Here is a 115,343-nt window from a genome sequence, read left to right as displayed (position 1 = left end):
TGATCGAGATCGTCACGAAGCCGATCGTCGGCACGGGGGAGCGGGCGCCCGAGGTGGCGCGCGCCTACGTCACGGCGCTGCGCGACCTGCTCCGCGCGCTCGGCGTGTCCGACGTGCGGATGGACCAGGGTTCGCTGCGGTGTGACGCCAACGTCTCCCTGATGCCGAAGGGCGCCACCGAGTTCGGCACCCGCTCCGAGACCAAGAACGTCAACTCGCTGCGGTCGGTGGAGCGCGCCGTCCGGTACGAGATGACGCGGCAGGCGGGCGTGCTGCTCGCCGGCGGCCGGGTGGTGCAGGAGACGCGGCACTTCGACGAGTCCACCGGCACCACGTCCCCGGGGCGCACCAAGGAGACCGCGGAGGACTACCGCTACTTCCCCGAGCCCGACCTGGTGCCGATCGCGCCGTCCGCGGAGTGGGTCGAGGAGCTGCGCGGCACGCTGCCCGAGCTGCCGTGGGAGCGCCGCCGCCGGATCCAGCAGGACTGGGGTCTCACCGACCTCGAGCTGCGCGACCTGGTCAACGCGGGCGCCCTCGAACTCATCGAGGCCACCGTGGCCGCCGGCGCCCCGGCGGGTGAGGCCCGCTCGTGGTGGGTCTCCTACCTCACCCAGCAGGCCAACGCCCGCGGCGTCGAGCTCGCCGACCTGCCGATCACCCCGGCCCAGGTGGCGCGGGTGATCGCGCTCGTGGCGTCGGGGGAGCTGTCCAACAAGCTGGCCCGCCAGGTGGTCGACGGCGTCCTCGCGGGCGAGGGCGAGCCCGACGAGGTGGTCGCCGCGCGCGGGCTCGCCGTGGTCTCCGACGACACGGCGCTGCTCGCCGCCGTCGACGAGGCCCTCGCCGCCCAGCCCGACATCGCCGAGAAGATCCGCGGCGGCAAGGTGCAGGCCGCGGGCGCGATCGTCGGCGCCGTCATGAAGGCCACCAAGGGGCAGGCCGACGCCAAGCGCGTGCGGGAGCTGGTGATCGAGCGGGTCACCGCATAGCCGTGAGTGGATACGAGTGCTCAAGCACTCGTATCCACTCACGACCAGTGTGGGACGGACCTGTCCACATCGCCGCTCGCCTGTCCACAGGTTGAGCGGCTCCGGCCGGCCCGGACGCGTTCCGGGAGACCCTCGGGCGCATGGCCATGCCCGAACCGTCCTCACCCCCGGACGAGTGGCACCTCATCGAGACCCGCCAGCACGGCGTCACCGACGTGCGGCAACTCGCGACGATGGGCGTCACCCGCGACATGATCGTTGCCCAGATCGACGCCGGCCGGTGGCAGTGGGTGCTCCCGCGGGTCTACGCCACGTTCACCGGTCCGCTGCCCCGCCCGGCCCGGCTCGTGGCTGCGCTGCTGTACGGGGGCGCGGCGGTGCTGAGCCACCGCACGGCTGCCGAGCAGTGGGGGATCGTTCCGGTCGCCGACGGCCCGGTCCACATCACCGTGCCGTACGGCGCGTCGGCCGTCTCCCAGCAGCCGTTCGTTGTGGTCCACCGGTCCCGGGCCTTTGAGCACATCGTGGTCGAGCTCGATCCGCCGGTCACGAGCCGCGCCGACACCGCCCTCGACATGGCGGCCGCCGAGGTGGCGTGCGGGCAGCCCGACGCACGCTCACCGAACTGCTCGTCACCGGGCGGGTCGCACCGCTCGACGTCGAGCGGAGGCTGGAGGAACGTCCACCGCCGCGCCACCGGCGTGCTCTGCTCGCCGCGGTGCAACTCGTGCGCCTCGGCGTGCAGTCGGTGCTCGAGGAGTGCTACGCCGTCGATGTCGAGCGGGCCCACGGACTGCCGCCGGGCCACCGGCAAGGCGCCTTCGCGGTGGATGGCGTCACCTTGTACGAGGACGTGACGTACGACCACGCGGGTGCCGCTCTCACGATCCGGCTGGACGGCCGCACGCACCTGCTCCCCGGTGTTGCCTTCCGCGATCGCAGGCGGGACAACGCGGCCGAACTGGCCGGCCGTTCGCGGCTGGTCTACGGCTGGAGGGACATGACGGCCGACGTCTGCGGCGCTGCCCGCGAGGTGGCCGCGGTGCTGCAGCGGCGCGGCTGGACGGGTGCACCGCACTGCTGTCCACGGTGCGCCGGTCGCGGCGACTGGCCTCCCCCGGGTCGTGAGTGGTAACGAGTGCTCCAGCACTCGTATCCACTCACGGGGGGTGCGTCACTGGCGGTTGTCGCCGCCCGCGGCGAGGGGCTGGATCCGGATCACGCGGTCGTCGGACGACACCGGCCTGCCCCCGGCCTTGTTGATGGTGCCCAGCCACACCAGGCCGTCGGGGGCGAGGGTGGCCGCGGAGAGACGGCCGTAGGTCTCCTGCAGCAGCATCTCCGGGGCCCCGACGAAGAGGTTCTTCGCGTCCGACCGGATCACGAACAGCGACTGGGGACGCACCTGCGCCACGGCCACCGCCCCGTCCAGTGCTGTGCAGCCCGCGACGCCGGGGCGGTCGGGCCAGCGCCACGCCGGCGGTGGGAGGGGGCCGGGCACCACGAGGTGCAGCGCGTCCTCGCCCGCCCGCCGGTCGGTGACCCAGGCGGCGCCGCGGCGCGGGTCGACGCAGATCCCGCCGGGGGACTGCAGCCCGGAGCTCAGCGTGGGCGACAGCGGGTCGGGGTTGCCCTTGGCCGGCCGTCCCTGCAGGTCGATGCGCAGCAGCTTGCCGGCCAGGGATTCCTGCGCGGGCGGGTTCTGGCCCGCGTTGCCGGTGGCGACGAGCAGCGAGCCGTCCTCGTCGACGGCGAGGGCGCCGCCGTTGTTGGCCGGGCCGCGCGGGATCCCGGTGAGCACGGGTTTGGCCGGTTCGCCCGCCGCGATGCGCACCACGCGGTTGTCCTCCGGCGTGGTGATGTAGGCGTAGACGAGCTGGTCCTCGATGTAGGACGGGGACAGCACCAGCCCGGTGAGCCCACCACCGCCGGTGGCGTCCACGGGCACGGTGGCCACCAGCTCCGGCTCGCTGCCCTGCTCCACGCGCAGCACCCGCCCGGTCTGCCGCTCCCCGACGAGCGCCGAGCTGGCGCTGGGCAGCACCGCGATCGCGCCGACCGGCTCCAGGCAGGTGGCGACCACCTGCGGGTCGGGGTCCTCGCACCCCGACGGCGGCTGCTGGGGCCCGTCGCCACCCTCCTGCCCGGGCGGCTGCTGGGGCTGCGGTTGCGGGGTGGGCTCCGGCACCACCGGCGGCCCGCCGAGCTCGCCCGCGCCCTCGAGCTGTTCACGCCACTCGCGGGGGCCCTGCTCGGGGAACGTGGCACACCCACCGAGCGCCAGCACGAGCAGCGCCGCCGCGGCCGCGCGCCGCACCCGTACTCCCACGCGGTCCAGGTTAGGTGGCTGCGGGTGAGCGGCCCGTGAATCGGTAGCGTCGTGGCCCATGGGCGACATCACCGTGCTGGTACCGGAGGACGAGGGGGAAGCGGCGCTCGCCGACGTCGCGGGCGTCGAGGTCGTGCGCTACGACCCGGGCGGCGAGCTCCCGGAGGCCGCGGCGCGCGCCCAGGTCCTCATCCCGCCCTTCCTCGCGGGCACCTCGGCGGTGCCGATCGTCGAGCGGCTGCCCGAGCTGCGCCTGGTCCAGCTGCTCACGGCCGGTGCGGAGGCGTGGATCGGCCGGCTGCCCGCGGGCGTCGCCCTGTCCGACTGCCGCGGCGCGCACAGCGGCGCCACCGCCGAGTGGATCGTCGGCGCGCTGCTCGCCGTGTACCGCCACTTCCCGGAGTTCGTCCGGGCGCAGGACGCCGGGCGTTGGGACTACCACATCACCGACACGCTCGCGGGCAAGCGCGTGCTGATCGTCGGCGCCGGTGACGTCGCGGAGCACACGGTGCGCAGGCTCGAGCCGTTCGAGGTGACCACCACGCTCGTCGCGCGCCGTGCCCGCCCCGGCGTCCACGCGATCGACGAGGTGCACGACCTGCTGGGCGACCACGACGCCTGCGTCGTGATCGTCCCGCTGACCGACGCCACACGCGGGCTGATCGACGCGAAGTTCCTCGCCGCGATGCCGGACGGGGCGCTGCTGGTGAACGCCGCGCGCGGCCCCGTCGCCGACACCGACGCGCTCACCGCCGAGCTGGTGAGCGGCCGGCTGCGGGCGGCCCTGGACGTCACGGACCCCGAGCCGCTGCCCGAGGGCCACCCGCTCTGGTCCGCGCCGGGCCTGTTCCTGTGCCCGCACGTGGGCGGCAGCGTGCCCGGCAGGCTCGAGCGGGCCTACGGGATCGCAGCCGAGCAGATCGCGGCCTTCGCCCGTGGGGAGCAGCCGGCGAACCTCGTGGCGGACGGCTACTGACGACTCGGGCCCCGGATCGCCGCAAACCCACCGCGACGAGGCCGGGGGCCGCTACGCTCGGGCGCCATGAGCGACCAGCCCACGTCGATCCTGCCCGGCGCGGGCGGGTTCGGATCGCCGGAGCCGGGCAGCACGCAGCCGCAACGCAGGCCGCTGACGTGGAATCCCGGCACGGACGTGGGGTTGCTCCTGCTGCGTCTCGGCGTGGGCGGCACGTTCTTCGCCCACGGGATGCAGATCGTCACCGGCATGTGGGGCGGCGAGGGCATCGCGGGGTTCACCCGGGTGCTGGAGGGGTTCGGCTACCAGCAGGTCGTGGCCCTGGCCTGGGTGGCCGGGCTCACCGCGCTGGTGGGCGGCGCGCTGGTGGTGCTGGGCTTCCTCACCCCCATCGCGGCGGCGGGCCTGCTCGGCCTCATGATCAACTCAGTGGCGCTGAAGGTGGGCAACGGGTTCTTCGTGGCCTCGCCCGCCGGCGCGAACGCGGTGGAGCTGGACGTCGTGCTCGGCCTGGCGGCCGCAGGCCTCGCGCTCACCGGGGCGGGCCGGATCGCCCTCGACCGGGGGCGCACCTGGAACGTCCGCCCGGCCCCGTGGGGCGTGCTCGCCCTGATCATCGGCATCACCGCCGCCGTGCTGGTGCTCGTGTTGCTGCGGTGACCCCACCTCCGCCGGACGCCGCATGGCGCTCGGCCGCGGCGCGGTGGGCGGGCGCGCCGGTGACGGTCAGGGACCGGTGCCCGCTCGGGGGCGGGTACGTCGCCGGTGGCGTGGAACGCATCGTCCTCGACGCGGACGGCTGCCCCGTGACGGTGGTCCTCAAGCGGTCGCGGTCGAGCGAGGTGGCCGCGATGCGTGCGATCGCGGTGGTGCCGGGCGTGGAGCGCCCGCGCATGATCGCGGCCGGCGCCGACCGGCACGGCACGTGGCTGCTCCTGCCGTTCTACGACGGGCCCGCGCTGGACGGCGGGGAGGTGCCCGCCGAGGTGTGGGACGTCCTCGCCCGGGTGCACGCCCACTGGCGCGGTCGGCGGCCGCGCGGGGTCCCGGTCGTCGATGCGACGTGGTGGCGCGGGATGATCACGAAGCACACGCTGCCCGCGGTTCACGGCGCGCACGCCCGCACCGGCGACGCCCGGCTCGTCGAGGCCGCCGAGCTGCTGGCGGCGTGGTCGACGGACCTGCGCGTGCGTGCGGCGCTCACGCTGCTGCCGCGCACGCTCACCCACGGCGACGCCCACCGCGGCAACGTGCTGCTCGCGCCCGACGGCGCCGTGCTGATCGACTGGGGCAACGCGCGCGTCGCCCCGGCCGCGCTCGACGTGGCGACGCTCGCCGCGCAGGACGCGCCGGCCCCCGCGGCGTACACCGCCCTCGTCCCGGAGGCGACGGAGGAGGTGGAGCGGCTGTGGGCGCAGGTCCAGGTGCACGTGCAGTACCTGGGGTTCGCCGCCGACCACCTGGGCACCGAGCGCGTCGTGGAGATGGTCGACACCGCCGCTCGCGCGCTCGACGCCCTCGGCCCGGCGCTGGCGGCGCGCTGAGGGCTGTCGCCCGGGCGCGCCGCCGAGGTTGCGCCCACGTCCCGTCACGCGGGTGAGGGCTCGAGCTCGGTGCTCGTCGAGAGGTGCTCCCACTCGGTGAAGGTGCGCTGCAGCGCGTCGAGCTTGGCGCGGGCCACCTGCAGCGCGGCCGTGCCGAGGACCAGGCGAAGCGGCGGCTGCGGTGCCTCGAGTGCGGTGACGATCGCCGCGGCGGCGCGTTCCGGGTCGCCGGGCTGGTGGCCGTACGAGGCGAGCGTCGCCACGCGCCGCTTGCCCGCGGTGTCGGCGTAGTCGGCGATGCGGACCGCCGACTGCCGCATCGACGGCCCGGACCAGTTCGTGCGGAACGCCCCGGGCTCGACGATGGTCACGCCGATGCCCAGCGGCGCGACCTCGGCCGCGAGCGACTCCGACAACCCCTCCAGCGCGAACTTCGTGGCGTGGTAGTAGCCGGTGGCGCCGAACGCGGCGAGCCCGCCGAGCGAGGACACGTTCACGACGTGACCCGCCCGGCGGGCGCGCATGCCGGGGAGCGCGGCCTTCGTCACGGCGACGGCACCGTGGACGTTCGCGTCGAACAGCGCCCGCACCTCGGCGTCCTCGCCCTCCTCGACGGCGGCCAGGTAGCCGTAGCCCGCGTTGTTGACCAGGATGTCGATCCGGCCGAACGCCTCCTCGGCGCGGGTCACGGCGGTGGCGACCTGCCCGGGATCGGTCACGTCGAGGGGGAGGGCGATCGCGCGGTCGTCGTGGGCGGCGACGAGGTCGGCCACCGAGCGCGGGTCGCGGGCGGTCACTGCGGCCCGGTGGCCGCGGTCGAGGACGTGGCCGGCCAGCGCGCGGCCGAGGCCGGTGGAGCAGCCGGTGATGAACCAGACGGGGGACGGGTCGAGTGGCATGGCTCCACCCTCGAGCCGCATCGCGGACCGGGCCAGAGTCCCGTCTTCGTGGGACAGGCGGTACCAGGCTGACCGGGCGGCGGGTCGGCAGACTGGCGCCATGGCCACCTCGGAGTTCGGGCGGGCCGTGCGCCGCTGGCGGGAACGGGTCCCGCCCGAGGCCGCGGGCCTGCCGGTCGGCGGGCACCGCCGCACGGCCGGCCTGCGCCGGGAGGAGCTGGCGATGCTCGCCGGCATCTCCGTCGACTACGTCACCCGCCTCGAACAGGGCCGGGCGGCGCGCCCGTCGGGGCAGGTCGTCGAGGCGCTGGCCCGGGCACTGCGGCTGTCGACGGCCGAGCGCGCCCACCTGTTCCACCTGGCGGGAATGGCCCCGCCCGGCCCGGAGACGGTTCCCGTCCACATCAGCCCGAGCGTGCGGCACCTGCTCGACCGCCTGCCGGCGACCCCCGTCGCGGTGTTCGACGCGGCCTGGACCCTGCTCGTCGCCAACCACCCGTACGCGGCGCTGATGGGCGACCCGGGCGGGTGGCGCGGCCACGAGCGCAACGCCGTGTGGCGCAACCTCGTGGGGCCGGGCACGCGGGTCCGGCAGACGCCGGAGTCCCGCCGGGAGCTGGAGGCCACGCTGGTCGGCGACCTGCGCGCGGCGGCCGGGCGCTACCCGGCCGACCGGCAGCTGCGCCGGTTGGTCGCAGACCTGCGCGCGGCGAGCCTGCGCTTCGCCGAGCTGTGGGACGCGGGCGTGGTCGGGCACCACGAGACCGCGCGCAAGATCGTCGACCACCCGCACGTCGGCGCTGTGGAGCTCGACTGCGACATGCTCACGGTGGCGGGCAGCGACCTGCGGATCATGATCTACACCGCGGTGCCCGGCACGGAGGACGCAGAACGCCTCGAGTTGATCACGGTGCTGGGCACCCAGACGCTCACCGGGTGAGCGCCCCCCGGAGTGCGGCGAGGTGCTCGTCGACGGGGCCGAAGGTCAGCATGCCGCTCCCGGCCCCCGCGAGCTCCCCCGCCGCGGGCGCGAGGGCGCGCTCGGCGCGTGCCGCCGTGGCGGAGTCCCCCACCGCGAGCGCGGCGCGTCCGGCCAGGCACCAGAGCACCTCGAGCAGGTGGTCCGGTGGCGTTTCGGGCAGTGCGCGTACGGCCTCGGCGGCGTCCGCCGTGCGGCCGCCGGCGAGCAGGAGGTGCGGCCGGATCCAGGGCTCGTACGGGCCGGGGTCGCGTACGGGCCCCGCGGGCTCGCCGCGTCGCAGCCGCAGGCACACGAGGGCGAGGTCGAGCAGGCCGTGTTCCACCCCGGGCATGTCGGCGTCCGCGAGCAGCCGGGCGGCCGCGCGGTAGCGGGCCTCGGCGTCGGCGGCGCCGGTCTCGGCGGCCCGCAGCGCGGCGAACCAGGCGACGAACACGGGCACCAGCGGGCTGTCGTGCCGTTCACCCGCCTGCGCGAGCGCCTCGGCCTCGGCGGCCGCGCCGTCGAGATCACCGAGCGCGCTGCGGGTCTGCAGCTCCACGATGTGCGCGAGGATCGCGTAGGTGGGCAGGTCGTGTGCGGCGGCGAGCGCGCGGATCTCCCGACCGAGCTCGCCCCGCTGCGCGGCGAGCCCGGCGCGGTGGAAGCACTGCATGATCCGGCCCGAGAGCGCGAAGGCCAGCAGGGCGGGGTCACCGCTGCGGCGGGCGAGCCGTTCCGCCTCGCGCGCGGCCTCCGGCCCCCGGTCGCCGCGCAACCCGCGCGACTCGATCGTGATCGCCGTCAGCAGCCGGGCCCGCTCGCCCGGGGCCTCGGTGCTGCGCAGCGCGCGCTCGGCCGCCGCGACGATCGTCGCCGACGAACGGGGGTCGTCCGAGCGGGCCCAGACGCTCGGCACCTCGTACCCGCTGATCACCCGCGCGGTCAGCCGGGCGTCGCCGAGCTGCTCGGCCACGGCCACCGTGGCCGCGTGCCGCGACACGGCCGTGCCCGGGCCGCCGCCGTGGATCGCCAGGCTGCGCAGCAACGCGGTCGCCGACGCGAGCTTCACGCCCGCCCTGAGCGCCGGGCTGCGCTCCCACTCGGCCGCCGCGCCCGCCCACACCTCGTCCGGGCCCGCGGGGCGCGGCAACAGCCGCGGGGAGCGGCGCAGGATGTCGGTCTCCAGTTCGGCGAGCTTCGGGCCCGGATCCGTGCCGAGCTCCCCGGCGAGCCGGGCGCGGGCGCGGCGCAGCACGGCCAGCGCGTCGCCGGGCCGGTCGCAGCGGTACAGCGCCAGCGCGAGCAGCCACCACCCGTCCTCCCGCCACGGGTGCTCGGTGATGTGGGAGTCGAGGTCGGGCACGGCGGTGTGCGGCCGGCCCGCCGCCAGCCGCGCCCTGGCCAGCTGCTCGACCGCCCCCAGCCGCAACTCGGTGAGCCGTGCCCGCTCCGCACGCGCCCACACCGCGTCGGGGAAGTCGGCGTAGGCCGGGCCGCGCCACCAGCCCAGGGCCTCCTCAAGGGGGCAGACGGCGGCGGCCTCCGTCCCGGCTCCCGATACCACGTCCTCGAACCGCCACGCGTCCACCGTGCCGCGGCCGGCCCGGAACGCGTACCCGGGCCCCGCGGTGACGATCGGGTGGCCCGCGCCGAGCGCGCCGCGCAGGGCGGACACGAACGTCCGCACCGACCCCGCCGCCCGGCGCGGGGGATCGCCCGCCCAGAGGTCCTCGATCAGCGCGTCGAGGGGCACCACCCGCCCGCGGGCGGCGATCAGCCGCGCGAGCACCTCGCGGTGGCGGGGGCCGCGCAAGTTCACCGGGCAGCCCGCGGCGTCGGTGGCCGTCACGGGGCCGAGCACCCCGAACCGGTGCTGATCGGATGCTGATCCGGTGGCCCCAGGCTCGGGGGCGTGAACGAGATCCCCGGCTTCCGCACCCGGCGGCTGCCCGGCGCCGACGGCACGCACATCAACACGGCCGTCGGCGGCCGGGACGGCAGCCCCGTCGTGCTCCTGCACGGCTTCCCCCAGACCCATCTCATGTGGCGGCACGTGGCGGCCGAACTCGCGTCCGACCACCTGGTGATCTGCCCCGACCTGCGCGGTTACGGGGCGAGCGACAAGCCCGCCGACGACGGTACGACCTACGCCAAACGTGCGATGGCGGAGGATGTCGTCGCCGTGGCCCGGCACCTCGGCGCCGACCGGTTCGCGCTGGTGGGGCACGACCGCGGCGCCCTCGTCGCGATCCGGGCCGGCCTCGACCACCCCGGCGCGATCACCCACCTCGCGTCGCTGGACGTGCTGCCCACGCTCGACATGTGGGACGTCCTGCACGGCGTGGACGCCGCTGTGGCGTTCCACCTCTACCTGATGGCCCAGCCACCCGGCCTGCCCGAGGAGATGATCTCCCGCAGCCCGGACGCCTTCTTCGGGCACTTCCTCGACGTCTGGGCCCGCAACCCCGCCGCGATCCCCGCCGAGGTGCGCGCCGAGTACCTGCGGGCGTCGCGCGAGGCGGTGCCGTCGATCGTGGCCGACTACCGCGCGTCGGCCGGGATCGACGTCGAGCACGACCGCGCCGACCGCGCCGCCGGGCGACGGCTCACCATGCCCGTCACCGTGGTGCAGCAGGACTGGGGCGCCGCGCTCGGGTTCGACGCCGCCGCCCGCTGGCGGGAGTGGGCCGACGACCTCGACCACCGGACGCTCGACGCCGGCCACTACATGGCGGAGGAGGCGCCGGCCGAGATCGTCGAGATCGTCCGGAAGCTGCTTGCCCGCTGAACAGGGACGAAGGACGAGCGGCCCTGACGCGCAACCGGGCCCGGAGGACGATTCCGAATCGTGTTAGGCGAAGCTACTGCTGATTGGCAGAGCAAACGGCGTGAGGCGGCGCGGCGTGAGATCCTCGCCGCGGCGTGGGAGGTGGCGGGCGAGAGCGGACTGGGCGCCCTGACGCTGCGCGAGGTCGCCGCCCGCGTCGGCATGCGTGCACCGTCGCTGTACTCGCACTTCGCCTCCAAGCACGCCATCTACGACGCGATGTACGCCCAGGCCTGGGCCGAGTACGACCGCGAGGCGGAGGCGGCGGTGGGCACGGTGCCCGCCGAGCCGCGGCGCGCGCTGCGGGAGATCGCCCGGCACTACTTCGAGTTCGCCACCGCCGACATGCCCCGCCACCAGCTGATGAACCTGCGCACGATCCCCGACTTCACACCCAGCGGGGAGAGCTACGCCCACGCGGTGCGGGTGTACGACCGGTTCCGCGCCGTGATGGCGTCGATCGGTGTCACCGACGGCGGGGACCTCGACCTCTTCGTCGCGCTCGTCGGCGGGCTCGCCGACTCCCAGTGGGCGAACGACCCGGGCGGCACCCGCTACGCCCGCCTCCTCGACCGCGCCGTCGACATGTACGCCGACGCACTGCACCTGCCGCCTGTCGACAGCCAGGGGGGATCGCCGTGACCACAGCTGCACGCCCGACCGCCCCACCCCGCGGTTCGCTGCTCGACCGGGACACCGCGATGCGGCTCGCCGCCACCGAGTACGGCCGCTTCCTCGACCAGCTGCGCGCGCTGGACGCCGCCGGCTGGGAGCGGCCGACCGACTGCCGTCTCTGGGACGTGCGCGCCATGGCGGGGCACTGCCTCGGGATGGCCGAGTTCGCGGCCTCGCTGCCCGCGTTCGTCCGGCAGAACGCGGTGGCCGGGCGGCGGGGTGGCGTGTTCATCGACGCGCTGACCGGCCTGCAGGTCGAGGACCAGGCCACCCTCACCCCGCCGCAGCTTCTCGCGCGCTACGCCGAGGTGGCGCAGCATGCGGTTCGCGGCCGCAGGCGCCGCTCGGTGCTCGCGGGGTGGCTGCCGATGCCCAGCACCGAAACGGTCAACGGGATGCCCGAGCGGTGGACGTTCGGCTACCTGTTCGAGACGATCCTCACCCGCGACACCTGGATGCACCGCGTCGACATCGCCCGCGCCACCGGCCGCGACCTGGTGCTCACACCTGAGCACGACGGCGCGCTCGTCGCCGACGTCGTGGCGGAATGGGCCGCCCGGCACGGCTCGCCCCATGCGCTCACGCTCGCCGGCCCGGCCGGCGGGCGGTGGACCCGTGGCAGCGGCGGCCCGGAGCTGGAGCTCGACGCGGTGGAGTTCTGCCGGGTGGTGTCCGGGCGTGGCGACGGGGAGGGCCTGCTCGGCGTGGAGGTGCCCTTCTAGGCGCCGTCCGCCGCGGGGTCGGGCAGGTGACCGCCGCTCACCGCGGCGAGCCGGGGGAGGTCGCGCACGTGCACCGCGGACAGGGCGAGCTCGGTGCCATCGGTGAGCACGGCGCTGACCTTGGCCGTGCTCGGGTTACGCGCGCGGCCGAGGTGCACCGACGCGATCTCGCTCCACGGCACCCGCCTGCTGCGGAGCACGCCGCGCACCGCCACCGACTCGGGATCGGCCTCGGTGCGCACGCGCAGCGTCCACGCGATGATCCCGATGGGGACGAGGTAGATCAGCCACAGGTACGGCCCCGCGAGCGCCACCGGGGTGGCGCAGACGGCGAACGTCAGCGCCACCAGCACGACGAGCGGCGAGACGCGGAAGATCGCGCGGGGCGGTGGCTCGGGTGGTGCGCTCACCCTCCCATCGTCCCACCGACCTCACGTCCAGGTGGCGACCACCAGCGTGAGCCCCACCGCGAACAGCGCGCCCCCGGTCGTGACGACGCGGGCGTGGTGGTGGGGCCACGGGCGCAGCGCGACGCCGAGCAGGGCGCACGCCGTGCCCACCGAGGCGATGCGCACCCCGCGGTGGGTGACCGCCTCCACCAGGAACGGCAGCGGTGCCACGCCCGCGCGCCCGGCCTCGGCCGCGTAGACCTTGAACGGGATGCCCGACAGCGGTTGGTGCCGCACCGCCTGCGGTCCCTCGGCCAGCGTCTGCTGCACCACCTCGGCCCGCATCCGCTCGGTGACGAGCGGCGCCCCGGGCGCCACCCCCGCCCGGGCGAGCGCGAGTGTGCAGAGCCCGCCCGCCATGCTCGCGAGCACCGCCGCCGGAACGAGGCGGACCCCGGCCCTCGGTGCCGCCAGGAGCAGCGCGAACAGCACGAGCTCCGGCACCAGCGGCCACACGATCGCCTCGGCCAGGCTCCACGCGGCGACGAGCGTGAGGCCTGCCCCCGAGACGGCGAGTGCGGCGACCCGACGTTGCATCCCCCGCTCGCACACCACTTGTGGTGTCGGCACATCGGTTGTGGTCGGTGTGTGGGTGGTCGAGGTGGTGTGTGAGCGCGAGGGTGTGCAGCGCGTCGGGAGCTCCGGCTGCCGTCGCACCGCCTGTGGCGTCGGCACATCGGTCGCGCCGGCGAGCCGCATCACCTCGGCGCGGGCGGCATCCGGGTCCGCCGCGACGGGGGCGCCGATGCGGACGGTCACGCCGGCGCGGCGCAGCCGCCCGTGCTTGGGCAGCAGCTCGCCGGTGCCGGCGATGCCGACCGGGACCACCGGCACGCCTGCCGCCGCGGCCAGCCGGAACGCGCCGGCGTGGAACCGGCCTGGCGCGCCTGCGCCGCGCGTCCCCTCCGGGTAGACGATCACGGCCCGGCCGGCGCGCAGCAGGGCCACGGCGGCGGCCATGTCGGCGCTGCCACCGCCGCTGCGGCGCACCCGGAACCCGCCGGCCAGCACCCGGCAGGCGGCGGAGCGCCAGCCGCGCGCGAACCAGTAGTCGGCCGCGGCGGCCACGCGCGGGGCGTGTCCGCTGTCGACGGCGGCGAGCAGGGCGGCGGTGTCGGCGTGCGAGCTGTGGTTGGCCACCACCACGCACCCGCCCGGGGGCAGCGTGCCCACCACGTTGAGTCCGCCGGTCAGCGTCAGCACCACCCGCCACAGCCCACGCCGGAGCGCGGCCCCCACCCGCCCGCTCACGACAGCCCCAGCGCCGTCACCAGCACGGCGAGCGGCAGCGCCACGAGCAGGGAGTCGACCCGGTCGAGCAGGCCGCCGAAGCCGGGCAGCCAGTCGCCCGCGTCCTTGCGGCCGGCCTCCCGCTTGAGCATCGACTCCAGCAGGTCGCCCACCACCCCGCCGGCGACGACCGCCACCAGCAACCCGAGCGACGGCCGGCCCAGCGCGAGCAGCACCGCGCCCGCGCCGAGCACCGCCCCGGCCACGCCGCCCCACGTCTTCGCAGGCGACAGCGGCGACAGCGGGCGCGCACCGGGCCCGCGGCGGCCGAGCAGGCGGCCACCGCACCACGCCCCGACGTCCGCGACGGCCACGGCGAGGCAGACCGCGACGGCGACCTGCGGGTCGAGGAGGGCGAGCCCGGCGAGCCCGCCGCCGATCCACAGCGTGCCGAACACGCCGTGCGCCGCGCGCCGTCCCCCGGACGCGGCGTCGCCCGTCAGCAGCGCGGGCAGCGCGGCGGCGAGCGGGAGCACCGGCAGCAACGCGCCGATCAGGTCCGGGCGGACCAGCGCCACCGCGGGCACGACCACGACCCGCAGGGCCAATGCCCCCGCGTCGAGGCGGCGGAGGCCGGTGAGGCGCGCGTACTCGACCGCGGCGACGACGCCCAGCGCGGCCGCCAGCACCGCCCCGCCGGTCCGGCCCCCCACGAGGAGTGGCCCGAGCACCAGCGGAGCAGCCACCAGCCAGGTGCGCCAGCGGGCGGCGAGCTCCGCGCGCCGGGAGGCGCCGACCGCTGCCCCGCCGAGGCCGAGCGCGCCGAGCGTGAGGGTCACCGGGTCCATGCAGGAAGGGTGTCGCCGATCACGGCGTCACCCATCCGTGCGCGCACGGGGCGCGCCTGCGTAGATCTACGTAGCGGCTGCCGGGGCGGGCTGGGCCCAGGGGACCGGCTCGACGGCGGGCAGGTCGCGGTACGGCCGCCGAGCCGCGCGGTGAGCGCCTGTGCGAGCTGGGAGGATCGCCTGCACCGCCGCCGCGGCCCGCCCGGTGTCGGTGGCCGTCTTCACCATGCTCACGCTCACCGCGCCCGCCGGGCGGCCGGTGCGGTCGAGCCCGGCGCGCCGACGCCGACCATGCCCAGCGCGGTCTCCTCGTCGTCGATCGTGTAGCCGCGGGCCCGCACCCGCTCGAGCTCGGCGGCGAGCTCGGAGGGTCCGACAGGCTGTGCCGGGTGAGCGTCTCGAACGAGCTGCCCGCATACCGCTCGGCGACCTGATCGGGCGGAGTGCGGCGAGCAGCAACTTCCCGCTCGCCGTGCAGTGCGCCGGCAGGCGCAGGCCGATCTCGTGGCCACCGGGCGTTTGCCGTGGCGGGTGTCGACGTAGGTGACCTCGCGCTGGTCCAGCACCGAGAGGACGATCGTGTCGTCGGCGAGCAGCCCGAGCTCCGCGTCGGCCCGGCGGAACTCGGTGGCCAGGTTGGAGCGGGCGAGGTAGGACCGCTGAACGCGGGGTGTTTCGGCGCCTCCTCCGCTTGTCAACTACTCCCCGTGACCCCCGTCGCTCCGGCCAGGTTCCGGTGCAACGCGCGAAGGCGGGCGAGCGCGGTGAGAACCGAGCCCGCGATCAGGACGGCGAGCAGCGGCCCGGCGTACGCGGGCAGGGCCGCCAGCACCACCAGGAGGAGGCAGCGCTCGGTCTTGCCGACCGGTCCGCCGTTGATCCGTGGTGCGCCGGCCGCGGCTCCGGCGAGCGCCACCCAGGACGGCGCGCTCGCGGCCAGCATCGCGAGCAGCACCAGCCACGACGGCGCGAGCGCGAAGCAGCCTGCGAGCGCGGCCAGCTCGGCCGCGCGGTCCCCGAGTTCGTTGACCACGGCGCCGAAGCGCGTGCTCCGCCCGGTGTCGCGGGCGAGGGCGCCGTCGAGGTTCGCGGCGGCCAGCCGCAGCGCGAGCAGCGCGGCCACGAGCGGCGTGGCGACGAGCGGGGCGGGCACCGTCGCCAACGCCACACCGGCCAGCGCACCGAAGCCGACGCCCGCGGCGGTCAGCGCGTCCGGCGCGGCGCCGCGGGCCGCCAGCAGGCGACGGGTGCCGGCCAACCGGTCGGCGTACCAGGGCTTCAGGGCGTACAGGCCGGCGCGCATGTGCCCAGGGTCGCCGCCGCGGGGGCCCGTGCCATCCGCGGAACTACGGACGCCGCACTCGGCGCGGGTTCCCACGATCTGGTACGTGCGTCTCACGGAATTGACGCGTGGTGCACCCGACGGCTAGCGTCGCCGCCATGTCCGCCATCCGGGTGCTCGTACTTCTCAGGCGCGTCCACGCCTGAGCAGCCCTCGGTCGTCGACGCGCCACCCTCGTTCCGTCATACCGACGGTCGGGGGTTTTTTTTCTGTCCGGATCCCGAAACCCCTGCGGAGCGATCAGCAGATGACCACCGCAACGCCCCGATCCGGCCCGGTCCCCGGGCCGTCGGCCCCGAAACCGGGACCGCCCCCCGGCCGCCAGGGCCAGGCATCGACCCCCGGCCAGGCCACGCCGGTACGGCGATTCGACGAGGTGCCGATGACCGGTGCCCAGTCGCTCGTGCGCTCCCTCGAGGAGGTGGGCTGCGAGGTCGTCTTCGGCATCCCCGGCGGCACGATCCTCCCGGCGTACGACCCGCTGCTCGACTCCACTGCGGTGCGCCACGTGCTGGTGCGCCACGAGCAGGGCGCGGGCCACGCCGCCACCGGGTACGCGCAGGCCACGGGCAAGGTCGGCGTCTGCATGGCCACCTCGGGCCCGGGCGCGACGAACCTCGTCACCCCGCTCGCGGACGCCCACATGGACTCCGTGCCGGTGGTGGCGATCACCGGGCAGCAGAGCCGGCCGCTGATCGGCACCGACGCCTTCCAGGAGGCGGACATCACCGGCATCACCATGCCGGTGACCAAGCACAACATGCTCGTCACGGACCCCGCGGAGATCCCGAGGGCGATCGTGGAGGCGTTCCACCTGGCGTCCACGGGCCGACCCGGCCCGGTGCTGGTGGACATCCCGAAGGACGTGCTGCAGGAACGCACCACGTTCTCCTGGCCGCCCGAGATGAAGCTGCCCGGCTACCGGCCCACCACCCGGCCGCACGGCAAGCAGATCCGCGAGGCCGCCAAGCTGATGTGCTCGGCCAAGCAGCCCGTGCTCTACGTCGGCGGCGGCGTGCTCAAGGCCGAGGCCACGCAGGAGCTGCTGGAGTTGGCCGAGCTCACCGGCATCCCGGTGGTCACCACGCTGATGGCACGCGGAGCGTTCCCCGACAGCCACCAGCAGCACATCGGCATGCCGGGCATGCACGGCACCGTCGCCGCGGTGGCCGCCATGCAGAAGGCCGACCTGCTCCTGGCGCTCGGTGCGCGGTTCGACGACCGCGTCACCGGGAAGCTGTCGACCTTCGCGCCGGACGCCGTCGTCGTGCACGCCGACATCGACCCGGCGGAGATCTCCAAGAACCGCAGGGCGGACGTCCCGATCGTCGGCGACTGCAAGGAGGTCATCACCGAGCTGATCGACGCGGTGCGCGCCGAGCGGCAGCACGCCGCCGCCGACCTCGCACCGTGGTGGAAGCAGCTCGACGACCTGCGCGCCACCTACCCGCTCGGCTACGACTGGCCCGCCGACGGCTCGCTGTCGCCGCAGTACGTCATCGAGCGGATCGGGCAGATCGCCGGGCCGGACGCCCTCTACGCCGCGGGCGTGGGCCAGCACCAGATGTGGGCCGCGCAGTTCATCAAGTACGAGAACCCGCGCTCGTGGCTGAACTCCGGTGGCCTCGGCACGATGGGCTACGCGGTGCCCGCGGCGATGGGCGCCAAGATGGCCTGCCCGGACGCGGTCGTGTGGGCGATCGACGGCGACGGCTGCTTCCAGATGACCAACCAGGAGCTCGCCACCTGCGCGATCGAGAACATCCCGATCAAGGTCGCCGTGATCAACAACGGCAACCTGGGCATGGTCCGGCAGTGGCAGAACCTCTTCTACTCGGAGCGGTACTCCAACACCGACCTCGGCACCCACAAGCACCGGATCCCCGACTTCAAGCTGCTGGCCGAGGCCATGGGCTGCGTGGGCCTGCGCGCCGAGTCCAAGGACGAGGTCGACAAGGTGATCCAGCAGGCGATGGAGATCAACGACCAGCCGGTGGTCATCGACTTCGTCGTCGGCGCCGACGCCCAGGTGTGGCCGATGGTCGCGGCGGGCTGCGGCAACGACGAGATCATGGCCGCGCGCGACATCCGGCCGCTGTTCGACTCCGACGAGATCGTGGCCGACGACGCCACCGCGAGCTCGCAGATGACGAGGGAAGCATGATCCAGAGACACACCCTGTCGGTGCTGGTCGAGGACAAACCCGGTGTGCTCGCCCGTGTCTCCGGCCTCTTCTCCCGGCGCGGGTTCAACATCGAGTCGCTCGCCGTGGGCCCCACCGAACACCCCGACGTCTCGCGGATGACGATCGTGGTGGCCGTCGACGACTTCCCGCTCGAGCAGGTCACCAAGCAGCTCAACAAGCTCGTGCACGTCATCAAGATCGTGGAGCTGGAGCCCGCGGCATCCGTGCAGCGCGAACTCCTGCTCGTGAAGGTGCGCGCCGACCCCGGGGTCCGCAGCCAGGTTCTCGAGATCGTGGACCTGTTCCGGGCCAAGGCCGTCGACGTCACACCCGAGGCCCTCACGATCGAGGCCACCGGCACCGCTGACAAGCTCGCAGCGCTGCTGAAGAACCTCGAGCCCTTCGGGATCCGGGAGATGGTGCAGTCCGGCATGGTCGCCGTCGGCCGCGGCCCCCGCTCCATCACCGCAGCAGCTGTCAGATAACACGAGAGGACGAACCACACCCGTCATGAGCGTGAACATCTATTACGACTCCGACGCCGACCTGTCGATCATCCAGGGCCGCAAGGTCGCGGTGATCGGCTACGGCAGCCAGGGCCACGCCCACTCGCTGTCGCTGCGCGACTCCGGCGTCGACGTCCGCATCGGCCTTCCCGAGGGCTCGAAGTCCCGGCAGAAGGCCGAGGACGAGGGGCTGCAGGTGGGCACGCCCGCCGAGGTCTCGGCGTGGGCGGACGTGATCATGATCCTGGCGCCGGACACGAAGCAGCGCTTCATCTACTCCGACGACATCGCGCCGAACCTGAAGGACGGCGACGCCATCTTCTTCGGGCACGGCTTCAACATCCGCTACGAGCTGATCAAGCCCCCGGCGAGCGTCGACGTCGCGATGGTCGCCCCGAAGGGGCCCGGCCACCTCGTGCGCCGCCAGTTCGTCGACGGCAAGGGTGTGCCCTGCCTCATCGCCGTCGAGCAGGACGCCAGCGGCGGCGCCAAGGCGCTCGCCCTCTCCTACGCCGCGGCCATCGGCGGCGCCCGCGCGGGCGTCATCGAGACCACGTTCAAGGAGGAGACCGAGACCGACCTGTTCGGCGAGCAGGCGGTGCTCTGCGGTGGCGCGGCCGCGCTCGTGCAGACCGGGTTCGAGGTGCTCACCGAGGCCGGCTACGCCCCGGAGATCGCCTACTTCGAGTGCCTCCACGAGCTCAAGCTGATCGTCGACCTCATGTACGAGGGCGGCATCGCCAACGAGCGCTTCTCCATCTCCGACACCGCCGAGTACGGCGACCTCACCCGCGGCCCGCGCGTCATCACGCCCGCGGTCAAGGAGGAGATGAAGAAGATCCTCGGCGAGATCCAGGACGGCACCTTCGCCCGCGAATGGGTGGCCGAGGACGACAACGGCCGCCCGAACTTCACCAAGCTGCAGGCCGAGGGCCAGCAGCACCCGATCGAGCAGGTCGGGGAGAAGCTGCGCGGTCTGATGAGCTGGGTGGGCGAGAAGGCGAGCTGAGCTCGCCCGCGAGGCTGCTCCCGAGAAGTTCAGGAAAGCCACATTCAGGGCCGGAGAGGCCCTGAATGTGGCTTTCCTGCCCTCGCGCCGGTACTACCCTTCGACTGTGAGCGAGATCACGGCCCACGATGTGGCGGCGGCGGAGCGCCTGACGTTCTTCTCCGACGCAGTCGTCGCGATCGCGATCACGCTGCTCGCCATCGAGCTGCCGGTGCCGTCCGGCGCAACCCCGGAGGAGTTCGCCGCCTCGCTGCGGGAGGGGTGGTTCGAGTACCTGGCCTTCCTCATCAGCTTCGCGGTGATCGCCAGTCACTGGGGCGCGCACCACCGCGTGTTCCGCTACGTGCGGTGTGCCGACAACCCGGTGGTGTGGCTGAACCTCTTCTGGCTGCTCATGGTCGTCATCACTCCGTTCCTCACCCGCATCATCACCGAGGGCGACCTGTCGTTCGTGAAGTTCGGCATGTACGCGCTGGCGCAGGCCATGCAGATGACCACGTTCGGCGTGATGATCGCCGTGATCGCGCGGCGGGGGTGGTTCGCGGCCGACACCCCCAGGTCGCTGACCAGGCGCGGCTGGGTCGAGTCGCTGGTCGGGGCGTCGGGTTTCCTGCTCTCGCTGCCCGCCTTCCTCGTGGTGGAGGTGTGGGCGTTCGCGGTGTGGGCGCTGGTGCCGATGATCGGCAGCCCGCTGCTGCGGCGCGCAGGCGTCGTGGGCAGCGGCTGAGCGTGCGGAAGGATGTGGCGGCGCCGTCGGCTGCGAGCGACGCGCGGACGGAGGGGTCGGTGGGGATGGACGACGCGGGACTTGCGGGCGCGGTGGACGCCACGGTCGCCGCAGGCACGGCGTACTACGAGCTGCTGCTCGAGTCCGAACCCGCGGGGATCGTGCGGACACGCAGCCAGGGGGTCTGCGATTTCGCCCGGCGCCGCGCGGCGACGCACACCGTGACGGAGGTGCCGGAGGGCGTCCCCGACCAGTTCCAGATCACCGACGGCGGTGTCGTCCACAGCACGGAATCCGGCGACGAGTGGTACGCGCTGGACATGGGTGGGTGGGGCGCGGCGAGCCTGTTGGCGGTGCTCGGCTGGCTCTACGGAGCGGTGGACGCGCGGTCGGGCGACGACGGGGAGCGCACCGTGACGATGAGCGCCCGGCGTGCGCTGGAGACCTGCCCGGCGTCGTTGCGTCCCGAACTCGCCACGGCCTTCGGCCAGAGCGGTCATCTCGAGGCCGTCGCCACCGGCCGGGTTCGCACCGACGCCGCGAACCGCGTCACCGGGTTCCGGCTCGACCTCCCGTACAGCCGGGACGGGCTGTTCGGGTCGCTCGACGTCGGCTCGCGCACCGTCCTCACCCTGTCCGGCTTCGGCGAACCGGCGGACATCCGGCCCCCGGACTCCGGCCCCGTCCAGCCGGTCGGTGAGTTCGTCGAGCGCCTCCTCCGGGCGGACGAGAGCGAGTAGCCCGTCGCGGGAAGATGTGGCGGGGCCCGTCGGTTGTACGCGGAGTCCCCGAGCGAAAGGCCCCCGCCGTGTCCGTGCCCCTGCCGCTGTCGATCCTCGATCTCGCCACCGTCGGCGACGGCGAGACGATCCGCGAAGGCCTCGAGGCGAGCGTGGCGCTCGCCCAGCGCGCGGAGGAGTTGGGCTTCCGGCGCATCTGGTACGCCGAGCACCACAACATGCGGGCGGTCGCCTCGTCGGCCACGAGCGTGCTGATCGCGCACGTCGCGGCCAACACCGAGCGCATCACGCTCGGCTCCGGCGGCGTGATGCTGCCCAACCACTCCCCGCTGGTGATCGCCGAGCAGTTCGGCACCCTCGCCACGCTGCACCCCGGGCGCATCGAGCTCGGGCTCGGCCGCGCGCCGGGCACCGATCAGCCCACGGTCACCGCGCTGCGCCGCGACCCGCGGGCCTCCGACCGCTTCCCGCAGGACGTGCAGGAGCTGCAGGCGTTCCTGTCCGACGAGAGCCTCGTGCCGAACGTGCACGCCTACCCCGGCCGGGGCACCGGCGTGCCGCTCACGATCCTGGGTTCCTCGCTGTACGGCGCCCAGGTGGCCGCGGCCCTCGGGCTCCCGTACGCCTTCGCCTCGCACTTCGCCCCCGAGGCGCTCGAGCAGGCCGTCGCGCTCTACCGCCAGGAGTTCCGCCCCTCGGCGCAGCTGTCCGCGCCCCGCGTGATGGCCGCCGTGAACGTCATCGCCGCCGACTCCGCCGACGAGGCGGCGCAGCGGCTGCACGACGTGCAGCGCGACCGGGTGAAGCGGTTCCTCTCCCGCGGTGGCCAGGAGCTCACCGACGAGGAGGCGGAGATGCTGCTCGACGCACCCGCCGGGCAGCAGATCAAGTCGATGACGCGCTACACCGCGGCCGGCACCCCCGACGTGGTGGTGAAGTACCTGGAGGACTTCACGCGCCGCGCCGACGCCGACGAGCTGATCGTCACGTTCCCGGTCGTGGACCGGAAGGCCTGGTTCCGCTCCGTGGAGCTGCTCGCGGAGCAGGTGCGCCCCGCCGCGGTCTGAGCCGGGCGGTTCGTCCCCTTCGCGTGTCGTGCGTCCCACGCCGCGGGAACCCGCTCCGATCTGCGCATCTACGATCGGAGGTCTCGAACCAGCCCTCGATCCGGGAGCCCTGCATCCGCCGTGAGCACCGCCGCCACCCGTCCTGTCGTCCTGCTCGCCGAGAAGCTCGCGCCGTCCGCGGTGGCCCTCCTCGGTGACGACGTCGAGATCCGCCATGTGGACGGCACCGACCGCCCCGCGCTCCTGGCCGCGATCGCCGACGCCGACGCGCTGCTCGTCCGGTCGGCCACCAAGGTCGACGCCGAGGCGCTCGCCGCGTCCACCCGGCTCAAGGTCGTGGCACGGGCCGGTGTCGGCCTCGACAACGTCGACGTGCCCGCGGCCACCGCGCGCGGCGTGATGGTGGTGAACGCGCCGACGTCCAACATCGTCTCGGCCGCCGAGCACGCCGTGGCGCTGCTGCTGGCCACCGCGCGCCACGTCCCCGCCGCCGACGCGAGCCTGCGCCAGGGCCAGTGGAAGCGCAGTGCGTACACCGGCGTGGAGCTGAACGGCAAGACCGTCGGCATCGTGGGCCTGGGCAAGATCGGCCAGCTCGTGGCCCAGCGGCTCGCCGCGTTCGGCGTCGAGCTGGTCGCCTACGACCCGTACGTCGCCCCGGCTCGCGCCGCCCAGCTGGGCATCGAGCTCCTCGACCTCGACGAGCTGCTGCGCCGCGCCGACGCGATCTCGATCCACCTGCCGAAGACCCCGGAGACGCTCGGTCTCATCGGCAAGGACCAGCTCGCGCTCACCAAGAAGGGCGTGATCATCGTCAACGCCGCCCGCGGCGGCCTCGTCGACGAGGACGCGTTGGCCGAGGCCGTGCGCAGCGGCCACGTCGGCGGCGCGGGCATCGACGTCTACGTCACCGAGCCCACCACCTCCAGCCCGCTGTTCGAGCTGCCGCAGGTGGTCGTCACCCCGCACCTCGGCGCGTCCACCGAGGAGGCGCAGGACCGGGCGGGCACCGACGTCGCGCGGTCCGTGCTGCTCGCCCTGGCGGGCGAGTTCGTCCCGGACGCGGTGAACGTGCAGGTCGGCGGCGTGGTCGGCGAGGAGGTCCGGCCGTGGCTGCCGCTGGTGCAGAAGCTCGGCACCGTGCTCTACGCGCTGGCCGGGCGGGTGCCCACCTCGGTCACGGTCGACGTCGCCGGTGAGCTGGCGTCGGAGGACGTCTCCGTTCTGCAGCTCGCGGCTCTGCGCGGCGTGTTCACGAACGTCGTCGAGGACCAGGTCACGTTCGTCAACACGCCGGCGCTGGCTGCCGAGCGCGGGGTGGACGTCGAGCTGACCACCGCCCCGGAGAGCGAGAACCACCGCAGCGTCGTGCAGCTGCGCGCGGCGATGCCGGACGGCGAGTCGATCACCGTGTCCGGCACGCTCACCGGGCGCGCCCAGGTGGAGAAGCTCGTCGAGGTCAACGGCAGGCACTTCGACCTGCGCGCCGAGGGCGAGGTGCTCCTGCTCGAGTACGCCGACCGCCCCGGCGTGATGGGGCGCGTCGGCTCGCTGCTCGGGGAGGCCGCCGTCAACATCGAGGCCGCCCAGATCAGCCAGACCACCGACGGCACCGACGCGATCATGCTGCTGCGCGTCGACCGGCCGGTGGACCCGGGCGTGCTGGAGCCGATCGGCGCGTCGGTCGGGGCCCGCACGACCCGCCTGATCTCCTTCGACTGATCGGCCCACGGGGTGTCGGGCCGGGAGCTCGTCGTTCTGGGCACTGCCAGCCAGGCCCCGACCCGCACCCGCAACCACAACGGCTACCTGCTCCGCTGGGACGGCGAGGGGCTCCTCTTCGACCCGGGGGAGGGCACGCAGCGCCAGATGCTGCTGGCAGGCGTCGCCAGCAGCGCGATCACCCGGATCTGCCTCACGCACTTCCACGGCGACCACTGCCTGGGCGTGCCCGGCGTCATCCAGCGGCTCTCGCTGGACGGTGTCGCGCACCCGGTGGTCGCGCACTTCCCCGCCTCCGGGCGGGAGTACTTCGCGCGGCTGCGGCACGCGAGCTCCTTCCACGAGATCGCGGACGTGCGCGAGGAACCGGTCGAGCGCGACGGTGTGCTCGCCACCGGCCCGACCGGCGTGCTCGAGGCGCGGCGGCTCGACCACCCGGTGGAGGCGTTCGGCTACCGCTTCACCGAGCCCGACGGCCACCGCATGCTGCCCGCCCGCCTCGCCGCGCACGGGATCGCCGGGCCCGACGTGGGCCGGCTGCAGCGCGAGGGCGAGCTCGCCGTCGACGGGCGCGTGGTGCGGCTCGCCGAGGTGAGCGTGCCGCGGCGCGGGCAGCGGTTCGCCTTCGTCATGGACACCCGCCTCTGTGACGCCGTGCACGCGCTGGCCGACGGTGTCGACATGCTCGTCATCGAGTCGACGTTCCTCGCGGCGGACGAGTCGCTCGCGCGGACCTACGGGCACCTCACCGCCCGCCAGGCCGGGGCCGTGGCCGCCGAGGGCCGCGTGCGCAAGCTGGTGCTGACGCACTTCTCCCAGCGGTACGCCGACCCCACCCGGTTCGCGGCCGAGGCCGCCGAGGTCTTCGACGGCGAGATCGTGGTGGCCGAGGACCTCGCCCGGGTCCCGCTGCCGCGCAGGCGGAGATCGGCGTGATGCGGCTCTTCGTGGCGGTGACGCCACCCGTGGACGCGCTGGACGAGCTGCGCGCGGCCACCGCCGCGGCCCGCTCGGCCCACCCGGACCTGCGCTGGACCCGGCCCGACCAGTGGCACCTCACGCTGGCGTTCCTCGGCGACGTCGGCGACGACGCGCGCGCCGACGTCGCCGTCCGGCTCGGCCGCACCGCGGCCCGCCACGCGCCGTTGGAACTCGCGCTGCGGGGCGCGGGGCGGTTCGGCGAACGCGTGCTCTGGACCCGCGTCGACGGGGACCTCGCCGGGCTTCGCGGGCTCGCCGCCTCGGTGCGGGCCGCCGCCCGCAAGGCCCGCATCGCGGTCGAGGACCGGCCCTACCGCCCCCACCTCACCCTGGCCCGCGGACGCGACGGCGCCGACCTGCGCCCCCTCGTCGACGCGCTCGCCGGGTTCGCCGGGCGCCGGTGGACCGCCACCGAGGTCCACCTGGTGCGCAGCAGGCTCGGCGCCGGTCCCGATCGGACCGCGCGGTACGAGCCGGTGACGTCGTGGCCGCTCACCGGAAGTTGATCACGCGCCGTTCCGCGGACACGGTGCGCGCGCGTTCGGAGGGTGAGCATCCGCCGTCCGGGTGTTGGCCAAGAGCGGGGGCGCCGAACGCGGCGGACGGGCCGAGGGGCAGAATGGCCCGCTCGGGGGTGTGTCCCGGGCCCGGAAGCGGCACGGCGACCGCGCTCCCGCGCCAGATCCACGCGATCGGGCGACCGCGATCGGGTGACGGACGGCGGGGCATCGCCGTTGCGGCCGGTAACGTGCGCCCGGCTGTTCGGGGCAAGACGGAGAGAGGACATCGGCAATGCGCCTTGCGGTCATCCCGGGGGACGGCATCGGGCCGGAGGTCATCGACGAGGCGCTCAAAGTCCTCAACGAGGTCTCCCCGGGCGCCGAGACCACCACCTACGACCTGGGCGCCGCCCGCTGGCACTCCACCGGGGAGCTGCTGCCCGAATCGGTGCTCACCGAGCTGCAGCAGCACGACGCCATCCTGCTCGGCGCCGTCGGCGACCCGTCGGTGCCCAGCGGCATCCTGGAGCGCGGCCTCCTGCTGCGCCTGCGGTTCGAGCTCGACCACCACGTCAACCTGCGCCCCGCGCGCCTCTACCCGGGCGTCCGCGGCCCCCTCGCCTCGGCCTCCGAGATCGACATGGTCGTCGTGCGCGAGGGCACCGAGGGCCCCTACGTCGGCACCGGCGGCATCCTGCGCAAGGACACCCCGCACGAGATCGCCACCGAGGTGAGCACCAACACCGCCTTCGGCGTCGAGCGCGTGGTGCGCGACGCGTTCGACCGCGCCTCCCGCCGCCCCCGCAAGCACCTCACGCTCGTGCACAAGACCAACGTGCTGAGCTACTCCGGCCGGCTCTGGTCGCGCATCGTGGAGGAGGTCTCCCTCGAGCACCCCGAGGTGTCGGTGGCCTACCAGCACATCGACGCCACCACGATCCACCTCGTCACCGACCCAGGCCGGTTCGACGTGATCGTCACCGACAACCTGTTCGGCGACATCCTCACCGACCTCGCCGCGGCCATCACCGGCGGCATCGGCCTCGCCGCCAGCGGCAACCTCGACGTCAGCCGGCGCAACCCCAGCATGTTCGAGCCCGTGCACGGCAGCGCCCCCGACATCGCGGGCCAGGGCATCGCCGACCCCACCGCCGCCGTCCTGTCCGTCGCGCTCCTGCTCGACCACCTCGGCAACCGCGACGCCGCCCGCCGCATCGAGGCCGCCGTGGCCTTCGACCTGGCCACCCGCGACCACAGCGCCACGGGCCACACCCAGTCGATCGGCGACCGCCTCGCGGCGCTGGTGAGCGCCCGGGCGACCCCGTCCCCGGCGTCCTGAGCGGCCTCGGCCTCGCGCCTCCGGAAGTTCAGGAAAGCCACATTCAGGGCCTCTGCGGCCCTGAATGTGGCTTTCCTGAACCCCGGGGTGCCGTGGTGAGACCCGGCCGCGGCCTGGCGCGTGCTCGTTCGTAGGTCGCGCGCAGCGTCGCGATGACCCCCTGCGGGTCGGTGCGCAGCTTCTTCGGCTTCGTCGCCGTGTAGACGGCACCCGCTGCGGTGAACGCCGCCGCCCGCTCGACCGTGGCATCGTGATCGGCGGGACTGATGTGCCACTCGGTGGACTCCGTCTCCCAGACCATCGCCACGTCGTCCACCCAGCAGTCGGCGATGCCGAGGAAGCGTCCGGCCTCGTCGAACACGGGTACGTTCCAGCGCGCTTCCGGCAGCCGGGCTTGCTTCCACAGTGCCTTCGCCTGGCGTTCCGCCGCGGAGCGGACCCCCTCCGCGACGTCCTGCAGAACGCCCCGGGGGATCGCGGTGCCGCGGCGCGAGGTCTCCTCGATCTCCTCGCCGAGCGCGCCGATCGTGCACAGCCCGCGCTGCACGGCGTCCGACAGCAACTCTGTGACGTCGCCCGGGCGGTCGAGGCGCCGCGCCGCGTCGACGCAGGCCCGCGCGACCGGCGCCAGCGGGACCCCGCTCCGGACGATCGGCTCCGGGAGCCGGTGCGTCCGCTCGACCAGCACGTAGCCCACCGAGCGGACCTGGCGGCTTGCGGGGATCAGGACGTGGACCTCGGCGGGCGACCCGTTGTTCCCGGTCGCCCGGACGGGTCCCCGGCGGATGCCGTGTCGCCGGCAGGCTTCGAGCCCTGTGACGAGCGCGTCCGGGCCGCCCAGCAGCAGCGCCGCGCGCACGTGCTGCTCGAGGGTGGGGGTGCCGGTGAAGAGCCCGATGATGCCGGGCAGCAGGCGCCGCCACGGGCCACCCGGCAGGCACCGCTTGTACACGGTGCGCTCGTTGAAGCCGAGCGCCACGAGTTGGCGGGCGGTCGCGACGCCGAGCGGGAAGGTGGACCGCACCACCTCGGAACGGGTGCGGGTGCGGGTTGAGCTCATGCTCGGTGATGATCCGCGGTCGGCGCGGTGGGTGGGGCGGAATGCCCGAACCCAGGGCAGGAAAGCCACATTCAGGGCCGCAGCGGCCCTGAATGTGGCTTTCCTGAACTCCCGGGCCCCCCGCACCAAGCAGCCCGGCACCCCGGCGCATATCGTCCCCCGCGATGGCTGACGATGCGCGCCCCCAGGTCGATGTCCAGGTCCCCGACGACGGTTCCGGCAACGTCGTCGACCGGCGCAACCTCCGGACGGCGGCGTGGGGCGGGCTGATCGGCACCGCGCTCGAGCAGTACGACTTCGTGATCTACGGCACCGCCACGGCGATCATCTTCAACGAGATCTTCTTCACCGACGCCGACCCGGCGATCGGGGTGCTGGCGGGTTTTGCGACGTACGCGGTGGGGTTTCTCGCCCGGCCGCTGGGTGGGTTGTTCTTCTCCCGCTACGGCGACCGGCTGGGGCGCAAGTTCGTGCTGGTGGCCACCCTGTTCCTGATGGGGATCTCGACGTTCCTCATCGGGGCGCTGCCCACGTACGACCAGGTGGGGATGCTGGCGCCTGCGCTGCTCGTCGTGCTGCGGCTGCTGCAGGGCGCCGGGGCGGGTGCGGAGCAGGCGGGTGGGGTGGTGCTGCTCACCGAGGTGGCTCCGCGGGAGCGGCGGGGCCGGTACGCGTCGCTGGTGTTCGTGGGGGCGTCGGCGGGCACGGCGCTGGGCGCGGTGGTGTGGATCCTCGTGCAGCTGCTGCCCGACGACCAGCTCCTGGCCTGGGGCTGGCGGGCGGTGTTCTTCTCGAGCGCGTTCGTGACGGTGGCGGCGTACGTCCTGCGCAGGCGGTTGCGCGACGCGCCGGTGTTCGAGCAGGCCAAGCGCGAGCAGAAGGTCGAGGAGTCGCCGATCCGGAGCGTGTTCACGGTGGGGCGCAGGCCGTTCTTCCGCACGTTCGCGCTGAACATCGGCGGCAACACGCAGTCGTACGTGTTCCAGGTGTTCATGGGTAGCTACCTGATCCAGACGGTGGGGGTCGACGAGCGGCTGGTGCCGCAGGCGCTGCTGGTGGGGGCGCTCTTCGGGTGCGTGTCGGCGTTCGTCACGGGGTCGCTCACCGACCGCCTCGGCCGGCGCCCGGTGATCATCGCGGTGGCGGGCTTCCTGGTGCTGTTCCCCGCGCCTGCGTTCCTGATGCTGGACACCGGCAACACGGCGCTGATCGTGCTGGTGGTGGTGCTCGGGTTCGTCTTCGCCGCGTACGGCACGGTCGGCTCGCAGGGTGCGGCGTTCGCCGAGCTGGCGGGCTCTCGCCACCGCTACGCCGGGGTGGCGCTGGGGCGGGAGTTCTCGGCCGTGCTGGGTGGCGGGATCGCGCCGCTGCTCTCCGGGGTGCTGGTGCAGCTCACCGGGGGCTGGGTCGGCGTGGTGGTCTACATGAGCGCGATCATGCTGGTCAGCCTGGTCACCGCGATCAAGATGCCGGAGACGCGTGGCCGGGACCTGCGGCTCGAGGCCGACGCGTGACCCGGTTACTGCAGGCTCACCTAACTTCGGGTAGACAGCCCGGGTGCTGCGTCGTCTCCTCACCGGTCTTGTCGCCTCCGTCCTGCTCGCCGGGTGCGCCTCGGGTGCGGCGCCGCAGGAGGCGCCCGGGGGCGTCAGGGTGGCGCACAAGTTCGGCGAGACGGTGGTGCCGGAGCACCCGCAGCGCGTGGTCGCGCTCGGCTACACCGAGCAGGACGCGATCCTGGCGTTCGGTGTGGTGCCGGTGGCCGTGCGCTACGCGTTCGGACCGGAGGACGACGCGTTCTTCCCGTGGGCCGACGCCGCCGCGGGCGACGCCCGGCCTGTGATCCTCCCGCGGGAGGGGGTCGACGCCGAGAAGGTCGCCGCGCTGCAGCCGGACCTGATCATGGCGGTCACGGCGGGGCTGGACCGGCAGCAGTACGACCTGCTCAGCCGCATCGCGCCCACCGTCGTGCAGCCCGCCGAGTTCGTCGACTTCGGCACGCCGTGGCAGGTGCAGACCCGCGTCACCGGGCAGGCGCTCGGGCAGCCGGAGCGGGCAGAGGAGCTGGTCGGCGAGGTCGAGGCACGCTTCGCGCAGGTGCGGGCCGCCCACCCGGAGCTGGAGGGACGGACAATCGCGCTCTCCGGCCCGACCTACGAGGGCAACTACCCGTTCAACTCCACCGCCGACACCCGCACGCGGTTCTTCGGCGCGCTCGGGATGGTGGTGCCGCCCGAGCTCGACGCCGCGGCGGGCGGCAGCTTCTACGGCACGGTGAGCCGGGAGAACGCGAGCATGCTGGACGCCGACGTGCTGGTCTGGCAGGTGGGCTCGGCGCAGGAGCGGGCCGGGATCGAGTCCGATCCGGTGCTCGCCGCGCTGCCGGCGGTGCGCGAGGGCCGCGCCCTGTTCATGGACGGCACCGACTACGGCGCGCTGCAGTTCTCGAGCGTGCTGAGCCTCCCGCACCTGCTCGACGAGTTCGTGCCGCGGCTCGCGGCGGCAGGGGGCCGGGTGTGACAGCGGAGGCGGCCCGTGCAAGACTGTCGGCGTGCAGCACCTCTGCGTGATCATTATCGACGAGCGCGTCGGCTAACCAGCACCACGGCCGACGCGCAGACCTCTCGCATCCGCGGGGGGTCTTTTTTGTTGCCCCGATCGCGCCCGACAGCTCCAGGAGCCCCCCAAATGCCCCGTACCGAACCGGCAGGAACCCCGCTCGGCGACGCGTTCCACGTCTTCGACACCACGCTGCGGGACGGGGCCCAGCGCGAGGGCATCAGCTACTCGGTGGCCGACAAGCTGGCGGTGGCCCGCCACCTCGACGCGCTGGGGGTCGGGTTCATCGAGGGCGGCTGGCCGGGTGCGATGCCGAAGGACACCGAGTTCTTCGCGCGGGCCGCGGCGGGGGAGCTCGAGCTGCAGCACGCGGTGCTCGTCGCGTTCGGCTCGACGCGCCGCGCGGGCGGCACCGCGGCGGAGGACCCGCAGGTGCGCGCGCTGCTCGACTCCGGGGCGCCGGTGGTCACGCTGGTGGCCAAGTCCGACCGCCGCCACATCGAGCGGGCCCTGCGCACCGACGTCGCGGAGAACTGCGCGATGGTCGCCGACACCGTGTCGTTCCTGCGCGGGGAGGGACGGCGGGTGTTCCTCGACGCCGAGCACTTCTTCGACGGGTACAAGTTCGACCCCGACACGGCGCTGCGCGTGCTGGAGGCCGCGGTGACCGCGGGCGCCGACGTCGCGGTGCTGTGCGACACCAACGGCGGCATGCTCCCGCTGGGCATCGCCGAGGTGGTGACCGAGGTGGCCGCGCGCACCGGCTTCCGCCTCGGCATCCACTGCCAGGACGACACCGGGTCCGCGGTGGCCAACTCGGTCACCGCGGTGCAGGCGGGGGCCACGCACGTGCAGTGCACCGCGAACGGTTACGGCGAGCGGGCCGGTAACGCCGACCTGTTCGCCGTGGTCGGGAACCTGGTGACCAAGCTGGGCATGCCGGTCCTACCGGACGGCGCGCTCGGCGAGCTGACCCGCACCTCGCACGCGTTGGCGGAGATCGCCAACATCGCTCCCGACACCCACCAGGCCTATGTCGGGACGTCTGCGTTCGCCCACAAGGCGGGCCTGCACGCGAGTGCGATCAAGGTGGACCCCGAGCTCTACAACCACATGGACCCGGTGGACGTGGGCAACGGGCAGCGGGTGCTGGTCACCGAGATGGCCGGCCGGGCCAGCGTCGAGCTCAAGGCGGGCGAGCTCGGCCTGGACCTGGCCGGCCATCCCGACGCGGTGTCGGCGGTGGCGCGCACCGTCAAGGAGCGGGAGGCGGCGGGCTGGTCGTTCGAGGCCGCCGACGCCTCGCTGGAGCTGCTCATGCGCTCGGCGATGGGGGAGCACGACCAGGTGCCGTTCGAGCTGGAGTCCTACCGCGTGATCCTCGAGCACGGCACCGACGACGTGGTCGTCTCGGAGGCGACGGTCCGCGTGGTGCTCCCCGACGGGCAGCGCCACATCGCCACCGCGGAGGGCAACGGCCCGGTCAACGCGCTGGACGCGGCGCTGCGGGCGGCGCTCACCCCGGTCTGCCCGTGGCTGTCGGAGGTCGAGCTGTCCGACTACAAGGTCCGGATCCTCACCACCGGCCGGTCCGACGGCTCCGGCACCGACGCCGTCACGCGCGTCCTCGTGGAGTCCACGGGGCCGGCCGGTTCGTGGACCACGGTCGGCGTGCACAGCAACGTCGTCGAGGCTTCCTGGCTGGCCCTGGTCGACGCGCTGGCCTACGCGGCGCTGCGGGAGCGCGGACCGGTCACGGTCAGCTCTTGAGCAGCTCGAGCAGCTCGGCGTTGAGCTGCTCGGCGTGCGTGACGAACAGGCCGTGCCCCGCCGTCGGGTACTCCACGTAGCGGCTGCCCGGCACGAGTTGCGCGGTGCGCCTCCCGGTGATCTCGACGGGCGCGGAGGTGTCCGCCGCGCCGTGCACCACCAGCGTCGGCACCGTGATCCGGCTCAGCCCGGCCCGGTGGTCGGCGTGGAACATCGAGCGCATCAGCTGGGTGGTTGCCCACGGGGAGGCCGACAGGCACTTGCGCAGCGTCCAGTCGATCAGCGCTTCCGAGACGTGGTTGCCCAGGTGCGTGGCGTACCAGACCTGCGCCTGCCGCGCGAACCACTGCGGCCGGTCGGTGCGGAACTGCGCGATCGTGGCGTCCAGCACGGCCTCGGGCAGGCCGCCGGGATTGTCCTCGGTCTGCTCCAGGAACGGCAGGACCGCGGAGACGAATGCCACCCGCGCCACGCGGTCCTCGCCGTGCCGGGCGAGGTAGCGGGCCACCTCGGCGCCGCCGAACGAGTGCCCCACCAGCGTCACGCCGGTCAGGTTCAGGTGCTCGAGCAGCGCGGCGAGGTCGTCGGCGGTGGTGTCGATGTCGTAGCCGGTGGACGGCCGGTCCGAGCGGCCGTGCCCGCGCCGGTCGAGCGCGACGCAGCGGTGGCCGCGCTCGGCGAAGAACGGGATCTGGTACTCCCACATGTCCGCGTCCAGCACCCAGCTCGCGACGAAGACGATCGGCTCGCCGGTTCCGTAGTCCTCGTACGCGAGGCGGGTTCCGTCGTGGGTGCTGAAGTGCGGCATCGGTGCTCCTCGGTCGTCGTTCCGGCTGGTGACCACGGTGCCGGGCGCCGGTAGGCCGGTCGATGACGCCGGAGGTGATGCGCGGCGGAGCCTTTCTGGACCGCGTTTGCTGTGCAACGCTAACGGTCGATCCGGCCGTGAGGGGGCACGATGACCGTTCCCGATGAACCGCAGGCGGCGAGCTCGTTCCGGGCCATCGGCGAGGGTGCCGGTTGGGTGCGCGAACCGCTGGACGACGCGGTGCGCGGACCTCGGCAGCTGATCGTCCCGCCCGCCGCGGCGACGCTCGGCACCCCGGCCCACAGCGGCGCGAAGGCCGCGCAACAGGCCGCGAAGGAGCAGCCGGGCACCGTCTTCATGATGGGCGACAACCCGGCGCTGCCGAAGATGCCGGACCGCCCCACGCTCGAGGACTTCTTCCGGCTGCGCTTCGACGACTTCTCCGTCTCGCACATGCTGCAGAGCGCGCGGCTGGCGCGGCAGAAGGGGCTCGACGAGAAGGTCGTGCTGGCGTGCCTGCTGCACGACATCGCCGTGCCCGGCCTGCTGCGCAGCGACCACGGGTACTGGGGCGCGCAGCTGGTGGGGCCCTACGTCGACGAAGAGGTCGCCTGGGCGATCGAGAAGCACGAGGCGCTGCGCTACTTCGCGGACGAGTCCGTCGGCTACTCCTACCCGAAGGAGTACATCGCGTTCTTCGGGGAGGACTACGACCCGCCGGAGTACATCCACCGCGAGCACGAGGCGGCCCGCAAGCACCGTTGGTACATGACGTCGCGGCTGATCACGCTCAACGACATGTACTCGTTCGACCCGGACGCGCGCGTGGACTTCGAGGAGTTCGCCGACGTGGTGGGGCGCCACTTCCGCCAACCCGAGGAAGGGCTGGGGTTCGACGGGTCACCGGTCGCCCACATGTGGCGCACCATGATCTGGCCCAACAACTTCCTGTGACCCCCGCCGCGCCCAGTCCGGGGCGTGCTCGGGCAGCGGCCCGATCGCGATGAGCCGGGCCGGCACGCCCTGCAGCGCGGGGACGCGCTGGACGAGGCGCAGCGGGAACGGCAGGGCGGACAGCGGCGCGGGTGGAACCCCGCCACCCGTGAGGCCGGCGACCCCGGTCGTCGGCGGGGGCTCGGGCGGGGAGCTCACGGTGGCCGCCCGCTCGCCGAGCACGGCGCGATGGGCGAGGCGCTGGCCGAACTGGATCAGCGCCGTGGGCCACCACCGGCGCCGCTGCACCTTGCGCAGCAGGGAGCGCGGCACGATCCCGCCGGAGCGCAGCGCGGGCGCGAGCAGCCGGGCGGCCGACACCGCGTCGGCGACGGCCAGGTTGATGCCGACCCCGCCCACCGGGGACATCGCGTGCGCGGCGTCCCCGATCAGCAGCAGCCCGTCGCGGTGCCAGGTGCGCAGCCGTTCGAGCTTCACGTCCAGCAGCTTCACCTCGTCGAGGGACTCCAGCGCGTCGAGCCGGTCCGCCATCCACGGCAGCAGCGCCGCGATCCGCTCGCGGAACCGCTCCAGGCCGGCCGCACGCATCGCGGCGTCGCTCCCCTTGCCGATGAGGAAGGCGCACTGCCAGTAGTCGCCGCGGTCGATCATGACGGCGAACTGGCCCGTGCTGATCCGGCCCACCCCGCCCACGGGGTCGCTCTCGCGGCGCGGCAGTCGGAACCACCAGACGTCGATGGGCACCCCGAACGAGCGCGGCACGAGGCCCGCGGCCGCCCGCACCGCCGAGCCGCGGCCGTCGCAGGCGACGGTCAGGCTCGCCCGGACCTCGTGCTCGGAGCCGTCCTTCCGGTCGCGGTAGCGCACCCCGCTCACCCGGCCGCCGTCGTACAGCAACCCGACGGCCTCGGCGTTGCGCCGCAGCGTGAACGTGGGCTCCTCCTGTGCGGCGTCGGCGACGAGGTCGAGGAAGTCCCACTGCGGCACCATCGCGATGTGGGGGTGGGCGCCGGGCAGCCGCGTCAGGTCCGCCACCTGGACGAGCCCGGCGTCGAGCTGCACCTGCGCGCGATCGATCAGCCGCTGGGGCAACGCCGCGAACCGCTCGCCGAGCCCGAGCTCGTCCAGCAGGGTGAGCGTGGAGGAGTGCACGGTGTCACCGCGGAAGTCGCGCAGGAAGTCGGCGTGCTTCTCGAGCACGGTGGTCTCCACGCCCGCCCGCGCCATGAGCAGCCCGAGGACCATGCCCGCCGGGCCGCCCCCGACGACGAGGCAGGTCGTGCGCTCGATGCTCGGCATCCGTCGGTTCTACGCCGCCCCGAACGGGCTGGCCAGGCCTCGATAGGCTGGCGGGCATCATGAACGCTGGCAACGTCGTCCGGGCGCGCTTCTGCCCGTCTCCCACGGGCACCCCGCACGTCGGACTGATCCGCACCGCCCTGTTCAACTGGGCGCACGCCCGCCACCACGGCGGCACCTTCGTGTTCCGCATCGAGGACACCGACGCCCGCCGCGACTCGGTCGAGTCCTACGAGTCGCTGCTCGATGCGCTGCGCTGGCTGGGCCTCGACTGGGACGAAGGCCCGGAGGTCGGCGGCCCGCACGGGCCGTACCGGCAGAGCGAGCGCCGCGACATCTACCGCGACGCGCTCGGGAAGCTCGTCCAGGCCGGTGAGGTGTACGAGTCGTACTCCACCCCGGAGGAGATCGAGGCGCGCCACCGGGCCGCGGGCCGCGACCCCAAGCTCGGCTACGACAACGCCGACCGCGACCTCACCGAGGAGCAGAAGGCGGCCTACCGCGCGGAGGGTCGCTCGCCGGTCTTCCGGCTGCGGATGCCCGACCGCGACATCACGTTCGACGACCTCGTCCGCGGCCCCGTCACGTTCCGCGCGGGCACCGTCCCCGACTTCGTGCTCGCCCGCGGCGACGGCACCCCGCTCTACCCGCTCACCAACCCGCTCGACGACGCACTCATGGGCATCACCGACGTCCTGCGCGGCGAGGACCTCCTCCCGTCCACCCCGCGTCAGATCGCGCTGCTCGAGGCGCTGCAGCGCGTCGGCATCGGCAACGGCCCCTTCCGCTACGGGCACCTCCCGCTCGTCACCGGCGAGGGCAACCGCAAGCTGTCGAAGCGCGATCCGCAGTCCAACCTCTTCCTCTACCGCGAACGCGGATTCGTGCCCGAGGGTTTGCTGAACTACCTCGCATTGCTCGGATGGTCCATCGCCGAGGACCGCGATGTGTTCACCATGGCCGAGATGGTCGATGCGTTCGACATCACACGGGTCTCCAGCAATGCGGCGCGCTTCGATCTCAAGAAGGCCGAGGCGATCAATGCGGCACACCTGCGCGCCCTCCCCGTCGAGGAGTTCGCGCGCCGCGTCGAGCCGTACCTCGAAGCCGAGGGTGTGATCACCGGCACCCCCACGGAGGAGCAGCGGGCCCTGCTCGCCGCCGCGGCCCCGCTCGTGCAGGAGCGCAGCGTCGTGCTGTCCGACGCCGCCCGCATGCTGCGCTTCCTGTTCGTGCCCGAGGAGGGCTTCGCCCCCGAGCCCGAGGCTGCCGAGAAGAACCTCGGCGCCGACGCCGCCCCCGTGCTCGAAGCCGCCCTGACCGGCCTCGATGCGCTCCCCGAGTGGTCCGGGGAGCAGATCGAGGGCGCCCTCAAGGCGGCCCTCGTCGACGGCCTGGGCCTCAAGCCCCGCAAGGCGTTCGCGCCCGTGCGGGTGGCCGTGAGCGGTCGCACCGTCTCGCCGCCCCTCTACGAGTCCATGGAACTGCTGGGACGCGAGCGCTCCCTCGCCCGGTTGAGGGCCGGTTTGGAGCGCGCTGCGGGCCTCGGCTAGAGTGGGGAACACAGGGCACGGACACCCCCGGGTGAACGTGAACCCTTGGGGTATGGTGTAATTGGCAGCACGACTGATTCTGGTTCAGTTAGTCTAGGTTCGAGTCCTGGTACCCCAGCGGAAACGCTCCAGAAGCTGTCTGATAAACTCAACACCGGAGCAATTCCTAGGGCCCCGTCGTCTAGCGGCCTAGGACGCCGCCCTCTCAAGGCGGTAGCGCGGGTTCAAATCCCGTCGGGGCTACGCGAGGGGCGAGGTGTGCCTGCGGAGAGCGCAGGCATCCTCGCTCCGCTTTTTTCCTGGGGGCGAAGCCCCCAGACCCCACCCGGAGGGGCTTCGCCCCCCGGACCCCCCTCCCCGGTTGCGTTGGCATCGACCTCGCACCTTCCTCCCACGTGGGGCATTCCGTGGGACTCCCTCGCCTTCGGCGTCGGGAGAGGCTCTGGTGGAGGCCTCGCGCCGCGTCGGGGCTCTCCAGATGGCCATGATCGCGGAGTCGGCGCGTTCCCGGGTTGTTTTCGCCCGTGTTTGCGCCAACACTGTGATCTTGGGCTGGCCGGCCTTCGGGGGCGCCGCGCCCCACCGGGCAGGCCTTGGCCTGCCCGCGTCGCTGCCCGGAGGGGCTGCAGAGGCTCGCAGGTCAAGGGGCGCGCAGCGCTCGCGCAGCGACGCCGAAGGCGCCCTTGAGGTGCGAGGAGCGGCCCCGCACGATGCGGCGCCCCCGAAGGCCTGAGCCCTCGGAGACCCCGGTACTTGCCGTCACGTTTCCCGGAGGACCTCCCCGGGGCTCCCTCGCCTTCGGCGTCGGGAGGGCTCTTGGTGTGCGTCGCCATGATCACGGAGTGGGCGCGTTCCCGGGTTGTTTTCGCCCGTGTTTGCGCCAACACTGTGATCTTGGGGCGGCTGATCTTTGGGGCGCCGCGCCCCATCGGGCAGGCCTGCCCGCGTCGCTGCCCCGCACCATGCGGCGCCCCCGAAGGCCCGAGCTCCTGGGAGGCCCGTGCCCATGGAGGCCTGTGCCTGAGAGGCCCGCTCGCGGGAGGCCCCTGTCCGCGCGAGCCGGCGCCCCCGGAGGCCTGAGCCCCCGGAGTCCGCTGATCAGGCCGGGGCCACCTCGGGCGCCTCGCTCGGGCCGCTGCCCTGGTTCGGCGGGGGCTCGGTGGGTTCGGGGGTGGGCTCCGTCTCCGACGGCTCCGTGGTGGGTTCCGTCGTGTCCGGCGGGGGTGTGGTGGTGGCCGGAGGTGGCGTGGTCGTGACCGGCGGCGGCTCGTCCGTGGTGGGCCGGGTCTGCGGGGGCGGCGGGACCTGCGGGACGGGGCGGGTGGCCGGGGGCTCCTCCGTCGGCGTGGGGCGTTCGGTGGTGGTGGGTGCCGGCTCCGTGGTCTCCACGACGGATGCGGGGGGCAGGTTGCTGCTGGAGCCGGTGGGTTCGGTGTCCGGGCTCGGCCACAGGAACACCGCAGCCACCACCGCTGCGCCGGCCCCGATGGCGCCTGCGGTGACAAGCCAGGACGGGCTGCGCCCCTGCCGCTCGGGCGCGTAGTCGTAGCGGGGCTCGTACTCGGGTTCGTCGTACTCGGGCTGGTAGGCGGCGGCCGCCGGGCGGGGCGGCGGGGCCACCGGCGGGCGCGGGGGCGGCGGCCGGTGCGGGGGGAGGCTGGAGCTGGCGACGCCGCCGTACGGACCGGGGCCGCCGCGGCCGGGGGGCGGGCCGAACGGGCCCTGGGGCGGGCCGCCACCGCCGTGCGGCGGCGCGCCCGCCGCGGCGGCCGCCATCGGGAACCGAGCCGAACCACCCGCACGCGGGGCCGGGACGCGGGGCGGCATCGCACCGGTGCCGGTGGGGGCCGGTTGCAGCGACAGCACGGCGCCCATCGAGATGGCGTTCTTCGGGTCGACGTCGACGGTGACGGGGCGTCCGAGCAGCTCCGACACGAGCTGCCCGACCAGCGGGATGCGTGACGAACCGCCGACCAGCAGCACCGCCGAGAGCTGCTGGGGTGCCAGCCCGGCGGAGGAGACCGCGCGCTGCAGGGCGTCGACCGTGTCCTCGACCTGCGGGCGGATGGCCGCCTCGAACTCGCTGCGGTGCATGCGCACCGAGCCCTGGGCCTTGGGGGTGAGCACCGGGATCGACACCTCGGTGTCGCTGCTCAGCGCCTCCTTCGCCTCGACGCACTCGCGCCGGATCGCTGCGATCGCGGAGAGCACGGCGGGGTCGGTCTCGTCGAGCCCGTCGAACGCCTCCGGTATGCCCGCGAGGACGTGCTCGAAGACGATCTCGTCGAAGTCGATGCCGCCGAGGCGGTCGACGCCCTCGGGGCGGCCGAGCAGCTTGAAGGTGTTGCCGTCCTTGTGCACGACGGCGGCGTCGAAGGTGCCGCCGCCGAAGTCGTACACGGCGATCGTGGAGCCGGGCTCCACGCGTTCGGCCGACGCGTAGTGCAGCGCGGCGGCCTGCGGCTCGGCGATGTAGGAGACCTGCAGGCCCTGGCCGGCGAGGGCGCCGCCGAGCCGCTCGGTCTTGTGGGGGCCCCACGAGGCGGGGAGGGTGACGGCGATGCGGGTGGCCGGGCCCGCCTCGCGCTGCGCGACGCGGTCGACCACCCAGCGCACCAGCCGCGCCGAGAGGTCCTCCGGCGCCCAGGGCCTGCCGCCGACGATCAGCGGGGTGGGGTCGCCGATGCGGCGCTTGAACTCGCGGACGACGTGGTCGGGCGAGCTCAGGGCCCGCCGCTCGGCGGCCTCACCGACGACGACGCTGCCGTCGTCGCCGAGGTAGAGCACCGACGGGACGGCGCTGGCGCGGTCGCCGAGGTTGACGATCTCGGTCTCGCCGGGACGTGCGTCGAGCCTGCCGATCGCGGCGGCCGTGCGCGTGGTGCCCAGATCGATGCCGAGCAGGTAGCTCATCGTTCCCCGTCATTCACTACAGCGACTCTCCGTGGTGATCGAGCCGATTTCGGGCCCACGGTAGCGGCCCGGGGGGATGATTCGCTGGGCCGGTCGCGCGATCGGTGCTAGCGGGAGGTGACGGAGCGGCCCGCGGCGCTGAGCGGTAGCTCGGCTCTCAGCCTCGTGCCGCGCCCGGGTGGGCTGTCGACCTCGAGCCGCCCTCCGAGCGCCTCCACGCGGTCGGTGAGGCCGACCAGTCCGGTGCCGTGTGCGGGGTCGGCGCCGCCCGCTCCGTCGTCGACGACGCTGACGCAGAGGCGGCTGCGGGCGTCGTCGAGCTCGACGGTGACCGTGACCGCCGTGGCCCCTGCGTGCTTGGCGGCGTTGGTGAGGGCTTCCGCCACGACGTAGTACCCGCTGATCTCCACCTGTTCGGGGAGCCGGTCCCGCACCCGGACGTCGAGGTCGACCGGGATCGCCGAGCGCCGGGCGAGGGTGGCGAGCGCGGGCCGCAGGCCGCCCTCCACCAGGATCGCCGGGTGGATGCCGCGGGCGATCTCGCGCAGCTCGAGCGCCGCGCCGTTCACCTCGGTGATGGCGTTGCCCACCTGCTCGTCGAGGTCGGCGAGCTCGGGTGGCACGGCGGCCCGCGCCGCGTCGAGATACAGGGCGAGCGAGACCAGCCGTTGCTGCGCGCCGTCGTGCAGGTCGCGCTCGATGCGCCTGCGCTCCTGGTCGGCGGCGGCGACGATCCGGGCGCGGGACGCGCTGAGCTCGGCGTAGAGCTGGGCGTTGTCGAGGGACACGGCGAGCTGGCCCGCGATGAGGGTGACGGCGTCGAGCCGGTCGCCGGTGAACGCGCCGCGGATGAGGCGGTTCTCCAGCAGCAGCACGGCGCGCAGCGCACCCCGGCTGAGCACGGGCAGCGCCAGCAGGGAGCAGCGGTCCTGGTCGGCGAAGTAGGGGTCGCGGGCGAAGCGCTCGTCGCGGGTGGCGTCGGCGACGACCAGCGGCTCGCGCAGCCGGCGCGCGTAGCGGAGCACGGACCTGGGCAGCGCGGCCCCGGGCTCGGTGGCGACCCAGTCGTCGCGCTCGTCGCTCCACAGGAGCAGGTGCACCCCGGTGGCGCCGGTCATGGCGCTGAGGACCTCGACGACGCGGGCCTGCAGCCGGTCGACGTCGGTCTCGGAGCTCAGCGCCTGGGAGGCGGACAGGACGCCGAGCAGGTCGAGGGTTCCGGAGGTGACGATGGCGCGCCGGTTCGCCAGGTCGGCGGGCGGTTGCAGCGCGGGGTAGGCCCAGTCCAGCCGGTCGACCTTCGCGGTGGCCCCCCACGCGGCGTAGCGCGCGCGGGCCTCCGCGAGCAGCTCGTACCCGCCGTGGTCGAGGCCGTTGTCGAGGAGGAAGCGGGCCGCACGTTCGACGGTGAGGGCCTCGTGCCACGCCCGCGACCGCCCGGCGCACTCCCGGCGGGCGGCGTCGAAGGCCACGGCGGCGGCGCGGAAGTCGCCGAGGGCCCACGCGCGTTCGGCCTCGACCAGCCGCTGCAGGTGCAGGAAGTTGTCGGGCGCGTCCTCGGCGCGGGCGGCGAGCCAGTTCGTGACCTCGTCGAGCTCCCGGAGCACCTCGTCCTGCTCCTGCGGGCCGGCGGTGCGCAGCTGTTCGGCCAGGGCGAGTCCGCGCACGAGGTGCGCCACGGCGGTGGGGTAGAGGCCCAGCGCGGCGGGCAGCAGCGGCACGGCGGCTGCGGCGTGCCGGGACAGCTCGGCCGCGTCGCCGAGCACGGCGGCGGTGATCGCCCGGGTGAGGTGGGTGAGCAGCGCCGCGAGCGGGTTGTCGGGGAACGCGTCGAGCGGGGCGGGCTCGACCGCGTCGCCCCGCAGCACGTGCGCAAGCCGGGCGTAGCCGTCGAGCCACTGCGCGGTCTCCGCGCTGCCGGTGCGCTGCACGAGCGCCAACCCGTCCTCCACCTGGGCGGTGAACTCCTCGAGCGTCGGGGCGCAGTCGAGGAGGTTCGGCACGATCACGCAGAGGCAGTAGCCGGCGTTGGCGGTGTCGCCGCCCGCGACCAGGCCCTCCATGGCGCGCCGGCCCGCCCGCACGCCGTTCTCGATCGGTTCCCGCCACCACGACAGGGACGCCAGCACGTAGCGTGCCTGCGAGGTGCCGGGCTCCCAGCCACGGGCATCGCCGAGGGCGAGGACCCGCTGCGCCGCCCGGTGGCCGCCGCAGGTGTCGCCGCGCAGCGCGATCGCGTTGAAGGCGGCGATGCTCACCGGGCCGACGAGCGCGGGTTCGGGCCCGTGCCGCTGCCAGAGGCGGACCGCCTCCAGGCTGAGCCAGCCGAACAGCGCGTGGTCGTTGTAGTAGGTGGCCGGCAGCAGCGCGTTGAGCACCCGCGCCGCCGCGCGCAGCGCCGGATCGGCGAGGGCGGGGCGGGACAGGTCGTCGGTGCCGGTGGCGAGCCAGCGGTAGAAGTGCTCGAACTGGTGGTCGAGGTCGGCGGGCAGCCGGTCGGCGGGGGGCACGGGCACGCCGAGCTCGCGCAGGGCGTGCAGGCCCATCGCGGTGGCCTCGGCGAACCGCTTGCGGTGAGTGAGGCTCCGCACCTGCACCGACGTGGCGAGCGCGCGGTCGGGGGCGGTGGCGGCCAGCTCCCCGATCGCGTGGAACGCCGCATCGGCGTCCTCGAGGCGTCCCATGCTGAACAGCGCGGAGTGGCGGTCGGTGTGCAGCGCCACCAGCGTGGCGGGATCGCCGGGGTCGACGAGGCCCACCGCTGCGGTGAGGAGCTGGTGCACGAGCTCGTAGCTGCCGATCAGGCCGGCCTGCTCGGCGGCCCGTCGCATCAGGCGCACGACGTCGCGCTGTTCGGCCGGGTCGGTGACCGCGTCGACGACGGGGAGGTACAGCTCCGCCGCCACCCCGAAGGGCTGCGGTTCGCGGGCGAGCCGCCGGGCCATCGTCAGGTGCAGGTCCCGGCGCCTGCGCGGGGGCAGCCCGGCCAGCACCGCCTCCCGCATGCGGTCGTGCCGGAACCGCACCACCTCGCGGGGGCCTGCCTCCACCACGAGCACGCCCTCCTCGAGCGCGGGCCCGAGCCGTTCCTCGACGACCGCGGCGGGCACGGCGGTGGCGGCCTGCAGGACGCCGAGCTCGGCGCGTCCGCCGAGGCAGGCCAGCGCCTCCGCCGGCTCGCGCGACGACGGTGGGAGCGCCCGGGCCCGTGCGGTCACCAGGCCGTCGGCCTCCACGCGGTCCAGGTGGGTGCGCACGGCCCGCTCGTCCCACCGCCAGCCCGCGGGCGTGGCGGTGAGCGCCCCGTCGCGGTGCAACGCGTTGAGCAGTTCCACCGTCTCGTAGGGGTTGCCCCGGGTGTGCGGTGCGATCAGCTCGGCGAGGCGGCCCGCCTCCTCCCGGTCGACGTGCAGCATCTCGGCGACCATCGCGACCGTCCCCGGCCCGGGCAGGTCGGTCAGCCGCAGGCTTCGCACGTCCGGTTGCCTGCTCCATCGGGCCGGCAGCGACGCGTCCGCGTCGACGTCGCGGTAGGCGCAGATCAGCAGCACGCCGTCGATGCGCTGCTCGCTCATCACGAGGTCGACGAAGCCGAGAGCGGGGCGCTCGCTCCACTGCAGGTCGTCGAGGAACATCACGACGGGGCGGGCTCGCGACGCCACGGCCCGCAGCACGGCCAGCGCCGACCGCTGGCTGCGCGCCTGCGAGGAGAGCGGGTCGCCCGGGTCCGGTGGTGTCCCGAGCAGCGCCGCGAACTCGGGCAGCACCGCGGTGATCAGACCGGCGTTCGTGCCGAGCTCCTCGGCCAGCCGCTGGCGGACCGCGACCAGCTCGTCCTCGGGCTCGGCCAGCAGCAGCCGGCCCAGTGCCCGGAACGACTGGTACGCGGCGTTGAACTCGAGGCCGCGCCGGTACTGGTCGAACTTGCCGGCCACGAACCAGCCGTCACGTCCGGTGACCGCGGGCCGCAATCGGTCCACCAGCGCCGTCTTCCCGACGCCCGGTGGCCCGCTGACCAGCACCCCGCGGCACCGGCCCGCCAGCGCGTCCTCGAACGCCGCCCGCAGGAGCGCGGCCTCGTCGTCGCGTCCGACCAGCCGCGAGGGCGGCGGCAGCCGCAGCGGGACGTCGCGCTCGCCGACCCGCGCCGGCCCGCCGCCCGCCCGCAGCCGCTCCAGGTCGTGCAGCAGACCCGCCGCCGACTGGTAGCGGCTGTCGGGCTCCTTCTCCAGCAGGTGCAGGATGATCTCCGAGAGGCCCGCCGGCACGCCCGGGTCGACGTCGGTGGGCGGCACCGGCACCCGGGCGAGGTGGTCGTGCGTGAGGCGCAGCGGGTCGCCTGAGCCGAACGGCGGTGCGCCGGTGGCCAGGTGGTAGAACGTGGCGCCGAGGGCGTAGAGGTCGGCGCGCTGGTCCACCACCCGCCCGGTGCGGCCGGTCTGCTCCGGGGCGAGGTAGGCGAGGGTGCCCACGATCTGGGTGGGGTGGGTGAACTCGGGGCGCAGCTCCGCCACCGGTGTGGCGAGGGCGAAGTCGACGAGGCAGGGCGCGCCGTCGGGGGCGACGACGACGTTCGCCGGGTTGATGTCGCGGTGCATCACGCCGCGGGCGTGCATCCCGGCCACGGCCCGCGCCAGCCGCGCGGCGAGCCGCACCAGCTCGGTGCCCCGGGGCGGCGCGGGCAGGTCGGCGAGGTTCGTCGTGCCCGCGTCCGCCAGCAGGATCGCGCCGCGGTCGGGTGCGGTGCCGACGAGCTGCGCGACCCCCGGCACGCCGCGCAGCCGTTCGAGGACGGCCAGTTCGTGGCGCAGCCTGCGGTCGGCGTCGGGCCCCAGCGGTTCCTTGCGGATGATCGTGCGACCGGCGCGGGTGAGCCGTGTGACGCGGGTGCGTTCGCTCTCGTGGACGATGCCCGACGGCCGTGGGTCACCCTCCGGTGGCGCTGCGCCTTCCGCCATCCCGGGCCCCCACGCGTCGGACGTCCCGCTGTCGGCACGACTCTGCCGCCTCGCGCCCCGCGGGACCAGCGAGCGTCCGGAGGAAGCCCACCCCGGGATCGGTGCTCGGTCGGTCACCGAGCGTGTCCGCCTGCGTGCTACAGCCGGTGCTGCAGCGCCTCGGCCGCCGCGAGCAGATCGGCGGCCCAGCGCACGCCCGGGCGCCTGCCGATGCGGTCGACCGGCCCGGACACCGAGACGGCGGCCACCACCTGGCCGGTGCCGTCGCGGACCGGTGCCGACACGCTCGCGACCCCGGATTCCCGCTCCGCGACGCTCTGCGCCCACCCGCGCCTGCGGACGTCGACCAGGACGCGGTCGCCGAACATGGCCTCGGCGAGCACGGCGCGCTGCACGGCGGGCTCGGCCCAGGCGGCGAGCACCTTGGCGCCGGAACCCGCGGTCATGGGCAGGCGGGTGCCGACCGGGACCGTGTCGCGCAGCCCGCTGCTGGGCTCGGCGGTGGCGATGCAGATGCGGTGGATGCCGTCGCGGCGGTAGAGCTGGACGCTCTCGCCGGTGATGTCGCGCAGCCGGGGGAGCACGGCTGCGGCCGCTTCGAGCAGCGGGTCGACGCCGCCCGCGGCGAGCTCGGCGAGCGCGGGCCCGGGCCGCCAGCGGCCGTCGGTGCCGCGGTGCAGGAGGCCGTGCACCTCGAGGCCGACGGCCAGCCGGTGCGCGGTGGCCCGGGGCAGCCCGGTGCGCTCGCACAGTTCGGCGAGTCCGCAGGGCTCGGCCGCGGTGGCCCGCAGCACCCCCACGGCCTTGTCGAGCACACCGATGCCGCTATGCTGTCTCACGAGCCGATACTAACTTCCCGAAATGTGAGACGTCCAGCGAGGAGGCAGCCGCCGTGGGACGCACGCTGGCCGAGAAGGTCTGGGACCAGCACCTGGTCCGCAAGGGGGAGGGTCAGGAGCCCGACCTCCTCTACATCGACCTGCACCTGGTGCACGAGGTCACCAGTCCGCAGGCGTTCGACGGGCTCCGGCTCGCCGGACGCAAGGTGCGCCGCCCCGACCTCACGGTCGCCACCGAGGACCACAACGTGCCCACGGTGGACACCAACCTCCCGATCGCCGACCCGGTGTCGCGCACCCAGGTCGAGACCCTGCGCAAGAACTGCGCCGAGTTCGGCGTGCCGCTCTACCCGATGAACCACGCCGAGCAGGGCATCGTGCACGTCGTGGGCCCGCAGCTGGGGCTCACGCAGCCGGGCCTCACCGTGGTCTGCGGCGACAGCCACACCTCCACCCACGGCGCGTTCGGCGCGATGGCGTTCGGCATCGGCACGTCCGAGGTGGAGCACGTGCTGGCCACCCAGACGTTGCCGCTCAAGCGGTTCAAGACGATGGCGATCAACGTCAACTCGCGGGACGGGAAGCTGCGCCCCGGCGTCACCAGCAAGGACGTCGTGTTGGCGATCATCGCGCAGATCGGCACCGGCGGTGGCCAGGGTTACGTCCTGGAGTATCGCGGCAACGTCATCGAGAACCTCTCGATGGAAGCGCGGATGACGATCTGCAACATGTCGATCGAGGCGGGCGCGCGCGCCGGCATGATCGCGCCGGACGACACCACCTTCGAGTACCTGAAGGGCCGCGACCGCGCGCCGAAGGGCGCCGAGTGGGACGAGGCCGTGGCCGCCTGGCGCGAACTGCGCACCGACGACGACGCGGTGTTCGACGCCGAGGTCGACATTGACGGCGACGCGCTCACCCCGTTCGTCACGTGGGGCACCAACCCCGGGCAGGGCCTGCCGCTGTCGGAGCGGGTGCCCGACCCGGAGCAGATCGTCGACGAGAACGAGCGCGTGGCCGCCGAGAAGGCGCTGAGCTACATGGGCCTCGAGGCAGGTACCCCGTTGCGGGACATCCGCGTGGACACCGTGTTCGTGGGGTCGTGCACCAACGGCCGGATCGAGGACCTGCGTGCCGCCGCCGACGTCATCCGCGGCCGCAAGGTGGCCGACGGCGTCCGCATGCTGGTGGTCCCGGGCTCGATGCGGGTGCGGTTCCAGGCCGAGGAAGAGGGCCTGGACGCCGTGTTCGCGGAGGCGGGCGCCGAGTGGCGCTCCGCGGGGTGCTCGATGTGCCTGGGCATGAACCCCGACCAGCTCGCCCCCGGCGAGCGCAGCGCGTCCACGTCCAACCGCAACTTCGAGGGCCGCCAGGGCAAGGGCGGCCGCACTCACCTGGTGTCCCCGCTGGTGGCCGCGGCCACCGCGGTGCGCGGCACCCTGTCGAGCCCGGAGGACCTGTCCTGATGGAACCGTTCCGCACCCACACCGGCATCGGCGTGCCGCTGCGCCGTTCCAACGTCGACACCGACCAGATCATCCCGGCCGTCTACCTGAAGCGCGTCACGCGCACCGGGTTCCAGGACGGGCTGTTCGCCGCCTGGCGGGGCAACGAGGACTTCATCCTCAACCAGGAGCCGTTCTCGCGGGGATCCGTTCTGGTGGCGGGCCCCGACTTCGGCACCGGCTCCTCGCGCGAGCACGCGGTCTGGGCGCTCATGGACTACGGGTTCCGCGTGGTGATCTCCGCCCGCTTCGGCGACATCTTCCGCGGCAACTCGGCCAAGCAGGGCCTGGTGGCGGCGCAGGTCGCGCAGCCGGACGTCGAGCTGCTGTGGAAGCTGCTGGAGAACGAGCCGGGTGTGGAGGTCACGGTCGACCTCGAGGAGCGCACCGTGCACGCCCGGGACCTCACGGTGCCGTTCCAGATCGACGACTACACGCGCTGGCGGCTGCTGGAGGGCCTGGACGACATCGGGCTCACGCTGCGTCACGTCGACGAGATCTCGGCGTTCGAGGCGGCCCGCCCGGGGCGGCTGCCCACCACGGCGCAGGTCTGAGGGGGCGGGGCTGAGCTCGCAACCGGCCGGTTGACCTGCGGGTCCGCCACCGGTTGCGAGTCCGCCTCCGATCGCGCGGCACCCTAGCCCGCGGCGATCGAAGGATCAACATCTTGTCGGATCGTTGAACGATCCTTACGGTGATGGAGCGGCGCCGCTCAGCCCATCACCGAGGATCGGAGACAGACGATGCCGACCGAATCGCTCACGCCCGCCGACTTCGACCTGGACCTCGAGGTCGCAGTCCTCGTCGAGTCCGAGGTGCAGGCCCAGAAGACCGGCGTGACCGACATCTGCACCACGATCTTCTGGCCCTGCCGGAAGTGACGGTGCCCGCCCGACCGGCCCGCCGCCACGAGGAGCGCCCCCCGCTCTTCGACGGCGCCGACGTGGGCCTCCTGCGGGCCGCGGCCGCGCCGCGCCGGGCCGGTCGGGCGGCCCTCCCTCCCGTCCCGGACGAACCCGAGGCGGTGTGGCTGCGGGACCGGCTGACCGCCCTCGTCTCCGACGCGCAGCTGCTCGAGGCGGTCGACACCGCCAGCCCCAGCCTCGCCCGCGACGCGCGGGCGATCGCCGCGGGGGCGCCGGCACGGCTGAAGGACCTGCGCCGCGCCGTACTCGCGCTCACCAAGTACGCACTGCGGATCAGCGGCCGCGCCACACCGTTCGGCCTCCTCGCCGGGGTCGCGCCCGTGCGGTTCGGCGAGCGCCCGGCGCTGCGGGCCGGCGACCGGCACCGCCCGGTCCGGCGACCGGACGCGGAGTGGCTCGACGGGGTGCTGGAGCGCGTGCGGGCCGAGCCCGCCGTGCTGCGTCGCACGAGCGTCGTGGCCGCGCCCGTGCGCTGGGTGCGGGACGGGCGGTTGCTGCTGCCCGCGCGCGCCGCGGAGGCGGGGCGGCGCCGCGAGCTGTCGATCCGGTGCACACCGATCGTCGAGGCCGCGCTGGAGCTGGCCGCGGAACCGGTCCGGTGGCCGGATCTGGTCACCGGCCTCGCCCACCGGTTCGGCGTCGAGGACGCCAGGCTCGAACCCGTGCTGTGCCGGCTCGTCGAGGTCGGCGCGCTGCTCAGCGACCTCGACCCGCCCGCCGACTGCACCGACCCCCTCGGGCACGTCCTCGCCGTGGCCGGTGCCGCGCCCGAGGTGATCGAGCGGCTGCGCGGGACCGGCGACGCACCACCGATGCAGACCGACCTGCGCCTCGACGTCGACCTCACGCTGCCCGCCGAGGTGGCCCGCGAGGCCGAGCGCGCCGCCGGCGTGCTGTGGCGCCTGTCCACGCCCGTCACGGCCCCGTGGCTGACCGGCTACCACGAGCGCTTCCTCGAGGCGTACGGCACCGAGCGCGCGGTGCCCGTGCTCGAGCTGCTGGGCGGCACCGGCCTCGGCCTGCCGTCCTGGGACGAGCCCGCGCCCGGCCCCGGACCCGACGCCGACGACGAGCGGGCCCCGGTGCTGGCCGCGGAGCTCCTCGCCGCCGTGCGGGACCGCCACGCCGAGGTGGTGCTGGACGACCGGCTCGTCGACCGGCTGGCGCGGGACGAGCCGCCCCCGCCGTCGATGGAGCTGTGCGCCGAAGTGCTGGCCGACGGCTGGGACGCGCTGTGCGCGGGGGAGTTCCGCCTGGTCGTGGGCCAGAGCCTCGGCTCGGCGCTCGCGGGCACCACCGCGGCCCGGTTCGCGCACGTGCTGCCCGAGCTCGACGCCGAGCTGACCGAGCTCGTCCGGGCCGGCGCACCCGCCGACGGGGTGCGCGCCGCGCAGGTGGCGTTCCGCCCGCTCGTGGCGCGGTCGGCGAACGTCGCGGCGGTGCCGCAGCGGTTGGCGCTGCGCATCCCGCTCGCTCCCGGCACGGCGGATCCGGCCGTCACCGACCTGCCGCTGCACCGGCTTGCCGTCACCGCCACCACCGAGCGGCTGCACCTGGTGGACGTCACCACCGGGGTGCGGATCGCGCCCGTGTCGGGTTCGATGCTCAACCCCCGCAGCGGCCACGTGCCCCCGGTGGCCCGGTTCCTGCTCGAACTGGGCGGGCTGGACGCGCCGCAGTGCCTGCCGTGGAGCTGGGGCGCGCTCGCGGCCGCGCCGTACCTGCCGCGGGTCCGCTACGGCCGCACGGTGCTCGCCCCGGCGCGCTGGTCGACGGACCGGGAGCTGGCCGACGCCACGCTGCCCGCCGACCGGTGGCGCCGTCGCCTCGCCGCGTGGCGGGAGCGCTGGGACGTGCCCCGCCACGTCCGGCTCACCGTGGCCGACCACCACGTCCCGGTCGATCTCGACGACCCGCTGCACCAGCTGGTGTTCCGCGACGAGCTGCGCCGCCACCCCGGGCTCGCCGTGCTGGAGACGCCCGCCGACGCCGGGTGGTTGCGCGGCCCCCGTGGTGCACACACCTGCGAGGTGGTGTTCCAGCTGCTCGGCAGGGCGGCCGCCCGGCCCCCGGTGGCGCGGCCGGTGCCGCGGCGCGCCGCCGACCTGCTCCACCTGCCCGGAGGGGACTGGCTCTACGTGAAGCTCTACGGCCCGGAACCCGCGCAGCGGGCCGTGCTGCGCACCCGCCTCGCCGAGCTGGTGGACGAGGCCGAGCTCGCCGCCGCGGCCGTCGACGGGTGGTTCTTCGTGCGCTACCGGGACCCGCACCCGCACCTGCGGCTGCGGTTCCACGGAAAGCCCGACGGCCTGTGGGGCGAGCTGTTGCCCCGGCTGCACGCGTGGACGGCGCGGTTGCGCCGCGACGGGTTGCTGACCACGGCCGTGCTCGACAGCTACGACCCGGAGGCCGAGCGCTACGGCGGGCCGGAGGCGATGGCCGACGCCGAACGGGTCTTCCACGCCGACAGCGCGCTCGCGCTCACCCTCGGTGGGCGGTTCGACGGTGACGAGGAGGGCGACGTGGCCGCTGCCACGAGCGTGCACGACCTGCTGACCGGGTTCGACCCGTCGGGGGAGGTCCTCGCGCGGTTCGCGGCGGTGGCCGCGCCCGACCGCCACGCGGTGCCCGCCGCCCGCCGGGCGCGGGTCGCCGGCGTCCTCCCCGCGCACATCGGCCCACCCGGCGCCCCGGCCGACCCGCGGCGGGCGGCGCTCGCGGCGTACGCGGCCACGCTCGAGCGCACCGGATGCCCTCCCGCACGGCGGGTGCAGATCGGCGCCTCCCTCGCCCACCTGCACTGCAACCGCCTGTTCGGCGTCGACCGCGCGCGGGAGCGGACCGTGTACGCGCTCCTGCACGGTGCGCTCGCGCTGCGGGCGGGACGCGCGAGGGCCGGCCGGTGACCGCGCTCCCGCTGACCGTCCCGCCGGGCCTGCGCCGGCGGGCGATCGACGTCGCGACGGAGGTGGCCGACCGACTCCGCTCCCCAGAGCCGGTCGCCGTCGCCGCCCGCCGCGCCTGCCGGCCGGACGGGCACCCGGCGTGGGACCCGTCGTCGTTGCTGCTCGGCCACCCCGGGGTGGCCCTGCTGCACGCGACGCTGTCGGTCGCCGATCCCGCATGGGCCGCGGCCACCCACGCGCACCTGGCCGCCGCGGGGGGCCCTGCGGGCGCCGACCTCGTGCCGGCCGCCGTGCTGCACGGGAGCGTCCACGGCGGTTACCCGAGGCTGCTGCGCAGGCTCGCGCACGCGCTGTCGGCCGCCTGCGAGCAGGTGGTGGCGGACCAGGTCCGGTGCGCCCCGCCCGGCGGTCCGCGGCGCACGGTGGCCGACTACGACGTGGTCAGCGGGCTCACCGGCCGGGGCAGGCTCCTGCTCGCGCTCGGCGACGACCGCAGCGCGGCGGCCCTGGAGACCACGCTGCGCCACCTCGTGGCCTGCACCCGGCCGGTCCGCGTGCGCGGCGCGGCCGTCCCCGGCTGGTGGTGCCTGCCCGCGGACGACCCGGCAGGCTCGCCCGGCCACCTCGACCTCGGTCTCGCCCACGGCGTCGCCGGGCCGTTGGCGCTGATGGCCCTCGCCCACGAGCGCGGCCACCGGGTGGACGGCATGCCCGAGGCGATGCGCGACATCGCCGACCACCTGCTGCTCCACGCCGTGCGCGACGAGCTGGGCCCGGTGTGGCCGTCCCGGATCGGGCTCGCGGAGGCGAAAGGCACCGAGCCGGTCGCGGCGGGCACGGCCAAGGCGGCCTGGTGCTACGGCACCGCGGGCGTGGCCCGCGCGCTGCACCTCGCGGGCGGCGCGCTCGGCGACCAGGAGCTGTGCGCGGAGGCGGTCGGCGCACTCCGCGGCGCGGTGCTGCGCCCCTGGTCGGAGACGCACCTCGCCGGCCCGACCGTCTGCCACGGCACCGCTGGCCTGCTGCAGGTCGTCCTGCGCGTCACCGAACGCGACCCCGACCCGGTGCTGCTCGGTGCGGCGGGCGTGCTCGCGCAGCGGGTGCTCCTCGACGTCGACCGCACGGCGCCGTTCGGGTTCCGGCACGCGCACCGGACGCGCTGCGGGGAGCTCGCAGGCGTCGACGAACCCGGGCTGCTCCAGGGCGCGGCGGGCGTCGCCCTCGTGCTGGCGACGTTCGCGAACCACCCCGGCACGGTCGGCCCGGACGTCTGGGACGCACCGCTGCTGCTGACGTGACCGTCAGCCCCGCGGGTGCTCGTAGTAGTCGGCCGCCACGAGCACGCCACCGGGGCCGAACGTGAGCACCCAGGTGCTGCCCTTCTTGGCCGGCACGTCGTCCGGGTCGATGCCCGGCATCCGGGCCTCCGCGACCAGCGCGCCGACGAGACCGGGGATCACGCCGCCCTGGCTGCACGCCACCGTGACGCCCGGGACGGCGGCGAGCTCCCGCAGACGGGCGAGCGCCCCCGCGGTGTCGTACTGGTAGGCGGCCTCGCCGAGCAACGGCTCCTCGTCGATCGCCAGGCCCAGGCGCCGGGCGAGGGGGGCCACGCTTTCGCGGCAGCGCACCGGCGGCGCCGAGACGATGCGGTCGGGGCCGAACAACCCCAGCAGGGCGTCGAGTTGGCGGGCCTGCTCCTGGCCGGACCCGGACAGCGGGCGCAGCTCGTCCGCGCCGTCCCACTGGCTGCGGTTGCCCGCCTTCGCGTGGCGCACGAGCGCGATCACCGACGCCGGGGCGCCCATCTCCGTGAATCGGGACAGGATCCGCACGTCGTGCGCGTACGACAGGCGCTCCGCGGCCGCCGCCGGGTGCAGCCACAGCAGCTCGTCGGTCTCCCGCCCGGGCACGAACTCGCCGCCCCGCGCCTCGGCGGCCCAGTACCGCACCAGCTTGCCGCCCTCCGCCACCGCGTAGCGGACGTCGCCGACCAGCGGGCCGAGGCGCGCGGCCTGGCCGGTCTCCTCGGCGACCTCGCGCACCGCCGCGAACGGCATCGTCTCGTCCCCGTCGAGCTTGCCCTTCGGGAACGACCAGTCGTCGTAGGCGGGGCGGTGCACGAGCGCGACCTCGACCCCGTGGGTGCCGGGGCGCCACAGCACGGCTCCAGCGGCGAGCACATCCGCGGCGGTGGGCTCCACGACGTGCGGCTCGGTCACTCCGCCTCCGCCGAGACGGCCGCGTGGCGGAGCATCATCTCGGCCTGGTGGTCGCGCACGTGCGAGACCCCCGCCCCCGGTGGCGGCGACGGCTCCCAGGAGCCGTCGGCGTGCAGCGTCCAGCAGCGGGTGGCCGGGTCGAGGCACGAGTCGAACATCTCGCCGAGCTTGGCGGCGAGGCGCGGATCGGCCACCCGCAGCAGCACCTCGACCCGTCGGTCGAGGTTGCGGTGCATCATGTCGGCGCTGCCGATCCAATACTCGTCCGCCGCGGCGAAGTGGAACACCCGCGAGTGCTCGAGGAACCTGCCGAGGATCGAGCGCACCTGGATGTTCTCCGACAGCCCCGGCCGGCCGGGGCGCAGCGCGCAGATGCCGCGCACCACGATGTCGACGGGCACACCCGCCTGCGACGCCCGGTACAGCGCGTCGATCACCTGCTCGTCCACCAGCGAGTTGACCTTGATGCGGATGCGGGCCTCCCGGCCCTCCCGCTTGGCCTCGATCTCGTCCTCGATGCGCCGCACGATCCCGCGCCGCACGCCGTAGGGCGCCACCAGCAGGCTGCGGTAGGAGGTCTGGCGCGAGTAGCCGGTGAGCGAGTTGAACAGGTCGGTGAGGTCGGCCCCGATCGTCGGGTCGGCCGTGAGCACCCCCAGGTCCTCGTAGAGCCGGGCGGTCTTGGGGTTGTAGTTGCCGGTGCCGACGTGGCAGTAGCGGCGGATCGTGGACCCCTCCTGACGCACCACGAGCGAGGTCTTGCAGTGGGTCTTGAGCCCCACCAGCCCGTAGACGACGTGCACGCCCGCCTTCTCCAGCTCACGGGCCCAGCGGATGTTGGCCTGCTCGTCGAACCGCGCCTTGATCTCCACGAGCGCCACGACCTGCTTGCCCGCCGCGGCGGCGTCGATCAGGGCGTCGACGATCGGCGAGTCGCCGGACGTCCGGTAGAGCGTCTGCTTGATCGCGAGCACGTTCGGGTCGGACGCGGCCTGCTCGATGAACCGCTGCACGCTCGTGGAGAACGAGTCGTAGGGGTGGTGCACCAGCACGTCGCCCTCGCGCAGGGTGGCGAACACGCTGCGCGGGGTCTCCCGGTCGGCGAACGCGGGGTGGGTGGCCGGCACCCACGGGTCGTCCTTGAGGTCGGGCCGGTCCACCCCGTGCACCGCCCACAGCGCCGTGAGGTCGAGCAGGCCGGGCACCGTGACGACGTCGTGCGGGTCGACGTCGAGCTCGCGCAGCAGCAGCTCCAGCACGTGCTCGCTCATCGTGTCGGTGACCTCGAGCCGCACCGGCGGGCCGAACCGGCGGCGGGCGAGCTCGCGTTCCAGCGACTGCAGGAGGTCCTCGTCGCGGTCCTCCTCCACCTCCAGGTCGGCGTTGCGGGTGACCCGGAACGCGTGCACCTCCGCCACCTCGACCCCGGTGAACAGCTCGCCCAGGTGGGCGGAGATGAGGTCCTCGATGGGCAGGAACGTGATCGTGTCGTCGTCGGTGGTGACGCGCACCAGCCGCGGCACGTTGTCGGGCACCTTGACGCGGGCGAACCGCTCGGTGCGCCCGTCCGGGTCGCGCACCGTGACGGCCAGGTTCAGCGACAGCCCCGAGATGTAGGGGAACGGGTGGGCCGGGTCGACCGCCAGCGGCGTGAGCACCGGGAACACCTGCGCCGAGAAGTAGGCCGACAGGCGGGCCCGCTGGTCGTCGGACAGGTCGCTCCAGCGCAGGATCCGGATCCGCTGCGCCTCCAGCTCGGGCCGCACGTGGTCGAGGAACACCCGGGCGTGCGCCTCCTGCAGCGCCTGGTTGCGGGCGGCGATGCGGGCCAGCTGCTCGCGCGGCGTGAGGCCGTCGGCGCTGCGGACGGCGAGACCCGTCTCGTCACGGCGCTTCAGCCCCGCCACCCGGACCATGTAGAACTCGTCGAGGTTCGACGCGAAGATCGCCAGGAACTTGGCCCGCTCCAGCAGCGGCTGGCTCTCGTCCTCGGCGAGCGCGAGCACCCGGGCGTTGAAGTCCAGCCACGACAGCTCGCGGTTGAGGTAGCGGTCGTCGGGCAGCTCCGACACGGGCGCCCGCGTGCGTGCAGGGGGGCTCACCGGCACCGCGGCGGCAGGCGGGCTCGCCGTGCGGGCCCCGGTGGCGGGCGCCGCCGGGCCCGGCTGCTCCGGTGCCGCGCTGGCGGCGACGCCGTTGGCGGTGGTGCCGGCGGGACTGGCCCGCCGCGTGGACGGCCGGGGCGCGCTGCGTCCTGTGCGGGCCCGACGGGGAGTCGCCTTGCCGGAGCCGTTCGCCTGAGTCTTGCGCGCGTCCTCACCCACGATGCGATTGTTCCGCACCGGGAGCGTGCTGTGTTGCTCGCAGCGGCCGACATCGAGGTGAACGGTTGGTTGCGGCGGGCCGCCGAGGTGTCAGCAGCTCCGCGGGACCGGCGCGAGCGCGGCGGTGGTGTGGCCGCCGAGCCCGAGCGCGGTGGCGGCGCGCAGGTCGTCGGCGGTGTCGACGTCGCGGCGCAGGCCCGGCCACGCCCCGGTGAGCGGGCGGGCGCCCGCCTCCTCGTGGCGTTGCGCCGAGGCGACCCCGAACCGCGGGTCGAGGTCCACGCCGGGCGCGGCGATCAACAGCGTGGTGCCGGTGCCCTCGGCGTCGGCCACGAAGGCCCGGCGCGCACCGCGGGCGAACAGCGCGAGCGCCGCGACCACCGCCTCGTCGAGCTCCTCCGGGCGCAGGGCGGGCAGGTCGGCCTGCAGCGCGCCGACGGCCGCGGCCTGGTCTTGCGCGCGCAGGAGGGCAGCCCCGCGCGCGTAGGCCGGGTTGAGGCCGGGCACCGGCCCGTCCGGCGCCACCTCGATGCCGAACACACCCAGCTCGGCGGCCACCACCGGGTCGGAGCTGACCACCAGCAGGCGCCGGACGGCCGATGCCGCCTCCACCGCGGTGATCGTGTCGCGCAGGAGCGCCATCGCCAGCCGGGCGTGCGCCCGCGGCGCGCCGATGCCGCCGTCGGCCGCGCCACGCAGCCGCGACTTCGCCTTGGTGAGCGGCTTGACGGGGACGACGAGGTCCACGGCCGGCTGGTCGATCGAGGTCACCCCACCATCGTGCCTGACCCGGTGGTGGACCTCCGGGGCGCGGCCAGGAAGACTCTGGGACGTGGTCAGGCGTGAGAAGGGCGGGTTCTGGATCGCCTTCGCGGCGATGTTCGTCTACCCATTGGGCCGGCTCTTCGGGCGCGCCCGCTACGAGGGCCGGGAGCACCTGCCCGCCACCGGCGGGGCGCTCCTCGTCGCCAACCACATCTCCCACCTCGACCCCATCTACAGCGCGCTGTTCGTGCACAAGTCGCGCCGGGTGCCGCGGTTCCTCGCGAAGCACAGCCTGTGGAACGTCCCGGTGCTGAACTGGGTGCTGCGGGGCAGCGGGCAGATCCCGGTCTACCGCGAGTCCGCCGACGCCCAGCAGAGCCTGCGCGAGGGCACGAAGGCGCTTGACGCAGGGAAGGTCGTCGTGATCTACCCGGAGGGCACGATCACCCGCGACCCGGCCGGCTGGCCGATGGCGGCGCGCACCGGCGTCGCCCGCCTGGCGCTCACCACGGACGTGCCGGTGCTGCCCGCCGTGCACTGGGGCACCCGCGACGTGCTCGACAAGTACAACCGCAAGTTCCGGCCGCTGCCCCGCAAGCAGCTCGTGGTGCGCTGCGGCCCGCCGGTGGACCTCTCGGCCTACCGCGGCCGCCCGGTGGATGCCGTGCTGCTGCGGGAGGTCACCGACCTGCTGATGGTGAAGGTGCGCGAGCTGCTCGCGGAGGTGCGCGGCGAGCCGGCGCCCGAGGAGTTCTACCGGAGGACGGCATCGTGACGGAGCCGGTCCGCCGCGTGGCCGTGCTCGGTGCGGGCTCGTGGGGCACGGCGTTCGCCAAGGTGATGGCCGACGCGGGGCGCGAGGTGCGGCTGTGGGCCCGCCGTCCCGAGGTCGCCGCCGCCGTCAACGAGGAGCACGCCAACCCCGATTACCTGCCCGGGATCGTCCTGCCCACGCTGCTCACGGCCACGGCCGACCCCGCGGAGGCGCTCCACGGGGCCGACGCGGTGGTGTTCGCCGTGCCGTCGCAGACGCTGCGGGCCAACCTCGCGAACTGGCGCGACCTGCTGCCGCCGGGACGCACCCTGGTGAGCCTCGCGAAGGGCGTGGAGCTGGGCACCCTGCTGCGGATGAGCGAGGTGATCTGCGAGGTCGCGGGGGTGCCCGCCGACCAGGTGGCGGTGGTGTCGGGCCCCAACCTCGCCCGCGAGATCGCCGCGGAGGAACCCACCGCCACCGTGATCGCCTGCGCCGACCACGACCGCGCCGTGGCCCTCCAGCAGGCCTGCACCACCGGCTACTTCCGCTCCTACACCAACACCGACGTCATCGGCTGCGAGCTGGGCGGCGCCGGCAAGAACGTCATCGCGCTGGCGTGCGGGATCGCCGCGGGAATGGGTTTCGGCGACAACACCAGGGCGTCGCTGATCACGCGCGGGCTCGCCGAGACCGCGCGGCTGGGCACGGCGCTGGGCGCCGACCCGCTGACGTTCGCGGGCCTGGCCGGGCTAGGCGACCTCGTGGCCACCTGTTCCTCCCCGCTGTCGCGCAACCGCACGTTCGGCGAGCGCCTCGGCCGGGGCGAGTCGCTGGCCCAGGCGGAGGCCGCCAACCACGGGCAGGTGGCGGAGGGCGTCAAGTCCTGCAAGTCGATCTGCGCACTCGGCGAGCGCATGGGCGTGGAGCTCCCGATCGCCGACGCGGTGCGCCGGGTCTGCCACGAGAACCTCTCGGCCGCGGAGATGGGCAAGGAGCTGATCAGCCGCGCCCCCCGCCCCGAATGACCACGACCGGAGGGCAGTCGTGATCGGTGACGGCACGCGGTGCGTCCACGGCGGGCACGGCGGCGGAGCGCCGGGCACACCCCTGCACCCGGGGCCCGTGCTCTCCTCCACCTTCCAGCTCGGCCTCCCGTCCGATCCCACCCCCACCGACTTCTACGGGCGCGCCGACAACCCCACCTGGCGGGGGCTCGAGTCGGCGATCGGAAGCCTCGACGGCGGCGACTGCACGGTGTTCGCGTCCGGGATGGCGGCGATCGCCGCGGTGCTGCGGATCGGTGCCCGCGCCGGGGCGCTGCTGCTGCCCTCCGACGGCTACTACCTCGCCCGCGCGCTCGCGGCCGACGAGCTGGTGCCGCTGGGCGTCGAGGTCCGCGAGGCGCCGTCCGCCGCCCCGCTGCCGCCGCTCGACGGGGTGGCGCTCGTGCTGCTGGAGACCCCCTCCAACCCGGGCCTCGAGGTGGCCGACATCGCCGCGGCCGCCGAGGCGGCCCACGAGGCGGGCGCCCTGCTCGCCGTCGACAACACCACCGCCACGCCGCTCGGGCAGCGCCCGTTGGAGCTTGGCGCCGACCTGGTGGTCGCCTCCGACACGAAGGCGCTCGCCGGTCACGGCGACGTGGTGCTGGGGCACGTCACCGCCCGCGACCCGGAGCTGGTGGAGCGGCTGCGTGCGGCGCGTTCGCGCGGTGGCGCGGTGCCCGGGCCGATGGAGGCGTGGCTCGCCCACCGCGGCCTCGCCACCCTCGACCTGCGCCTCGAGCGGCAGGCGAGCAACGCCGCCGCGCTCGTGCCGGTGCTGCGCGCGCACCCCGCGGTCACCGACGTGCGGTGGCCCGGCGACCCCGACGACCCGGCCCACGCCGTGGCCGCGCGGCAGATGCGCCGCTGGAACGGTGTGCTGCGGTTCACACTCGCGTCGGAGACGGCCGTGGGGGAGTTCCTCGCCGCGTCCCGGCTCGTCGGCTCGGCCACGAGCTTCGGCGGCCCGCGCAGCACCGCCGACCGTCGCCACCGCTGGGGCGACGCCGTGGCTCCGGGCCTGTTGCGGCTCTCGGTGGGGTGCGAGGACCCCGAGGACCTGGTCACCGACGTGAGCCGAGCGCTGGACGCGATCACCCGCTGAGGTCGCGCGAGCGGGTGTGACCGCTCACAGTGATCACCATGTGAAGCCCATCTCCATTACGGGCAGATATCGGCGTATATGCGTCGATCTTGGTGCTGATCGATTTCCGGTGTGCGCTGGGGATCTGCGGTGATTATTTTCGCCTGGAAAACGTTGGGTGACTCGGCTCACCGCGTCGTCACATTTGACGGACGCCGCTGACCTGCACGTACCGTCGTCGCAGTCGGCCGGACAAGTGCGCCGACGGATGCCCTGTGTGGCACTCGCCCCCCATCGAGGAGAACCCCGAAAGAATGTCTTTGCGCTCCCGCACGTCCACGTCCAAGCACCTTCTCCGCCTCGCTGTCGCCGGCGCCATTGCCGTCGGTGCCCCGCTCGCGATGGCCGGTACCGCCAACGCCGCCCCCGCCGGCGTCTGGGACAAGCTCGCCGCCTGCGAGAGCAGCGGCAACTGGTCGGCCAACACCGGCAACGGCTTCTCCGGCGGCCTGCAGTTCACGCCCTCGACCTGGAAGGCCTTCGGCGGCAAGGGCAGCGCGCACAACGCCAGCCGCGCCGAGCAGATCGCCGTGGCCGAGCGCGTCCTGGACGGCCAGGGCTGGAAGGCGTGGCCCGCCTGCTCGAAGAAGCTCGGCCTCCGCTGACCGAGCGGCCCCTGCCGCCGAACGCGTGAGCGACAGGTCGGTGCTATATCACACGTGCGTAAGCCGCTCCGCTGTGGTCTCATCTGCGGCAGGGAGGTGGTCGTGTGAAGCACCGACAACCCGACCCCATCGGCGCCGACCTCGATCCAGGGGAGGCGCCGGGGATCGCGCGGCACCCGAGCGCGGTCCCGAAGGGGTCCCGGGTCCTGCTTCTGAACGCCACCTTCGAGCCGCTCGCGGTCGTCACCGCGAAGCGCGCCATCGTCCTGATGCTCACCGGCAAGGCCGAGTGCGTCGAGGAAACCCTCGGCGGCGCCGCCTTCCACTCGGAGAGCCTCACCATCCCCGCCCCGTCGGTCATGCGGCTGTCCCGCTACGTGCGGGTGCCCTACCGGCACGCCGTCCCCATGACCCGCGCCGGGGTGCTCCGCCGCGACGGGCGCCGCTGCGCCTACTGCGGCAAGCGGGCCGACACGATCGACCACGTCGTCCCGCGCAGCCGCGGCGGCACGCACACGTGGGACAACTGCGTCGCGGCCTGCCGCGCCTGCAACTCCCGCAAGGCCGACCGGTTGATCGAGGAGCTCGGCTGGATGCTCGCCGTCACGCCGCGCGCCCCGGACCGGTCGGCCGGCGGCATCCTCGTGCTGGCCGTCGAGCCGCTGCCAGCGTGGGAGCCGTGGCTGGGGGCGCGCGCCGCCTGACCGTCAGTCCCGGCTGCGGCGCCCCGGCGGGCGCCCGCGGTCGGGACGGCCGCGGCGGTGCGGGCTCGTACGGCTGAAGCGCCGTGGCGGGCCGCCCTCGCGGTCGTGACCCTCGGCCGTCTGGCCGGCGACCAGCGCCGGTGAGAGCACCCGGATCCCGTCGGTGACCGGACCGAGCGTCACGGTGCCGAACAGGCTCGGCGTGTCCGCGTCCCGATCGTCCGCCGCCCGCCCCACGTCGCTCGCCGCGACGGGGGCGGGCGTCGGCGTCTGCGTGCGCAGGCCGCGCAGGACGGCCACGAAGAACGCGACCGCGGCGACGAGGAGCATCCCGACAGCGGTGAGCTCGAGCGCCGCGTCGATCGCGCCCCGGTCGGACCCCGGCGGCCTGCCGGCGATGATGCGCACGGCGTGCGCGGCCGACAGGGTGGCGAAGGCGATCCCGGTGCGCCGGATCAACGCCCGCCGGGACCGCGTGCCCGACCCCAGCGCGATGATCCCCGCGGCGCCCGCGCCGGACCAGGCGACGACGTCGAGCGTGGCGACGAGCCACGCAGGCGGCGGCTGCCCGGGCAGCGCGACCGCGGTGGCGGCCACACCCGCGACGACCACGACCGTGAGGGCGCCGACGGCCACCGCCGCCCGCCGCCCCGCGTGGCCCGTGACCGGCCCGCGGACCGCCAGCACGAGCAGCCCGAGCGCACCCAGCACCCCGATAGACCCGGCGAGCACCCACGTGTTCAACGGGTCCTCCAGACCGGCCGCGCGCACGAGCAGCGCCACCCCGGCGTAGAGCGCGACCGCACCCGCGATCCGCCCGGTGCGCGCGCTGCCGGTGAGCGCGGCCACCGCGGCCAGCAGGATCGTCGCCGCGAGCCCGGCCGCGAGCGCCAGCACCCCCACCGCCTCGTGGGCCACGGCGTGCCGGCCGTGGATCAGGAAGCCCAGCAGCACGGCGCCGGTGAACAGGGCGGCCAGGACGACCAGGTCGACGGCCAGTGCGCGGACACCTGGGACCAGGGCGCGGGCGCCGGTGCTGGGCCGCAGGATCGCGGGCCACGTGGTTCTGGGCATGACGTACCCCTCGACGTCAGGGGCGGCCGTGACGAGGCCGGGGGCTGGGGAGCTCCACTCGGGCTTTCGGCTGGCGGGGCGAAGCCGTTACCAGCGGGTCCGCCGCGGGCGCATTCGGAGGACGGGGGCGAGGCCGTCCGGGCGAGCTCGGGCGAGCACGCGACGCGTGCCCACGAGCGCGCCACCGTAGGCGACGGTGAACCCGATGAGATCACCGACGTGCACGCCGTGGCTGCCGGAGACGGTCAACAGCACGGGCCCGATACGGGTCATCGCGGCGACGGCCAGCCCCAGCAGCGTGGCGGCACCCCACAACCAGACCAGTGCGACGCGCGGCGTCGCGTCGCGCTTCCACCTGCCGCCCGTCATCCTGCGCGAACCCGGTCCCGTACGCCCTTCAGAGCCGCGCGCACCCGGGGTGTCCGGGCCGTCAGCGTGCGGATCCCGTGCGCCGCGGCAGTGGTGGCCCGACGGCCGATCCCGGCCGCCGTGGTGCGGAACGCCCAGCCACGGACGAGGACCTCGTCGGAGGTGCGCAGCGCGTCCTTGTAACCGAAATCACCGGCGCCGAGGTCGAACGCGGTGATCTCCCGCTCGGCGGCGGCCTCGGCCATGAGGAAGTGCAGGAGCAGACCTGGGGAGTAGCCGCCGAGCTCCGGGTTGTAGGTGGGGAACCAGCTGGTGAGCACCCGTTCGGAGCGCAGACCGAAATGGGCGGCGGCCACCTGGTCCCCCGCGTAGAGCACCGACAGGGTGCCCGAGCAGCCGGGCGCGGTCGTGGCGTGCAGCTCGTTGACGAGCGCGACGGTGGCGGGATCGGCGAACCGGTCCCACGCCCCGAGCTCGGCGTAGCGCGCCGACTTCCAACGCAGCACGTCGTGCAGGACGTCGCGGTCGTCGGAAGCGAAGACGAACCGGATCGGCCCGACCTCGCGCTCCATCTTCCGTCGTTTGCGCATCATCGTGGGCACGAGGTTCTTCGAGGCCCGGCGCCGGTCGGCGAGGAACGCCGCGTATCCACCGGAGAGATCGATCACCGGGGAGGGATAGCGAACCAGCCTCCGCACGCCGCTGGGCAGCAGCCGCTCGGGCACGTGCTCGAACCACATGGCGTGCAGGCCACAGCGGGCGGCGAGCTCGCGGGCATCGGCGCCGCGGGGGCCGATCACCGCCTGTTGGTCGGACAGCCCGGCGCCCGGGGGCAGAGCGATGCCCGACCCGTGCGCGTCGAACGCGAAGAAGCCCTCGTCGAGCACGGCGACGCGGGTCTGGGGACGCGAAGTTCCCAAGGCGATCGCGTACTCGGGTGCGAGGAAAGGGTTGGCCAGCGCCGGGTCGGAGCGCTGGAGTGCCCGCCAGCGCTCGACGTCGCCGGGGCCGAGCTCGCCGGGCCGGATCGGCTCGACCCGGGGTCCGCGGCCGGTCACCTGCCGACGCCGTCGCGTCGGACCGCGTCCCGCAGGAGTTTGCGCAGGTCGGTCAACCCGCGCTCGGGGGACATCACCGTGCGCCGCACCTCGTACCGCGGGGTGTGCGCTTCGTTGAACCCCCGCAGGGTGGTGACTGCGTGGGAGTGGCCCGCTCGCCGCGCGGCGGAGACGGTGCCGGCTGTGTAGTCGGCCGTCGTCCCGTTCGGATACGCCAGCACGGGCGCGTCGACGTCGAGCCGCTCCTGCAGCTGGCTTCGCGCGGTGGCGAGGTCGGTGAGCTGCTGCTCGTCGCTCTCTCTGGACAGGATCGCGTGGTGCAACGAGTGGGACCCGATCTCCATGCTGTCGCGGAGCCGGCGTGCCTCGTCCCAGTCCATGAAGTGCTCCTCGACGCGGTAGTCCTGCGTGGGTTCGAGGAGACCGGTCAGCTCGTCGACGGCGGCGTCGCGGTCCGCGCGGTCGAGACCCTTGAGCGCGGCGGAGAGCGCGCCGGCGGCGGCGCCCCGTTCCGCTGGGGTGCGCACCAGGTAGGTGCGGCCCCGCCAGGTGATCTCCCGGGCCCGCGCGTTCGCCACGGCTGAGGCGAGCTCCTCCCACCAGGCGCGAGCGGTCCGGTCGAGGAGTCCGGGCACGAGGAAGCAGGTGGCGGGCAGCCCCCACTCGCGCAGCAGCGGGGCGGCGAGCGTGAGGTTGTCCCGGTAGCCGTCGTCGAACGTGATCGCGGTTGCTCGAGGTGGGAGGGGGCGACCCGCCGCGAGGTCGCAGAGCGCTGCGCCGAGTGGCACGACCGTGGTCAGCCGCTTCAGGACGCGCAGCTGGCGGGCGAGCCCGCGCAGGCCGGCCCCCCGATCGGCGGGGAAGCACCAGGTGCCCTCCACGTTGTGCCACCCGAGCACGAGGAGTCGGCTGCCCCTTGCCTGCTTCATGTGGATGTTGCTCCGATCGACTCGGTGGCGGTTCGCACGCTCCGAGGACCTCGCACACCGTCGAAGGCCTGTTAACGCCGTGCCCAGCCGGATCGACCCGATCGAACGGCTGGGTCGGGGGTAGGGCCAGGGGACGGCCACGGGAGGCAATGGGTGAGCAGTGACGCCGTGGAAATCGGACGAAGCCTCGACCTTCCGGTGCGTCCGGCGTCGGAACCGGCGCCCGGTCCGCCGCACCAGCAGGGGGAGCAGCGGCGCGCGCGCTGGCTGCGCTGGTTCCGCCGGGCGGCGATCGTCTCCGACCTCCTCGCAGTGGTCGTGTCGTCGGCCCTGTACTCGCAGTGGGGGAGTGCGCCGCCCGGCGTCGTCCTCGTCATCGGAGCGGTCGTCTTCGTGCTCACCGCCGCGGCGCTGGGAATCGCCCGCGCCTGGGACCCGCTGGTGCTCGGCCACGGATCGGCGGAGTTCAGCCGCCTGCTACGTGGGTTCGTCGGCGCCGCGGTAGTCGTCGCGCTCGTCAGCCTGGCGAGCCAGCTACCCGCCGGGCGCCCGTGGGTGTTCGGGGTGCTTCCGATCGCGGGCGCGTTCGCCACGGTCGGTCGGCTCGGCCTGCGGTGGGAGCTGCACCGGCGTCGGCGGTCGGGTGCGGCGATGTCGAGCGTGCTGGCCGTCGGCAGCGAGCCGGCAGTCGAAGCGCTCGTGGCCCAGACCCGCCGCGCCCCGCACGAGGGCTGGGTGGTCACCGCAGCATGCACGCCGACGGGTCGGGCAGCCGACGGCGGGGAGCTGCTCGCCGGCGTGCCGGTGGTCGGTGATCTCGACGCCATCGCGGGCCTCACTCGGAGCGGGCGGTTCGACGCCGTCAGCGTGGCGCAGGCCCCCGGCTTCACGCCGCGGCGGCTGCAGCAGCTGGCGTGGGACCTGGAGGACACCCGGACCGAGCTTGTGGTCGAGCCAGGCCTGATGGAGGTGGCGGGTCCGCGGCTGCACGTGGCGTCCGTGGACGGGCTGCCCCTGCTGCGACTGACGCACCCGACGTTCACCGGCGCGGCCCGGTTGCTGAAGGGCCTGATCGACCGGGTCGCGGCACTCCTGCTGCTGGTGATCACCGCGCCGCTGCTGATCGTGATCGCAGTGGCGGTGAGGTGCGACGGAGGCCCGGTGCTGTTCCGGCAGGTGCGTGTCGGCGTCCGGGGACGCGAATTCAAGATGATCAAGTTCCGCTCGATGGTGCCGAACGGTGAGGCGCTGCGCACCCAGCTGCTCGGGCAGAACGAAGGTGCCGGACCCATGTTCAAGATGCGCAGCGACCCCCGCGTCACGCGCGTCGGACGGATCCTGCGGCGGTATTCGCTCGACGAGCTCCCGCAGCTGTTCAACGTCCTCGGCGGGTCGATGTCGCTCGTCGGTCCGCGTCCCCCGCTGCCGGTCGAGGTGGCCGGCTACACGCCCGACGCGCGGCGGCGATTGCTCGTCAAACCGGGTATGACCGGGCTGTGGCAGGTCAGCGGCCGCAGCGATCTGTCGTGGGAGGAATCGCTGCGGCTCGACCTGCGCTACGTCGAGAACTGGACGCTCGCCCTCGACGCCCGGATCCTCCTGCTGACGGCGCGAGCGGTGCTGCGTGGGGGCGGCGCCTACTGATCGGGTCCGCTGCGTAACGCGCGCCACCCCGACCGACGACGGATGCACCGTCGGTCACGTCCGAGACCCAGGGATCGAGGGATACGTGTCTTCTGGCCTCGGTTCGCCGTCCGGGTTCCGGCGGGTGCCCGCACCGGCGCGCCGGTCCGGCCGCGCGGTGAAGCACTGCGTCGACAGGCTCATCGGATTCGTGCTCGTCGGCACCGTGCTGCCGATCCTCGCGCTGATCGCCGTCGCCGTCGCCATCGAGGGACGCGGCCCGGTGCTGGTGCGGGAGCCCCGGGTGGGCAGCGGCGGCCGTGAGTTCGGGCTGCTGGCCTTCCGTGCCGATGGCCCGCGCGTGGGCCCCTTCCTGCGCAGGCACGCGCTCGACCGCGTCCCGCAACTGTTCCACGTCCTCGCCGGCACGATGGCGATCGTCGGGCCGCGCCCGCCACGCCCCGACGAATTGGCGGCAGCCGGGTTCGACGGCCCCGGGCACCTGCTCTCGGTGAAGCCGGGCCTCACCGGCCTCCGCGCGGCGGACGACGAATTCGCGCGGCTCGCGCGGCGATATGCCGAGAACTGGAGCCCTGCGCTGGAGCTGCAGATCCTGCGACGGGCGCTCGCGGCGGTGCCGAAGGGCAGCAGGCGGGTGCGCCGAACGGGCGAGCCGATGGAGTTCGCGCGGCGGTTAATGGTGCGGCTGCCCCCGGCGACTACCTCCCTGCAACCACGCCCGAGCACCTGGCGAGCACAGGTCCGGAGCGTTTCCGCATCGCAGCAAAGGCAGCCGATGAGCCCCCTCCGGAAGTACACCCTGCGCGTCGCCAATCGCTGGGTCCTGGTCGCCGTCCTGGCCATCGCCGGTGGTGTTCTCGCGGCCTTGTGGTCCCTGGCGACCGTCACCACCACGTGGACCGCCACCGCCGCTCTCACGAGCCAGTCGCAGGAACGTTCCCCGGACCAGGACGGCGTGCTCGCCCTCGGGTACGTCGACTACTTCAACCAGGACAGCTACCAGCAGCTCCTGCGGGCCCAGGCGAACATCCCCGACGAGGTGTCGCTCTCTGCGCAGACGGGCGCGTCCAGCCCGATCCTCTACATCCAGGCCTCGGGTCCGTCCGAGGAACTGGTGCGCGATGCGGCGGCGGCGGCCGCGGAGGTCTTCCGCGAGGACGTCCGCGAGTCGCTCGTCACCGAGCGCCGGCAGGCCGTCGACGACCTCCAGGCGGAGATCGATCGCCAGGTCCAGGACCTCAACTCGCTCGAGCGCACCGACGTCGAGAAGAACGTCATCCTCGACCAGATCCGATCGCTGCAGGGCCGGCTCACCGAATTTCTCGCGGACAACACCAACCACCTCAAGCAGCTGCAGCCGCAGCCGGGTGTGTCCAGCTCCACCCCGAGCCCGATGGTCGACATCCTCAGCGGCCTGGCGGGCGGCGCGATCCTGGGTGTCCTCCTCGCGCTCCTGATGGCCGTCCTCGACCGCCGCGTGCACTCCGCCGCGGACGCAGAGGACGTGGCTGGGCTCCCCGTGCTCGCGGACCTCGGCCGCAGGCTCGCGGGGCGGCGCACTCGCCTGCAGAACCTCCTCAACGGGCTGTCAGCTTCCGAGGACGGTGCCACCCCCGTGGTCGCGCTCGCCGGCGTCCGCCGGAGCGACGGCGCTGCAGTGCTCGCTCATGAGCTGGTGGCCGCGTGGGCATCCCGGCGGGGTGGCGCCCTGCACGTCATGGCTGACCTCAGGGCTCCGCTGGCCGGTTACGAGCAGGTACCCGGGTTCGTCGACGTCCTGCAGGGCCGCGCGGGCGTGCCGACCACGGCGATCCCCCTCCCCGACGGCGTGCGGGTGCTGCCCCCCGGCGCCGTCGCCGACATCGACCCGTACGCCGTGGCGGAGCCGCGGCACCTCCGGTGGGCGTTCCAGGAAGCGGCCACCACCGCTGGGCTCGTGGTGGTCGAGGCGCCGCCGGTCCTCGACGCACCGGAGAGCCAGTCGATCTGTGCGGCCGCGGATCGGGTCGTCCTGGTCGTCGACGGACGCACCACCCGCGCCGACGAGCTGGGCGAGGCCGCGACCCTGCTCAGGGCGGTGGGCGCCCATGTGGTCGGGATCGTGATCGATCGCTCGGGCGGGCGGCTGGCTACCGGGCCGGCTCTCCCGCGGCCGGGCGAGGTGCGGCCCGCCCCCGCTCTCGTGGCGGCGGGGCACATCGGCAACGGCAACGGCAACGGCAACGGGAGCCTCCACGGCAGCGTCAACGGGAACCTCAATGGGCACGGGGACCACGACTGGACCGACGCCATCGGTGTCGTCGGGGACGACGACGCGCAGGAGCCGGACGACCCCGACGACGCGGACGGAACCGCCGAGGGCGGACACGCTCGGCCCGGCTACGCGGAGCCCGAGAACCCCGAGCCCGAGTACGCGGAGCACGAGCACGTGGAGCACGACGGTGCCGAGGACCACGAGGACGGCGACGCGGGCGAGCAGCGTCCCAGTCCGTTCCCGCGGTCCGCGCTGGCGGGCGTTCCTGTGCGTGAGCCGGCCGAGTCCGGTGATTCGGTCGGGACGAGGGACGGGCAGTGGCAGGGCTGAGTTCGCTCCTGCCCGACCCGGCGTCCGAACGCGCCGACCGGTGGCGGCTCGTAGCCGCCGTGGGGCTCGGGCTGGTCCTGATCGCAGGGGCGATGCGGGAGGGCCCGGTCGAGGGCCCGCGTGGCCTGTTCCTGGTGGCGGTCGCGGGCGCGGCGGGGGTGGTCGTCCTCCTCGCGCCGCTGGTCACCACGGTGCTGCTGCTTCTCGCGTCGTTCTTCCGACTGGCGGTGCACGTCGGTGGACTGCCGGCGGAGCCGATGACGCTCCTGTTCGCCGCGCTCGTCGCAGCGGTGGGAGTGGCTGCCCTGCGCGGCACGGTTCGGCTGCACTTCGGGCCGCTCGAAGCAGTCATGTTCGCCTACCTGCTCTGGAACATCGTGTCGGCAATGTGGCCGCACGCCTATCCGGCAATAGTGCCCAACACCGGCGAATCGATCGTGCTCTACCGGTTCATACTGATGGGCACAGTTTTCCCGTTCGCCGCCTATGCGGTGGGCCGGGCTGTTTTCCGCGACCCGTCCCGGATTCGTGTTCTGGTGTTCTGCGTGCTGGGCTTCGCCGCCTACTCGGGGCTGGTCAGCATCCTGCAATTCACCGGTCCGCGGGCGATGGTGTGGCCGCGCTACATCGTCGACGCCCCGAGCTGGCCGGAGCGCGCGGTCGGCGTGTTCGACCAGCCCGTCGTGAACGGACTGGTGATGTCCATCGGGTTCGTTGCCGCCGTGCTCGTCGCGGGCGACCGGTCCGCGGCCGGGTGGCAGCGGCTGTGCGCCGGGCTAGTGGCGCCGCTGTGCCTCGTCGGCGTCTACCTCACGCACACCCGCGCGGTCTGGATCGTGTTCGGCGTCGGCGTCGTCGTGTGTGCGCTCGTGGCCCGCGGGCAGCGCGGCGTCTTCGTGGCCACGCTCGTGTCCGCGGGTGCTTTCGTCGTGGCCGACTGGGCCACGATCTCGAGCGCGGACCGGGCATCGGGTGGCCTCGGCTCGGCGTCCGAGGTCTACGACCGGCTGAACATGATCCGCACGTCGCTGTGGGCGATCGGCCAGGAGCCGCTGTTCGGGTGGGGGCTCGGCCGGTTCCAGCAGGTGAACACCCACCACCACATGCAGTGGGCCACCGACGTCAACTGGATGCGGGGGTATGGGTACTCCTCCCACGAGAACGAGCTCGGCATCGCCGTGGAGCTCGGACTGATCGGGCTCGCGCTGTGGCTGGTGGTGCTCGGACTCCTGGCGCACCAGGTCGTGCGTGCGTTTCGCCGGTTGCGGGACCGCGGTGTGGTGGCGCGCACGATCGCGGTGCTGGCCGTCGTGGCCCCGCTGCTGTGGGCGGGCACCGGGTTCACCGTGGACCTGCGCTTCAACGACTTCGTGAATCTGCTGGTGTTCCTGGTCGCCGGCGCCGCGGTGGGGTTGTCCGTCCGCGAACCGGCACCTCAACCGGCCGGGGCGCCGACGTGACCGCCCCTGGGCGGGTCCTCTGGGTATCCACGAGCACCGCCACTCGGGGTGGCATTGCGAGCTACGTGCGGACGATCCGGGACACGCCGCTCTGGGCCCGCTGGCAGATCCGCCACGTCACCACGCACCGTGACGGGAGCGCGACCCGCAAGATCGCCTCCTTCGCCGGGGCGGTGCCCCGCTACCTGTGGCTCCTGTTGGCCGACCGGCCCGACCTGGTCCACTTGCACACCTCCTCGCACGGGAGCTTCGTGCGCAAAGCCGTGCTCTTCTGGATCGCGCGGGCGTGCCGCGTGCCGGTGGTCGTGCACGTCCACGGCTCCCGGTTCGACGAGTTCCACGACAGGTTGCCGCGCCCGCTGCGCCGAGGGGTGCGCGGCGTGATGGTGCGATCCGCAGCCGTGCTGACGCTGGGGGAGCGGTGGGCGGACCGCGTCCGCCGGATCGCGCCGGGCGCCCGGGTCGAGGTCGTGCCCAACGCCGTCGTGGTGCCCGCGGTCGCCGCCGCCGGGCGCGGTGACATGGTGAACGTGGTGTTCCTGGGTGCGATCGGCGACCGCAAGGGCGCGTTCTGCCTGTTGGAGGCTTGGGCAAAACTCGCGGCGGAGTGTCACGGTGCCGCGCCGGCCCGCCTCACGCTGGCCGGTGACGGCCGCGTGGCGGAGGCGCGGCGCTCGGTCCTGAAGCTCGGGATCGAGCGGTCGGCCGAGGTGCGGGAATGGCTCCCGGCGCCCGAGGCGGCGACGCTTCTCGCCTCCGCGGACGTGTTCGTGCTGCCCTCGCGGCACGAGGGGCAGCCGATGGCGGTGCTGGAGGCGATGGCCCGCGGTGTCTGCGTGGTGGCGAGCGACGTGGGCGGGATCCCTGAGCTCGTCGAGCACGGTCGGTCTGGCCTGCTCGTCCCGCCCGACGACGTCGACGCGCTCGGGGCCGCTTTGCGCACGGTGCTCACTGATCACCGCCTCCGCGCGGACCTGGGTGCAGCGGCTCGCCGACGGGCGCTCGCCGAGTTCGACGTCGATGTCGTCTGGCATCGGCTGGACGCGCTCTACCAGGAGGTGGTCGGGCCGTGAGGGTGTGGCGGCGCAGGGCGCGGGAGGCCGGCCCGCTGAGGATCCTGTTCATCGTGCCGGACCTGGGCACGGGCGGTGCGGAGCGCCATGTGGTGACGCTCGCGCCCGCGCTGGACCCGGCTCGGTTCGACGTGTCTGTGGTCTGCATCGGTGACGAGGGAGCCCTCTTTCCGGCGCTCGCGGAGCGCGGCGTGCCGGCGCGGGCCCTCCACAGCCGCCGCCGTCCGTTGCGCGCGCTGGCCGAGCTGGTCCGGATCATGCGTGCCGAGCGGCCGGACGTGGTGATCACCCGCGGCTACAACGCCGACACCCTGGGCCGGATCGCGGCGGCGCTCACGCGGGTCCCGCGGGCGGTCGTGTGGGTGCACAACGCAACCGACATCACCCCGCGCGGTGCGGTCCGGCGTGCCGTCTACCGGCTCCTCGACCCGGCCACCGGCGCCTACTACGGGGTGGCCGACGCGCAGCGCGGCTACCTCGTCGACGAGCTCGGCTTCACGGCCGACAAGATCGAGATAGTCGAGAACGGCGTCGACCCGGACGTGTTCCGGCCCGTGGGGGTGGGCGAGCGGGCACGCGCCGCGGCGGTGCTCGGCATCCCCGAGGAGAGCCCGACGGTCGGGGTCCTCGCGGTCCTGCGTCCGGAGAAGGACCACGCCACAGCCTTGCGGGCGATGAAGCTGGTAGCCGACGAGATCCCCGACGCCCGCCTGGTGCTGATCGGCGACGGCCCGTTGCGCGGCCCGCTCGAGGAGCTGGCGCAGGAGCTCGGGATCGCAGCCCACGTCGTGTTCGCAGGGGCCCGCTCCGAGGTCGCCCACCTGCTCGCGACCGTGGACGTCGCCCTCCTGACCTCCTACACGGAGTGCTTCCCGATGGCGGTCCTGGAGGCGATGGCGTGCGGCGTGCCGGTAGTAGCCACCGAGGTCGGTGGCATTCCGGAGATGGTCGAGGACGGGATCGGCGGGCACCTCGTGCCGCCCCGCGACGCGCGCGCCACGGCCGACGCGCTGATCAAGGTCCTACGCGACCCCGGCCGTGCCTCGGTGATGGGGCGGGCAGCACGGGAGCGGGTGGTGCAGCGGTTCACCCTCGAGCGGTCCGTGCGTGAGGCCGGCTCCACCCTCGAACGCACTGCGGGCCGCACGCGCCCGGCCCGGCCGGTCCGGGTGGCCATCCTGCAGGACGAGGTGACGGTGGGCGGCGCGGAGAACCTGCTGCTGGAGCTCTGCCGCACCGTCGACCGGTCGGTGGTGGAGCCGCGGTTGATCTGCCTGCGGCGCCGGGGAGAGATGGCCGCCGACTTCGAGGCCGCGGGAGTTCCGGTCGACTGCCTCGAGCGTAGTGGGCGGTTCGACCACACCACGCTCGCACGTCTGGTGCGCCTGCTGCGGGACACCGGCACCGACGTCGTCCTGCTCACCCACTACCACCGCGCCGCGTTAGTGCTCGGCCGCATCGCGGCCGTGCTCGCCGGAGCGGCGCACATCGTGGCCGCCCACGACATGGACCTCGTCGCGGTCGGGAAGCGGGTGCTCCCCCGCGGGGTCGTCGAGACCCTTTTCCTGGCGCGGGCCCTGGTGCTGCTGGCACCCAGCCAGGGGCGGTACCTGCACGACGAAGAGGGCGTCGGCCGCTTTTCGTGGCGGCGCACGCGCGAAGTGGTGATCCCGAACGGGATCGCACTCCCGCCTGCGCCGACGCAGTCCGACCGGGCCGCGGCCCGCTCCCGTCTCGGCCTCGCCCCAGAGGACGTGGTGGTGGGGATCGTCGCCATCCTGCGCCCGCAGAAGGCGCACGGCGTGCTGGTCCGGGCTGTCGCGTCGCTCGCCCCGGCACACCCGCGGCTGCGGCTGGTGGTGGTGGGCGACGGCGAGGAGGAGCAGCGGGTGCGCGGCCTCGTCGACGAGCTCGAACTCACCGACCGGGTGCTATTCACGGGTCTGCGCAGCGACGTGCCGCAGATCCTGCCGGCATTCGACGTGTCCTGTCTGTCCTCGGTGCACGAGGGGGCCCCGCTCGCCGTGTTGGAGGCGATGGCCGCGGGCCTGCCCGTCGTCGCCACCGACTGCGGCGCTGTTCGAGACCTGGTGGCCGACGCCGAACAAGGGTTCGTCGTCCCGGTCGGCGACGAGCATGCCCTGGCCGAGCGGCTGGAACGGCTGATCGCCGACCCGGACCTGCGTCGCGCGATGGGTGCCCGGGCGCGGGCCCGTGCGGAGCAGGAGTTCTCGATCGAGGACACGGTGCGGGGCTACCAGCGGCTCTTCGTCGGGATCGCGCGATGAGCGGGCGCAGGCCGCGGGTGCTCGTGCTCGTCGAGAACCTCTCGGTGCCCTTCGACCGGCGGGTCTGGCAGGAGTGCCGGGCGCTCGTCGACGACGGGTACGACGTCGTCGTCGTCTGCCCGCGTGGCGAAGGCCGCGACGAGGAGGCCGAGGTGGTGCTCGACGGCGTCCGGATCCTGCGTTACCCGTTGCGGGCTGCCACGGGCGGTCCTGCGGGCTACGTGCGCGAATACGGCGCCGCGCTGTGGCACACAACGCGGCTCGCGGTGCGGGTGCGGCGGGAGGGCCCTGTCGACGTCGTGCACGCGTGCAACCCGCCCGACCTCCTGCTGCCGGCGGTCCTGCCGCTCAAACTCCTCGGGGCGCGATTCGTCTTCGACCAGCACGACCTCGTTCCCGAGCTGTTCCGGTCGCGCTTCCCGCGGGGTGAGCGGTGGCTGCTGTGGCTGGCCCTGTTCTGCGAGCGGCTCACCTACGCCCTCGCCGACGCGGTCATCAGCACGAACGAGAGCTACCGGCGGGTGGCGATCGCACGCGGCCGCAAAGCACCCGACCGGGTACAGGTCGTGCGCAGCGCACCCGCACCGGAGCGCTTCGCGCCGCTGCCACCCGATCCAGCGCTTCGCCGGGGCCGGCCCCACCTCGCCGCCTACCTGGGCGTGATGGGCCCCCAGGACGGCATCGACGGTGCGTTGCGTGCGCTGGCGCACCTGCGACACGACCTCGGGCGCGACGACGTGCACACGATCTTCATGGGGGCCGGTGACGTCTTCGACGACATGCGGACGCTGTGCACCGAGCTCGGCCTCGACGACTGCGTGGAGTTCACCGGGCGGGTGCCCGACGAGTTCGTGCGGCGCTGCCTGTCGACGGCCGACGTGTGCCTCGCTCCGGACCCGCGCACCCCCCTCAACGACGTGTCCTCGATGAACAAGATCGTCGAGTACATGTCGATCGGCCGTCCGATCGTGTCGTTCGACCTGGTCGAGACGCGGGTGACCGCAGGCGGCGCAGCGGTGTACGCGCCGGACGGAGACGAGCTCGCGTTCGCGAAACTCGTCGACGAACTGCTCGGCGACCCGGGCAGGCGGGTGCGGATGGGCGAGCGGGGCCGGGCCAGGGTGGCGGGCGAGCTGTCGTGGGAGATCGCGGAGCGGAATCTGAAGGATTTCTATGCGCGGGTCGTGGCTCCGCGCCCTGCCCGTGGGGGACGGTGACGATGGGCACCCTGGGTTGGTACCTGGCACGGGCCCGCACGATGGGTCCCGCTGAGATCGGCTGGCGGGTCGCAACAGCTGCGCGGGGGGTTGCGCGCGGCGTGGCCGGTCGCGCCGGGTCACGGGCGCGTGCCATCCCGATCTGGGAGCTCGCGTTCGACGACTTCCGCCAGGCCCGCGACCGGCCGGTCGTGCTCGACGCCGCGCGGGCGGCGTCGATTGTCCGGGACATGCCTGACCAGGTGCGCGAGGTCGTCAGGGCGGCCGACGACGTGCTCAACGGCGTGTTCGCGTTCTTCGGCCAGGACCCGGTCCGTTTCCCCGGCCCCGTCGACTGGAGCCTCGACCCGCGCACCGGGCTCAGGTGGCCGGACCGGCCCGCCGCGCGCATCAACCACCGCACCTGCGGCGACCCGAAGTGGATCTGGGAGCTCAACCGGCTGCAGCACCTGCCCTGGTTGGCGCAGGCGTGGCTCTTCACCGGTGACGACCGGTACGCCGGCGCGGCGCTCGACCAGCTCGACGGCTGGCTCGACCAGAACCCGACCGGGCGCGGCATCGCGTGGCGCGGCGGGTTCGAGGCCGGGCTGCGCGCCATGTCGGTGGCCGTCGCGGTGCAGGGCCTGCGGAACGCGCCGGCGATGACCGCGCAGCGGTACCGACGGATCGCCACGATGCTCGCCGAGAGCGCCGACATGTGCTGGCGCGAGCGCTCCCGGTTCAGCTCGGCCAACAACCACCTGCTCGGCGAGCTGGCTGGCGCCGCCACCGTCGCGATCCTGTACCCCGAGCTGCCCGGGGCCCGCCGCCGAGAGCAGGCCGCCCTTGACGCACTCGCCCGCGAGGCCGAGCGGCAGATCCTGCCCGATGGGGCCGGTGCCGAGCAGTCGTCGCTCTACTTGATCTTCAGCGCGCAGCTGCTGCTCATACCGGCCGCGCTCCTGCGGCTGCGCGGGGACCAGCCACCTCCCGCGCTCGACGCGGCTGTCCGGCGCAGCGGCAACTTCCTCGCTGGTCTCACCGCCGGCGGTGACCCACTGCCTCGCTACGGCGACGAGGACGGCGGGTTCGCCCTGCGCCTGCACCCCGAACCGGTCGCCGAACTCGCCCGCCACCTCGCGCTGGTCGACGGCGCCCCCGATGACCTGGCCGCGCGCTGGCTCACCGCGCCCACAGCCGGGTCGCGGCCGGTCGTGCGTCCCCGCGCCGGGGACTGGTACGCGCCGCACGGCGGCCTGGTCGTCCTGCGCGGGGGTGGGCGGCGGATCACGATGGACGTGGGTCCGCTCGGATACCTGTCGCTCGCCGCCCACGGGCACGCCGACGCGCTCTCCGTCACGCTCGCGGCGGACGGGCACGACCTCGTGGGTGACCCCGGCACCGGCAGCTACTACGCCGAGCCGACCTGGCGCCGCGCCTTCCGCAGCACCCGGATGCACGCCACCGTGGCCGTGGACGACCTCGACCAGTCCGTGGCGGGCGGGCCGTTCCTCTGGACCCGCCACGCACGCACCACCGTGCGCGCGATCGACCTTCCGCGCGGGGTCGTCGAGGCCGAGCACGACGGGTACCGCAGGCTCGACGCCCCGGTGACCCACCGCCGCTACCTCGTGGCCCCACCGGGCCGCGAGCGGGTGCTCGTCCTCGACCTGCTGGAGGGAGACGGTCACCACCGCATCCGGACCTGCTGGCCGCTCCACCCCGACCTCGAGATAGAGGAGCTGGCGGCCGGGCACCTGGCGCGCCGCGACGGGGTGCCGGTGCTGCAGGTGGTGAGTGCGAGCACCGTGCCCGGCTCTCCGTATCGCGTACGAGGAGCCGACGACGGGCTCGGCTGGTGGTCCGACCGGTTCGAGCACCGGGAGCCCGCATGGCTGGTCGGTTCGGTGGTGGAACGTACCCGGTGCCCCGTGGCGATCGCGACGATGCTGTGCCCCATGGGTGATCACGCGCAGGCAGTGGACGGGCTCTCGGTCGCCCGGAAGGGAACGGGTGAGGTGGAAGTGACGTGGACCGATGGCCACACTCGGACGGTGGTGCGGGTCGACCCGCGCACCCCGGGCGCGGTTTCTTCCGAGCTCCTGGTGTGCACGTGAGGCGCCGGCTTGCCCCCGCGCTGCTCGCGCTGGCCTTCCTGGCCGCATGCAGCGCGGAGGAGCCCTCCGATGCCCCGCAGATCCCCGCGTCGGCGTTGCTGCTGTGGACCGGAGACCTCGAGACGGGTGACCTCTCCCAGTTCATGGACACGCCGTGGAACCGGGTCGGCGGACCACCCCCGGAGGTCGTCGAGGAGCCGGTGCGCGGCGGTCGCTACGCCGTCGAGCTGGCGATCGTGCGCACCACCGGACCCGATGACGGCATCTGCTGCGGCTCGCGCAACGAACTGGAGCCGAAGTTCCGCGAGATCGAATCCGGCGAGGACCTCTGGTTCACGTTCTCGACGTACCTACTCGAAGGGTTCCCTGTGAACTACTCCGAGTTCCAGACGATCACCCAGTTCAAGCAGAACTTCGACGGCTCGCCCCCGCTGGAGCTCGGGGTGCAGGAGGGCGCCTTCCAGATCGACGGCGGGTACGGCCACCCAGACGGTCCGCGGACCTTCAGCATCCCGGTCGGGGAGGCCGCCACCGGCCGCTGGAACGACTGGCTGCTGCACGTCCGGTTCTCGCCAGACCCGGCGGTCGGCTTCGTCGAGGTCTGGCGCGACGGGCAGCTCATGCTCCCCAAGTACTCCCCGCCCGGCGGCACGATGTACGTCAACCCGGACGACGGCTCGGCGCGCAGCTCCGTGAAGACCGGGTACTACCGCGACCGCACGATCGACTCCGTCGGTCGGATCGTCTTCGACGAGTGGCGGATCGGAACGACCAGGGAGGTGGTGGAGCGTGCCTACCAACCCGCGACCGGGCAGGCCACCGGCTGAGCCGCTCCCGGCGCTCTCCGTCATCGGCCTCGGCTACGTCGGCTGCGTCTCCGCGGCGTGCTTCGCCGCGCGCGGCCACCGCGTCGTCGGCGTCGACGTCGACGAGCAGAAGGCCGCCCTGCTCCGTACGGGGCGCTCGCCGATCGTCGAGGAGCGGATCGACGGGATCGTCGCCGACGTCGTGCGCTCCGGGAAGCTGCGAATCACCGACGACGTGGTTGATGCGATCTCGGCCACCGACGTCACGCTCGTGTGCGTCGGCACCCCGTCGGCCCGCGACGGCAGCCTGTCCACCGAGTACCTGGAACGCGCGTGCGCGCAGATCGGCACCGCCCTCGCGGCGAAGCCGGGGTGGCACGTGGTGGTCTTCCGCAGCACGATGACGCCCGGAACCTGCGAAGGCGTCCTCGTGCCCGCGCTGGAGCGTGCCTCGGGCCGGCGTGCCGGCGTGCACTTCGGTGTCTGCGTCAACCCCGAGTACCTGCGCGAGGGGTCGAGCGTGCGCGATTTCGCGTCGCCGCCCAAGACGGTGGTGGGCGAGCTCGACCCGCGCAGCGGCGACGTCGTCGCCGGCCTCTACGCGGACGTCCCGGGGCCGCTGTTCCGCGTGCCGATCGCCGTGGCCGAGATGTCGAAGTACGTCGACAACGCTTTCCACGCGGTGAAGGTGGCGTTCGGGAACGAGATCGGAGCGGTCTGCCGGTCCGCCGGGCTGGACTCGCACCGCGTCATGGACATCTTCCTGGCGGACACCAAGCTCAACCTGAGCGCGGCCTACCTGCGCCCCGGTTTCGCCTTCGGGGGTTCCTGCCTGCCGAAGGACGTGCGCGCACTCGTGGACCTTGCGCGGCGTCGCAGCGTCGACATCCCGCTGCTCGCGGGTCTCATCCCTGCCAATGAGGCCCACGTGCGCCGGGCGGTGGACCTGGTGGTCGCGTGCGGGCGCCGCCGCGTCGCCCTGCTCGGCCTGTCGTTCAAGGCGGGTACCGACGACTTGCGGGAGAGCCCGCTGGTCGAGCTCGCCGAGCGGCTCATCGGCAAGGGGTACGACCTGCGCATCCACGACGCCAACGTCTCGCTCTCGCGCCTGACCGGAGCGAACCGCAAGCACATCGCCGAGCACCTCCCGCACATCGACCGGCTGCTCACCGACGATCTCGCCGAGGTCGTTGCTCACGGCGAGGTGCTCGTCGTCGGTGCTGCGACACCGGAGATCGCCGAGTCGGTGGCCCGCATCGACGACCGCCCGGTCATCGACCTCGTACGCCTGCCAGACGCCGCGCCGCGTCGTGGCGACGAGAACTACATCGGAATCTGCTGGTAGCGAGAGGTGCGTGTGCCCGACCGACCCGTGTTCAGCATCCTGTGCTCGGCCTACCGCTGCGAGGAGTACTTGGCCGAGACGATCGACTCGGTAGTCGCACAGACCATGCCCGACTGGGAGATGATCGTTGTCGACAACGGGCCGTCGGATGAGATCGCCGCGATCGTCGAGCGATACCGGGATGATCGCCGTGTCCGCCTGGTGCGCCAGCAGAACAGCAGGCTGATCGGTGGCATCGGGTCCGCGGTCGCGGCGTCGTCGGGCCGCTACCTGGTACCGCTCGACAGCGACGACCTGCTGACCCCCGCGTTCTGCGCGCGAATGGCCGAGGTGCTGGACCGCAGACCCGAGATCGACGTGCTCTCCTGTGACGCCGGCGTGTTCCGGGACGGTGACCCGCCCGACCTCACCACTCCGTTCCTGCGCAAGCGCCTCGGGCTGGAGCACCGGCTCACCCTCGCCGACATGATCGGTGAGCACGATGTGATCCCGTACTTCGCGGCGTTCCGGCGAGAGGCCTGGCTCGCCGCGGGCGGGTACGCGCCCGGCTCCGACCTCGTCGAGGACATCGCGCTCTACCTGCGCCTCATCGTCGCGGGTCACGACATCCGGGTGCTGCCCGAGCGGCTCACGCGCTACCGGATGCGCGACGATTCGGCCTCGCGCGACCCGAGTGGCGTGGAGGCGTTCGAGGCGGCCTGCGAACGGGTCTACAGCGAAGCGGCCCACGCGTACGGCGACCCGGCGACTTTGGAGCTGCTCGACCGCCGGGTTCGCGCCTTCCGCTACGAACAGGCGCTGCGGCGGGCCCGGTGGGCGTTCGTGCACGGCGACATTGCCGCGGCCCGTGCAGCCGCCCGCACGGCCTACAGACAGCGGCGCACGTTGCGTGGCGGGGCCGTCCTCGCCGGGGTCACAGTGGCGCCGGGCGCCCTGCGGGTGCTCCGTCCGCTCAAGCTGCGGGCCACGCGTGCGGCGTCGCGTCTGCTGGCCAGGGTGGCGGCACTGCGGGAGCGTCAGCCGGTGAGTGAGCGTCAGCCGGTCGGCGAGCGCTGACCGCGCCCGGGCAACCGGGACCGGCCCACGTGCCAGACCGTGGCCGCCATCGAGGGCGCGAGCACCGCGAGCACCGCCACGTACGACACCAGAAAAGCTGCGGCGTCGAGCCCGAGGAAGGCCACGGCGACGACCGTGTCCTGGCTGTCGGAGTTCAGGACGAACCGCTCGAGGGCGGCCACCGCCGCCGTGGCGGCGAGGCTGGCCAGCACTGAGGGCAGCGTCGCGCGGGCGATCTGCCCTGCGGACACACCCAGTGCGGAGCGGGCCAGCGCGAGGCAGAGGACACCCACGACCACCGCTGACGTCGAGATCGCCAGGCCCACCCCGGCAAGGCCGAACGGCACGATCAGGACCAGCAGCGACAGCCCGAGCACGAACTCCACCGCGGTAGCGCGGTTGATCAGTGCTGTACGACCGCAGCCCTTGATCGCCTCCTCGCTGACCGACGCGAACGCCTTGCCGATCCCGAGCCCTGCCATGGCGACCAGCACGACCCCGGCCTGCCGCCACGGCTCGCCCAGTACCACGACGGCCGCGGGCTCGCCGACCGCGAGCATGAGGCCGGACACCGGCGCGGCACAGAAGGTGACCCAGCGCAGGGCCTTCAGGTAGGTCTGGCGCAGCCGGCCCGGGTCGGCTGCGATGTGGGAGAACGCCGGGAAGAGGGCGTAGGCAACCACCCCGATCATCACGTTCACCGGGAGCCGGGCGATCCGCAATCCGTAGCGGTAGAAGCCGAGCGCTGCGGTGTCGAGGAGTCGGCCGATCACCACCGGCTCCGTGGTGGTCCGCACCTGGCTGGCGACGTGGTCGATCAGCAGCGGGTAGCCGTATCGCGCCAACTGGCGCCACATCGGGAACGACGCCTTCGCCCGCCCCGGACGCCACGAGACCAGTACCCAGACGCCCACGAGCAGCGTGACCGATGACGCGTAGGTGCCGATCACGAGGCTCCAGACCCCGAATCCCAGCAGGGCGCACGTCACCGCCACCACGGCGAACGCGAGCGAGACCGCCGGGGCGAGCACGATGTTGCGCGCCACGCTGAACTCACGCTGCAGTAGCGCCTCGGGCACGTTCGTGAGGGAGTGGAGCAGCAGACCCCCGGCGGACGCGGCCGCGACGAGCCCCACGGTCGGGTCGCCGAACACGAGGCCGATCACCGGTGCGGCCGCGAGTGCCCCGAGGCTGATGAGCACCCCGCTCACCAGAGTGGCCCAGAACACCGTCTCCGCCGCGGCCTGCACGTCGCGCTGCCGGTTCACCAGCGCCGCCCGCAGCCCGCCCTCCGAGACGTCGACGAGGAGCGCCGTGAGCACCGTGCCGGCCGCGAAGATTCCGACCTCGACCGGGCTCAGCAGGCGCGCGATCACCACCGTCTGCAGGAGGGAGACGGTCTGCGTGATGGCCTGCGCGCCTGTGGAGGCCGTCGCCACCCGCGTGAGCTTCCTCCGCAGCTGCGTGCTGCCCGGCTGCGGTGCGTTCACCTGCTCCCTCGAGGTGTCGTGGGGCGCGCCGGCTCGGCGCTCGCTACAAGGTCGCCGCAGCGGCCTCCGGCGTTAGCTCCGGGGCGGGCCGCACGTCACCGCCCCGCCGGTTAACACCTTCGGGTGCGGAGCGAGTATCCCCCGGTCCGGGGGTGAGCTGACCCGAACTTTTGGGAGTCCGATGACAAGATCAGGGCCCGACGCGCCCGTCCACATCGTCGTGCAGAACGGCGAGCACTGGATGCGCAACATCGGCGACCTCGCCATGCTCACGGTCACGCTGGGCCGTGTGCGGGAGCGCTGGCCTGACGCGGTCGTGCACGTGATGACCAGCGCTCCGACCCTGCTGCAGGCCTACCACCGGGATGTGCGGCCGATTTCCGACGGTCGGCTTCCCAGGGTGCTCGCAGAGCCACTCGCCGCTGCGGGGTCGCGGCTCGGGCCGGGCGTGGCCGGGTTCGCCTCGGTGGCGTCGCTGCGGGCCCGTGAGGACTTGCGGGCCGTCGTGCGGCGTCTACGCGGCCGACCGGAGCGGGCCCCGTATGCCGAGCCCGCCGATGCCGGTGAACCCGACGGCACCGGGCCCGACATCTCCACCCGCCCCGCGGTGGCCGCCGCTCTGCGGGAGGCATCGCTCGTCCTCGCGATCGGTGGCGGCTACATGAACGACGTCGACCCGTGGCAGTTCCACCGCACGCTCGACCTGCTGAGCTACGGAGTCCGGCACGGCATCCCCACCGCGATGGTCGGGCAGGGACTCGGCCCGTTGACCGACCCCGCGTTGCGGGAGCGGGCCGCGGCGGTGCTCCCGGGGGTGGACGTGATCGCGCTACGGGAGGACCGGGTGGGTCCCGACCTGCTCGCCGGCCTGGGCGTGCCCACCGGACGCATCGTCGTCAGCGGTGATGACGCGATCGAGCTCGCGTACGGGGTCCGTCAGGACGCGCCGGGTACCGCGCTGGGCGTGTGCCTGCGCGTCGCCGGCTACTCGCCCGTGGGTGCCCGGGCCCAGGAGGCCGTCGGCCGGGCGGTCCGCGCGGTGGCGGGCGGATTCGCGGCCCGGCTGGCGCCGCTCGTCATCTCCGAGCAGGGGGGCGAGGACCGCCGTTCCACCCTGCCGCTCGTGGCCCCCTACCCCGATGTCGCCCCGGTGCAGGGGCGGTTCACCACACCCGAGGACGTCGCGCGCCGGGTGGGGCGCTGCCGCGTGGTGGTCACCGGCGCTTACCACCTGGCGGTGTTCGCGCTCGCGCAGGGCATCCCCGTGGTCGGGCTCTCGTCGTCTCGCTACTACGACGACAAGCTCCTCGGGCTCACAGCGATGTTCGGTGGTGAGGGCCTGGAGCTCGTCCGCCTGGACGATTCCGAGCTCGAGGGCCGGGTCGCATCGGCGGCGCGGGCGGCGTGGGAGCGCGCCCCGGAGCTCCGGTCCGGGTTGCGCGAGCGGGCGAGCGCGCAGATCGAGCTCGGCCGAGCGGCGTACGAGCGGGTCTTCTCGCTCGTCGACGGGGCGCCGATACCCTGAGGCCGGTGCGTTCCGCGCTCGTTTCCGGCTGGTCGGCGCTGGTCGTCGGTCTGGCCGCGTGCATGCCGGCGCCTGCGCCGGTCGGGGCGCTACCGCAGATGCCATGCGACGGGGCGGCAATGCAGGAACACAGGTACGTCAGCGCGGTCGACGCGAGCGGGCGGTACTTCACCGACCAGCACGGTGCTCCGCTCCTGGTGTTCGGCGATTCCCCGTGGGCGGGCATGGTGCGCTGGTCGCCCGAGCAGGCGGAGTCGTACTTCGCCGACCGTGAGGCGCGCGGGTTCAACGCGTCGATCATCTCGCTGGTCGGTGCGAGCGCCAACGGCGGCCCGGACGACGACGGTCGCACCTACGACGGGATCCTGCCGTTCGAGGACGGCGACGTCACGCGCTGGAACGAGGCCTACTGGGCGCGGGTGGACGAGTACGTCCGGGCGGCCTGCGACCACGGCAACACCCTGTTCCTGTACCCGATCGACGGCTGGACGGTGAGCACGACCTTCAGCGACGCCACGGACGACGACGCCTTCCGCTACGGCGCGCTGGTGGCCGAGCGGTACGCGGAGTTCCCGAACATCGTCTGGATGACCGGTGGCGATCACTTCCCGAGCGACCTGCCGGATCGCAACGATTCGCCGCCCCGCCACGACGAGCTGTTCGAGCAGGTGCGCGCCGGCATCCGGTCGACGGGGGACGACCGGCTGTTCTCCATCCAGCTCGGCTACCCCGCCTCGGTGTCTACGGACAGCCCGCAGTGGGCGCCGCGCGTCGACTTCAACTTCGTCTACACCTACCTCCCCACCTACCGGGCCGTGCTCGACGCCTACCGCCGGGACCGGCTGCCGGCCCTGTTGTCGGAGGCGAACTACGAGGGCGAGAACAACCTGCCCGGCACGCCCGTCACCGGCGATGTGGTGCTGCGCAGGCAGATGGGCTGGGCGTTGACGTCCGGATCGCCGGGCTACTTCTACGGCTCGGACGACTGGGAGTTCCTGCCCGGCTGGGAGGGGCGGCTCGACACCCCGGCGGTGGCGCAGCTGAGCCGGATGCGGGAGCTGTTCGCCTCACTCGCGTGGTGGACGCTCCAGCCCGATGAGTCGACGGACATCCTCACGGGCGGCCGCGGCGAGCACGTCGCTCCCGGGGTCGATGTCGGGATCATGGACGACGAGCACGTCACAGCCGCCCGCGGCGGGGACACGTTCATCGCGTACGTCCCGACGGCACGCACGCTCACCGTCGACCCGGCTGCGCTCGCCCAGCCCACCGCCCGCTGGGTGGACGCGGCCGTTGCCACCGCCCCGCCCGTGGAGGCCGGGATCGACGCCTCCGGCACGCTCACCACCCCCGGCCCGAACTCCGCCGGGGGCGAGGACTGGCTGCTCCTGCTCCGCCTCCGGAGGTAGAGGCACCGCGTCTCGGGCCGCCTCCCGGACCCGCTCCGGCGAGCCTCGCGGGCGGTTCAGACGTGGCGGCGGAAGGCGGGTTTGACGGGTCGCCCGCCCATCCAGGGGGTGGGGTCGCCGGCGTCGAGGGCCTTCTTGTAGACGGTGCAGGCTCCTGCGACGACGTCGATGGTGCGGTCGATGTCGTCGTGGGTGAGTGCGGCGCTGACGACGAACGAGGGTCCGATGATGCCGCCGGTGAGCAGTTGGCGGAGGAACAGGGTGCGGTAGGGCTGGGAGGGTTTGCCGTTGGGGTCGAGGGTGGCGAAGACGAGGTTGGAGGCTCGTCCGCGGATCTGGATGTGGTCGGCGACGCCGATGTCGGCGGTGACTTCGCGGACTCCGGTGGCGAGGTGGTCGCCGAGGGCGTGGAGTCGTTCGGTGGTGGCTTCTTCGAGGTAGGTGTCGATGACGGCCATGGCGGCGGCGAGGGAGTGGGTTTCGGCGCCGTGGGTGGTGGAGAGCAGGAAGACGCGGTCGTGGTCGGTGCGCAGCCCGCCGCGTTCCATGAGTTCGCGTTTGCCGGCGAGCGCGGAGACGGCGAATCCGTTGCCGAGGGCTTTGCCGAAGGTGGAGAGGTCGGGGGTGATGTCGTAGACGTGTTGTGCGCCGTGTTCGGACCAGCGGAATCCGGTGATCATTTCGTCGAGGACGAGGACGGCGCCGTGGCGGGTGGCGAGGTCACGGACGCCGTGGAGGTATCCGGCGGGTGGTTCGGTCTGGGTGGCGGCTTCGAGGATGATCGCGGCGATGTCGTGCTGGTCGAGCAGCGTCGACAGTGCGTCGAGGTCGCCGTAGGGGAAGCGGACGACGTCCTGGGTGGGGATGCCGGCTGACATGGGGGTGCCGGCGATGAACCAGTCGTCGGTGGAGAAGAAGGGGTGGTCGGCGCACAGTGCGATGGTGGTGCGGCCGGTGTGGGCGCGGGCCAGGCGTACGGCGGCGGTGGTGGCGTCGGATCCGTTCTTGGTGAACTTGACCATCTCCGCGGTGGGCACGGTGGCGAGGAAGCGTTCGGCGGCCTCCACCTCGATGGCGGCTGGCCGGACGAAGTTGGTGCCCTTGGTGAGCTCGGCGCGGACGGCGTCGAGGACGCGGGGGTGGGCGTGGCCGAGTGAGACGGCGCGCAGTCCGGAGCCGTATTCGATGTACCGGTTTCCGTCGACGTCCCAGACGTGGGCTCCCCGGCCGTGGCTGATGACGGGTGCGAGGTTCTCCGGGTACTGGTCGTCGCCCTTGGCGTAGGTGTGGGCGCCACCGGGCACCACTGCGTGCAGTCGCTCGTTCAGGGCGATGGAGCGGGGGAGCCACATCTCAGACGAACTCCAGTCGGGGGATCGGCACGACCAGGCGGGCGCCCCACTCGCGCGTGTAGGCGAGCTGCTGGGCGATCTCGGCGCGCAGGTTCCAGGGCAGGATCAGGATGTCGTCCGGTCGCACCTCGGCGAGCCGGGAAGGCGGGTGGATCGGGATGTGGGTGCCGGGCAGGTGCATCCCGTGCTTGTGCGGGTTGCGGTCCACCGTGAACGGGAGCAGGTCCTCGCGGATCCCGCAGTGGTTCAGCAGGGTGTTGCCCTTGCCCGGAGCGCCGTAGCCGGCCACCGTCCGGCCTGATCGTGCGGCCGTCAGCAGGAATTCGAGCAGGCCCGCCTTCACCTCCAGCACCTCGCCGGCGAACCCGGAGTGCCCGTCCACGGTGTGCAGGCCCGCGGCGCGCTCGTCCGCGAGCACCTTCTCCACCGCCTCGGACGGCGGGTGGGTGCCCGGCCGCGCGAGCACGCGCAGCGATCCGCCGTGGGTGGACAGCTCCTCGACGTCGACGACCGCGAGGTCGGCGGTCGCGAGGGCGGCCGCGGCCGTGCGCAGCGTGAAGTACGAGTAGTGCTCGTGGTAGATCGTGTCGTACTGCCTGCCCTCGATGAGCCGCAGCAGGTGCGGGAACTCGAGGGACACCGTCCCGCGGTCCGCGACGAGCGCGCGCAGCCCGCGCACGAAGTCGAGGAGGTCGGGCACGTGGGCGAGCACGTTGTTGGCCACCACGAGGTCGGCGGGGCCGTGGCGTTCGGCGATGTCGGTGCCGGTGCGTTCGCCGAGGAACACCGGCTCCGTGGGCACCCCGCGCTCCCGCGCCGCGTCCGCGACCCCGCCGCACGGCTCGACGCCGAGCACCCGGATCCCGCGCACGACGGCGTGCTGCAGCAGGTAGCCGTCGTTGCTCGCCGCCTCGACGACGAAGCTTCCCGGCCCGAGGTCCAGCCGGGCCGACATGTCCTCGACGAAGCGGCGGGCGTGGGCCACCCAGCTGTCAGAGTAGGACGAGAAGTAGGCGTAGTCGGCGGTGAAGATGTCCTCGGCCGCGACGAGTGCCGGCAGCTGCACGAGAAGGCAGCGCTCGCAGATCCGGACGTGCAGGGAGTGGAACGCCTCGGGCTCGTCGAGCTGGTCGGGGCGCAGGTAGCTCTCGCACGGCGGCGACATCCCGAGGTCGACGAAGGTGCGTGTGAGCGGCGCGGCGCACAGGCGGCACACGGGGTTCACCAGACGTCTCCTCGGGAGGTGGGACCGGACGTGGTCGCCCGCTGACTCGGCCGTCCGCCGGACCCCGTTACCCGGGCGGGCCGACCGGTACCGCCTGTAACAGCCGTCGTGAGAGGCCCGAGTAGAGCGTCGAAAACGATCGGTCCGGGTGTCGAGAGGGGTGCAGCGGGTGAAGGTCGTGCTCTTCTGCGGCGGCTACGGGATGCGCATGCGGGACGGGGCTTCGGACCTGCCGAAGCCGATGGTGCCGGTGGGCCCGCGCCCGCTGCTGTGGCACGTGATGCGGTACTACGCCCATTACGGGCACAAGGACTTCATCCTCTGCCTCGGTTACGGCGGGCACCACATCAAGCAGTACTTCCTCGACTACCAGGAGACCGGCTCCAACGACTTCGTCCTGCACGGCGGCGAGGTGCGGTTGCTCACCAGCGACATCTCCGACTGGTCGATCACGTTCGTCGACACCGGTCTCGCGTCGCCGATCGGGGAGCGGTTGCGCCGGGTGCGGCGCCTGCTGGAGGGCGAGGAGATGTTCCTCGCGAACTACGCCGACGTGCTCACCGACGCCCCGATCGACGCGATGGTGGACCAGTTCGCCGCGAACCCCGACGCCGTCGGCCAGCTCCTCGCGGTGCCGCCGCAGGCGGCCTTCCACGTGGTGGAGGTGGACGAGGGCAACCGCATCGAGGCGATCACCGCCTTGAAGGACATGCGGCTGCAGGAGAACGGCGGTTACCTGGTGCTGCGCCAGGAGGTGTTCGACTACCTGCCGGAGAACAGCGACCTGGTCGCCGACGCCTGCGCCGTGCTGGCGAAGGAGGGGCGGCTGGCCGCGTACTCGTACAGCGGGTTCTGGCAGCCCGCCGACACCGTGAAGGAACGGGTCGCGCTGGAGACCATGTACCAGGCCGGCGACACGCCGTGGATGCCGTGGCGCGCCGACGAGGGGATCGGCGGCGTGGCCGCGTCAGTCGGCTGACAGCCCCGCGGCCGGGGGCACCTGCGCCGCCCGGCGAGCGGGGAGGACACCGGCCAGCAGCCCGGCAGCGGCGGCGACGAGCACCACGGCGCCGAGCGACGGCCACGGGATCACCATGGTGGCGTGGGTGAGCGCCCGCTTCACGAACGTCTCGTAGCCGACCCACGCGAACCCGACGCCGATGGCTGCGCCGAGAACGGTGGCGACGACGGCCAGCAGTGCCGCCTCGAGGGCCAGCATCCGCCGCAGCTGACCGCGGGTGAGCCCGAGCGCGCGCAGCAGCGCGTGTTCGCGGGCGCGTTCGAGCACGGACAGCCCGAGGGTGTTCGCGATCCCGATCAGGGCGATCGCCACGGAGATGCCGAGCAGGCCGAGCGCTGCCGCGGCGAGGATGTCGCGCTCCTTGTCGGCCGCGGCCTGGGCCTGCAGCTGGTCCTCGAGGTCGGCGCCGGCCGCGTCCGCCAGCCCGTCGAGTGCCTCGGTGAGCGCGAGCGGGTCGGCGTCGTCGGCCGCGCGGACCCAGATGACCCGGGGTTCGGGTGCGTCGGTGAGCTGGGCCAGGGTCTCCGGCGCCACCAGGCCGGTCTGGCCCCAGCCGGGGAGGGCGATGACCCGCAGCCGCACCTCGCGGTCGCCCACGCGCACCGTGACCCCGTCACCGGGCCGGACGCCGCGCTCCACGAAGGCTCCCAGGTCGAGCAGGATCGTTCCCGGCTCCGCCCGGGCGGAGTTCCCGCCGTCGCGGGCCACCCGGGCCGCGTCCGGCGCCGTGAGCACCGGCATCGGGGTGCCGAACCCGGAGATCTCGGCCACGGCGCCGTTCACGGCGATGGCCTGCTCGACGCCGGGGGTGCGCCGCACCTGGTCGAGGAGCTCGGTGGTGACGGGCCGGTCGAGCGAGGTGAGCGCGGCGTCGACGGGGTGGTGCCTGGCGTTGACCTCGTCGATGCCGGCTCGCCAGGTGGCCATGCCGGTGAGCACCGCGGTGGTGAGGGTGATGCCCACCAGCAGGGCGGCGGTGGTGGCGGCGGTGCGGCGCGGGTTGCGCACGGCGTTCTGCGTCGCCAGCCGCGCGGCGGGGCCGAGCAGGGCACCGGTGATCCGGATCAGGCGGGGAACGAGCACCGGCCCGAACAGCAGCACCGCGCTGAACACCGCCGCTCCGCCGGTCAGCATGAGCACCGTGCTGTCGGCGACCATCGCCGCCGTGAGCAGGGCGAGCCCGGCGAGCAGCAGCAGCGTGGCCAGCGCCAGCCGGATCCGCCCGGTGGCCGTGTGCACGTCGACCGTGATCACCGGACGCAGCGCCGCCAGCGGGCTCACCCGCACCACGTGCCGGGTGGGCAGCCAGGAGGCGAGCACGGTGACGGCCACGCCGATGGCGAACCCGCCCAGCATCCAGGTCACGGGCGGCGCGGGGGCCGCCAGCGGGGTGGTGGGCGCGAAGGTGTTGATCACGGGCAGGAGGGCGTATCCCAGGCCGAGGCCTGTGAGTGTCCCGGCCAGCGACGCGAGCACGCCCACCGCGGCCGCCTCCCGGCGCACGGACCCCAGTACCTGCCGTCGGGTGGCGCCGACGCAGCGCAGCAGGGCGAAATCGCGCAGGCGCCCCGCGAACAGGATGGAGAACGTGTTCCCGACGACCAGGGCGGACACCACGAGCGCGACGCCCGCGAACAGCAGCAGCATCAACGCGATCAGGTCCGTGTCGTTGTTGAGCCCGGCCAGGCCGTCGCGGACGTACTGGACGGCCGTCCGCACCGCCATGCCTTCCGGGAGCGGGCCCGGGTCCCCGCGCACCGCCACGGCGCCCACGTGGAAGGTGGGTTGGTCGCGCCACTGCACGTACTGCGGCCACGCCACGTACATCGCTGCCTGGGTCCAGGTGGTGGGCGACAGCACGAGGCCGACCACCTCCAGGTCGGTCGCGGCGGTGCCGTCGCCGACCCGGATCCGGTCACCGATCTCGATCTCCTGGTCCTGCGCGGCCCAGATGTGCACCACCACCTCGCCCGGGCGTTCCGGGAAGCGGCCCGCGACGAGCTCCTGCCAGCGCAGCTCCTCCGCGGTGGCGACCGGCCCGACCGTCGTCGCACCCCGCTGCTCACCGGACCCGAGCGGGGTGCCGTCCTCCCGGCTCGCCGGCAGGTCGACCCGGCCGACCGCGGACGCGTTGTCGCCGAGGCGGTCGATGAGCGCGAGCGCGTCCGCCACGTCGAGCGTGCCGGGGCAACAGGGTGGGCCCGGCTCGGGGCCGTCCGCAGGCGCGTCGATGACGTAGTCGGCGTTGCGGAACGGGGAGCCCGCGTTCTCCATGAACCCGGCGCGGGCCCCCGCGGTCACCACCCCGATCACGACGATGAAGGCCACCGAGGCGGTCACCGCGACGACGGCGGCGACGTAGCGGCGGGCCTGGGTGCGCAGGGAGGCGAGCAGGACGGTGCGCATCAGGCGATCCGCCCGTCCTGCAGGGTGACCACCGCGTCGGCGTACCGCGCGGCGTCGTGGTCGTGGGTGACCACCACGACGGTCTGGCCGAGATCGCGCACCGACCGGCGCAGGTGCTCCAGCACCTCCGCCGAGGTGGTGCTGTCCAGGTTGCCGGTGGGCTCGTCGGCGAACAGCAGGTCCGGGCTCGTGATCAGGGCGCGGGCGATCGCGACCCGCTGCTGCTGGCCGCCGGACAGCTCCGCGGGCCGGTGGCCGAGCCGGTCGGCCACGCCGAGGGTCTCGGCGATCGCGTCTGCGCGCTCGCGCGTGGCGTCGTCGATCCGGGCGCCACCCAGCTCGAGCGGGAGCAGGATGTTCTGCTCCGCCGTGAGCATCGGCAGCAGGTTGAACGCCTGGAACACGAACCCGACGTGCTCGCGGCGGAACACCGTGAGGGCGTCGTCGTCGAGCGTGCCCAGGTCGGTGCCGGCCACGGTGACGGTGCCCCCGTCGGTGCGGTCGAGCCCGGCCAGGCAGTGCATCAACGTCGACTTCCCGGACCCGCTCGCCCCCATGATCGCCGTGAACCGGCCCCGGGGCAGGTCGAGGTCGACACCGCGCAGGGCGTGCACCTCGGTGTCGCCCCGGCCGTAGGTCTTGGTCAGTCCGCGCGCGCTGGCGGCCAGGCTCGGCCGAGCGGCGTGCGGGGGGTTGCCCAGCATCCTGGTCACTTCATCCTCGGATCTTGTGTGGGGTCGGCATACATGCGCGGGCAGCCGTCGCCGGCGGCCTCGGGGCGCAGTTCGTAGTGCCAGGGCTCGTTGCGGTAGACCTGGCACAGTCCGTGGTCGGCGCCGTGCTTCGCCAGCCACGTCGTGGCGGCGGTGGGCCCGATGTCGATCGCCTCTCCGGAGACGTGCGGGGAGGTGTCGGGGGTGGCCACCCAGCGAGCGGCCTCCTTCTTCGAGCCGTACTGCGAGATCGCCTCGTCGAGGAGGTGCTGCTGGTACTCGGGGGAGCGCCAGCCGCTGTTGACCACGAACTCGATCCGGTCGTCCGCGGCGTCGTCCGCGGCCTGCCGCAGGGCCGCGAGCAGATCCGGGTCGAGGTTGGCCACGGCCGGGATCCCGTCGTCGAAGACGGTCGTGCCGGCGGGCACTGCGCCGTCGGCCTCGCCGAGCGCACCTCCGTGGTCGCGGTCGTGGTCACGCTCGCGCTCCGGCGGCCGGTCGGGCGCCGCCGGGCTCGACGAGGGGGCGGCGGACGGTGCCGGCGGGGACACGGACACCCACGTCCGGTAGCCGACGGCCCCGGTCGCCGCCGCGATGACGACCACCGCGACGAGGAGGAGCCCCAGCAGGGCCGGAGGCCGGCTCGCGGTGTGGGGCGTACGCGAGTGGCGCCCATGACGGACCACCGCGATCGGCTGGGTCGGGTCGTCCCAGCCTCCGGCTCGCGGTCCCCGGGGTGCCGGGCGGGGCGGTGCGCTGGTGGTCATGCCCCCAGCGAAGGCGGTCCGGCGTTGCCGGAACGTATCCGGCTTTCGATATGCGGGCGATATGCGCCGGCTCGTAGCATCGAGGCCTTGTGCGCGTGTTGATCGTCGAGGACGAGCCCTACATGGCGGAGGCCATTCGTGACGGGCTGCGCCTGGAGGCGATCGCCGCCGACGTCGCGGGCGACGGCGACACCGCTCTGGAGCTGCTGGCCGTCAACTCCTACGACATCGCCGTGCTCGACCGCGACATCCCCGGGCCCTCGGGCGACGAGATCGCCGAGCGCATCGTGGCCTCCGGTACCGGCACGCCGATCCTCATGCTCACCGCCGCCGACCGGCTCGACGACAAGGCGTCCGGGTTCGAGCTCGGCGCCGACGACTACCTCACCAAGCCGTTCGCGCTCCGCGAGCTCGTGCTCCGGCTCCGGGCACTCGACCGCAGGCGCGCGCACAACAGGCCACCCGTGCGGGAGATCGCGGGCCTGCGGGTCGACCCGTTCCGCAGGGAGGTCTACCGCGACGGCCGGTACGTCCCGCTCACCAGGAAGCAGTTCGCCGTGCTCGAGGTGCTCGTGGCCGCCGAGGGTGGCGTCGTCAGCGCCGAGGAACTCCTGGAACGGGCCTGGGACGAGAACGCCGACCCGTTCACCAACGCCGTGCGCATCACCGTCTCGGCACTGCGCAAACGCCTGGGTGAACCGGGGATCATCGCCACCGTGCCCGGCGTCGGCTACCGCATCGAGGGGCAGAAGAGTGGATAGGGCGCCCGGGTTGAGCGTCCGGCTCAAGCTCACCCTCAGCTACGCCGGGATCGTCGTGCTCGCCGGTGCCCTGATGCTCGCCGCCGTGTGGGTGTTCCTCCTGCGCGGGGTCCCCGGAGTCAGGTTCGACAACCTCCACAACGTCCTGACCAACGTCTTCCTGCTCCAGGGGCGCGGGCCGCTCGTCTTCGCGCAGGCCGCGGTCCTCGGCATGCTGTTCCTGCTGGTGTTCGGGCTGGTGGCCGGGTGGGTACTCGCCGGCCGCATGCTCGCTCCGCTGTCCCGCATCACCGAGGCCACCCGCGAGGCCGCGCACGGATCGCTGTCGCACCGGATCCGGCTGCCCGGACGCCGCGACGAGCTCCGCGAGCTCGCCGACGCCTTCGACACCATGCTCGCGCGGCTCGAGTCGCACGTCGCCGAACAGCGCCGGTTCGCCGCCAACGCCTCCCACGAACTGCGCACCCCGCTGGCGATCACGCAGTCGCTGCTCGACGTCGCCCGCAACGACCCGTCCCGCGATCCCGGTGAGCTCGTCCACCGCCTCCACGCCGTCAACGCGCGGGCGATCGACCTCACCGAGGCGTTGCTGCTGCTCAGCCGGGCCGATCAGCGGTCCTTCACGCCGGAACCCGTCGACCTGTCCCTCCTCGCGGAGGAGGCCACCGAGACGCTCCTGCCCCTCGCGGAGAAGGCCGGTGTGGCCGTGGAGACCTCCGGAGTGACCACCCCCACCACGGGCTCACCCGCGCTCCTGCTGCAGCTCACCACCAACCTCGTGCACAACGCGATCGTCCACAACCTGCCCGACGGCGGCACCGTGCTGGTGGACACCGGCGTGCGCGACGCGACGGCCGTGCTCACCGTCGAGAACACCGGCGAGCCGCTCACCCAGGAGCTCGTCGCCACGTTGACCGAGCCGTTCCGGCGCGGCACCGACCGCGTGCGCACCGACCGCGCCGGCACCGACCACCCGGGCGTCGGCCTCGGCCTGGCCATCGTCGCGAGCATCACCCGGGCCCACGGCGGGACGCTCACCCTCACGCCCCGCCCCGGGGGCGGGCTCCGCGCCGCCGTGCGGCTGCCCGCGGAGCTCAGACGTGGCGGCGGAAGGCGGGTTTGACGGGTCGCCCGCCCATCCAGGGGGTGGGGTCGCCGGCGTCGAGGGCCTTCTTGTAGACGGTGCAGGCTCCTGCGACGACGTCGATGGTGCGGTCGATGTCGTCGTGGGTGAGTGCGGCGCTGACGACGAACGAGGGTCCGATGATGCCGCCGGTGAGCAGTTGGCGGAGGAACAGGGTGCGGTAGGGCTGGGAGGGTTTGCCGTTGGGGTCGAGGGTGGCGAAGACGAGGTTGGAGGCTCGTCCGCGGATCTGGATGTGGTCGGCGACGCCGATGTCGGCGGTGACTTCGCGGACTCCGGTGGCGAGGTGGTCGCCGAGGGCGTGGAGTCGTTCGGTGGTGGCTTCTTCGAGGTAGGTGTCGATGACGGCCATGGCGGCGGCGAGGGAGTGGGTTTCGGCGCCGTGGGTGGTGGAGAGCAGGAAGACGCGGTCGTGGTCGGTGCGCAGCCCGCCGCGTTCCATGAGTTCGCGTTTGCCGGCGAGCGCGGAGACGGCGAATCCGTTGCCGAGGGCTTTGCCGAAGGTGGAGAGGTCGGGGGTGATGTCGTAGACGTGTTGTGCGCCGTGTTCGGACCAGCGGAATCCGGTGATCATTTCGTCGAGGACGAGGACGGCGCCGTGGCGGGTGGCGAGGTCACGGACGCCGTGGAGGTATCCGGCGGGTGGTTCGGTCTGGGTGGCGGCTTCGAGGATGATCGCGGCGATGTCGTGCTGGTCGAGCAGCGTCGACAGTGCGTCGAGGTCGCCGTAGGGGAAGCGGACGACGTCCTGGGTGGGGATGCCGGCTGACATGGGGGTGCCGGCGATGAACCAGTCGTCGGTGGAGAAGAAGGGGTGGTCGGCGCACAGTGCGATGGTGGTGCGGCCGGTGTGGGCGCGGGCCAGGCGTACGGCGGCGGTGGTGGCGTCGGATCCGTTCTTGGTGAACTTGACCATCTCCGCGGTGGGCACGGTGGCGAGGAAGCGTTCGGCGGCCTCCACCTCGATGGCGGCTGGCCGGACGAAGTTGGTGCCCTTGGTGAGCTCGGCGCGGACGGCGTCGAGGACGCGGGGGTGGGCGTGGCCGAGTGAGACGGCGCGCAGTCCGGAGCCGTATTCGATGTACCGGTTTCCGTCGACGTCCCAGACGTGGGCTCCCCGGCCGTGGCTGATGACGGGTGCGAGGTTCTCCGGGTACTGGTCGTCGCCCTTGGCGTAGGTGTGGGCGCCACCGGGCACCACTGCGTGCAGTCGCTCGTTCAGCTCCGCCGACCTCGGCAGGGACCGGTCCGTCATGCGCGCACCTCCGTCGGCTGGGACGAACGCGACCATGATGGACCCGGCGCTACCGCCCACCCGATCGAGGTAACGCGCCCGGCACGCGCTCGATCACGAGTGCGCTGGTGAGCACCACGGCCACGGCCACGCAGAACCCGCCCACGGTGTCGGTGGGGTAGTGGATGCGCTCCGTGACGAGCGCGAGCGCCATCGCACCACCGGACACCACCGCGCCCGCGGCGATCAGGAGCGCGCTCGTGCTGGTGGCCGTGCGCAGCACGGAGATCAGCAGCAGCGCGGCCACGACGCCGAGAGCCGTGGCCCCGCCGGTGTGGCCGCTCGGGAACGCGAACCCGCCCTCGATCGTGCGCCCGACGATCGGCTTGAGCGTGGTGGTGGCGACCCCCGTGAGACCCGGACCGAGGATCGCCAGCACGGCGAGCCTGCGATGGCCGAGCGCCAGCGCGACGCCGGCGAGCAGCACCGCGAGCACCACGACCGAGACCGGGTTGCCGAGCAGGATCACGGTGTCGGCGGGCGCCGGGCCGCCGTCGACGATGCGCTGCAGGCGACGGTCGAGCCGGCCCGCGCTCGAGTCGTCCGCGTACCGCGCCGCGAACACACCGAAGACGAGGAGCGCGAGCACGGAGACGGCTGCGGCGGGTGCGCGCAGCCCGGGCGGGAGGATCGCCCGATCCGGACGCGGTGCGATGGCCGACACCCCGTCCAAACTACCGCGGAGCGCGCGTGCGCGATCGGCGATGATGGAGCGGTGCCGCGCTCCGTCGAGGTGTCGGACCGCGAGGCCGAGGTCCTCGCGGCCGTGGGCGCGCACCTGTCCAACGCGCAGATCGCCGGCCGGCTGCACCTGTCGGTGCGCACGGTCGAGGGGTACGTCTCGGCGCTGCTGCGCAAGTACGGGGTGGCCGACCGCAGGGAGCTGGCGGCGCTGGTGGGCCCGGACGCCGGCCCGGCGCCGCCGCCCGGCGGCCTGTCCGGGTTGCCCGCGGCGCGGACGTCGTTCGTGGGGCGCGCCGACGAGCGGGCGGCGGTGGAGGCCGCGCTCGCCGAGCACCGCCTGGTGACGCTCACCGGTCCGGGCGGGGTGGGCAAGACGCGGCTCGCGGGGGTGGTGGCCGAGGCCGCGGCGGCCGCCTTCCCGTTCGGCGGCGCGTTCGCCGACCTCGTGCCGGCCCGCGCCGACTCGGTGCCGCAGGCTGTGGCGTCCGCGCTCGGGGTGGCCGAAGGCCCCCAGCAGCCCCTCGACTCCGCCATCGCCGGGCGGCTGGCCCGCGGCCGGTCGCTGCTCGTGCTGGACAACTGCGAGCACGTCGTCGACGCGGTGGCGGAGCTCGTCGACCGGCTGCTCGCCGCCTGCCCCGGTCTCACGGTTCTCGCCACCAGCCGGGAGCGCCTCGCGGTGCCGGGCGAGCACGTGCTGGCGCTGCGCCCCCTGCCGGGGTCCGACGCCGAGCGCCTGTTCACCGACCGCGCCGCCGTGCCCGTCGACGCCGCCGCCGTCACGGACCTGTGTGCCCGGCTCGACGGGCTCCCGCTCGCGATCGAGCTGGCGGCGGCCCGCAGCGCGACGCTGGGCGCGCCCGGCCTGCTCACCGGGCTCGGGGACTACCTGCGCCTCCTCGCGGGCGGGCGCGGTCGCGAGGTGCGGCACCGCTCGCTGCGCGCCGTGATCGGGTGGAGCCACGACCTGCTCGATGCCGAGGAGGGTGCCCTGTTCCGCCGGTTGTCCGCGTTCGCGGGCGGCTTCGACCTGCCCGCCGCGGCGGCTGTGGGCGGCGTCGAGCCCGCGGTGGCCGCAGACGTGCTCGGCCGCCTCGTCGACAAGAGCCTCGTGGTGCACGAGCACGGCCGCTGGCGCCTGCTCGCGACGGTCCGCGCGGTGGCCGCCGACAAGCTGCGCGCGGCGGGGGAGACCGCGCAGGTGCGGGACCGGCACCGGGAGTGGGTCCTCGCCCGGGCCGAGGCGTTCACCGCGCCGACCCGCGCGGAGGCCGACCTCCTGCTCGACGACCTGCGCGAGGCGGCGGCGTCCTGCGCGCCGGGCCCCGACCCGCAGGCCCACCGGCTCGCGCGCTCGCTGGGGCGCCTCACCCGGGCCCGCGGGTTCCTGGCGGAGGCGCGCCGGCGCTACGAGCAGGCGGCCGGGCACGCGGGCAGCCCGGACGAGCGGGCCCGGGACCTGTGCGCGGCCGCCGAGTGCGCCGAGGTGGGGCACGCAACGGGAACCGCGTTCGACCTGCTCGTCGAGGCCGGTCGCGTCGCCGCCGACGGGAACGCGACGGCCACGGCGTGGGCCCGCGCGGTCGACCTGGCGTGCCGGTGCCCGGCGACCTTCGCCGTCGAGGTGCCCCACGAGCGGCTCCGCACGCTGCTCGCGGGCGCGCGCGCCGCCGGCGACCACGGCGACCCGGCCGTCGCCACCCGGCTCGCGATCGCGGCGGCCTGGAACGCGGCACCGCGGAAGCTCTCGCCCGACCGCGCGCTGGCCGAGGAGGCCGTGGCCGCGGCCCGGCGCTGCGGCGACCCGGTGCTGCTGAGCGCCGCGCTGGGGGCGCTGCGCGCCGCCACGGTGGAGGAGGGCCGGTTCCGCGACGCGTACCGGCTCTCGTCCGAGCGGCTGGAGCTCGTGCCGGCGCTCGACCCGGGCGCTCCCGGGGCCGCCGCCGAGGTCGAGGACGTGCTCGCGGTGGCGTGCGCCGACGCGGCGGCGATCGGGGAGATCGCCACGGCCGCGGCCGTCGCCGCCCGGATCCTCGACGCCGACCTGCACGGCGACGCGCCGCACCTGGCGGTGAGCACCGTGCTGCCCGCGCTCGTGCTGGCCGGGGACCTGGGGTGGGCGCGCCGCGAGTCGGAGGCGATGTGGGAGGGCTGGGAGCGCGCAGGCCGCCCGCCCGCGGTGTGGCTGCCCGTCGCGGCGCGGTTCGCCGCGCTCGCGTGGGGGCTGTCCGGCGACGCCGGGCGCGCGGCCCGGTGGGACGACCGCGCGGCGGAGGCGGGCACCGCGAACGCCTTCCACCTCCAGCACGCCCCGCTCGTCGTGTTCACCGCTGCCCGGGTGGCCGTGCACCTCGGCCGTCGTGTCGACGTGCCCGCGCCGTCGCCCGGCCGTTACCACGCCTACGCCGTCGCGGCCCGCGCCGAGCTCGCGGTCGTGGCGGGCCGGCCCGACGCGGCCGAGTGGCTCTCGGCAGCGGCGCCGGAGGCGGACGATCACCCGTGGGCGGCCGCGTGCCTCGCCCGTGCCACCGCCCGGCTGCACGGCCACCGGGAGGCGCTCGGGGCGGCCGCCGAGGCGTTCGGGCGGATCGGGGCGGAGTTCGAGCGCGCCGCCACGCTCGAACTCCTGCCCGGGGCACAGCCGGCACGTGGTGTCCCCGTGGCGGATGCGTGGTGAGCACGGGTCCGCGGGTGCGGTCCGGCGCGCCACGCTGCACGGCAACGACAGGAGGTTGTCATGCAGTGGACGCTCGAAGTGGTGCAGGTCCCGGTGGCGGACGTCGACCGCGCGAAGGAGTTCTACGCGCAGCGGCTCGGGTTCGCCGTGGACTTCGACGTGCGCGCCGACGAGGCGCACCGGTTCGTGCAGCTCACCCCGCCCGGGTCGGGCTGCTCGATCCAGCTGTCGGCCGGCTACGGGCACGACATGCCCGCTGGGTCGCTGCGCGGCCTCGTGCTGGTGGTCCCGGACATCCGCGCCGCCCACGCCCGGCTCGTGGAGCAGGGGGTCGAGAACGGCGGGGTGGTGGTCACGCAGGACGGCCAGTCGTTCCGCCCGGCCCGCGACGACGACGCCCTCGACAACGTCGGGTTCGTGCACTTCGCCGACCCGGACGGCAACCGGTGGTCGGTGCAGCAGATCAGCAGCCGGGCCCCCGCGGGCCACGACCTGTCCGTGACCCGCGTGCTCGACGTCCCGCCCACCGAGGCGTGGCGGGCGTGGACCGAGCCGGAGTTCGTCATGCGCTGGTGGGGGCCCACCGGCTTCACCGCGCCCCGGGCGGAGCTGGACGTCCGCGAGGGCGGCACGTCGCTGGTGACGATGCGCGCCCCCGCCGAGTACGGGGGCCAGGACTTCCACAACACGTGGACCTACCGCCGCGTCGTCCCGGCCGAGCGGCTCGAGTTCGAGCTCGACTTCACCGACACCGACCGCTCGCTGCTCCCCGCCGAGTCCCTCCCGCCCGGGGTACCGCGCGCCGTCCGGCACGTGGTGACCCTCCGGCCGGTCGAGGGGGAGCGCACCGAGCTGACCGTGCAGGAGTTCGGCTACGGCACCGCGGAGGCGCGCGACGTGTCCCGGGCCGGGCTCGAACAATGCCTCGACAAAATGGTGGCGATGTTCCGCAATCAGTGATCTCTCAGCTTCGGGTCACCGGAACGGACCAATCACCTCGTCTCGTCCGTACGCTGGGACGAGGACGCTGAAACCTGGTGTTCTCGCGCAGGGGGAGGGGCGGGTGTGAATCGCGTGCGGGGGATTCTGGTCGCGCTGCTGGTGGGGCTGAGTGCCCTCGCGGCGTGTTCGACGACTGCGCCCACGCCCTCCACCGGCACGCCCAGCGCCGAGGACTGCATCTCACCCGGCCAGCGCCCGTCGCCGGGCGACGTCGTGTGCTTCTCCGGCGAGCTGGACGAGCCGCTGGAGATCACCACGGGGGGCACGGACAGCGCCCCCATCACCTACCTCGGCAACGGCACGGTGGTCCCGGGCATCCGGGTGGACGCCGACAACGTCGTCGTCGACGGGTTCGTCTCGGACGGCGCCGACAGCACCGGGATCTGGGTGCGCGGCCGCAACATCACGGTGCAGAACAACACGATCACCCAGGTCAACTACGCGGGTGAGGACGTCGACGGGATCCGTTTCTTCGGCGACGGCACCAAGATCCTCAACAACCGGGTGTACGAGCTCGAGGGGTCCGACGACGTCGAGGACTCCCACGTCGACTGCATCCAGACGTTCGCCACCTCCGGTCCGGGCAGCTCGGACGTGGTGATCCAGGGCAACCGGTGCGAGGACATCCGGGCCCAGTGCCTGATGGCGGAGGGCCCGAACGACGAGGGCGGCTCCGGCGAGGGCGTCAGCCGCAACTGGCTGTTCGACGGGAACTACTGCGACTCGCACGCCGATGCGCAGTCCGTGGCGCTGGAGGACATCCAGGACGTCACGATCAGCAACAACGAGATGGTCGGGGAGGCCAACAAGGCCTTCGCGCTCGGCAAGGGATCCACCGGGGTCATCGTGCGGGACAACCGCATCGGCCCCGACTACGGGCGCGAGGTCGGGTTCGACGACCCGTCGGCGCAGGAGGGCTACCAGGGCCCGCCTGCTGATTAGGCACCGCGGAGCGCCGGTAACGCGCCGGAGCACCGCTACGAAAACAGCATGACGACCTGCGTTGACGGGGGAGGAGACGCTGGTGTCGGAGTTCGCACGCCGCATCGTGGTGGTGGGTACCGGGTACGTCGGGCTCACCACGGGTGCGTGTCTGGCGTCGCTCGGTCATCGGGTGATGTGCGCCGATGTCGACCGCGCCAAGGTGGAGCGGCTGCAGGCAGGCCAGATCGACATCCGGGAGCCCGGGCTCGCCGAGATGGTGGGGGAGATGCTGGCCGCGGGCCGGCTGTCGTTCGTCACGGGCGCGCGCGCCGCGCTCGACGAACTGCAGGCGGAGGGCACGCCGTGTGAGGTGCTCTTCGTGTGCGTGCCCACCCCGATGGGGATCGGGGGCATCGCCGACCTCAGCGCGGTCGAGGCCGTGATCGACGAGGTCCGCGAGGTGCTGCCCACCGGGGCCATCGTGGTGAACAAGTCCACGGTGCCCGTGGGCACGGGGGAGCGCACCGCGGAGCTCATCGACCGCCCGGACGTCGCGGTGGTGAGCAACCCGGAGTTCCTCCGGGAGGGCTCGGGCGTCTACGACTTCCTGCACCCCGACCGCATCATCGTCGGCTCCAACGCCCAGGACGCCGCGGAGCGCGTCGCGGCGCTGTACGCCCGGCTCGGCGCACCCACGGTGCTCACCGACCTGGCGAGCGCCGAGATGATCAAGTACGCGGCCAACTGCTTCCTCGCCACGAAGCTCTCCTACGTCAACGCCATCGCCGAGCTGTGCGAGCGGCTGGGCGCCGACGTCGCCGACGTCACCGAGGGCCTCGGCTACGACAAGCGGATCGGGCAGTCCTACCTCTCGCCCGGGCCCGGCTGGGGCGGCTCCTGCCTGCCCAAGGACACCGCGGCGCTGCTGCAGCTGTCCGACTCCGTCGACTTCGAGTTCCGGCTCCTGCGCGCGGCCATCGAGACCAACACCCGCCAGAGCAGGCGGATCGTCGAGAAGATCCAGTCCGCCGTCACCGGCAAGCGCAACGGGTCGCTGTCGCGCACCCGCATCGCGCTGCTCGGGCTCGCGTTCAAGGCGGGCACCAGCGACCTGCGCGACTCGCCCGCGATCGCCGTGGCCGCCCAGCTGCGCCAGGCGGGCGCGGAGCTCGTGGCCTTCGACCCCGCGATCCCGGCCGAGGACTCCTCGTTCGACGGCGACCTGCTCACCGTGGTCGACGACCCGTACGTGGCCGCCAAGGACGCCGACGCGATCGTGATCCTCACCGAGTGGCCGGAGTTCCGCGGTCTCGACTGGCCGCGCCTGTCGGCCGTGGTGCGCAAGCCGGTCGTGCTCGACACCCGCAACCTCGTCGACCCCGACGTCCTGCGCCGCGCGGGCTTCGACTGGACCGGCGTCGGGCGGGCCCCGCGCCCGGCCCTCAGCGGGAGCGCCGCCGATGCCTGAGGCACCGAAGGACGGCGAGATCGACCGGCTCGTCGTCCAGCAGTACGACGTCGGGCGCGCGGTCACCATCGGTGGCATCGACACCTGCATCCGCGGGGTGCTCGAATACGCGCCCGAGGGCGTCACGCTCGGCGTCGTCGGCATCGACGAGCTGGGCACGCCGGAGCGGAAGCTGGGTGTCTGGGAACGCCACCGCCGCGGTGATCGCGACATCTGGTTCCTGCCGGTCGCCCGCGTCGACACCACCAAGCCGAAGGGCCCGATCCCGCACTCGCTGCGGCTCGTGCTGGGGCTCCTGCGCCACCGGCGGGCGATCCCGAAGGTCAAGGTCGTGCAGGCCCACCGGGTCGACGTCGGCCTGTTCACGCGCCTGCTGTTCCGCAACCCGCTCGTGTACTGCATCCACACCCAGGAGCGCGGCCTGCTCGGGCCCACCTCCGACTCGTACTGGCGGTTCACCGGCAGCCTGCACGAGCGGCTCGACCGGGCCATCGCCCGCCGCGCCGAGCGGGTGCTCGTGTTCAACCCGGCCTACGCCGAGAAGGTGCGTCGCTGGAACCCGCGCACGGTCTCCGCGCCCACCTGGTACGACCCGGCGATCACCCGGCCCGCCGAGGGCACCAACCCGCACGCGGTGGTGTGGGTCGGTCGCCTGGAGACCCCGAAGGACCCGGCGCTGGCGATCCGCGCCTTCGCCCACCTGGTGCAGTCCGCTCCCGACGAGCCGTGGACGCTGGAGGTGATCGGGTCCGGCTCGCTGCGGCCCGAGCTCGAGCAGCAGATCGCGGCCCTGCCGGAGGACGTCGCGCGCCGCATCACGCTGCGGGGCCGGCTCGGGCCGGCCGACGTCGCCGAGGCGCGCAACCGGTCGGGCGTGTTCCTGATGACCTCGCACGCCGGCTACGAGGGCTTCCCGCGCGTGCTCGTGGAGGCCATGGCCACCGGCCTGCCCGCGGTGGTCACCGAGGGCGCCGACACCGGCGGCCTGGTCCAGGAGGGCGTGTCCGGGTTCGTGCGCGACCGCGACCCCGCCGGCCTCGCGGCCGCGATCCGCGACGCGCAGGGCCTCGACCGCACCAAGGTCGCGGCGGCCGTCGCCGACCTGTCCGCCCCCCGCGTGGTGCGGGACGTCTTCTTCGCGGCGGCGTGAGCGGATGAACGTCCTCGTCACAGGGGTCGCCGGGTTCGTCGGCAGCACGCTCGCCCGCAGGCTGCTCGCCGACGGGCACGACGTCGTGGGCGTCGACGCGCTCACCGACTACTACGACCCGCAGCTCAAGCGCGACAACCTGCGCGCCGTCGAACACCCCCGGCTGCGGCTCGTGGAGGCCGACCTCAACGCGATCGACCTCGCCGCCCTGCTGGCCGACGTCGAGGTGGTCTACCACCAGGCGGGCCAGCCCGGCGTGCGCAAGTCGTGGGGCACCGACTTCGACACCTACCTGCACGGCAACGTGGGCGCCACCCAGCGGCTGCTCGAGGCGGCGCTGCGGGCCCCGCGCCTGCACCGGTTCGTGTACGCCTCCTCCTCGTCGGTCTACGGCAACGCCCTGCGTTACCCCACCGAGGAGACCGACCGGCCGCAGCCGCTGTCGCCGTACGGCGTCACGAAGCTGGCCGCCGAGCACCTCTGCGTCCTGTACGCGCAGAACCACGGCCTGCCCACGGTGTCGCTGCGCTACTTCACCGTCTACGGGCCCCGGCAGCGGCCCGACATGGCGTTCACCCGGTTCTGCACCGCCGTGCGCGACGGCACCGAGATCTCGGTGTACGGCACCGGTGAGCAGGTCCGCGACTTCACCTACGTCGACGACGTCGTCGAGGCCAACGTCCGCGTCGCGGCAGCCGACGTTCCCGCGGGCAGCGTGTTCAACGTGGCCGGCGGCACCTCCACCACCGTCAACGAGGTCATCGAGCTGCTCGGGGAGATCTCGGGCCGCACCCCGATCGTCCGCAGGGGCGACCCGGTGCCCGGCGACGTCGAGCGCACCGGCGGGAGCACGGCCGCCATCGAGGCCGCCGTCGGCTGGACACCCACCGTCGCCCTGCACGACGGGCTCGCCGAGCAGTACCGGTGGGCCGCCTCCGTCTTGACATGATCGGCCGGTGAGGAAGGACCTGCACACCGCGGTAGCGGCGATCGTCGGCTCGCTGCCGGGGTTCACGCTCCCGTTCGTCGCGGCGCTCGTCCTCACCCCCGCCGCGTCGGACCTCCTGCTGCTCGCGCTGTCGGTGGCCATCACCGTGTCGGTGATCGTGAGCTCCGCCGTCGAGCTCACCACGATCGCCGAGTACGGCCGCGTGCTGGGCGGCGACCGCAACCCGGCACCCGACGCCCTGCGCGACTACCGGCGGCGGATCCTGCTGTTCGGCACCGCGCTGACGGTGCTGGTGGTGCCCGTCCTGGCGATCGCCTACGCCGCCGGATCCCCGGAGGCCGGCGAGTTCGCCGTGCTCGTGTGCGCCGTCGCGCCCGCCCCGATCCTCGCCTCGATCGCGAGCATGCTCTCCGGCGAGTGCATCGCCCGCGGCGCCCCCACCGTGCCGATCGCGGTGCAGGCGATGCGCACCCTGGCGCCCGCCGTGGTCCTCGCCCTCTGGTGGGATGCCCCGCTCGTCGTCGTCGCCGCGATGCTGCCCGTGGGGGAGGCCATCCGGGCGGTGATCCTCGCGGCCACCGCGCGCAGGCTGCGCGCCGAACAGGCCGGCGCCGAGGACGGCGCCCTCACCCCGTTCGGGCTGGTGGCGCAGGCCTCGTCGTCCGGGGTCACCCAGCTCGGCCCGGCCGTCGACCGCCTGTTCCTCTCCTCGTCCGGCGCCGGCGCGATCTCCAGCTACGAGATGGCCGACCGGCTCATGTACGCCGCATCGCAGTTCGTCAACATGGCGTTCCTGGTGCGCCGCGTCGGCGCGTGGGCCCGGCTCCCCACGATGGCCCCCGGCGAGGCGTCCGCGCTGCTCCGCCGCGACGGACGTGTGCTCGGCGCCGTCACGGCCGTGCTGACCGTCGGCGGGGCGCTGGTGTGCCTCGCCGGGCCCGCCACCGGCCTGCTGCCCGAGGGGTGGGGCCAGGGGTTCCTGTGGGGTGCGATCGCGATGCTCTCGCTCCCCGCGCACGTGTTCAACGTCGTCGGCACCCGCCTGCTCGTCGTGGCCCGCCGCCAGCGCTGGATGCTCGCGATCGCCGTCGCCACCGCCGTGCTCAACGCCGTGCTGGACGTGATCCTCTTCTTCCTCCTCGGCCCCATCGGGATCGTCGTGGCCACCGTGCTGCTGCGGTGGCTGATGGCCGGCGTCTACGTCGTGCTGCTGCGCACCGCCGTGCCGCAGACGATCGGGCGGGAGGCGGGCTGACTCGCTCCCGATGATCAGCAGCACTCCACGGTGGTTGGGCCGGCCCCCGAGGGGCCTCCGGTTACGTCCTGGCCTCCGGTGGCGCCGCGCATCGTGCGGGGCCGCCTCTCACGCCTCAAGGACGCCTTCGGCGTCGCTGCGTCAGCGCTTCGCGCCCCTTGACCCGTGAGCCTCTGCGGCCCTTCCCGGCAACCACGTGGGCAGGCCGGGGCCTGCCCACGTGGCGCGCGGCGCCACCGGAGGCCGGTTCTGCCGCCATGATCAGGGCTTTGGCGCATTCTCGGGCGAAATCGACCCGGGAATGCGCCAACTCTCTGATCTTGGGCCTGCAGATGGCCAATTTGCGCCCCGAGGGCGTCGACCAAGGGAAAATGGTCGCTGGATGATCTCCAAGAGCGGCCATTCGCCTTGATCGGCCGCTGCCGCTGATCACCAGCACCTCAGGGTGCGTCAGCTGCGGTGAGGTACTGCTCGCGACATCGACGGTCAGGCGAGCCGCACACCAGGGCGGTCGCCACAGCGGTGGTGTGCTTCTCGGGTGGGTCGACCCGTCAGGAGCGCGGGGTGGGCGAGGGGCGCCGCGGCGCCGTCTCCACCGTGTGCTGCGCGGTCTCCTCCTCGCTGTCCTGCTCCTGCGGGACGCCGTTGGGCGCGCTCTGCTGCTCGGGCACGGAGCGCGGGATCCCCGTGGGCGGGCTCGTGATCTCCGGCCGGGGGGTGGGTGGCGGCGCCGGCAGCGGTGGCACCTCGGGGCGTGGGGCCGACTGCTGCGCCTTGTAGGCCTGCACCCGCCCCTCGCGTCCGGGCCGACCGCGGCGCATCGTGAGCACCGCGCCGAGCAGCCGCGCCGACACCGAGCCCAGCATCGACACCGCCGCGTCGACCTGCTCCTGCGTGGTCTGGCGGTGCTGCACCGCGAGCACCACGCCGTCGGCCCGGGCGGCCACGGCCGCGGCGTCGGACACCGGCAGCAGCGCTGGCGTGTCGACCACCACGAAGTGGTAGTGCTTGCGCATGTCGGCCAGCAGGTCGGCGAGCCCGAACGAGGACAGCAGCTGGCTGCTGTGGTCCTGGCCGACGGCCCCGGCGGGGAGGACGTCGAACCCGCCGCGGTTCCACGGCCTGCGCGCGTACTGCCACACCATCCGGCCCGCCAGGACGTCGACGAGGCCGGGGGTGGTGTCCACGCCCAGGTAGTCGGCCACGCGCGGGTTGCGCAGGTTGGCGTCGACCAGCAGGACGCGGTTGCCCGCCTCGGCGAGGGTGATGGCGAGGTTGCAGGCGGTGGTGGAGGTGCCCTCGCCCGGCCGCGCGCTCGTGACCACGATGACGCCGCGACCCTGCCGTCCGCCCAGGAACTGCAGGTTGGTGCGCAGCCTGCGGAACGCCTCGGCGCGCGGGGAGGCGAACGGGTCGTCGACGAGCAGGGGCCGGGTGGCGACGCGGCGGTCGTGGGGGATCTCCGCGAGCACCGGGGCCGGCACGAGCCCGCGCAGGTGCTCGGCCGACCGCACCGACGTGTCGCGCATGTCGCGCACGACCATGGCGGTGATGCCGATCAGCAGGCCGAGCGCCCCGCCCAGCGCGAGGTTGAACGGCGCGTCCGGGGACACCGGCACGGCCACCGGGGCGGCCGGCTGGACGACCTGCACGCCGATCCGCGCCGGCTCCTCGGCGGGCTGGCCGGGCGCCGGTGGCGGCGGGGTGGGCCCGATCGGCTGCTCCAGCTCCCCGACGAGCCCGACGAACTCGTTGGCCAGCGCGTTGGCGACCGCCGCGGCGCCCTCCGGCGTGGAGTCGCGGACGGCCGCGGTGAGCACGGTGGTGTCCGGCTCGACGGTGACGGTGACGCGCTCCGCGAGCTCGGCGGGGGTGAGCGCGAGCCCGAGGCTCTCGACCACCGGCTGGGTGACCCGCTCGTCGGTGAGGAGCGGGACGTAGGACTGCACGCGCGCCTGGGCCAGCCGGTCGGCCTGGTAGGCGTCGTCGGAGGAATCGGCCCGCCCCTGCAACGAGACGTAGAGGGTGACGTCGGAGCTGTAGGTGCGCGGTGTGAGGTAGGTGGCCACCCCCGCGCCCAGCAGTCCCAGCACCACGCAGAGCAGCGCCAACCCCCAGCGCTCGCGCAGCATGCGCATCGCTCGTTCAACGGTCATGTTCGCCCCCGGGAAGAACCCGCCGCAGTGCCGGAGTCTAGGCGCGCGAGCTGCGGTGCAGCACGCCTCGGCGCGGCACTGACGATCATGGATCGGTCGGTGTGTTGCGGGCGTGGGCCCGCCTCAGGCGCCCCGTTGCGCGCGGACAGCCCCGTGACCAGCCCGACCATCCCGAAGAACAGGCCGAAGCCCGGTGGGCCGGTGAAGGTCACGGTGGCGATGGACTGCACGAGGCTCGCGATCGTCCACCCGATCGCGACGAGGCCGATCCACCGCACGAGTGGCGTGGCGCCGTGGCGGTACAGCCGCCTGCTCGCCCGGTAGATCAGGATCATGCCGACGAGGAACGCGGCGGCACCGAGGTAGCCGCTCTCGCCGATGATCGCCGGCCATTCGGTGTCGGTGAGGAACCGCCCGTCCTCCGCGGTGCGGCCGAGGCCCCAGATGTCCGGGTAGCCGCGCGCGAAGTACTCCGGGCTGTAGGTGGAGGCCGCGATGGCGGAGCCGAACCGGCCGAACCCGGCGCCGCCGGGGAAGTACCCGGCCGCCACCCCGAACGAGTCGACGGTGAGCACCGTTCGCGCGGCAGGTTCGGCCTGCGGTGAGATGTAGTCGTTGTAGGTGGCGGTGACCACCGTGGCCAGCGGGGTGGCCAGCACGACCGCCGCGAACGGCACCGTGACGGCCACCGCGAGCAGCACCCCCGTGGAGCGGCCCACCGCCTTCAGCCACAGCCACGCCGCCACGAGGCTGCCGATCGCGGTGCGCCGCGCGGTGAGCAGCGCCGCCCCGGCGGTGGCCAGCAGGAGGGTGAGGGTGAACGCGCCCTTGCGCACGGTCATCCGCCATGCCGTGAGCGCGATGGCGGAGAACGCCATGAACTGGCCGAGGTCGATCGGGTGGCTGAACGGCCCGATCAGGGACGGCAGGAACCCGCGGGACTCGATCGCGTTGGGGTCGCTCGCCATGACCGCGTTCCACGGGCCCTGGAGTGCGAGGTTGGCCGCGGTGGCCAGGAGGCAGAAGATGATGAGCGCCGCGCCGGTCCGCGCCGCGACGCGCAGGTGGCGCTCCTCCCAGTCGACCTGGGCCACCGCCCACGCGAACACCAGGCCCTTGCACATCACGACCGCGCCCAGGAGGTACGTCTCCGGCGGGACGTCCAGGAACAGGCCGCTGAGCAGGCCCGCCGCGGCGAAGGCGGCGAACCACCACTGGCCGGGGAACGCCCGCAGCGCGCGGCCCGCGAGCAGCCGCCGCAGCGGCAGCACGATGCCGCACAGCAGCACGAGCCCCTCGTCCAGGTAGCCGAGCAGGGCGATCGGGACGAGGTGCTCGATCGGGCGCACGAACAGCACCACGACCACGGTGACCCCGACCGCGGCGGCGGGGGCCGCGAACGCGGCGGCCACGACCGCCACCGCGGCCACGGCCGCCACGGCGACGAGCGGCTGGACCACCGCGAGCGCGCCGACGCCGGCCGCGGCCACCAGCCACGGCCACGCGTCGAGCGCCCGGGGTCCGGCCGTGCGGATCACAGCCGGTCGACCCCCGCGGACGCCAGCCGGTTGCGGGTGTCGAGCACACGGTCGGAGTACCGCTCGATCAGCTCCCAGTCGACGTCGTCGTGGTCGGTGAGGACGACGATCACGTCGGCGGCGGCCACCACCTCGGGCGTGCACTCGACGAGCTCCACCACGTCGGGCACGTCGGCCGCGGCGACCTTCGGGTCGATCGCGGACAGCTGCGCGCCGAGGTCGGCCAGCCGGTGGGCCACCGGGATCGCCGGGGACTGGCGGGCGTCGCCGGAGTTGCGCTTGTAGGTGAGGCCGACGAGCAGCACCTTGCTGCCGTTGACGGCGAGCTTGCGGCGGTTGAGGTGCTCGGTGACCCGCGCGGCGACGTAGGCGGGCATGTTGTCGTTGACGTCGTTGGCGATCTCGACGAACCGGAACGTGCGGCCCAGCGACCGGCGCACCTGCCACGACAGGTAGGACGGGTCGATCGGCAGGCAGTGGCCGCCCACGCCCGGCCCGGGCGTGAACTTCATGAACCCGAACGGCTTGGTGGCGGCCATGTCGACCACCGACCACACGTCGATGCCGAGCTCGTGGGAGTAGACGGCCAGCTCGTTGACCAACGCGATGTTGACGTGCCGGAACGTGTTCTCGAGCAGCTTCGCCATCTCGGCCTCGCGCGTGCCCGGCGCGGGCACCGCGTGGTCGACGACGGTGTCGTAGAAGGCCTTGACCGCGGCACCGGACGCCTCGTCGATCCCCGAGACGATCTTGGGGGTGTTCTGCAGGTGCCAGGTGGGGTTGTTCGGGTCGATCCGCTCCGGGCTGTAGCCCAGGTGGAAGTCGGTGCCGGCGGTGAGCCCCGAGCCGGCCTCCAGGATCGGCCCGAACACCTCCTCGGTGGTGCCGGGGTAGGTGGTGGACTCGAGCACCACGCACGCGCCCGGCGTGAGGTGCGGCGCGAGCAGGCGGGCCGAGTCCTCGATGTAGGACAGGTCGGGTGCGCCGTCGCGCAGCGGGGTGGGCACGCACACCACCGCCACCCGGAAGCCCGCCAGCTCACCGGGGTCGTCGGTGGGCGTGAACCGGCCCGTGGCCAGGCAGGCCGCGATGTCCTCGTCGGTGATGTCGTCGATGAAGCTCTCGCCGCGGCGCAGCTGGTCGACCCGCTGCTTGTCCAGGTCGAAGCCCACCACCTGGTGGCCGACCTGCACGGCCCGCACGGACAGCGGCAGCCCCACGTAGCCCTGTCCGACGACGACAACCGGTCCCTCGACCGTCATGATGGTTCCCCCTCAGCAGAAGTAGCGGTAGAGGAGCGCGCCGACCCGGGCGGTGATCTCGTCGGGCACCGACGGGTCGGTGAGCAGGCGGGTGAGCTCACCCAGTTCCCGCCCGAACTCCTCCTGCTCGGGCGCCTGCATCCAGGTGCCGGAGCGCAACGTGACGATGCGGCGCTCGTCGCTCGCCCACTTCCTCTTGAACCCGACGAGGCCGGGTTGGTCGAGGTCGGACAAGCCCCAGTCGACGAGCCGCATGCCGCGCTCGACACCGCGCTGGATCCCGGTCCAGTAGACGGCGTCGTTCGGGCGTGCCCGCAGGTGTTCCGGCACCGAGGCGCCGAATTTGTAGTAGATGACGTCGTTCCACTCGAGGAACATGGCGCCGGCGATCACCTCGCCGTCGAGCGTGGCGAGCAGGGTGACGCAGCGCCCGTCGTCGCGGAACTCGTGCCAGATGTTCTCGAAGAACTCGCGCGGCTGCGCGAGCAGCCGGTACTTGTGCTTGCGCAGCCCCACGTGCAGCCGGTGGAAGGCGTGCACGGCGTCGAGGTCGTCGCGGACCTCCACGCGGACCCCGGCCCGCTCCGCCGCCCTGATGTTGCGCCGCGACGCGCTCGCGATCCGCCGGTGGATCTCCTCGACGCCGGCGTCGAGCGGGGTGCCGTGCCACGCGGCCTCGCCCACGGTGCGCAGCCGAGGATCGGCCACCGCGGGCGAGTCGGCCAGGCAGCGCAGCGTGAGCTGCTCCTCGCCGGTCTTCGCGGCGTCCAGGAGCGCGGTGAAGACCGGGCCACCGGCCGTGAGCGGGTCGGCGCGGTCGGAGAAGGGCAGGCTCGACAGCCGCCTGCCCCGCACGTCCTCCACGGCCACCCAGGCGAACCCGCCCACCGGTTCCCCCGCGGCGTCGAGGGCGATCCGCGCCTCCGGCGTGAAGCCGTAGGACCGGCACACCGCGCTGATCCAGGGCGGTGAGGTGAACAGGCTCGAACCGGGTCCGCCGGCCAGCCGACGCCACCGCGGGTCGGTGACGGGGTCGGCCGTGACGACGCTCAGCGCGCTCATGACCGCAGCTCGAACGGTGGCACCTCGGAGACATTGCGCACCGCGGTGGACAGCGTGGAGACCAGGTCGTCGACCGTGAGGTCGGCGGGGTCGCGGTGCAGCGCGAAGCCGCGCGCGGCGAGCTCGGAGGCGAGCTCCTGCTGGTGGTCGTCGGCGGCCTCGCCGAACTCGGCCTCCCGGCTCACCATCACGGCGAACCGGCCGGCGTCGAGGTTGGCCAGGGCCGATCCGGTGCCCGCGTGGCTCACCACGATGTCGGCCTCCGCCAGCGCCTGCCGCAGGTCGGCGGCAGGCAGGAACGGGGTGGCCGTGATCGGCAGGTCGTCCACCGGGGTGCACCCGGTCTGCCACAGCACGTCCACCGGCCGGCCGAGGGCCTGTTCCAGCGGGCCGTCGGCGGCGAGCAGCTTGGAGAGGGGGAGGACGAGCCGCCGGAACGGGAACTCGGCGGCCGTGCCCACGGTGACGACCACCCTGACGCGCTCGCCGAGCTCGCGCCGGGCGGGCACCGCCTCGAAGGCGTCGAACCCGTTGCCCCCGTAGTGCCACGGCCCGCCGCTCCAGCTGCGGGACTGCGTGTAGGTGTGCACCCGGGGCACCCAGCGCATGATCCGGCCGGTGAGCGAGGGACCTCCCACCCGGGCGGCGCTCTCGATGTAGTGGCACTCCACCCCGCGCGCGGCCAGGTAGGGCAGGTAGCCCAGCGCGATGCCGGACCCGGTGGAGACCGCCCGGGTGGGGCGCCTGCGCCGGAACAGCCGGTGCGCGTGCAGGGCGCAGCGCAGCACGCCGAGCACGTCCTTCTGCCCGACGTAGGGCACGTACTCGACGTCGCGGCCCGCGAGCATCGAGGTGCTCTGCTCGTTGGCGTGGGTGACCCAGACGGCGTCGGGGTCGGGCGGGATCCGCTCCGCGAGACCGTGGAGTTGGGTGAGGTGCCCGCCCGTGGTGGCGACCAGGACCGTGGTCACCGCGACCCGCCCCCGCCCAGCAGCGCCGGGACCGTCTTCACGAGGATCTCGAGATCGCGCGCCAGCGTGCGCTCCTGCACGTACCGGACGTCGAGCCGCAGCATGTCGAGGGTGCCCAGAGCGCTGCGCCCGCTGACCTGCCACAGCCCGGTGAGCCCCGGCGGCACGTCGAACCGCGCGTGGTACTCCGCCGGGAACATGTCGGCCTCCCACTCCAGGCACGGCCGCGGCCCCACCAGCGTCATGTCGCCGCGCAGCACGTTGATCAGCTGGGGGAGTTCGTCGAGGCTCGTGCGCCGCAGGAACCGGCCGACCCGGGTGACGCGGGTGTCGCCGTTGAGCTTCGAACTGCCGTCGACGACCGTGTCCTCGCCGCGCAGCTCACGGGCGATGAGGTCGCGCAGCGCGCGGTCGTCGCCTCCCGGCTTCATCGTGCGGAACTTCAGCATCTCGAACGAGCGGCGGCGCAGCCCCACCCGCTGCTGGCGGAACAGGGCAGGCCCGCCGTCCTCGAGGCGGATGGCGGCGGCGATGAGGAGCATCGGGATCGCCAGCGCCACGAGCGCAGAGCCCGCCACCACCACGTCGGCGGCCCTGCGCACCAGGGCCGCCGCCCGGCCGGCCGCGCGGCCGCGCAGGCCCGCCCCGATGGCCCGCACGGCGTGGCGCAGCCGCCAGGCCCGCCCGCCGACGCGCGAGATCACCCGGTAGGCCGGGGTGAGCTTGAAGCGGAACCGCAGCATCGAGTCGCCGCTGCGGACGAACACCCGGTCGACCGCGAAGCGGCCGTGCTCGCGCGCCACGGCGAAGGCCACGTCGTACCCCGCTGCCGCCACGGCCTCGCGGGCGGCCGGGTCGTGGGTGCCGTAGGGGTAGGCGAACGAGCGCGCCCGCACGCCGGTGGCCTCCTCGAGCCGGTCGCGGGCCTCGACGACGTGGCGGTGCAGGGCGGTCGCATCCATCCCGACCATCCGCGTGTGGTCGGCGCTGTGGACGCCCAGGTCCATGCCGAGCCGCGGCAGCGCCGTGAGCTCTCCCGCGGCCGCGAGCGGCTCGTCGCTGTAGGCGTCGGTCCACTCGGCGCGCCCGCCGATGCGGTCCGGGCACACGAACAGCACCGACGGGATGCCGGCCGCCGACAGCGCGGGCGCGGCGATCTTCCACACCGACTCGTGCCCGTCGTCGATCGTGACCAGGTACGAGCGGCGCGGTGTGGGCGCGCCGTCCAGCGCCGCCAGGTACTCGTCGAGCGTGAGCGCACGCCACCCGCGCCGCTGCAGGTACCGCAGCTGCGCCGCGAACGCCTCCTCGCTGACGAACAGCTGCTCCGGGTCGGCGCCGGGCGCCTCCCCGAAGTAGTGGTACATCAGCACCACGGGTGCCCGCAGCGAGGGCACCCGCCTGCCGTCATTCGATCGGGACACCATGCAGGACCTCGCAGACCAGGTCGACCTGCTCCGGCGCCATCGTGGGCGACAGCGGGAGCGAGAGGATCCGCTCGGCCGCCGCTTCCGCCACCGGGAGCGGCCCGTCGGCGAACTCCGCGAAGGCGGGCTGGCGGTGGCAGGGGACCGGGTAGTGCAACCCCCACCCGATGCCCGCGGCGTCGAGCGCCGCCGTGACGGTGAGGCGGTCGGGCACCTGCACCACCGCGAGGTGGTACACGGGCTCGGCGGCAGGGTCCTCCGCCACCGGGACGGCCCACGAGGGCAGGTTGCGCCGGTACCGCTCGACGAGCGCGACCCGCTCCTCGTTCATCCGGTCCAGCCGCTTGAGCTTGACCCGCAGCGCCGCCGCCTGCAGCGTGTCGAGCCGGCTGTTGCGGCCCGACACCTCGTGCGCGTAGCGGTCGGTGGCGGAGCGGCCGTGGTCGGCGAGCAGCCGGATCCGCTCGATCAGCTGTGCGTCGTCGGAGACGACCGCACCCCCGTCGCCGAGCGCTCCGAGGTTCTTGCCCGGGTAGAAGCTGAACGCCGCGGCGGCCCCCCAACCGCCGGGCCGCCTGCCCATGTACCGGGCCCCGTGGGCCTGCGCCGCGTCCTCGACCAGCGCGACGCCGTGGCTGCGCGCCAGCCGCCCCAGCGCGTCGACGTCGGCCATCTGCCCGAACAGGTGGACGGCCATGATCGCCGCGGTGCGCGGCGTGATGGCTGCGGCCACCGCAGCCGGGTCGACGAGCAGGGTGTCGGGTCGCACGTCCACGAACCGGGGCCGCGCCCCGACGGCGCGCACGGCCTCGACGGTGGCGACGAACGTGTTCGTCGGGACGATCACCTCGTCGCCCTGCCCGATGCCCAGCCCGGCCATGATCAGCTCGAGCGCGTCGGTGCCGTTGCCGACGCCGATGCCGTGGCCCACCTCGCAGTGGGCCGCGAATTCCGCCTCGAACGCTGCGACCTCCGGGCCGCCGATGAACCGCCCGTGTCCGAGCACCTCCTTCCACGCGACGTCGAGGTCGTCGCGCAGGTCGAGGTGCACCGCGGCCAGGTCGAGGAACGGGACTCCCGCGGAGCCGCTCACGACACCGCCCGCACGCCGCGGACGATCTGCGAGGGCTTGACCACGGGGGCGGTGCGCCCCGTGACCAGCGCGGCGTCGGTGGCCGCGAGCACCCGCACGATGTCCAGGCCGCGCTCGCCCGGCGTGTCCGACGGGATGCCGGTGCGCACCGAGTCGACGAAGGCGCGGTCCTGGGCCATCAGGGGCTCGTGGAACGCCACGAACGGCGACACGATGTCGCCGGTGCGGTAGCTGACCGGCCGCTCGTGCGCGCTCTGCGGGTCGTCGATGCTGGCCGGGTCGACACCGATGTCGTAGATCCGGATCCGCTCGTTGTCGGACATGTCGTCGTAAACGGCCATCTTGCGCTCACCCACCACGGTGGTGCGGCGCACCTTGTTCGGGTTCAACCAGCTGACGTGCACGAATGCGCGCGTCTGCGGGAAGTCCAGACGGAGGTAGGCGACGTCCTCGCGCCACGGCGTGACGTTGCGGTCGCCCCACACCGACGCCGCGACCGGCAGTTCGTCGAGCAGGTACGAGGCGATCGAGATGTCGTGGGGCGCGAGGTCCCAGATGACGTTCACGTCGCGCTGGTACCGGCCGAGGCTCAGCCGGGCCGAGTCGATGTAGAGGACGCGGCCGAGCGTGCCGGAACGGATGATGTCGCGCAGCCTGCGCACGGCCGCGTTGTACTCGAAGGTGTGCCCGACCATCAGCTGCACGCCGTGCACGGACGCCGCGAGGACCATGGCCTCGGCGTCTGCCACCGACGTGGCCATCGGCTTCTCCACGAGCACGTGCTTGCCCGCGTTGATGGCCTGCAGCGCGATCTCGGCGTGCGCGCCGGGAGGCGTGGCCACCAGCACGGCGTCGACCTGGTCGAGGACGTCCTCCAGCGCGGTGGCCGTGCCCGCCACCGACGGGTAGTACGCGACGACCTCGTCGAGGCGCCCCGGGTCCTCGTCGACGACCACCACATCCACGTCCGGCATGGTGCTCAGCACCCGAACGTGCTTGCTCCCCCAGTAGCCGTAACCCACAACGGCCACGCGGATGTCAACTTGCTTCGCCACCGGTCCCCCAGACCCTTGCGATGCTTCCCCCAATGTCGACGGCGCGGATGAGGCGCCCCCGCCGACGGCGGGCCCGCAGCTGCGGATCCCTGGCGGCCGTGACCTGTGCCCCTGGTTCTCACGGACCGCGCCGATGGGATCTTGCGAAGTGGTACCCGCCGTCTCTCCTGGCTATCTGGAGGATAGGAGGGGGTGTTACAGGGTTTTCTCAGCTAAGCATTTGGGTGGCAACTCAGACACTTTCGGGTCATCCTGCTCCGGTTGCGCTGCTGCAAACGGGTTACGCACGAGGTGACTCTCTCCGACACGCGGCGCCGCTGTCGATCGAGGACCGGCGCTCGATCACCAGCACGCAGGTCAACACGATCGCGATCGCCACG

94 protein-coding genes, 2 tRNA genes and 1 pseudogene (2 of these 97 only partly in view) are annotated in these 115,343 nt (G+C 73.7%); 59 read left to right on the top strand and 38 right to left on the bottom strand.

The window, feature by feature from the left end:
- Together gatB and ACFPL3_RS07080 are read left to right on the top strand one after the other, a co-directional pair.
- A protein-coding gene (gene gatB, locus ACFPL3_RS07085; RefSeq protein WP_343943346.1) for an Asp-tRNA(Asn)/Glu-tRNA(Gln) amidotransferase subunit GatB crosses the window boundary here: on the top strand, positions 1-992 show its 3' portion. The gene continues 511 nt to the left of window position 1, outside the view; 992 of the gene's 1,503 nt are visible here — the last part of the coding sequence; its start codon lies off the left edge, out of view; its stop codon occupies positions 990-992.
- A gap of 595 nt (positions 993-1,587) precedes the next feature.
- On the top strand, positions 1,588-2,127 hold the full coding sequence (locus ACFPL3_RS07080) for a hypothetical protein (RefSeq protein ID WP_379588585.1): 540 nt from the start codon (positions 1,588-1,590) through the stop codon (positions 2,125-2,127).
- 39 nt (positions 2,128-2,166) lie between these two features.
- On the opposite strand, the gene ACFPL3_RS07075 is transcribed toward ACFPL3_RS07080, so the two are convergent.
- Positions 2,167-3,321 (bottom strand): PQQ-dependent sugar dehydrogenase, encoded by a 1,155-nt coding sequence (locus ACFPL3_RS07075; RefSeq protein WP_343943349.1) that lies wholly within the window; start codon positions 3,319-3,321, stop codon positions 2,167-2,169.
- Between the two features lie 58 nt (positions 3,322-3,379).
- On the opposite strand from ACFPL3_RS07075, the gene ACFPL3_RS07070 reads away from it, so the two are divergent.
- The 3 genes from ACFPL3_RS07070 to ACFPL3_RS07060 all read left to right on the top strand — a co-directional run bounded on the left by ACFPL3_RS07070 (position 3,380) and on the right by ACFPL3_RS07060 (position 5,841).
- Positions 3,380-4,297 (top strand): 2-hydroxyacid dehydrogenase, encoded by a 918-nt coding sequence (locus tag ACFPL3_RS07070; RefSeq protein WP_343943350.1) that lies wholly within the window; start codon positions 3,380-3,382, stop codon positions 4,295-4,297.
- A gap of 66 nt (positions 4,298-4,363) precedes the next feature.
- Complete coding sequence (locus ACFPL3_RS07065) at positions 4,364-4,957, top strand: DoxX family protein (RefSeq protein WP_343943351.1); 594 nt, start codon at positions 4,364-4,366, stop codon at positions 4,955-4,957.
- Positions 4,954-5,841, top strand: a complete 888-nt coding sequence (locus ACFPL3_RS07060; protein ID WP_343943352.1) for an aminoglycoside phosphotransferase family protein — start codon at positions 4,954-4,956, stop codon at positions 5,839-5,841. The genes ACFPL3_RS07065 and ACFPL3_RS07060 overlap by 4 nt, the downstream gene beginning before the upstream one ends.
- 44 nt (positions 5,842-5,885) lie before the next feature.
- Here the strand turns inward: ACFPL3_RS07060 and ACFPL3_RS07055 are convergent, their stop codons facing one another.
- On the bottom strand, positions 5,886-6,740 hold the full coding sequence (locus ACFPL3_RS07055; RefSeq protein ID WP_343943353.1) for an oxidoreductase: 855 nt from the start codon (positions 6,738-6,740) through the stop codon (positions 5,886-5,888).
- A 100-nt stretch (positions 6,741-6,840) separates the two neighbouring features.
- Between ACFPL3_RS07055 and ACFPL3_RS07050 the strand changes: the two genes are divergently transcribed.
- Complete coding sequence (locus ACFPL3_RS07050; protein ID WP_343943354.1) at positions 6,841-7,680, top strand: helix-turn-helix transcriptional regulator; 840 nt, start codon at positions 6,841-6,843, stop codon at positions 7,678-7,680.
- On the opposite strand, the gene ACFPL3_RS07045 is transcribed toward ACFPL3_RS07050, so the two are convergent.
- Positions 7,670-9,550 carry a BTAD domain-containing putative transcriptional regulator gene (locus ACFPL3_RS07045; RefSeq protein ID WP_379588582.1) on the bottom strand — a complete coding sequence of 627 codons (1,881 nt, stop codon included), beginning with the start codon at positions 9,548-9,550 and terminating at the stop codon, positions 7,670-7,672. The two genes, ACFPL3_RS07050 and ACFPL3_RS07045, sit on opposite strands and share 11 nt — an antisense overlap.
- A gap of 72 nt (positions 9,551-9,622) precedes the next feature.
- Between ACFPL3_RS07045 and ACFPL3_RS07040 the strand changes: the two genes are divergently transcribed.
- The 3 genes from ACFPL3_RS07040 to ACFPL3_RS07030 are packed head-to-tail and all read left to right on the top strand — an operon-like array spanning position 9,623 to position 11,925.
- Positions 9,623-10,489 (top strand): alpha/beta fold hydrolase, encoded by an 867-nt coding sequence (locus tag ACFPL3_RS07040; protein ID WP_379588598.1) that lies wholly within the window; start codon positions 9,623-9,625, stop codon positions 10,487-10,489.
- Between the two features lie 60 nt (positions 10,490-10,549).
- Complete coding sequence (locus ACFPL3_RS07035) at positions 10,550-11,170, top strand: TetR/AcrR family transcriptional regulator (protein ID WP_343943357.1); 621 nt, start codon at positions 10,550-10,552, stop codon at positions 11,168-11,170.
- On the top strand, positions 11,167-11,925 hold the full coding sequence (locus tag ACFPL3_RS07030) for a maleylpyruvate isomerase family mycothiol-dependent enzyme (protein ID WP_343943358.1): 759 nt from the start codon (positions 11,167-11,169) through the stop codon (positions 11,923-11,925). Before ACFPL3_RS07035 ends, ACFPL3_RS07030 begins: the two co-directional genes overlap by 4 nt.
- Here ACFPL3_RS07030 and ACFPL3_RS07025 read toward each other — a convergent pair.
- The 5 genes from ACFPL3_RS07025 to ACFPL3_RS07005 all read right to left on the bottom strand — a co-directional run bounded on the left by ACFPL3_RS07025 (position 11,922) and on the right by ACFPL3_RS07005 (position 15,755).
- A complete protein-coding gene (locus ACFPL3_RS07025) occupies positions 11,922-12,335 on the bottom strand; it encodes a PH domain-containing protein (protein WP_343943359.1) in 414 nt (137 codons plus the stop codon). The two genes, ACFPL3_RS07030 and ACFPL3_RS07025, sit on opposite strands and share 4 nt — an antisense overlap.
- Before the next feature lie 21 nt (positions 12,336-12,356).
- Positions 12,357-13,625 (bottom strand): lysophospholipid acyltransferase family protein, encoded by a 1,269-nt coding sequence (locus tag ACFPL3_RS07020; RefSeq protein ID WP_379588581.1) that lies wholly within the window; start codon positions 13,623-13,625, stop codon positions 12,357-12,359.
- Positions 13,622-14,452 carry a phosphatidate cytidylyltransferase gene (locus ACFPL3_RS07015; protein ID WP_379588579.1) on the bottom strand — a complete coding sequence of 277 codons (831 nt, stop codon included), beginning with the start codon at positions 14,450-14,452 and terminating at the stop codon, positions 13,622-13,624. Before ACFPL3_RS07015 ends, ACFPL3_RS07020 begins: the two co-directional genes overlap by 4 nt.
- Before the next feature lie 236 nt (positions 14,453-14,688).
- Positions 14,689-15,150 (bottom strand): IclR family transcriptional regulator domain-containing protein, encoded by a 462-nt coding sequence (locus ACFPL3_RS07010; protein WP_343943362.1) that lies wholly within the window; start codon positions 15,148-15,150, stop codon positions 14,689-14,691.
- Positions 15,147-15,755 carry a CDP-alcohol phosphatidyltransferase family protein gene (locus tag ACFPL3_RS07005; protein WP_343943363.1) on the bottom strand — a complete coding sequence of 203 codons (609 nt, stop codon included), beginning with the start codon at positions 15,753-15,755 and terminating at the stop codon, positions 15,147-15,149. Before ACFPL3_RS07005 ends, ACFPL3_RS07010 begins: the two co-directional genes overlap by 4 nt.
- A 286-nt stretch (positions 15,756-16,041) precedes the next feature.
- On the opposite strand from ACFPL3_RS07005, the gene ACFPL3_RS07000 reads away from it, so the two are divergent.
- The 10 genes from ACFPL3_RS07000 to ACFPL3_RS06955 all read left to right on the top strand — a co-directional run bounded on the left by ACFPL3_RS07000 (position 16,042) and on the right by ACFPL3_RS06955 (position 26,570).
- Positions 16,042-17,958 (top strand): acetolactate synthase large subunit, encoded by a 1,917-nt coding sequence (locus ACFPL3_RS07000; RefSeq protein WP_343943364.1) that lies wholly within the window; start codon positions 16,042-16,044, stop codon positions 17,956-17,958.
- Positions 17,958-18,464 (top strand): acetolactate synthase small subunit, encoded by a 507-nt coding sequence (gene ilvN / locus ACFPL3_RS06995; protein ID WP_343943379.1) that lies wholly within the window; start codon positions 17,958-17,960, stop codon positions 18,462-18,464. The genes ACFPL3_RS07000 and ilvN overlap by 1 nt, the downstream gene beginning before the upstream one ends.
- 25 nt (positions 18,465-18,489) lie before the next feature.
- The gene (gene ilvC / locus ACFPL3_RS06990) at positions 18,490-19,494 is read left to right on the top strand and encodes a ketol-acid reductoisomerase (protein WP_343943365.1); all 1,005 of its coding nucleotides are present in this window, start codon (positions 18,490-18,492) and stop codon (positions 19,492-19,494) included.
- Between the two features lie 106 nt (positions 19,495-19,600).
- Complete coding sequence (locus ACFPL3_RS06985; RefSeq protein ID WP_343943366.1) at positions 19,601-20,221, top strand: TMEM175 family protein; 621 nt, start codon at positions 19,601-19,603, stop codon at positions 20,219-20,221.
- 59 nt (positions 20,222-20,280) lie between these two features.
- Positions 20,281-20,961: a hypothetical protein gene (locus ACFPL3_RS06980; protein ID WP_343943367.1), complete on the top strand. Its 681-nt coding sequence runs from the start codon at positions 20,281-20,283 to the stop codon at positions 20,959-20,961.
- 74 nt (positions 20,962-21,035) lie between these two features.
- A complete protein-coding gene (locus ACFPL3_RS06975; protein ID WP_343943380.1) occupies positions 21,036-22,028 on the top strand; it encodes an LLM class flavin-dependent oxidoreductase in 993 nt (330 codons plus the stop codon).
- Between the two features lie 120 nt (positions 22,029-22,148).
- Positions 22,149-23,750, top strand: coding sequence for a phosphoglycerate dehydrogenase (serA, locus tag ACFPL3_RS06970; protein WP_343943368.1), 1,602 nt, complete (start codon positions 22,149-22,151; stop codon positions 23,748-23,750).
- 12 nt (positions 23,751-23,762) lie between these two features.
- Positions 23,763-24,686, top strand: coding sequence for a ribonuclease Z (locus ACFPL3_RS06965; protein ID WP_343943369.1), 924 nt, complete (start codon positions 23,763-23,765; stop codon positions 24,684-24,686).
- Positions 24,686-25,237 (top strand): RNA 2',3'-cyclic phosphodiesterase, encoded by a 552-nt coding sequence (gene thpR, locus ACFPL3_RS06960; RefSeq protein ID WP_379588596.1) that lies wholly within the window; start codon positions 24,686-24,688, stop codon positions 25,235-25,237. The genes ACFPL3_RS06965 and thpR overlap by 1 nt, the downstream gene beginning before the upstream one ends.
- Positions 25,238-25,523: 286 nt before the next feature.
- Positions 25,524-26,570 (top strand): 3-isopropylmalate dehydrogenase, encoded by a 1,047-nt coding sequence (locus tag ACFPL3_RS06955; RefSeq protein ID WP_343943370.1) that lies wholly within the window; start codon positions 25,524-25,526, stop codon positions 26,568-26,570.
- Positions 26,571-26,613: 43 nt separating this feature from the next.
- Here the strand turns inward: ACFPL3_RS06955 and ACFPL3_RS06950 are convergent, their stop codons facing one another.
- On the bottom strand, positions 26,614-27,630 hold the full coding sequence (locus tag ACFPL3_RS06950; RefSeq protein WP_343943371.1) for a hypothetical protein: 1,017 nt from the start codon (positions 27,628-27,630) through the stop codon (positions 26,614-26,616).
- Between the two features lie 164 nt (positions 27,631-27,794).
- Here ACFPL3_RS06950 and ACFPL3_RS06945 point away from each other — a divergent pair, with 164 nt between their 5' ends.
- From ACFPL3_RS06945 to cimA, 3 genes are all read left to right on the top strand, one after another.
- Positions 27,795-29,144: an MFS transporter gene (locus tag ACFPL3_RS06945; RefSeq protein WP_343943372.1), complete on the top strand. Its 1,350-nt coding sequence runs from the start codon at positions 27,795-27,797 to the stop codon at positions 29,142-29,144.
- A gap of 43 nt (positions 29,145-29,187) precedes the next feature.
- The gene (locus ACFPL3_RS06940; protein ID WP_343943373.1) at positions 29,188-30,150 is read left to right on the top strand and encodes an iron-siderophore ABC transporter substrate-binding protein; all 963 of its coding nucleotides are present in this window, start codon (positions 29,188-29,190) and stop codon (positions 30,148-30,150) included.
- A 168-nt stretch (positions 30,151-30,318) separates the two neighbouring features.
- The gene (gene cimA, locus ACFPL3_RS06935; RefSeq protein ID WP_343943374.1) at positions 30,319-31,959 is read left to right on the top strand and encodes a citramalate synthase; all 1,641 of its coding nucleotides are present in this window, start codon (positions 30,319-30,321) and stop codon (positions 31,957-31,959) included.
- Here cimA and ACFPL3_RS06930 read toward each other — a convergent pair.
- Complete coding sequence (locus ACFPL3_RS06930; protein WP_343943375.1) at positions 31,949-32,767, bottom strand: alpha/beta fold hydrolase; 819 nt, start codon at positions 32,765-32,767, stop codon at positions 31,949-31,951. The genes cimA and ACFPL3_RS06930 overlap by 11 nt on opposite strands.
- 150 nt (positions 32,768-32,917) lie before the next feature.
- Between ACFPL3_RS06930 and ACFPL3_RS06925 the strand changes: the two genes are divergently transcribed.
- Entirely contained in the window at positions 32,918-33,721 is an 804-nt protein-coding gene (locus ACFPL3_RS06925) for an HD domain-containing protein (RefSeq protein WP_343943376.1), read from the top strand.
- Here the strand turns inward: ACFPL3_RS06925 and ACFPL3_RS06920 are convergent.
- The gene (locus ACFPL3_RS06920) at positions 33,668-35,020 is read right to left on the bottom strand and encodes an FAD-dependent oxidoreductase (RefSeq protein ID WP_343943377.1); all 1,353 of its coding nucleotides are present in this window, start codon (positions 35,018-35,020) and stop codon (positions 33,668-33,670) included. The two genes, ACFPL3_RS06925 and ACFPL3_RS06920, sit on opposite strands and share 54 nt — an antisense overlap.
- A gap of 59 nt (positions 35,021-35,079) precedes the next feature.
- On the opposite strand from ACFPL3_RS06920, the gene gltX reads away from it, so the two are divergent.
- The 3 genes from gltX (at position 35,080) to ACFPL3_RS06905 (ending at position 36,816) form a co-directional block, all read left to right on the top strand.
- Positions 35,080-36,573 (top strand): glutamate--tRNA ligase, encoded by a 1,494-nt coding sequence (gene gltX / locus ACFPL3_RS06915; RefSeq protein WP_343943378.1) that lies wholly within the window; start codon positions 35,080-35,082, stop codon positions 36,571-36,573.
- 46 nt (positions 36,574-36,619) lie between these two features.
- Positions 36,620-36,691 (top strand) — tRNA-Gln (locus ACFPL3_RS06910).
- Between the two features lie 52 nt (positions 36,692-36,743).
- A tRNA-Glu gene (locus ACFPL3_RS06905) sits at positions 36,744-36,816 on the top strand.
- Between the two features lie 855 nt (positions 36,817-37,671).
- Here ACFPL3_RS06905 and ACFPL3_RS06900 read toward each other — a convergent pair.
- The 3 genes from ACFPL3_RS06900 to ACFPL3_RS06890 all read right to left on the bottom strand — a co-directional run bounded on the left by ACFPL3_RS06900 (position 37,672) and on the right by ACFPL3_RS06890 (position 45,283).
- Complete coding sequence (locus tag ACFPL3_RS06900) at positions 37,672-39,486, bottom strand: Hsp70 family protein (protein WP_379588568.1); 1,815 nt, start codon at positions 39,484-39,486, stop codon at positions 37,672-37,674.
- A 107-nt stretch (positions 39,487-39,593) separates the two neighbouring features.
- Positions 39,594-44,444: an AAA family ATPase gene (locus tag ACFPL3_RS06895; protein ID WP_379588566.1), complete on the bottom strand. Its 4,851-nt coding sequence runs from the start codon at positions 44,442-44,444 to the stop codon at positions 39,594-39,596.
- 137 nt (positions 44,445-44,581) lie between these two features.
- On the bottom strand, positions 44,582-45,283 hold the full coding sequence (locus ACFPL3_RS06890) for an IclR family transcriptional regulator (protein WP_343938093.1): 702 nt from the start codon (positions 45,281-45,283) through the stop codon (positions 44,582-44,584).
- A 53-nt stretch (positions 45,284-45,336) separates the two neighbouring features.
- On the opposite strand from ACFPL3_RS06890, the gene leuC reads away from it, so the two are divergent.
- From leuC to ACFPL3_RS06865, 5 genes are all read left to right on the top strand, one after another.
- Positions 45,337-46,749 carry a 3-isopropylmalate dehydratase large subunit gene (leuC, locus tag ACFPL3_RS06885; RefSeq protein WP_343938095.1) on the top strand — a complete coding sequence of 471 codons (1,413 nt, stop codon included), beginning with the start codon at positions 45,337-45,339 and terminating at the stop codon, positions 46,747-46,749.
- Positions 46,749-47,342: a 3-isopropylmalate dehydratase small subunit gene (gene leuD, locus ACFPL3_RS06880; protein WP_343938097.1), complete on the top strand. Its 594-nt coding sequence runs from the start codon at positions 46,749-46,751 to the stop codon at positions 47,340-47,342. The genes leuC and leuD overlap by 1 nt, the downstream gene beginning before the upstream one ends.
- 189 nt (positions 47,343-47,531) lie before the next feature.
- Complete coding sequence (locus ACFPL3_RS06875) at positions 47,532-47,669, top strand: FDLD family class I lanthipeptide (protein ID WP_343938099.1); 138 nt, start codon at positions 47,532-47,534, stop codon at positions 47,667-47,669.
- Between the two features lie 2 nt (positions 47,670-47,671).
- Positions 47,672-50,620: a lantibiotic dehydratase gene (locus ACFPL3_RS06870; RefSeq protein ID WP_379588562.1), complete on the top strand. Its 2,949-nt coding sequence runs from the start codon at positions 47,672-47,674 to the stop codon at positions 50,618-50,620.
- Complete coding sequence (locus ACFPL3_RS06865; RefSeq protein ID WP_343945713.1) at positions 50,617-51,918, top strand: lanthionine synthetase C family protein; 1,302 nt, start codon at positions 50,617-50,619, stop codon at positions 51,916-51,918. The genes ACFPL3_RS06870 and ACFPL3_RS06865 overlap by 4 nt, the downstream gene beginning before the upstream one ends.
- Before the next feature lie 3 nt (positions 51,919-51,921).
- Here ACFPL3_RS06865 and ACFPL3_RS06860 read toward each other — a convergent pair whose 3' ends face one another.
- Positions 51,922-52,842 (bottom strand): NUDIX hydrolase, encoded by a 921-nt coding sequence (locus tag ACFPL3_RS06860; RefSeq protein WP_343945712.1) that lies wholly within the window; start codon positions 52,840-52,842, stop codon positions 51,922-51,924.
- Complete coding sequence (locus tag ACFPL3_RS06855) at positions 52,839-54,914, bottom strand: RNA degradosome polyphosphate kinase (protein WP_379588560.1); 2,076 nt, start codon at positions 54,912-54,914, stop codon at positions 52,839-52,841. The genes ACFPL3_RS06860 and ACFPL3_RS06855 overlap by 4 nt, the downstream gene beginning before the upstream one ends.
- Before the next feature lie 10 nt (positions 54,915-54,924).
- Between ACFPL3_RS06855 and ACFPL3_RS06850 the strand changes: the two genes are divergently transcribed.
- Positions 54,925-55,143, top strand: coding sequence for a hypothetical protein (locus ACFPL3_RS06850; RefSeq protein WP_379588559.1), 219 nt, complete (start codon positions 54,925-54,927; stop codon positions 55,141-55,143).
- A gap of 113 nt (positions 55,144-55,256) precedes the next feature.
- Here ACFPL3_RS06850 and cofC read toward each other — a convergent pair whose 3' ends face one another.
- The gene (cofC, locus tag ACFPL3_RS06845) at positions 55,257-55,937 is read right to left on the bottom strand and encodes a 2-phospho-L-lactate guanylyltransferase (RefSeq protein WP_343946734.1); all 681 of its coding nucleotides are present in this window, start codon (positions 55,935-55,937) and stop codon (positions 55,257-55,259) included.
- Positions 55,938-55,998: 61 nt separating this feature from the next.
- Between cofC and ACFPL3_RS06840 the strand changes: the two genes are divergently transcribed.
- The 5 genes and pseudogenes from ACFPL3_RS06840 (at position 55,999) to ACFPL3_RS06820 (ending at position 60,184) form a co-directional block, all read left to right on the top strand.
- On the top strand, positions 55,999-56,706 hold the full coding sequence (locus ACFPL3_RS06840; RefSeq protein ID WP_343946733.1) for a lysophospholipid acyltransferase family protein: 708 nt from the start codon (positions 55,999-56,001) through the stop codon (positions 56,704-56,706).
- The gene (locus ACFPL3_RS06835; protein ID WP_343946732.1) at positions 56,703-57,713 is read left to right on the top strand and encodes an NAD(P)H-dependent glycerol-3-phosphate dehydrogenase; all 1,011 of its coding nucleotides are present in this window, start codon (positions 56,703-56,705) and stop codon (positions 57,711-57,713) included. The genes ACFPL3_RS06840 and ACFPL3_RS06835 overlap by 4 nt, the downstream gene beginning before the upstream one ends.
- Positions 57,714-57,732: 19 nt before the next feature.
- Positions 57,733-58,836, top strand: coding sequence for a cystathionine gamma-lyase (locus ACFPL3_RS06830; protein WP_343946731.1), 1,104 nt, complete (start codon positions 57,733-57,735; stop codon positions 58,834-58,836).
- A 293-nt stretch (positions 58,837-59,129) separates the two neighbouring features.
- Positions 59,130-59,471 (top strand): annotated as a pseudogene (locus ACFPL3_RS06825) (transglycosylase family protein); the annotation flags it as partial.
- Positions 59,472-59,584: 113 nt separating this feature from the next.
- Positions 59,585-60,184, top strand: a complete 600-nt coding sequence (locus ACFPL3_RS06820; protein WP_343946730.1) for an HNH endonuclease — start codon at positions 59,585-59,587, stop codon at positions 60,182-60,184.
- Between the two features lie 3 nt (positions 60,185-60,187).
- Here ACFPL3_RS06820 and ACFPL3_RS06815 read toward each other — a convergent pair whose 3' ends face one another.
- The 4 genes from ACFPL3_RS06815 to ACFPL3_RS06800 all read right to left on the bottom strand — a co-directional run bounded on the left by ACFPL3_RS06815 (position 60,188) and on the right by ACFPL3_RS06800 (position 63,614).
- Positions 60,188-61,258 carry a hypothetical protein gene (locus tag ACFPL3_RS06815; protein ID WP_343946729.1) on the bottom strand — a complete coding sequence of 357 codons (1,071 nt, stop codon included), beginning with the start codon at positions 61,256-61,258 and terminating at the stop codon, positions 60,188-60,190.
- 87 nt (positions 61,259-61,345) lie between these two features.
- Positions 61,346-61,627, bottom strand: a complete 282-nt coding sequence (locus ACFPL3_RS06810) for a hypothetical protein (RefSeq protein ID WP_343946728.1) — start codon at positions 61,625-61,627, stop codon at positions 61,346-61,348.
- Positions 61,624-62,685 carry a GNAT family N-acetyltransferase gene (locus ACFPL3_RS06805; RefSeq protein WP_343946727.1) on the bottom strand — a complete coding sequence of 354 codons (1,062 nt, stop codon included), beginning with the start codon at positions 62,683-62,685 and terminating at the stop codon, positions 61,624-61,626. The genes ACFPL3_RS06810 and ACFPL3_RS06805 overlap by 4 nt, the downstream gene beginning before the upstream one ends.
- Entirely contained in the window at positions 62,682-63,614 is a 933-nt protein-coding gene (locus tag ACFPL3_RS06800) for a polysaccharide deacetylase family protein (RefSeq protein ID WP_343946726.1), read from the bottom strand. Before ACFPL3_RS06800 ends, ACFPL3_RS06805 begins: the two co-directional genes overlap by 4 nt.
- A gap of 168 nt (positions 63,615-63,782) precedes the next feature.
- Here ACFPL3_RS06800 and ACFPL3_RS06795 point away from each other — a divergent pair, with 168 nt between their 5' ends.
- The 10 genes from ACFPL3_RS06795 to ACFPL3_RS06750 all read left to right on the top strand — a co-directional run bounded on the left by ACFPL3_RS06795 (position 63,783) and on the right by ACFPL3_RS06750 (position 79,183).
- The gene (locus ACFPL3_RS06795) at positions 63,783-65,258 is read left to right on the top strand and encodes a sugar transferase (RefSeq protein ID WP_343946725.1); all 1,476 of its coding nucleotides are present in this window, start codon (positions 63,783-63,785) and stop codon (positions 65,256-65,258) included.
- 85 nt (positions 65,259-65,343) lie between these two features.
- Complete coding sequence (locus ACFPL3_RS06790; protein ID WP_343946724.1) at positions 65,344-67,842, top strand: sugar transferase; 2,499 nt, start codon at positions 65,344-65,346, stop codon at positions 67,840-67,842.
- Positions 67,830-69,302, top strand: coding sequence for an O-antigen ligase family protein (locus ACFPL3_RS06785; RefSeq protein WP_343946723.1), 1,473 nt, complete (start codon positions 67,830-67,832; stop codon positions 69,300-69,302). Before ACFPL3_RS06790 ends, ACFPL3_RS06785 begins: the two co-directional genes overlap by 13 nt.
- A gap of 65 nt (positions 69,303-69,367) precedes the next feature.
- Positions 69,368-70,375, top strand: coding sequence for a glycosyltransferase family 4 protein (locus ACFPL3_RS06780; protein ID WP_343946722.1), 1,008 nt, complete (start codon positions 69,368-69,370; stop codon positions 70,373-70,375).
- Positions 70,372-72,663 carry a glycosyltransferase gene (locus tag ACFPL3_RS06775; protein WP_343946721.1) on the top strand — a complete coding sequence of 764 codons (2,292 nt, stop codon included), beginning with the start codon at positions 70,372-70,374 and terminating at the stop codon, positions 72,661-72,663. The genes ACFPL3_RS06780 and ACFPL3_RS06775 overlap by 4 nt, the downstream gene beginning before the upstream one ends.
- A complete protein-coding gene (locus tag ACFPL3_RS06770) occupies positions 72,660-73,880 on the top strand; it encodes a glycosyltransferase family 4 protein (protein ID WP_343946720.1) in 1,221 nt (406 codons plus the stop codon). Before ACFPL3_RS06775 ends, ACFPL3_RS06770 begins: the two co-directional genes overlap by 4 nt.
- A 101-nt stretch (positions 73,881-73,981) precedes the next feature.
- A complete protein-coding gene (locus ACFPL3_RS06765; RefSeq protein WP_343946719.1) occupies positions 73,982-75,976 on the top strand; it encodes an alginate lyase family protein in 1,995 nt (664 codons plus the stop codon).
- Positions 75,973-76,803, top strand: a complete 831-nt coding sequence (locus tag ACFPL3_RS06760; RefSeq protein ID WP_343946718.1) for a polysaccharide lyase family 20 protein — start codon at positions 75,973-75,975, stop codon at positions 76,801-76,803. The genes ACFPL3_RS06765 and ACFPL3_RS06760 overlap by 4 nt, the downstream gene beginning before the upstream one ends.
- A complete protein-coding gene (locus ACFPL3_RS06755; protein ID WP_343946717.1) occupies positions 76,766-78,127 on the top strand; it encodes a nucleotide sugar dehydrogenase in 1,362 nt (453 codons plus the stop codon). The genes ACFPL3_RS06760 and ACFPL3_RS06755 overlap by 38 nt, the downstream gene beginning before the upstream one ends.
- A 12-nt stretch (positions 78,128-78,139) precedes the next feature.
- A complete protein-coding gene (locus tag ACFPL3_RS06750; RefSeq protein ID WP_343946716.1) occupies positions 78,140-79,183 on the top strand; it encodes a glycosyltransferase family 2 protein in 1,044 nt (347 codons plus the stop codon).
- On the opposite strand, the gene ACFPL3_RS06745 is transcribed toward ACFPL3_RS06750, so the two are convergent.
- Positions 79,162-80,673, bottom strand: coding sequence for a lipopolysaccharide biosynthesis protein (locus tag ACFPL3_RS06745; RefSeq protein WP_343946715.1), 1,512 nt, complete (start codon positions 80,671-80,673; stop codon positions 79,162-79,164). The two genes, ACFPL3_RS06750 and ACFPL3_RS06745, sit on opposite strands and share 22 nt — an antisense overlap.
- Before the next feature lie 181 nt (positions 80,674-80,854).
- On the opposite strand from ACFPL3_RS06745, the gene ACFPL3_RS06740 reads away from it, so the two are divergent.
- Positions 80,855-82,198 (top strand): polysaccharide pyruvyl transferase family protein, encoded by a 1,344-nt coding sequence (locus ACFPL3_RS06740; RefSeq protein WP_343946714.1) that lies wholly within the window; start codon positions 80,855-80,857, stop codon positions 82,196-82,198.
- Positions 82,199-82,317: 119 nt separating this feature from the next.
- The gene (locus tag ACFPL3_RS06735; protein WP_343946713.1) at positions 82,318-83,607 is read left to right on the top strand and encodes an apiosidase-like domain-containing protein; all 1,290 of its coding nucleotides are present in this window, start codon (positions 82,318-82,320) and stop codon (positions 83,605-83,607) included.
- Between the two features lie 56 nt (positions 83,608-83,663).
- On the opposite strand, the gene ACFPL3_RS06730 is transcribed toward ACFPL3_RS06735, so the two are convergent.
- Together ACFPL3_RS06730 and ACFPL3_RS06725 are read right to left on the bottom strand one after the other, a co-directional pair.
- Positions 83,664-84,959, bottom strand: a complete 1,296-nt coding sequence (locus tag ACFPL3_RS06730; protein WP_379588554.1) for a glutamate-1-semialdehyde 2,1-aminomutase — start codon at positions 84,957-84,959, stop codon at positions 83,664-83,666.
- Between the two features lies 1 nt (position 84,960).
- Complete coding sequence (locus ACFPL3_RS06725; protein WP_343939075.1) at positions 84,961-86,184, bottom strand: class I SAM-dependent methyltransferase; 1,224 nt, start codon at positions 86,182-86,184, stop codon at positions 84,961-84,963.
- 169 nt (positions 86,185-86,353) lie between these two features.
- Between ACFPL3_RS06725 and ACFPL3_RS06720 the strand changes: the two genes are divergently transcribed.
- Entirely contained in the window at positions 86,354-87,163 is an 810-nt protein-coding gene (locus ACFPL3_RS06720; protein ID WP_343939074.1) for a sugar phosphate nucleotidyltransferase, read from the top strand.
- Here the strand turns inward: ACFPL3_RS06720 and ACFPL3_RS06715 are convergent.
- From ACFPL3_RS06715 to ACFPL3_RS06705, 3 genes are read right to left on the bottom strand one after another with little or no spacing between them, the layout of a single operon-like run.
- On the bottom strand, positions 87,152-89,611 hold the full coding sequence (locus ACFPL3_RS06715; RefSeq protein WP_343939073.1) for an ABC transporter permease: 2,460 nt from the start codon (positions 89,609-89,611) through the stop codon (positions 87,152-87,154). The genes ACFPL3_RS06720 and ACFPL3_RS06715 overlap by 12 nt on opposite strands.
- Positions 89,611-90,315 carry an ABC transporter ATP-binding protein gene (locus ACFPL3_RS06710; protein ID WP_343939077.1) on the bottom strand — a complete coding sequence of 235 codons (705 nt, stop codon included), beginning with the start codon at positions 90,313-90,315 and terminating at the stop codon, positions 89,611-89,613. Before ACFPL3_RS06710 ends, ACFPL3_RS06715 begins: the two co-directional genes overlap by 1 nt.
- 5 nt (positions 90,316-90,320) lie before the next feature.
- Positions 90,321-91,091 carry a M15 family metallopeptidase gene (locus tag ACFPL3_RS06705; protein ID WP_343939072.1) on the bottom strand — a complete coding sequence of 257 codons (771 nt, stop codon included), beginning with the start codon at positions 91,089-91,091 and terminating at the stop codon, positions 90,321-90,323.
- 89 nt (positions 91,092-91,180) lie between these two features.
- Between ACFPL3_RS06705 and ACFPL3_RS06700 the strand changes: the two genes are divergently transcribed.
- Both ACFPL3_RS06700 and ACFPL3_RS06695 read left to right on the top strand, forming a co-directional pair.
- Positions 91,181-91,852, top strand: coding sequence for a response regulator transcription factor (locus ACFPL3_RS06700; protein WP_343939070.1), 672 nt, complete (start codon positions 91,181-91,183; stop codon positions 91,850-91,852).
- Positions 91,845-92,975, top strand: coding sequence for a sensor histidine kinase (locus tag ACFPL3_RS06695; RefSeq protein WP_379588552.1), 1,131 nt, complete (start codon positions 91,845-91,847; stop codon positions 92,973-92,975). Before ACFPL3_RS06700 ends, ACFPL3_RS06695 begins: the two co-directional genes overlap by 8 nt.
- Here the strand turns inward: ACFPL3_RS06695 and ACFPL3_RS06690 are convergent.
- Both ACFPL3_RS06690 and ACFPL3_RS06685 read right to left on the bottom strand, forming a co-directional pair.
- Positions 92,947-94,251 (bottom strand): glutamate-1-semialdehyde 2,1-aminomutase, encoded by a 1,305-nt coding sequence (locus tag ACFPL3_RS06690; RefSeq protein WP_379588550.1) that lies wholly within the window; start codon positions 94,249-94,251, stop codon positions 92,947-92,949. The two genes, ACFPL3_RS06695 and ACFPL3_RS06690, sit on opposite strands and share 29 nt — an antisense overlap.
- A 49-nt stretch (positions 94,252-94,300) precedes the next feature.
- Positions 94,301-94,954, bottom strand: coding sequence for a phosphatase PAP2 family protein (locus tag ACFPL3_RS06685; protein ID WP_343941997.1), 654 nt, complete (start codon positions 94,952-94,954; stop codon positions 94,301-94,303).
- A 51-nt stretch (positions 94,955-95,005) separates the two neighbouring features.
- Between ACFPL3_RS06685 and ACFPL3_RS06680 the strand changes: the two genes are divergently transcribed.
- From ACFPL3_RS06680 to ACFPL3_RS06650, 7 genes are all read left to right on the top strand, one after another.
- On the top strand, positions 95,006-97,651 hold the full coding sequence (locus tag ACFPL3_RS06680) for an ATP-binding protein (protein ID WP_379588548.1): 2,646 nt from the start codon (positions 95,006-95,008) through the stop codon (positions 97,649-97,651).
- Between the two features lie 60 nt (positions 97,652-97,711).
- Positions 97,712-98,611 (top strand): SRPBCC domain-containing protein, encoded by a 900-nt coding sequence (locus tag ACFPL3_RS06675; RefSeq protein ID WP_343946534.1) that lies wholly within the window; start codon positions 97,712-97,714, stop codon positions 98,609-98,611.
- A gap of 114 nt (positions 98,612-98,725) precedes the next feature.
- Positions 98,726-99,595, top strand: a complete 870-nt coding sequence (locus ACFPL3_RS06670; protein ID WP_343946535.1) for a right-handed parallel beta-helix repeat-containing protein — start codon at positions 98,726-98,728, stop codon at positions 99,593-99,595.
- An 82-nt stretch (positions 99,596-99,677) separates the two neighbouring features.
- Positions 99,678-101,045: a UDP-glucose dehydrogenase family protein gene (locus ACFPL3_RS06665; RefSeq protein WP_379588544.1), complete on the top strand. Its 1,368-nt coding sequence runs from the start codon at positions 99,678-99,680 to the stop codon at positions 101,043-101,045.
- Positions 101,038-102,195, top strand: coding sequence for a glycosyltransferase (locus ACFPL3_RS06660; RefSeq protein ID WP_343946536.1), 1,158 nt, complete (start codon positions 101,038-101,040; stop codon positions 102,193-102,195). The genes ACFPL3_RS06665 and ACFPL3_RS06660 overlap by 8 nt, the downstream gene beginning before the upstream one ends.
- A gap of 4 nt (positions 102,196-102,199) precedes the next feature.
- On the top strand, positions 102,200-103,144 hold the full coding sequence (locus ACFPL3_RS06655) for an NAD-dependent epimerase/dehydratase family protein (protein ID WP_343946537.1): 945 nt from the start codon (positions 102,200-102,202) through the stop codon (positions 103,142-103,144).
- Between the two features lie 7 nt (positions 103,145-103,151).
- Entirely contained in the window at positions 103,152-104,399 is a 1,248-nt protein-coding gene (locus ACFPL3_RS06650) for a polysaccharide biosynthesis C-terminal domain-containing protein (RefSeq protein WP_343946538.1), read from the top strand.
- A 551-nt stretch (positions 104,400-104,950) separates the two neighbouring features.
- Here ACFPL3_RS06650 and ACFPL3_RS06645 read toward each other — a convergent pair.
- The 9 genes from ACFPL3_RS06645 to ACFPL3_RS06605 form a co-directional block, all read right to left on the bottom strand.
- Positions 104,951-106,555, bottom strand: coding sequence for a tyrosine-protein kinase domain-containing protein (locus tag ACFPL3_RS06645; protein WP_343946539.1), 1,605 nt, complete (start codon positions 106,553-106,555; stop codon positions 104,951-104,953).
- Positions 106,552-108,093: a hypothetical protein gene (locus ACFPL3_RS06640; protein WP_343946540.1), complete on the bottom strand. Its 1,542-nt coding sequence runs from the start codon at positions 108,091-108,093 to the stop codon at positions 106,552-106,554. The genes ACFPL3_RS06645 and ACFPL3_RS06640 overlap by 4 nt, the downstream gene beginning before the upstream one ends.
- Positions 108,090-109,355, bottom strand: a complete 1,266-nt coding sequence (locus tag ACFPL3_RS06635; protein WP_343946541.1) for a nucleotide sugar dehydrogenase — start codon at positions 109,353-109,355, stop codon at positions 108,090-108,092. The genes ACFPL3_RS06640 and ACFPL3_RS06635 overlap by 4 nt, the downstream gene beginning before the upstream one ends.
- Before the next feature lie 12 nt (positions 109,356-109,367).
- Positions 109,368-110,417: a lipid II:glycine glycyltransferase FemX gene (locus ACFPL3_RS06630; RefSeq protein ID WP_343946542.1), complete on the bottom strand. Its 1,050-nt coding sequence runs from the start codon at positions 110,415-110,417 to the stop codon at positions 109,368-109,370.
- Positions 110,414-111,388, bottom strand: a complete 975-nt coding sequence (locus tag ACFPL3_RS06625; RefSeq protein ID WP_343946543.1) for a glycosyltransferase — start codon at positions 111,386-111,388, stop codon at positions 110,414-110,416. The genes ACFPL3_RS06630 and ACFPL3_RS06625 overlap by 4 nt, the downstream gene beginning before the upstream one ends.
- Complete coding sequence (locus tag ACFPL3_RS06620; RefSeq protein ID WP_379588540.1) at positions 111,385-112,815, bottom strand: sugar transferase; 1,431 nt, start codon at positions 112,813-112,815, stop codon at positions 111,385-111,387. The genes ACFPL3_RS06625 and ACFPL3_RS06620 overlap by 4 nt, the downstream gene beginning before the upstream one ends.
- Positions 112,796-113,908, bottom strand: coding sequence for a DegT/DnrJ/EryC1/StrS family aminotransferase (locus tag ACFPL3_RS06615; RefSeq protein WP_343947039.1), 1,113 nt, complete (start codon positions 113,906-113,908; stop codon positions 112,796-112,798). Before ACFPL3_RS06615 ends, ACFPL3_RS06620 begins: the two co-directional genes overlap by 20 nt.
- Complete coding sequence (locus ACFPL3_RS06610) at positions 113,905-114,963, bottom strand: Gfo/Idh/MocA family protein (protein WP_343947038.1); 1,059 nt, start codon at positions 114,961-114,963, stop codon at positions 113,905-113,907. Before ACFPL3_RS06610 ends, ACFPL3_RS06615 begins: the two co-directional genes overlap by 4 nt.
- A 280-nt stretch (positions 114,964-115,243) precedes the next feature.
- A protein-coding gene (locus ACFPL3_RS06605; protein ID WP_343947037.1) for a phosphatase PAP2 family protein crosses the window boundary here: on the bottom strand, positions 115,244-115,343 show its 3' portion. The gene runs 581 nt beyond the window's last position; 100 of the gene's 681 nt are visible here — the last part of the coding sequence; its start codon lies beyond the right edge, outside the window; it ends in the stop codon at positions 115,244-115,246.

It is taken from the genome of Pseudonocardia zijingensis (assembly GCF_042657305.1).
Taxonomy (GTDB): domain Bacteria; phylum Actinomycetota; class Actinomycetes; order Mycobacteriales; family Pseudonocardiaceae; genus Pseudonocardia; species Pseudonocardia zijingensis.
Note: the sequence above shows the minus strand (reverse complement) of the source record. Positions and strands in the feature narration are given on the sequence as shown.

Excerpts from the sequence above, each read along its gene's own strand:
- ACFPL3_RS07070 (WP_343943350.1), top strand. The coding sequence starts at position 3,380 with ATGGGCGACATCACCGTGCTGGTACCGGAGGACGAGGGGGAAGCGGCG.
- ACFPL3_RS07065 (WP_343943351.1), top strand. The coding sequence starts at position 4,364 with ATGAGCGACCAGCCCACGTCGATCCTGCCCGGCGCGGGCGGGTTCGGA.
- ACFPL3_RS07055 (WP_343943353.1), bottom strand. The coding sequence starts at position 6,740 with ATGCCACTCGACCCGTCCCCCGTCTGGTTCATCACCGGCTGCTCCACC.
- ACFPL3_RS07050 (WP_343943354.1), top strand. The coding sequence starts at position 6,841 with ATGGCCACCTCGGAGTTCGGGCGGGCCGTGCGCCGCTGGCGGGAACGG.
- ACFPL3_RS07015 (WP_379588579.1), bottom strand. The coding sequence starts at position 14,452 with ATGGACCCGGTGACCCTCACGCTCGGCGCGCTCGGCCTCGGCGGGGCA.
- ACFPL3_RS07005 (WP_343943363.1), bottom strand. The coding sequence starts at position 15,755 with ATGCGCGCCGGCCTGTACGCCCTGAAGCCCTGGTACGCCGACCGGTTG.
- ACFPL3_RS07000 (WP_343943364.1), top strand. The coding sequence starts at position 16,042 with ATGACCACCGCAACGCCCCGATCCGGCCCGGTCCCCGGGCCGTCGGCC.
- ilvC (WP_343943365.1), top strand. The coding sequence starts at position 18,490 with ATGAGCGTGAACATCTATTACGACTCCGACGCCGACCTGTCGATCATC.
- thpR (WP_379588596.1), top strand. The coding sequence starts at position 24,686 with ATGCGGCTCTTCGTGGCGGTGACGCCACCCGTGGACGCGCTGGACGAG.
- ACFPL3_RS06955 (WP_343943370.1), top strand. The coding sequence starts at position 25,524 with ATGCGCCTTGCGGTCATCCCGGGGGACGGCATCGGGCCGGAGGTCATC.
- ACFPL3_RS06950 (WP_343943371.1), bottom strand. The coding sequence starts at position 27,630 with ATGAGCTCAACCCGCACCCGCACCCGTTCCGAGGTGGTGCGGTCCACC.
- ACFPL3_RS06945 (WP_343943372.1), top strand. The coding sequence starts at position 27,795 with ATGGCTGACGATGCGCGCCCCCAGGTCGATGTCCAGGTCCCCGACGAC.
- cimA (WP_343943374.1), top strand. The coding sequence starts at position 30,319 with ATGCCCCGTACCGAACCGGCAGGAACCCCGCTCGGCGACGCGTTCCAC.
- ACFPL3_RS06930 (WP_343943375.1), bottom strand. The coding sequence starts at position 32,767 with ATGCCGCACTTCAGCACCCACGACGGAACCCGCCTCGCGTACGAGGAC.
- ACFPL3_RS06925 (WP_343943376.1), top strand. The coding sequence starts at position 32,918 with ATGACCGTTCCCGATGAACCGCAGGCGGCGAGCTCGTTCCGGGCCATC.
- ACFPL3_RS06920 (WP_343943377.1), bottom strand. The coding sequence starts at position 35,020 with ATGCCGAGCATCGAGCGCACGACCTGCCTCGTCGTCGGGGGCGGCCCG.
- gltX (WP_343943378.1), top strand. The coding sequence starts at position 35,080 with ATGAACGCTGGCAACGTCGTCCGGGCGCGCTTCTGCCCGTCTCCCACG.
- ACFPL3_RS06900 (WP_379588568.1), bottom strand. The coding sequence starts at position 39,486 with ATGAGCTACCTGCTCGGCATCGATCTGGGCACCACGCGCACGGCCGCC.
- ACFPL3_RS06895 (WP_379588566.1), bottom strand. The coding sequence starts at position 44,444 with ATGGCGGAAGGCGCAGCGCCACCGGAGGGTGACCCACGGCCGTCGGGC.
- leuD (WP_343938097.1), top strand. The coding sequence starts at position 46,749 with ATGGAACCGTTCCGCACCCACACCGGCATCGGCGTGCCGCTGCGCCGT.
- ACFPL3_RS06875 (WP_343938099.1), top strand. The coding sequence starts at position 47,532 with ATGCCGACCGAATCGCTCACGCCCGCCGACTTCGACCTGGACCTCGAG.
- ACFPL3_RS06815 (WP_343946729.1), bottom strand. The coding sequence starts at position 61,258 with ATGCCCAGAACCACGTGGCCCGCGATCCTGCGGCCCAGCACCGGCGCC.
- ACFPL3_RS06810 (WP_343946728.1), bottom strand. The coding sequence starts at position 61,627 with ATGACGGGCGGCAGGTGGAAGCGCGACGCGACGCCGCGCGTCGCACTG.
- ACFPL3_RS06800 (WP_343946726.1), bottom strand. The coding sequence starts at position 63,614 with ATGAAGCAGGCAAGGGGCAGCCGACTCCTCGTGCTCGGGTGGCACAAC.
- ACFPL3_RS06770 (WP_343946720.1), top strand. The coding sequence starts at position 72,660 with ATGAGCGGGCGCAGGCCGCGGGTGCTCGTGCTCGTCGAGAACCTCTCG.
- ACFPL3_RS06740 (WP_343946714.1), top strand. The coding sequence starts at position 80,855 with ATGACAAGATCAGGGCCCGACGCGCCCGTCCACATCGTCGTGCAGAAC.
- ACFPL3_RS06735 (WP_343946713.1), top strand. The coding sequence starts at position 82,318 with ATGCAGGAACACAGGTACGTCAGCGCGGTCGACGCGAGCGGGCGGTAC.
- ACFPL3_RS06730 (WP_379588554.1), bottom strand. The coding sequence starts at position 84,959 with ATGTGGCTCCCCCGCTCCATCGCCCTGAACGAGCGACTGCACGCAGTG.
- ACFPL3_RS06715 (WP_343939073.1), bottom strand. The coding sequence starts at position 89,611 with ATGCGCACCGTCCTGCTCGCCTCCCTGCGCACCCAGGCCCGCCGCTAC.
- ACFPL3_RS06710 (WP_343939077.1), bottom strand. The coding sequence starts at position 90,315 with ATGCTGGGCAACCCCCCGCACGCCGCTCGGCCGAGCCTGGCCGCCAGC.
- ACFPL3_RS06705 (WP_343939072.1), bottom strand. The coding sequence starts at position 91,091 with ATGACCACCAGCGCACCGCCCCGCCCGGCACCCCGGGGACCGCGAGCC.
- ACFPL3_RS06690 (WP_379588550.1), bottom strand. The coding sequence starts at position 94,251 with ATGACGGACCGGTCCCTGCCGAGGTCGGCGGAGCTGAACGAGCGACTG.
- ACFPL3_RS06675 (WP_343946534.1), top strand. The coding sequence starts at position 97,712 with ATGCAGTGGACGCTCGAAGTGGTGCAGGTCCCGGTGGCGGACGTCGAC.
- ACFPL3_RS06660 (WP_343946536.1), top strand. The coding sequence starts at position 101,038 with ATGCCTGAGGCACCGAAGGACGGCGAGATCGACCGGCTCGTCGTCCAG.
- ACFPL3_RS06655 (WP_343946537.1), top strand. The coding sequence starts at position 102,200 with ATGAACGTCCTCGTCACAGGGGTCGCCGGGTTCGTCGGCAGCACGCTC.
- ACFPL3_RS06645 (WP_343946539.1), bottom strand. The coding sequence starts at position 106,555 with ATGACCGTTGAACGAGCGATGCGCATGCTGCGCGAGCGCTGGGGGTTG.
- ACFPL3_RS06635 (WP_343946541.1), bottom strand. The coding sequence starts at position 109,355 with ATGACGGTCGAGGGACCGGTTGTCGTCGTCGGACAGGGCTACGTGGGG.
- ACFPL3_RS06630 (WP_343946542.1), bottom strand. The coding sequence starts at position 110,417 with ATGAGCGCGCTGAGCGTCGTCACGGCCGACCCCGTCACCGACCCGCGG.
- ACFPL3_RS06620 (WP_379588540.1), bottom strand. The coding sequence starts at position 112,815 with ATGGTGTCCCGATCGAATGACGGCAGGCGGGTGCCCTCGCTGCGGGCA.